Source organism: Kribbella sp. NPDC004138, assembly GCF_053603655.1.
The window spans coordinates 56,131-165,730 of sequence record NZ_JBSGFZ010000024.1 but is presented as its reverse complement, the minus strand read 5'-3'; the positions used below and the strand labels follow the sequence as shown (position 1 = coordinate 165,730).

The 109,600-nt window shown below is 69.9% G+C and carries 111 protein-coding genes, 2 tRNA genes and 1 riboswitch (2 of these 114 running past the window's edge); of the genes, 70 read left to right on the top strand and 43 right to left on the bottom strand.

The annotated features are described in order from the left end of the window. Positions 1-627, bottom strand: the 5' portion of a protein-coding gene (locus ACWEOO_RS30840) for an SDR family NAD(P)-dependent oxidoreductase (RefSeq protein WP_452146033.1). Its footprint begins 114 nt before the window's first position; the window shows 627 of its 741 coding nt (coding positions 1-627); the start codon lies at positions 625-627; the stop codon falls past the left edge of the window. A gap of 144 nt (positions 628-771) precedes the next feature. On the opposite strand from ACWEOO_RS30840, the gene ACWEOO_RS30835 reads away from it, so the two are divergent. The 4 genes from ACWEOO_RS30835 to ACWEOO_RS30820 are packed head-to-tail and all read left to right on the top strand — an operon-like array spanning position 772 to position 3,864. Beyond that, a complete protein-coding gene (locus ACWEOO_RS30835) occupies positions 772-2,244 on the top strand; it encodes an AlkA N-terminal domain-containing protein (RefSeq protein WP_452146032.1) in 1,473 nt (490 codons plus the stop codon). Positions 2,245-2,246: 2 nt separating this feature from the next. After that, positions 2,247-2,801, top strand: a complete 555-nt coding sequence (locus ACWEOO_RS30830) for a GNAT family N-acetyltransferase (protein WP_452146031.1) — start codon at positions 2,247-2,249, stop codon at positions 2,799-2,801. Further along, the gene (locus ACWEOO_RS30825; RefSeq protein WP_452146030.1) at positions 2,798-3,289 is read left to right on the top strand and encodes a methylated-DNA--[protein]-cysteine S-methyltransferase; all 492 of its coding nucleotides are present in this window, start codon (positions 2,798-2,800) and stop codon (positions 3,287-3,289) included. The genes ACWEOO_RS30830 and ACWEOO_RS30825 overlap by 4 nt, the downstream gene beginning before the upstream one ends. 26 nt (positions 3,290-3,315) lie before the next feature. Beyond that, positions 3,316-3,864: a YdeI/OmpD-associated family protein gene (locus ACWEOO_RS30820; RefSeq protein ID WP_452146029.1), complete on the top strand. Its 549-nt coding sequence runs from the start codon at positions 3,316-3,318 to the stop codon at positions 3,862-3,864. 15 nt (positions 3,865-3,879) lie between these two features. Here ACWEOO_RS30820 and ACWEOO_RS30815 read toward each other — a convergent pair whose 3' ends face one another. Beyond that, positions 3,880-5,109 carry a cation:proton antiporter gene (locus ACWEOO_RS30815; RefSeq protein ID WP_452146028.1) on the bottom strand — a complete coding sequence of 410 codons (1,230 nt, stop codon included), beginning with the start codon at positions 5,107-5,109 and terminating at the stop codon, positions 3,880-3,882. A 2-nt stretch (positions 5,110-5,111) separates the two neighbouring features. Then, positions 5,112-5,588, bottom strand: a complete 477-nt coding sequence (locus ACWEOO_RS30810) for a cation:proton antiporter regulatory subunit (RefSeq protein WP_452146027.1) — start codon at positions 5,586-5,588, stop codon at positions 5,112-5,114. A 131-nt stretch (positions 5,589-5,719) separates the two neighbouring features. Between ACWEOO_RS30810 and ACWEOO_RS30805 the strand changes: the two genes are divergently transcribed. From ACWEOO_RS30805 to ACWEOO_RS30795, 3 genes are all read left to right on the top strand, one after another. Next, positions 5,720-6,262: a PadR family transcriptional regulator gene (locus ACWEOO_RS30805; RefSeq protein WP_359927156.1), complete on the top strand. Its 543-nt coding sequence runs from the start codon at positions 5,720-5,722 to the stop codon at positions 6,260-6,262. Next, entirely contained in the window at positions 6,259-8,271 is a 2,013-nt protein-coding gene (locus ACWEOO_RS30800) for an oxidoreductase (RefSeq protein WP_452146026.1), read from the top strand. The genes ACWEOO_RS30805 and ACWEOO_RS30800 overlap by 4 nt, the downstream gene beginning before the upstream one ends. A gap of 219 nt (positions 8,272-8,490) precedes the next feature. Next, positions 8,491-9,723, top strand: a complete 1,233-nt coding sequence (locus tag ACWEOO_RS30795; RefSeq protein ID WP_452146025.1) for an FAD-dependent monooxygenase — start codon at positions 8,491-8,493, stop codon at positions 9,721-9,723. On the opposite strand, the gene ACWEOO_RS30790 is transcribed toward ACWEOO_RS30795, so the two are convergent. After that, a complete protein-coding gene (locus ACWEOO_RS30790; RefSeq protein ID WP_452146024.1) occupies positions 9,673-10,263 on the bottom strand; it encodes a TIGR03086 family metal-binding protein in 591 nt (196 codons plus the stop codon). The two genes, ACWEOO_RS30795 and ACWEOO_RS30790, sit on opposite strands and share 51 nt — an antisense overlap. A 122-nt stretch (positions 10,264-10,385) precedes the next feature. After that, entirely contained in the window at positions 10,386-10,964 is a 579-nt protein-coding gene (locus ACWEOO_RS30785; protein ID WP_359927147.1) for an HhH-GPD-type base excision DNA repair protein, read from the bottom strand. A 317-nt stretch (positions 10,965-11,281) separates the two neighbouring features. On the opposite strand from ACWEOO_RS30785, the gene ACWEOO_RS30780 reads away from it, so the two are divergent. After that, positions 11,282-12,181, top strand: a complete 900-nt coding sequence (locus ACWEOO_RS30780; RefSeq protein WP_452146023.1) for a GntR family transcriptional regulator — start codon at positions 11,282-11,284, stop codon at positions 12,179-12,181. Positions 12,182-12,208: 27 nt separating this feature from the next. Next, positions 12,209-13,084, top strand: coding sequence for a hypothetical protein (locus ACWEOO_RS30775; RefSeq protein ID WP_452146022.1), 876 nt, complete (start codon positions 12,209-12,211; stop codon positions 13,082-13,084). Positions 13,085-13,199: 115 nt separating this feature from the next. On the opposite strand, the gene ACWEOO_RS30770 is transcribed toward ACWEOO_RS30775, so the two are convergent. Beyond that, positions 13,200-14,147, bottom strand: a complete 948-nt coding sequence (locus tag ACWEOO_RS30770; protein ID WP_452146021.1) for an NAD-dependent epimerase/dehydratase family protein — start codon at positions 14,145-14,147, stop codon at positions 13,200-13,202. A 56-nt stretch (positions 14,148-14,203) separates the two neighbouring features. Here ACWEOO_RS30770 and ACWEOO_RS30765 point away from each other — a divergent pair, with 56 nt between their 5' ends. The 5 genes from ACWEOO_RS30765 to ACWEOO_RS30745 all read left to right on the top strand — a co-directional run bounded on the left by ACWEOO_RS30765 (position 14,204) and on the right by ACWEOO_RS30745 (position 18,636). Further along, entirely contained in the window at positions 14,204-14,878 is a 675-nt protein-coding gene (locus tag ACWEOO_RS30765; protein ID WP_359927137.1) for an SDR family NAD(P)-dependent oxidoreductase, read from the top strand. A 95-nt stretch (positions 14,879-14,973) separates the two neighbouring features. Beyond that, positions 14,974-16,482, top strand: coding sequence for an LCP family protein (locus ACWEOO_RS30760; protein WP_452146020.1), 1,509 nt, complete (start codon positions 14,974-14,976; stop codon positions 16,480-16,482). A gap of 86 nt (positions 16,483-16,568) precedes the next feature. Next, a complete protein-coding gene (locus tag ACWEOO_RS30755) occupies positions 16,569-16,946 on the top strand; it encodes a YciI family protein (RefSeq protein ID WP_363717915.1) in 378 nt (125 codons plus the stop codon). A gap of 36 nt (positions 16,947-16,982) precedes the next feature. Further along, positions 16,983-17,792 (top strand): alpha/beta fold hydrolase, encoded by an 810-nt coding sequence (locus ACWEOO_RS30750; protein ID WP_452146019.1) that lies wholly within the window; start codon positions 16,983-16,985, stop codon positions 17,790-17,792. Between the two features lie 217 nt (positions 17,793-18,009). After that, positions 18,010-18,636, top strand: a complete 627-nt coding sequence (locus ACWEOO_RS30745) for a superoxide dismutase (RefSeq protein WP_359927129.1) — start codon at positions 18,010-18,012, stop codon at positions 18,634-18,636. A gap of 56 nt (positions 18,637-18,692) precedes the next feature. Here ACWEOO_RS30745 and ACWEOO_RS30740 read toward each other — a convergent pair whose 3' ends face one another. Then, a complete protein-coding gene (locus ACWEOO_RS30740) occupies positions 18,693-19,475 on the bottom strand; it encodes an alpha/beta fold hydrolase (RefSeq protein ID WP_452146018.1) in 783 nt (260 codons plus the stop codon). Between the two features lie 76 nt (positions 19,476-19,551). Then, on the bottom strand, positions 19,552-20,325 hold the full coding sequence (locus tag ACWEOO_RS30735; RefSeq protein ID WP_452146017.1) for an alpha/beta fold hydrolase: 774 nt from the start codon (positions 20,323-20,325) through the stop codon (positions 19,552-19,554). A gap of 192 nt (positions 20,326-20,517) precedes the next feature. On the opposite strand from ACWEOO_RS30735, the gene ACWEOO_RS30730 reads away from it, so the two are divergent. Together ACWEOO_RS30730 and ACWEOO_RS30725 are read left to right on the top strand one after the other, a co-directional pair. Next, positions 20,518-20,973: a phage holin family protein gene (locus ACWEOO_RS30730; RefSeq protein WP_359927121.1), complete on the top strand. Its 456-nt coding sequence runs from the start codon at positions 20,518-20,520 to the stop codon at positions 20,971-20,973. Beyond that, the gene (locus ACWEOO_RS30725; protein WP_452146016.1) at positions 20,970-21,338 is read left to right on the top strand and encodes a DUF3618 domain-containing protein; all 369 of its coding nucleotides are present in this window, start codon (positions 20,970-20,972) and stop codon (positions 21,336-21,338) included. The genes ACWEOO_RS30730 and ACWEOO_RS30725 overlap by 4 nt, the downstream gene beginning before the upstream one ends. 10 nt (positions 21,339-21,348) lie before the next feature. Here ACWEOO_RS30725 and ACWEOO_RS30720 read toward each other — a convergent pair whose 3' ends face one another. After that, the gene (locus tag ACWEOO_RS30720; RefSeq protein WP_452146015.1) at positions 21,349-22,638 is read right to left on the bottom strand and encodes an RNA polymerase sigma factor; all 1,290 of its coding nucleotides are present in this window, start codon (positions 22,636-22,638) and stop codon (positions 21,349-21,351) included. A 97-nt stretch (positions 22,639-22,735) separates the two neighbouring features. Here ACWEOO_RS30720 and ACWEOO_RS30715 point away from each other — a divergent pair, with 97 nt between their 5' ends. The 5 genes from ACWEOO_RS30715 (at position 22,736) to ACWEOO_RS30695 (ending at position 30,762) form a co-directional block, all read left to right on the top strand. After that, on the top strand, positions 22,736-25,723 hold the full coding sequence (locus ACWEOO_RS30715; protein WP_452146038.1) for a glycine--tRNA ligase: 2,988 nt from the start codon (positions 22,736-22,738) through the stop codon (positions 25,721-25,723). 60 nt (positions 25,724-25,783) lie between these two features. Further along, entirely contained in the window at positions 25,784-26,692 is a 909-nt protein-coding gene (locus ACWEOO_RS30710) for a ribonuclease Z (protein WP_359927105.1), read from the top strand. Positions 26,693-26,857: 165 nt separating this feature from the next. After that, positions 26,858-27,919: an EfeM/EfeO family lipoprotein gene (locus ACWEOO_RS30705; RefSeq protein ID WP_452146014.1), complete on the top strand. Its 1,062-nt coding sequence runs from the start codon at positions 26,858-26,860 to the stop codon at positions 27,917-27,919. Then, positions 27,916-29,109, top strand: coding sequence for an iron uptake transporter deferrochelatase/peroxidase subunit (gene efeB / locus ACWEOO_RS30700; protein WP_452146013.1), 1,194 nt, complete (start codon positions 27,916-27,918; stop codon positions 29,107-29,109). Before ACWEOO_RS30705 ends, efeB begins: the two co-directional genes overlap by 4 nt. A 21-nt stretch (positions 29,110-29,130) precedes the next feature. Further along, a complete protein-coding gene (locus tag ACWEOO_RS30695) occupies positions 29,131-30,762 on the top strand; it encodes a phospholipase C (protein ID WP_452146012.1) in 1,632 nt (543 codons plus the stop codon). On the opposite strand, the gene ACWEOO_RS30690 is transcribed toward ACWEOO_RS30695, so the two are convergent. Next, positions 30,759-31,580: an alpha/beta fold hydrolase gene (locus ACWEOO_RS30690; RefSeq protein WP_452146011.1), complete on the bottom strand. Its 822-nt coding sequence runs from the start codon at positions 31,578-31,580 to the stop codon at positions 30,759-30,761. The genes ACWEOO_RS30695 and ACWEOO_RS30690 overlap by 4 nt on opposite strands. A gap of 16 nt (positions 31,581-31,596) precedes the next feature. Further along, positions 31,597-32,541, bottom strand: coding sequence for a helix-turn-helix transcriptional regulator (locus ACWEOO_RS30685; RefSeq protein ID WP_452146010.1), 945 nt, complete (start codon positions 32,539-32,541; stop codon positions 31,597-31,599). A 61-nt stretch (positions 32,542-32,602) separates the two neighbouring features. On the opposite strand from ACWEOO_RS30685, the gene ACWEOO_RS30680 reads away from it, so the two are divergent. Next, a complete protein-coding gene (locus tag ACWEOO_RS30680) occupies positions 32,603-33,745 on the top strand; it encodes an epoxide hydrolase family protein (RefSeq protein WP_452146009.1) in 1,143 nt (380 codons plus the stop codon). A gap of 27 nt (positions 33,746-33,772) precedes the next feature. Here ACWEOO_RS30680 and ACWEOO_RS30675 read toward each other — a convergent pair whose 3' ends face one another. Then, on the bottom strand, positions 33,773-34,603 hold the full coding sequence (locus ACWEOO_RS30675) for an oxidoreductase (protein ID WP_452146008.1): 831 nt from the start codon (positions 34,601-34,603) through the stop codon (positions 33,773-33,775). A gap of 95 nt (positions 34,604-34,698) precedes the next feature. Here ACWEOO_RS30675 and ACWEOO_RS30670 point away from each other — a divergent pair, with 95 nt between their 5' ends. Together ACWEOO_RS30670 and ACWEOO_RS30665 are read left to right on the top strand one after the other, a co-directional pair. After that, entirely contained in the window at positions 34,699-35,256 is a 558-nt protein-coding gene (locus ACWEOO_RS30670; protein WP_359927083.1) for a TetR family transcriptional regulator, read from the top strand. 83 nt (positions 35,257-35,339) lie between these two features. Beyond that, positions 35,340-36,845: a S1C family serine protease gene (locus ACWEOO_RS30665; RefSeq protein ID WP_452146007.1), complete on the top strand. Its 1,506-nt coding sequence runs from the start codon at positions 35,340-35,342 to the stop codon at positions 36,843-36,845. 95 nt (positions 36,846-36,940) lie between these two features. Here the strand turns inward: ACWEOO_RS30665 and ACWEOO_RS30660 are convergent, their stop codons facing one another. Continuing rightward, a complete protein-coding gene (locus ACWEOO_RS30660; protein WP_452146006.1) occupies positions 36,941-37,768 on the bottom strand; it encodes an NAD-dependent epimerase/dehydratase family protein in 828 nt (275 codons plus the stop codon). A gap of 142 nt (positions 37,769-37,910) precedes the next feature. Here ACWEOO_RS30660 and ACWEOO_RS30655 point away from each other — a divergent pair, with 142 nt between their 5' ends. The 3 genes from ACWEOO_RS30655 to metH all read left to right on the top strand — a co-directional run bounded on the left by ACWEOO_RS30655 (position 37,911) and on the right by metH (position 43,613). Then, positions 37,911-39,308, top strand: coding sequence for an MFS transporter (locus ACWEOO_RS30655; protein ID WP_452146005.1), 1,398 nt, complete (start codon positions 37,911-37,913; stop codon positions 39,306-39,308). Continuing rightward, entirely contained in the window at positions 39,305-39,838 is a 534-nt protein-coding gene (locus ACWEOO_RS30650) for a TetR/AcrR family transcriptional regulator (RefSeq protein WP_452146004.1), read from the top strand. The genes ACWEOO_RS30655 and ACWEOO_RS30650 overlap by 4 nt, the downstream gene beginning before the upstream one ends. Before the next feature lie 69 nt (positions 39,839-39,907). Continuing rightward, positions 39,908-39,985: riboswitch (S-adenosyl-L-homocysteine riboswitch) on the top strand. Positions 39,986-40,010: 25 nt separating this feature from the next. After that, on the top strand, positions 40,011-43,613 hold the full coding sequence (gene metH / locus ACWEOO_RS30645) for a methionine synthase (protein ID WP_452146003.1): 3,603 nt from the start codon (positions 40,011-40,013) through the stop codon (positions 43,611-43,613). On the opposite strand, the gene ACWEOO_RS30640 is transcribed toward metH, so the two are convergent. After that, positions 43,498-44,433 (bottom strand): hypothetical protein, encoded by a 936-nt coding sequence (locus tag ACWEOO_RS30640; RefSeq protein ID WP_452146002.1) that lies wholly within the window; start codon positions 44,431-44,433, stop codon positions 43,498-43,500. The genes metH and ACWEOO_RS30640 overlap by 116 nt on opposite strands. Positions 44,434-44,528: 95 nt before the next feature. Between ACWEOO_RS30640 and sigJ the strand changes: the two genes are divergently transcribed. From sigJ to ACWEOO_RS30620, 4 genes are all read left to right on the top strand, one after another. Beyond that, positions 44,529-45,377 carry an RNA polymerase sigma factor SigJ gene (gene sigJ, locus ACWEOO_RS30635; protein ID WP_452146001.1) on the top strand — a complete coding sequence of 283 codons (849 nt, stop codon included), beginning with the start codon at positions 44,529-44,531 and terminating at the stop codon, positions 45,375-45,377. Next, entirely contained in the window at positions 45,377-45,730 is a 354-nt protein-coding gene (locus ACWEOO_RS30630; protein WP_452146000.1) for a DoxX family protein, read from the top strand. The genes sigJ and ACWEOO_RS30630 overlap by 1 nt, the downstream gene beginning before the upstream one ends. Next, complete coding sequence (locus ACWEOO_RS30625; protein WP_452145999.1) at positions 45,727-46,197, top strand: N-acetyltransferase family protein; 471 nt, start codon at positions 45,727-45,729, stop codon at positions 46,195-46,197. Before ACWEOO_RS30630 ends, ACWEOO_RS30625 begins: the two co-directional genes overlap by 4 nt. Positions 46,198-46,297: 100 nt before the next feature. After that, entirely contained in the window at positions 46,298-47,170 is an 873-nt protein-coding gene (locus ACWEOO_RS30620) for an HAD family acid phosphatase (protein ID WP_452145998.1), read from the top strand. Here ACWEOO_RS30620 and ACWEOO_RS30615 read toward each other — a convergent pair. After that, entirely contained in the window at positions 47,158-47,829 is a 672-nt protein-coding gene (locus ACWEOO_RS30615) for a TetR family transcriptional regulator (protein WP_452145997.1), read from the bottom strand. The two genes, ACWEOO_RS30620 and ACWEOO_RS30615, sit on opposite strands and share 13 nt — an antisense overlap. A 97-nt stretch (positions 47,830-47,926) precedes the next feature. Between ACWEOO_RS30615 and ACWEOO_RS30610 the strand changes: the two genes are divergently transcribed. Continuing rightward, positions 47,927-48,859, top strand: coding sequence for an SDR family oxidoreductase (locus tag ACWEOO_RS30610; protein WP_452145996.1), 933 nt, complete (start codon positions 47,927-47,929; stop codon positions 48,857-48,859). Beyond that, positions 48,856-49,617 carry a class I SAM-dependent methyltransferase gene (locus tag ACWEOO_RS30605; RefSeq protein WP_452145995.1) on the top strand — a complete coding sequence of 254 codons (762 nt, stop codon included), beginning with the start codon at positions 48,856-48,858 and terminating at the stop codon, positions 49,615-49,617. The genes ACWEOO_RS30610 and ACWEOO_RS30605 overlap by 4 nt, the downstream gene beginning before the upstream one ends. On the opposite strand, the gene ACWEOO_RS30600 is transcribed toward ACWEOO_RS30605, so the two are convergent. Then, on the bottom strand, positions 49,580-50,137 hold the full coding sequence (locus ACWEOO_RS30600) for a GNAT family N-acetyltransferase (protein ID WP_452145994.1): 558 nt from the start codon (positions 50,135-50,137) through the stop codon (positions 49,580-49,582). The genes ACWEOO_RS30605 and ACWEOO_RS30600 overlap by 38 nt on opposite strands. 60 nt (positions 50,138-50,197) lie before the next feature. Here ACWEOO_RS30600 and ACWEOO_RS30595 point away from each other — a divergent pair, with 60 nt between their 5' ends. Continuing rightward, positions 50,198-50,491 carry a YciI family protein gene (locus ACWEOO_RS30595; protein WP_452145993.1) on the top strand — a complete coding sequence of 98 codons (294 nt, stop codon included), beginning with the start codon at positions 50,198-50,200 and terminating at the stop codon, positions 50,489-50,491. Positions 50,492-50,495: 4 nt separating this feature from the next. Here the strand turns inward: ACWEOO_RS30595 and ACWEOO_RS30590 are convergent, their stop codons facing one another. Further along, on the bottom strand, positions 50,496-51,038 hold the full coding sequence (locus ACWEOO_RS30590; RefSeq protein WP_452145992.1) for a dihydrofolate reductase family protein: 543 nt from the start codon (positions 51,036-51,038) through the stop codon (positions 50,496-50,498). 154 nt (positions 51,039-51,192) lie between these two features. Between ACWEOO_RS30590 and ACWEOO_RS30585 the strand changes: the two genes are divergently transcribed. Further along, complete coding sequence (locus tag ACWEOO_RS30585) at positions 51,193-52,029, top strand: SAM-dependent methyltransferase (protein WP_452145991.1); 837 nt, start codon at positions 51,193-51,195, stop codon at positions 52,027-52,029. A 173-nt stretch (positions 52,030-52,202) separates the two neighbouring features. Further along, positions 52,203-53,081, top strand: a complete 879-nt coding sequence (locus ACWEOO_RS30580; RefSeq protein WP_452145990.1) for a DUF3800 domain-containing protein — start codon at positions 52,203-52,205, stop codon at positions 53,079-53,081. On the opposite strand, the gene ACWEOO_RS30575 is transcribed toward ACWEOO_RS30580, so the two are convergent. Continuing rightward, positions 53,045-53,794, bottom strand: a complete 750-nt coding sequence (locus ACWEOO_RS30575; protein ID WP_452145989.1) for an SDR family oxidoreductase — start codon at positions 53,792-53,794, stop codon at positions 53,045-53,047. The genes ACWEOO_RS30580 and ACWEOO_RS30575 overlap by 37 nt on opposite strands. A gap of 160 nt (positions 53,795-53,954) precedes the next feature. Between ACWEOO_RS30575 and ACWEOO_RS30570 the strand changes: the two genes are divergently transcribed. Both ACWEOO_RS30570 and ACWEOO_RS30565 read left to right on the top strand, forming a co-directional pair. Beyond that, the gene (locus ACWEOO_RS30570) at positions 53,955-54,332 is read left to right on the top strand and encodes a YciI family protein (RefSeq protein WP_359927032.1); all 378 of its coding nucleotides are present in this window, start codon (positions 53,955-53,957) and stop codon (positions 54,330-54,332) included. A 124-nt stretch (positions 54,333-54,456) separates the two neighbouring features. Beyond that, complete coding sequence (locus tag ACWEOO_RS30565; protein ID WP_452145988.1) at positions 54,457-55,038, top strand: adenylate kinase; 582 nt, start codon at positions 54,457-54,459, stop codon at positions 55,036-55,038. Between the two features lie 10 nt (positions 55,039-55,048). Here the strand turns inward: ACWEOO_RS30565 and ACWEOO_RS30560 are convergent, their stop codons facing one another. Further along, a complete protein-coding gene (locus ACWEOO_RS30560) occupies positions 55,049-55,681 on the bottom strand; it encodes a hemerythrin domain-containing protein (RefSeq protein ID WP_359927027.1) in 633 nt (210 codons plus the stop codon). 56 nt (positions 55,682-55,737) lie between these two features. Between ACWEOO_RS30560 and ACWEOO_RS30555 the strand changes: the two genes are divergently transcribed. Continuing rightward, the gene (locus tag ACWEOO_RS30555) at positions 55,738-56,787 is read left to right on the top strand and encodes a lipoate--protein ligase family protein (protein ID WP_452145987.1); all 1,050 of its coding nucleotides are present in this window, start codon (positions 55,738-55,740) and stop codon (positions 56,785-56,787) included. Here ACWEOO_RS30555 and ACWEOO_RS30550 read toward each other — a convergent pair. Beyond that, complete coding sequence (locus ACWEOO_RS30550; protein ID WP_452145986.1) at positions 56,771-57,592, bottom strand: PhzF family phenazine biosynthesis protein; 822 nt, start codon at positions 57,590-57,592, stop codon at positions 56,771-56,773. The two genes, ACWEOO_RS30555 and ACWEOO_RS30550, sit on opposite strands and share 17 nt — an antisense overlap. A 58-nt stretch (positions 57,593-57,650) precedes the next feature. Here ACWEOO_RS30550 and ACWEOO_RS30545 point away from each other — a divergent pair, with 58 nt between their 5' ends. Beyond that, on the top strand, positions 57,651-58,034 hold the full coding sequence (locus tag ACWEOO_RS30545) for a VOC family protein (RefSeq protein WP_359927019.1): 384 nt from the start codon (positions 57,651-57,653) through the stop codon (positions 58,032-58,034). Between the two features lie 12 nt (positions 58,035-58,046). Here the strand turns inward: ACWEOO_RS30545 and ACWEOO_RS30540 are convergent, their stop codons facing one another. The 3 genes from ACWEOO_RS30540 to ACWEOO_RS30530 all read right to left on the bottom strand — a co-directional run bounded on the left by ACWEOO_RS30540 (position 58,047) and on the right by ACWEOO_RS30530 (position 60,220). Further along, positions 58,047-58,730 (bottom strand): DUF1707 domain-containing protein, encoded by a 684-nt coding sequence (locus ACWEOO_RS30540; RefSeq protein ID WP_452145985.1) that lies wholly within the window; start codon positions 58,728-58,730, stop codon positions 58,047-58,049. Next, on the bottom strand, positions 58,727-59,425 hold the full coding sequence (locus tag ACWEOO_RS30535) for a PadR family transcriptional regulator (RefSeq protein ID WP_452145984.1): 699 nt from the start codon (positions 59,423-59,425) through the stop codon (positions 58,727-58,729). Before ACWEOO_RS30535 ends, ACWEOO_RS30540 begins: the two co-directional genes overlap by 4 nt. Before the next feature lie 75 nt (positions 59,426-59,500). Beyond that, positions 59,501-60,220: an LmeA family phospholipid-binding protein gene (locus ACWEOO_RS30530; RefSeq protein ID WP_452145983.1), complete on the bottom strand. Its 720-nt coding sequence runs from the start codon at positions 60,218-60,220 to the stop codon at positions 59,501-59,503. Between the two features lie 136 nt (positions 60,221-60,356). Here ACWEOO_RS30530 and ACWEOO_RS30525 point away from each other — a divergent pair, with 136 nt between their 5' ends. Next, positions 60,357-60,899, top strand: coding sequence for a GNAT family N-acetyltransferase (locus tag ACWEOO_RS30525; protein ID WP_452145982.1), 543 nt, complete (start codon positions 60,357-60,359; stop codon positions 60,897-60,899). Positions 60,900-60,913: 14 nt separating this feature from the next. Here the strand turns inward: ACWEOO_RS30525 and ACWEOO_RS30520 are convergent, their stop codons facing one another. Then, positions 60,914-61,828, bottom strand: a complete 915-nt coding sequence (locus tag ACWEOO_RS30520) for an NAD-dependent epimerase/dehydratase family protein (protein ID WP_452145981.1) — start codon at positions 61,826-61,828, stop codon at positions 60,914-60,916. A 118-nt stretch (positions 61,829-61,946) separates the two neighbouring features. Between ACWEOO_RS30520 and ACWEOO_RS30515 the strand changes: the two genes are divergently transcribed. Next, complete coding sequence (locus ACWEOO_RS30515; RefSeq protein ID WP_452145980.1) at positions 61,947-62,618, top strand: TetR/AcrR family transcriptional regulator; 672 nt, start codon at positions 61,947-61,949, stop codon at positions 62,616-62,618. A 43-nt stretch (positions 62,619-62,661) separates the two neighbouring features. On the opposite strand, the gene ACWEOO_RS30510 is transcribed toward ACWEOO_RS30515, so the two are convergent. Beyond that, a complete protein-coding gene (locus ACWEOO_RS30510; protein WP_452145979.1) occupies positions 62,662-63,960 on the bottom strand; it encodes a S8 family peptidase in 1,299 nt (432 codons plus the stop codon). Positions 63,961-64,093: 133 nt separating this feature from the next. Here ACWEOO_RS30510 and ACWEOO_RS30505 point away from each other — a divergent pair, with 133 nt between their 5' ends. The 3 genes from ACWEOO_RS30505 to ACWEOO_RS30495 all read left to right on the top strand — a co-directional run bounded on the left by ACWEOO_RS30505 (position 64,094) and on the right by ACWEOO_RS30495 (position 68,164). Continuing rightward, complete coding sequence (locus ACWEOO_RS30505; protein WP_452145978.1) at positions 64,094-64,639, top strand: AAA family ATPase; 546 nt, start codon at positions 64,094-64,096, stop codon at positions 64,637-64,639. Positions 64,640-64,685: 46 nt separating this feature from the next. Continuing rightward, complete coding sequence (locus tag ACWEOO_RS30500) at positions 64,686-65,072, top strand: hypothetical protein (RefSeq protein ID WP_452145977.1); 387 nt, start codon at positions 64,686-64,688, stop codon at positions 65,070-65,072. 197 nt (positions 65,073-65,269) lie between these two features. Then, positions 65,270-68,164, top strand: a complete 2,895-nt coding sequence (locus tag ACWEOO_RS30495) for a sulfatase-like hydrolase/transferase (protein WP_452145976.1) — start codon at positions 65,270-65,272, stop codon at positions 68,162-68,164. Between the two features lie 74 nt (positions 68,165-68,238). Here ACWEOO_RS30495 and ACWEOO_RS30490 read toward each other — a convergent pair. From ACWEOO_RS30490 to ACWEOO_RS30465, 6 genes are all read right to left on the bottom strand, one after another. After that, positions 68,239-68,311: transfer RNA gene (locus tag ACWEOO_RS30490), tRNA-Arg, on the bottom strand. Between the two features lie 36 nt (positions 68,312-68,347). Next, positions 68,348-69,637: a hypothetical protein gene (locus ACWEOO_RS30485; protein ID WP_452145975.1), complete on the bottom strand. Its 1,290-nt coding sequence runs from the start codon at positions 69,635-69,637 to the stop codon at positions 68,348-68,350. Between the two features lie 93 nt (positions 69,638-69,730). Beyond that, the gene (locus ACWEOO_RS30480; RefSeq protein WP_452145974.1) at positions 69,731-70,336 is read right to left on the bottom strand and encodes an META domain-containing protein; all 606 of its coding nucleotides are present in this window, start codon (positions 70,334-70,336) and stop codon (positions 69,731-69,733) included. Beyond that, entirely contained in the window at positions 70,333-70,839 is a 507-nt protein-coding gene (locus ACWEOO_RS30475; RefSeq protein WP_452145973.1) for a SigE family RNA polymerase sigma factor, read from the bottom strand. Before ACWEOO_RS30475 ends, ACWEOO_RS30480 begins: the two co-directional genes overlap by 4 nt. A gap of 92 nt (positions 70,840-70,931) precedes the next feature. Further along, entirely contained in the window at positions 70,932-72,236 is a 1,305-nt protein-coding gene (locus ACWEOO_RS30470; RefSeq protein WP_452145972.1) for an alpha/beta hydrolase, read from the bottom strand. Positions 72,237-72,378: 142 nt separating this feature from the next. Then, the gene (locus ACWEOO_RS30465; RefSeq protein ID WP_452145971.1) at positions 72,379-72,990 is read right to left on the bottom strand and encodes a hypothetical protein; all 612 of its coding nucleotides are present in this window, start codon (positions 72,988-72,990) and stop codon (positions 72,379-72,381) included. A 249-nt stretch (positions 72,991-73,239) separates the two neighbouring features. On the opposite strand from ACWEOO_RS30465, the gene ACWEOO_RS30460 reads away from it, so the two are divergent. Genes ACWEOO_RS30460 through ACWEOO_RS30450 form a run of 3 tightly spaced genes read left to right on the top strand, consistent with a single transcriptional unit; the run spans position 73,240 to position 74,532 of the window. Next, a complete protein-coding gene (locus tag ACWEOO_RS30460) occupies positions 73,240-73,377 on the top strand; it encodes a hypothetical protein (RefSeq protein ID WP_452145970.1) in 138 nt (45 codons plus the stop codon). Then, on the top strand, positions 73,374-74,015 hold the full coding sequence (locus tag ACWEOO_RS30455) for an alpha/beta fold hydrolase (RefSeq protein WP_452145969.1): 642 nt from the start codon (positions 73,374-73,376) through the stop codon (positions 74,013-74,015). Before ACWEOO_RS30460 ends, ACWEOO_RS30455 begins: the two co-directional genes overlap by 4 nt. A gap of 4 nt (positions 74,016-74,019) precedes the next feature. Next, entirely contained in the window at positions 74,020-74,532 is a 513-nt protein-coding gene (locus ACWEOO_RS30450) for a GNAT family N-acetyltransferase (protein ID WP_452145968.1), read from the top strand. Positions 74,533-74,561: 29 nt separating this feature from the next. Here ACWEOO_RS30450 and mscL read toward each other — a convergent pair whose 3' ends face one another. From mscL to ACWEOO_RS30435, 3 genes are all read right to left on the bottom strand, one after another. After that, entirely contained in the window at positions 74,562-74,948 is a 387-nt protein-coding gene (gene mscL / locus ACWEOO_RS30445; protein WP_452145967.1) for a large conductance mechanosensitive channel protein MscL, read from the bottom strand. Between the two features lie 117 nt (positions 74,949-75,065). Continuing rightward, positions 75,066-75,680, bottom strand: a complete 615-nt coding sequence (locus ACWEOO_RS30440; RefSeq protein WP_452145966.1) for an SAF domain-containing protein — start codon at positions 75,678-75,680, stop codon at positions 75,066-75,068. Between the two features lie 57 nt (positions 75,681-75,737). Next, positions 75,738-76,082 carry an FmdB family zinc ribbon protein gene (locus ACWEOO_RS30435; RefSeq protein ID WP_452145965.1) on the bottom strand — a complete coding sequence of 115 codons (345 nt, stop codon included), beginning with the start codon at positions 76,080-76,082 and terminating at the stop codon, positions 75,738-75,740. A gap of 188 nt (positions 76,083-76,270) precedes the next feature. Here ACWEOO_RS30435 and ACWEOO_RS30430 point away from each other — a divergent pair, with 188 nt between their 5' ends. Continuing rightward, positions 76,271-78,811, top strand: a complete 2,541-nt coding sequence (locus ACWEOO_RS30430; protein ID WP_452145964.1) for a penicillin acylase family protein — start codon at positions 76,271-76,273, stop codon at positions 78,809-78,811. Here ACWEOO_RS30430 and ACWEOO_RS30425 read toward each other — a convergent pair whose 3' ends face one another. From ACWEOO_RS30425 to ACWEOO_RS30415, 3 genes are read right to left on the bottom strand one after another with little or no spacing between them, the layout of a single operon-like run. After that, the gene (locus ACWEOO_RS30425; protein WP_452145963.1) at positions 78,812-79,876 is read right to left on the bottom strand and encodes a serine hydrolase domain-containing protein; all 1,065 of its coding nucleotides are present in this window, start codon (positions 79,874-79,876) and stop codon (positions 78,812-78,814) included. Then, the gene (locus ACWEOO_RS30420) at positions 79,876-80,775 is read right to left on the bottom strand and encodes a phosphotransferase (protein ID WP_452145962.1); all 900 of its coding nucleotides are present in this window, start codon (positions 80,773-80,775) and stop codon (positions 79,876-79,878) included. The genes ACWEOO_RS30425 and ACWEOO_RS30420 overlap by 1 nt, the downstream gene beginning before the upstream one ends. Further along, complete coding sequence (locus tag ACWEOO_RS30415; protein ID WP_452145961.1) at positions 80,768-81,328, bottom strand: 5-formyltetrahydrofolate cyclo-ligase; 561 nt, start codon at positions 81,326-81,328, stop codon at positions 80,768-80,770. Before ACWEOO_RS30415 ends, ACWEOO_RS30420 begins: the two co-directional genes overlap by 8 nt. Before the next feature lie 65 nt (positions 81,329-81,393). On the opposite strand from ACWEOO_RS30415, the gene ACWEOO_RS30410 reads away from it, so the two are divergent. The 8 genes from ACWEOO_RS30410 to ACWEOO_RS30375 all read left to right on the top strand — a co-directional run bounded on the left by ACWEOO_RS30410 (position 81,394) and on the right by ACWEOO_RS30375 (position 87,159). Beyond that, positions 81,394-82,779 carry a UTP--glucose-1-phosphate uridylyltransferase gene (locus ACWEOO_RS30410; protein ID WP_452145960.1) on the top strand — a complete coding sequence of 462 codons (1,386 nt, stop codon included), beginning with the start codon at positions 81,394-81,396 and terminating at the stop codon, positions 82,777-82,779. Next, positions 82,776-83,252, top strand: a complete 477-nt coding sequence (locus ACWEOO_RS30405) for an N-acetyltransferase family protein (protein ID WP_452145959.1) — start codon at positions 82,776-82,778, stop codon at positions 83,250-83,252. The genes ACWEOO_RS30410 and ACWEOO_RS30405 overlap by 4 nt, the downstream gene beginning before the upstream one ends. A 77-nt stretch (positions 83,253-83,329) precedes the next feature. After that, a complete protein-coding gene (gene glp / locus ACWEOO_RS30400) occupies positions 83,330-84,550 on the top strand; it encodes a molybdotransferase-like divisome protein Glp (protein ID WP_359926935.1) in 1,221 nt (406 codons plus the stop codon). Further along, positions 84,550-85,032 (top strand): cyclic pyranopterin monophosphate synthase MoaC, encoded by a 483-nt coding sequence (moaC, locus tag ACWEOO_RS30395; RefSeq protein WP_452145958.1) that lies wholly within the window; start codon positions 84,550-84,552, stop codon positions 85,030-85,032. Before glp ends, moaC begins: the two co-directional genes overlap by 1 nt. Further along, positions 85,029-85,517 carry a MogA/MoaB family molybdenum cofactor biosynthesis protein gene (locus ACWEOO_RS30390; protein WP_452145957.1) on the top strand — a complete coding sequence of 163 codons (489 nt, stop codon included), beginning with the start codon at positions 85,029-85,031 and terminating at the stop codon, positions 85,515-85,517. The genes moaC and ACWEOO_RS30390 overlap by 4 nt, the downstream gene beginning before the upstream one ends. Further along, entirely contained in the window at positions 85,517-86,134 is a 618-nt protein-coding gene (locus tag ACWEOO_RS30385; protein ID WP_359926930.1) for a GNAT family N-acetyltransferase, read from the top strand. Before ACWEOO_RS30390 ends, ACWEOO_RS30385 begins: the two co-directional genes overlap by 1 nt. Positions 86,135-86,231: 97 nt before the next feature. After that, entirely contained in the window at positions 86,232-87,014 is a 783-nt protein-coding gene (sepX, locus tag ACWEOO_RS30380; protein ID WP_452145956.1) for a divisome protein SepX/GlpR, read from the top strand. Positions 87,015-87,086: 72 nt separating this feature from the next. Next, positions 87,087-87,159: transfer RNA gene (locus ACWEOO_RS30375), tRNA-Ala, on the top strand. Positions 87,160-87,353: 194 nt separating this feature from the next. Here the strand turns inward: ACWEOO_RS30375 and ACWEOO_RS30370 are convergent. Both ACWEOO_RS30370 and ACWEOO_RS30365 read right to left on the bottom strand, forming a co-directional pair. Continuing rightward, positions 87,354-87,824 carry a GyrI-like domain-containing protein gene (locus ACWEOO_RS30370; RefSeq protein ID WP_452145955.1) on the bottom strand — a complete coding sequence of 157 codons (471 nt, stop codon included), beginning with the start codon at positions 87,822-87,824 and terminating at the stop codon, positions 87,354-87,356. Between the two features lie 64 nt (positions 87,825-87,888). Next, entirely contained in the window at positions 87,889-88,464 is a 576-nt protein-coding gene (locus ACWEOO_RS30365; protein ID WP_452145954.1) for a TetR/AcrR family transcriptional regulator, read from the bottom strand. Between the two features lie 86 nt (positions 88,465-88,550). Here ACWEOO_RS30365 and ACWEOO_RS30360 point away from each other — a divergent pair, with 86 nt between their 5' ends. Genes ACWEOO_RS30360 through katG form a run of 3 tightly spaced genes read left to right on the top strand, consistent with a single transcriptional unit; the run spans position 88,551 to position 92,165 of the window. Beyond that, the gene (locus tag ACWEOO_RS30360; RefSeq protein ID WP_452145953.1) at positions 88,551-89,435 is read left to right on the top strand and encodes an SDR family oxidoreductase; all 885 of its coding nucleotides are present in this window, start codon (positions 88,551-88,553) and stop codon (positions 89,433-89,435) included. 54 nt (positions 89,436-89,489) lie between these two features. Continuing rightward, positions 89,490-89,915 carry a Fur family transcriptional regulator gene (locus tag ACWEOO_RS30355; protein ID WP_355700780.1) on the top strand — a complete coding sequence of 142 codons (426 nt, stop codon included), beginning with the start codon at positions 89,490-89,492 and terminating at the stop codon, positions 89,913-89,915. A gap of 36 nt (positions 89,916-89,951) precedes the next feature. After that, the gene (gene katG / locus ACWEOO_RS30350) at positions 89,952-92,165 is read left to right on the top strand and encodes a catalase/peroxidase HPI (RefSeq protein ID WP_452145952.1); all 2,214 of its coding nucleotides are present in this window, start codon (positions 89,952-89,954) and stop codon (positions 92,163-92,165) included. A 65-nt stretch (positions 92,166-92,230) separates the two neighbouring features. Here the strand turns inward: katG and ACWEOO_RS30345 are convergent, their stop codons facing one another. The 3 genes from ACWEOO_RS30345 to ACWEOO_RS30335 form a co-directional block, all read right to left on the bottom strand. Next, positions 92,231-93,247, bottom strand: a complete 1,017-nt coding sequence (locus tag ACWEOO_RS30345; protein WP_452145951.1) for a hypothetical protein — start codon at positions 93,245-93,247, stop codon at positions 92,231-92,233. After that, a complete protein-coding gene (locus tag ACWEOO_RS30340; protein ID WP_452145950.1) occupies positions 93,241-93,621 on the bottom strand; it encodes a hypothetical protein in 381 nt (126 codons plus the stop codon). Before ACWEOO_RS30340 ends, ACWEOO_RS30345 begins: the two co-directional genes overlap by 7 nt. Positions 93,622-93,921: 300 nt before the next feature. After that, entirely contained in the window at positions 93,922-95,061 is a 1,140-nt protein-coding gene (locus ACWEOO_RS30335; protein ID WP_359926910.1) for a mandelate racemase/muconate lactonizing enzyme family protein, read from the bottom strand. Between the two features lie 160 nt (positions 95,062-95,221). Between ACWEOO_RS30335 and ACWEOO_RS30330 the strand changes: the two genes are divergently transcribed. The 9 genes from ACWEOO_RS30330 to ACWEOO_RS30290 all read left to right on the top strand — a co-directional run bounded on the left by ACWEOO_RS30330 (position 95,222) and on the right by ACWEOO_RS30290 (position 107,674). Then, positions 95,222-96,196 carry a LacI family DNA-binding transcriptional regulator gene (locus ACWEOO_RS30330; protein ID WP_452145949.1) on the top strand — a complete coding sequence of 325 codons (975 nt, stop codon included), beginning with the start codon at positions 95,222-95,224 and terminating at the stop codon, positions 96,194-96,196. Between the two features lie 78 nt (positions 96,197-96,274). Beyond that, positions 96,275-97,642 (top strand): ABC transporter substrate-binding protein, encoded by a 1,368-nt coding sequence (locus ACWEOO_RS30325; protein WP_452145948.1) that lies wholly within the window; start codon positions 96,275-96,277, stop codon positions 97,640-97,642. After that, positions 97,639-98,574, top strand: coding sequence for a carbohydrate ABC transporter permease (locus ACWEOO_RS30320; RefSeq protein WP_452145947.1), 936 nt, complete (start codon positions 97,639-97,641; stop codon positions 98,572-98,574). The genes ACWEOO_RS30325 and ACWEOO_RS30320 overlap by 4 nt, the downstream gene beginning before the upstream one ends. Then, positions 98,571-99,437, top strand: coding sequence for a carbohydrate ABC transporter permease (locus ACWEOO_RS30315; protein WP_363717847.1), 867 nt, complete (start codon positions 98,571-98,573; stop codon positions 99,435-99,437). Before ACWEOO_RS30320 ends, ACWEOO_RS30315 begins: the two co-directional genes overlap by 4 nt. Further along, positions 99,434-101,731 (top strand): hypothetical protein, encoded by a 2,298-nt coding sequence (locus ACWEOO_RS30310; protein WP_452145946.1) that lies wholly within the window; start codon positions 99,434-99,436, stop codon positions 101,729-101,731. Before ACWEOO_RS30315 ends, ACWEOO_RS30310 begins: the two co-directional genes overlap by 4 nt. Then, positions 101,728-104,004 (top strand): hypothetical protein, encoded by a 2,277-nt coding sequence (locus ACWEOO_RS30305; protein ID WP_452145945.1) that lies wholly within the window; start codon positions 101,728-101,730, stop codon positions 104,002-104,004. The genes ACWEOO_RS30310 and ACWEOO_RS30305 overlap by 4 nt, the downstream gene beginning before the upstream one ends. Further along, complete coding sequence (locus tag ACWEOO_RS30300; RefSeq protein WP_452145944.1) at positions 104,001-104,831, top strand: NAD-dependent epimerase/dehydratase family protein; 831 nt, start codon at positions 104,001-104,003, stop codon at positions 104,829-104,831. The genes ACWEOO_RS30305 and ACWEOO_RS30300 overlap by 4 nt, the downstream gene beginning before the upstream one ends. Before the next feature lie 46 nt (positions 104,832-104,877). Continuing rightward, positions 104,878-106,317, top strand: a complete 1,440-nt coding sequence (locus tag ACWEOO_RS30295) for a GuaB1 family IMP dehydrogenase-related protein (protein WP_359926889.1) — start codon at positions 104,878-104,880, stop codon at positions 106,315-106,317. Positions 106,318-106,690: 373 nt separating this feature from the next. Beyond that, positions 106,691-107,674, top strand: coding sequence for a helix-turn-helix transcriptional regulator (locus tag ACWEOO_RS30290; protein ID WP_452145943.1), 984 nt, complete (start codon positions 106,691-106,693; stop codon positions 107,672-107,674). Here ACWEOO_RS30290 and proS read toward each other — a convergent pair. Next, positions 107,671-109,083, bottom strand: a complete 1,413-nt coding sequence (proS, locus tag ACWEOO_RS30285; protein ID WP_452145942.1) for a proline--tRNA ligase — start codon at positions 109,081-109,083, stop codon at positions 107,671-107,673. The two genes, ACWEOO_RS30290 and proS, sit on opposite strands and share 4 nt — an antisense overlap. 154 nt (positions 109,084-109,237) lie before the next feature. Here proS and ACWEOO_RS30280 point away from each other — a divergent pair, with 154 nt between their 5' ends. Then, on the top strand, positions 109,238-109,600 hold the 5' end (the start) of the coding sequence (locus ACWEOO_RS30280) for a metallophosphoesterase (RefSeq protein ID WP_452145941.1). It continues 654 nt past the right edge of the window; only the first 363 of its 1,017 coding nucleotides appear in the window; the start codon lies at positions 109,238-109,240; its stop codon lies beyond the right edge, outside the window.

The following is a 109,600-nucleotide window of genomic DNA, read 5'->3' as shown; positions in this document are numbered from 1 at the left end:
GAGGGCCAGGTCGGCGATCTGGGGCGCCGCGAACGGGCCGTCGGACGGGTTCATGTCGGTGTCAGTCGGCCCGGGCTGGACGACGTTGGAGGTGATGTTGCGCGCGCCGAGCTCGCGGGCGAGCGCCTTGCTCAGGCCCACCAGCGCGGCCTTGCTCATCGCGTACAGCGTCATCCCGGGGCTCGTCACGCGCGCGGCCGCGCAGCTGCCCAGGTGGATGAGGCGGGCCCCGTCGGACAGCAGCGGTACGGCGGCCTGCGTGGCGGCGTACACGCCCCGGATGTTCACGGCGAGCACGCGGTCGACGTCCTGCGGCGCGAGATCGGTGATCGGGGCGATCGCGCCGACGCCGGCGTTGTTGACCAGGATGTCCAGCCCGCCCAGGGCTTCCGCGGCCAGGCGGACGCCGTCCGCGACCGCGACCGCGTCACCCGAGTCGACGGCGTACGCGAACCCGCGCCGCCCGAGTGCCTCGATCTCCTTCACCACCGCGGCCGCGGCGTCCGCCGACGAGTTGTACGTGATCGCGACGTCCGCTCCGCGCTCCGCGAGGGCCACCGCCGTCGCCGCGCCGATCCCGCGGCTGCCGCCGGTCACCAGGGCCTTCTTGCCAATCAGTTCGTTCATGTCCTCCAGTCCAGCGGCCAGGGTCCGCCGACGCTGGCGAGAATCCGCCACCGGATCCTCGCGTCGCATTCCCGCGACCGGCCCTCCACCTCCAGGTCGCAAATCCGCTAGCGACTGTCGGTGGCGGCAGGGATGCTGGAGGGCGTGTACGAGTGCAGGGAGCGATGCGTCCGCGCGGTGCAGTCCAAGGACGCCCGGTTCGACGGGTGGTTCTTCACGGCGGTGCTGACGACCAAGATCTATTGCCGGCCGAGTTGCCCGGTGGTGCCGCCGAAGGTCGAGAACATGCGGTTCTACCCGAGCGCGGCCGCCGCTCAGCAGGCCGGTTTCCGGGCCTGCAAGCGGTGCCGTCCGGACGCGAGCCCGGGCTCGCCGGAGTGGAACGATCGCGCCGACCTGGTCGCGCGGGCGATGCGCCTGATCGCGGACGGCGTCGTCGACCGCGACGGCGTACCGGGCCTGGCCGGCCAGCTTGGCTACAGCGTCCGTCAGGTGCAGCGTCAGCTCCAGGCCGAGCTCGGCGCCGGCCCACTCGCGCTTGCCCGTGCGCAGCGGGCACAGACCGCGCGTCTGCTGATCGAGACGAGCGAGCTGCAGATGGCGGACGTCGCGTTCGCCGCCGGGTTCTCGAGCGTGCGGACGTTCAACGAGACCGTTCAGGAAGTCTTCGCGCTGGCGCCGACCGAGTTGCGCCGGCGGGCTCGCCGGGGGACGACGACCGCCGCGCCCGGCACGATCTCGCTCCGGCTTCCGTTCCGCGCGCCGTTGACGCCCGACAACCTGTTCGGCCATCTGATCGCGACCGGCGTGCCCGGGGTGGAGGAGTGGCGCGACGGTCACTACCGCCGCACGTTGCGGCTCCCGCACGGTCACGGGGTCGTCGCCCTGCGACCGATGCCGGACCACATCGCCTGCCAGCTCTCGCTGACCGACCAGCGCGACCTCGCGATCGCGATCAGCCGTTGCCGCCGGATGCTCGACCTGGACGCGGACCCGGTCGCCGTCGACGACCTGCTCGCCACCGATCCGGTGCTCGCTCCGCTGATCGCGAAGGCCCCGGGCCGACGTGTCCCGCACACGGTCGACGGCGAGGAGTTCGCCGTCCGGGCGGTGCTCGGGCAGCAGGTGTCGACGGCGGCGGCCCGGACCCACGCGCAGCGCCTGGTCCTGCAGCACGGCGAGCCGATCGAGGACGCGTCCGGCGGGCTCACGCACCTGTTCCCGACGATGCAGGCGCTGGCCGGGCTCGACCCGGAGACGCTGGCGTTCCCGAAGTCCCGCCGTACGACGCTCACCACGCTGATCGCGACGCTCGCCGCCGGTGAGATCGACCTCGGGGCCGGCGCCGACTGGGACCGTGCGCGCGAGCAGCTGGCCGCGCTGCCCGGGATCGGGCCCTGGACGGTGGAGTCGATCGCGATGCGCGCGCTCGGTGACCCGGACGCCTTCGTGGCCAGCGATCTCGGTATCCGTTACGCCGCGCGTGACCTAGGCTTGCCCGAGGCCCCCAAACTCCTGACCGACCACGCCCGCGCGTGGCGGCCCTGGCGTGCGTACGCCGTGCAGTACCTGTGGGCCACCGGTGACCACGCGATCAACACGATCCCCGCGGAGTGACGATGACCGAACTGACCACCGACCGCCTGCTGCTCCGGAACTGGCGCGATTCCGACCGGGAACCGTTCGCGGCGCTGAACACCGACCCGGCGGTGATGGAGCACTTCCCGGCGCCGCAGACGCGCGAGCAGAGTGACGCGCTGATCGACCGGAACCGGCCGCTGATCGACGAGCGCGGCTGGGGCCTGTGGGCGCTGGAGGTCCGGGACACCGGTGAGTTCATCGGGTTCACCGGGTTGTCGGTGCCGAGCTTCGAGGCGCACTTCATGCCGGCCGTAGAGATCGGCTGGCGGCTCGCGAAAGGTGCCTGGGGCAACGGTTATGCGACCGAGGCGGCCCGCGCGGCGCTCGCGCACGGGTTCGGCCCGGGCGGGCTGCACGAGGTGGTGTCGTTCACCACGACCACCAACCTGCCGTCCCAGCGGGTGATGCAGCGGATCGGGATGACGCACGACGAGCCCGGCGACTTCGACCACCCGCGGATCCCGGAAGGCCATCGGCTGCGCCGGCACGTGTTCTACCGGGTCGACCGCGCGCAGTGGGAGTCCACCCGGTGACGTACACCGTCGTCGACAGCCCGCTCGGTCCGCTCACCCTGGTGGGCACCGACGCGGGCGAGCTGACCGGCCTGTTCATGGACAAACAGCGGTACCGCCCCGATCGGACCAGGTTCGGCGATCGTGACGACTCCGCCCTGTCCGCGGTGGCCGAGCAACTCGACGAGTACTTCCACCACGGCCGCACGACCTTCGACGTACCGCTGCTCCTGAGTGGGACGGAGTTCCAGCGCCAGATCTGGGCCGCTCTCCAGGACATCCCGTACGGCGTGACCACGACGTACGGCGGTCTCGCCGCGGACCTCGGGCTGAAGCCGCAGTCGGCCCGCGCGGTCGGACTGGCCAACGGGAAGAACCCGGTCAGCATCATCGTCCCGTGCCACCGGCTGGTCGGATCGACAGGGAGTCTCACCGGGTACGGCGGCGGCATCGAGCGCAAGCGGGCGCTGCTCGCGCACGAACGTGGAGAAAAACTGCTCATTGGATGAGCACTTATCCGGCGCAAGCTGGTCCCATGGAGACCTTGGACTGCGTGGATGCGAACCAGTGGCGTGCCTGGCTGGAAGCCAACGGCCGGAGTGAACGATCCGTCTGGCTCGTGGTGCACCGCGAGCCAGACGGCCTGAACCTCGCGGCCGCGGTCGAGCACGCGTTGTGCTTCGGGTGGATCGACAGCAAGACGGTCCGGCGCGACGAGCGGACGACGTACCAGTGCTTCACGCCGCGGAACCCGCGGAGCACCTGGAGCAAGGTGAACCGCGAGCGGGTCGAGCGGCTGACCGCGGCCGGCCTGATGCGCGGGCCGGGGGAGGAGCTGGTGGCGCACGCCCGGCGGACCGGCACGTGGGACCTGCTGGCGGACGCGCAGAACCTGATCGTCCCGCCCGACCTGCAGGCCGCGCTCGCGGCCGACCCGCAGGCGGACGAGCAGTTCCGCGCCTTCCCACCGTCCACCCGCCGCGCGATCCTCGAATGGATCACCCTCGCGAAGCGCCCGGAGACGCGAGCACGGCGGATCGCCGAGACCGTCGCCCGGGCAGCCGCCGGAATCCGCGCACGCTGAGGCCCTTGTCGCCGATCAGCTTGTGGGGGACGAAGGCACCGTGGCTGTGTCGTCCAGACGCTCCGCGGCCGGGGCGTCGGTCGGCTGCCGCGGTTTACGGGTCAGGCGGCGGGCGATCGGCTCGGTGTAGCGGGCCGCGACCGGTCCGAGGATGACGAGGATCAGGACGTACGCCGTGGCGAGCGGGCCGAGCTTCGGCTCGACACCCACCGCGAGGCCGGCGATGACGATCGAGAACTCGCCGCGCGCGACCAGCGTCCCGCCGGCCCGCCAGCGACCCGCGGGCGAGATACCGGCGCGCCGGGCGGCGTACCAGCCGGTGGCGATCTTGGTCAGCCCGGTGAGGATCGCCAGTCCGAACGCGACCGCCAGCACCGGCGGGATCTTCGCCGGATCCGTGCTCAGGCCGAAGAACACGAAGAACACCGCGGCGAACAGGTCCCGCAGCGGGCTGAGCAGGTTCCGGGCGCCGTGCGCCACCTCGCCGGACAACGCGATCCCGACCAGAAACGCGCCGACCGCCGCCGACACCTGCAGTTGCTGTGCGATCCCCGCGACGAGCAGCGTCAGGCCGAGGACGACGAGCAGCAGCATCTCCGGGTTGTCCGAGGAGACCGCGCGGCTGATCACCCGCCCGTACCGGAGCGCGACGAACAGCACGACGCTGACCGTGCCGAGCGAGATCAGCAGCGTCATGCTCCCGCCGGCCAGTCCGACACCGGCCAGCAGCGCGGTGAGGATCGGCAGGTAGACCGCCATCGACAGGTCCTCGAGCACCAGGATCCCGAGCACCACCGGCGTTTCCCGGTTGCCGAGCCGTCCGAGATCGCCGACGACCTTCGCGATCACGCCGGACGAGGAGATCCACGTGACGCCGGCCAGCGCGACTGCCGCCACCGGGCCCCAGCCGAGCAGCAACGCGACAGCCGCACCGGGCAACGCGTTCAGCAGGAAGTCGACCGCGCCGGAGATGTATTGCGTCTTCAAGGTGCCGACCAGATCCGACGCGGTGTACTCGAGTCCGAGCAGCAACAGCAGCAGGATCACGCCGATCTCGGCGCCGGTGGCAACGAACTCCTCGCTCGCCGCCAGCGGCAGCAGGCCGCCGTGCCCGAACGCGAGCCCGGCCAGCAGGTACAGCGGGATCGGCGAGAACCCGAGCCGGCCGGCGATCCGGCCGAGGATGCCGAGGGCAAGGATGACCGCGCCCAGCTCGATCAGCAGGGCAGTGATGTTCTCGTGCATGCTCAGCCCTCGGCGATCAGGTCGGCCACGGCGTCCACACCTTCGCGGGTGCCGACCACGACGAGCGTGTCGCCGGTCGCGAACCGGAAGTCCGGCGTCGGCGACGGCGTCGCCCCGGTGCGGCGCAGGACCGCGACGATCGACGCGCCGGTCCGGCTGCGGGCCTGGGTGTCACCGAGCGTCCGCCCGGAGTACGGCGACTTGGCGGTGACCGGGATGTGCTCGGTGACCAGGTCGATCTCGATCTCACCGCGGACCGGGTCGAGCGGTTCCGGGATCAGCAAACCCGCGAGCGCGGCCGCCTCGTCCTGGCCTAAGGGGACGCTGGCCTGGCACTCGTCGTCGTCCTCGGGATTGTGGAAGCCGAGGAACCGGCGCCCGTCGTTGTGCACCACCACCGAGACGTGTTTGCCGGCGTCGGTGACCAGGTCGTACCGCAAGCCGATACCGGGCAACGTCGTCTTCGTCGGGTGGTTCATGGATACTCCGCTCCGGGATAGATGGCGTCTGCAACCATTCTCTCAGACCTCATCAACCTTGTCCGGACAAGTGATGTGACCTGAGCTGCAATCAGGTGCACTGCAACGAGTTGCATAGGTACGCTCCGGGAATGGCGCTGGAGCACGCGATTCTGGTTTCGCTGACCGAGCGGGCCGGGTCCGGGTACGAGTTGGCCCGGCGGTTCGACCGGTCGATCGGGTACTTCTGGCCGGCCACGCACCAGCAGATCTACCGGGTGCTGCGGCGGATGGACGAGGCCGGCTGGGTGAAACACACCGAGATCGCGCAAGACGGCCGCCCGGACAAGAAGGTCTACCGGGTCGCGGCGGCCGGGCGTGCGGAGTTGTCGCGCTGGCTGGCCGAGCCGGAGGACCCGGCCGTCCTGCGGGACGGGCTCGGCGTGAAACTGCGCGGCGCCTCGCTGGGTTCGGTCGACGTGGTGCTGAAAGAGATCGAGCGGCACCGGGCCGAGCATGCGACCCGGCGCGAGGTGTACCGCGGGATCCAGAAACGCGACTTCCCGAAGCCGGCCACGCTGCACGGCCGCGACCTGCATCAGTACCTCGTACTGCGCGGCGGGATCCGCGCCGAGGAGTCCTTCGTCGCCTGGTGCGACGAGGTGATCGACGCCCTCCGGAAGGACAGCCGATGAGTTCGTACCCGAAGCTGCTGGAGCCGCTCGACCTCGGCCATGTGGTACTGCCGAACCGGGTGATCATGGGGTCGATGCACACCGGCCTCGAGGACCGGTTGAGCGACTTGCCCAAGCTCGCCGCGTACTTCGCCGAGCGTGCCCGCGGCGGCGTCGGGCTGATGGTCACCGGCGGCTACGCGCCGAACCGGACCGGCTGGCTCACGCCGTTCGGGTCCACGCTGATGACCAAGCGGCAGGCGCGCAGGCACCGGCTGCTGACCGGCGCCGTGCACGAAGCGGGCGGCCGGATCGCGTTGCAGATCCTGCACGCCGGCCGGTACTCGTACCACCCGTTCAGCGTGTCCGCGTCCGCCCTGAAGGCGCCGATCAACCCGTTCCGGCCGCGCGCGCTGTCCGATCGCGGCGTCCGGAAGCAGATCCAGGCGTACGTCGACTGCGCGGCGCTCGCCCGCGACGCCGGGTACGACGGCGTCGAGATCATGGGCTCGGAGGGCTACTTCATCAACCAGTTCCTGTCCGAGCGGACGAACCGGCGGACCGACCGCTGGGGCGGCAGCCCGGAGAACCGCCGCCGGCTCGCGGTCGAGATCGTCCGGCGGACGCGGGAGCGGGTCGGCGACGACTTCCTGATCATCTACCGGTTGTCGATGGCCGACCTGGTCGAGGGCGGGCAGACCTGGGACGACGTGGTCACGCTCGGCCGCGAGATCGAGGCGGCCGGGGCGTCGATCATCAACACCGGGATCGGCTGGCACGAGGCGCGGGTCCCGACCATCGTCACGTCGGTGCCGCGGGCCGCGTTCACCAGCGTGACCGCCGCGTTCAAGCCGCACGTGCAGATCCCTGTGGTCACGTCGAACCGGATCAACCTGCCGCAGGTCGCCGAGGAGGTGCTGGCCCGCGGCGACGCCGATCTGATCAGCATGGCCAGGCCGTTCCTGGCCGACCCGGAGTGGGTGCTGAAGGCAACGACCGATCGGGCCGACGAGATCAACGTCTGCATCGCCTGCAACCAGGCGTGCCTCGACCACGTGTTCGCGAAGAAGAAGGCGAGCTGCATGGTCAACCCGCGCGCGGCCCGCGAGACCGAGCTGCGGCTGCTGCCGACCCGGCGGACGAAGAGCATCGCGGTGGTTGGGGCCGGGCCGGCCGGGCTGGCGGCGGCGGTGACGGCGGCCGGGCGCGGGCACCGGGTCGAGCTGTTCGAGGCGGACGCCGAGCTCGGCGGGCAGTTCGGGATCGCGCGCCGGATCCCGGGCAAGGAGGAGTTCGCCGAGACGATCCGGTACTACCGGCGGCAGCTCGACCTGACCGGCGTCAAGGTGCACCTCGGCCGCCGGGCCGGCGTCGACGACCTGACCGGTTTCGACGAGATCGTGCTCGCGACCGGCGTCGTACCGCGGGTGCCGGCGATCCCCGGCATCGACCACCCCAAGGTGCTCTCGTATGTCGAGGTGGTCCGTGACGGCAAGCTGGTTGGGGACTCGGTCGCGGTGATCGGGGCCGGCGGGATCGGTGTCGACGTCAGTGAGTTCCTGACCGGTACGTCGCCCGATCTCGAAGCCTGGAAGGCGGAATGGGGCGTCGGCGATCCGACCCAACTGCCGGGCGCGCTCGCCGTACCGCGGCCGGAACCGTCGCCGCGCACGGTGTATCTGCTGCAGCGCAAGGCCGGGAAGATCGGCGCCGGGCTCGGCAAGACGACCGGCTGGGTCCATCGGGCCGCGCTGAAGAACAAGCAGGTCGAGCAGTTGCGGGGCGTCAACTACGAGCGGATCGACGACGAGGGCCTGCACATCACGTTCGGCCCGAAGCGCGAGAAGGCCCGTGTCCTGGCGGTCGACACGATCGTCGTCTGCGCCGGCCAGGAACCGGTCCGTGACCTGGCCGAGGCGCTGCAGGAATCCGGCCGCCCGGTCCACCTGATCGGCGGCGCCGACGTAGCCGTCGAACTGGACGCCAAGCGGGCGATCGAGCAGGCGACCCGGCTGGCCCTCTCACTCTGAGGCGGACCTGGGTCACTCACCAACCAAGCCCGCCGTAGCGGTCGCACGCTCAGCGTCGGGCGTGCACGGCCGGTCGGCCGCACTTGGTGAGTGGTGGCGGTCCGCCCCCCGCCGGGCGGATCTGGTGCGCCACGGCCGGTGTACTAGTGCGCGCTGGCGCCGACTCGCCAACCTAGTGCACCGTGTACGGCGTACGCGCACTAGCTAAGGGGTTACGAGATGAAGACTGTGCTGATTTCCGGTGGCGGGATCGCGGGGCCGGCGGTGGCGTTCTGGTTGCGGCGGTTCGGGTTTGCGCCGACGGTGGTCGAGATCGCGCCGGGGCCGCGGCCGGGCGGGCAGACCGTGGACCTACGCGGGGTGTCGCGGGTGGTCGCCGAGCGGATGGGGCTGATGCCGGCGGTCGCCGAACGGCAGCTGCACGAGCGCGGGCTCGCGTACGTGCGGGCCGACGGGCGGCAGTCCGCCGCGATGCCCGCGGAGCTCCTCGACGGCGCGGGGCCGGTCGCCGAGATCGAGATCCTGCGGGGCGACCTGGCCGGGATCCTGGCCGACGCGACGCACGAGGTGGAGTACCTGTACGGCGACTCGGTCACCGAGCTGACGCAGGACTCGAGCGGCGTCGACGTCACGTTCGCGAGCGGGACCCGGCGGCGGTTCGATCTGGTGCTCGGCGCGGACGGGGTGCACTCCCGGGTCCGGCGGCTCGCGTTCGGGCCGGAGGAGGAGTTCGTGCACCACCTCGGCGGCTACACGTCGTACTTCACGGTCGAGGCGCCGGAGGACCTGAAGCACTGGATGAAGCTCTACACCGCGCCGGGCGGGCGCTGGGTCGGCCTGCGGCCGGATCGGGATCCGCGGTTCGCGAAGGCGCTGTTGAGCTTCCGGTCGCCGGTGCTCAGCTACGACCGCCGGGACGTCGAGGCGCAGAAGCAGCTGGTGCGGTCGCGGTTCGAGGGGCTCGGCTGGCATGCCCCGCACATCCTGAACCAGCTGGCCGCGGCCGACGACTTCTATCTCGACTCGACCAGCCGGGTCGTCGTACCGGAGTGGTCCCGCGGGCGGGTCGCTCTGGTCGGTGACGCCGGGTACTGCGGTTCCCCGATGGCCGGCCACGGTACGGCGCTGTCGCTCGTCGGTGCGTACGTCCTCGCGGGCGAGCTGGCCGCCGCGGACGGCGATCACGCGCGGGCGTTCCCGGCGTACCAGCGCCGGATGTGGGCGTACGTCGAGCAGCGGATGGAGCTGCCGCCGGGCGGGATCAAGATGGCGATGCCGATGAGCAGGTTCGGGATCGCGTACCGGGATCTCGTGCTGCGCGTCATGACGTCGCGGCTGATGGCCGGGACGCTGGCGAAGGCAGCGATCGCGAAGCCGGACGCGATCGACCTGCCGGACTACTCAGTCCAGCGGGGAGACCCACTCCGGGTTGCGGCCGAGGAGGCCGAGTAGCTGGTCGAATTCGGGAGCCGTGCCGGAGACCTTGACGCTGCGTTCGAACGCGTAGCCGGCGCCGCGGTTCGCGTCGGTGTCGGGGATCCGGCGGGCCAGCTGGAGCGCCTGCTCGACCATGTCCGGCGGCGGGTTGTACGGGACGTCGATCGCGCGGGCCAGGTCCCAGGCGTGCACGACGCAGTCGAGCTGGTGGAAGGTCAGCGCGATCCGGCGCGGGAACGAGCCGAACTCGCGGACCTCCACCAGCCGGTCCAGCGCACCGCCGTCGGCGAATGCGTCCGCGACCCGCACGTTCGAGCGGCGGTAGGCGCCGGCCGGGTTGTCGCCGAGGCGGCCGCTGTTCCAGGTGTGGACGGAGGCGGTGCCGTTCAGCGCGGCGGCGGCCAGGCCCTCGTTCTGGCTGACCAGGTGGCGCATCAGGCCGCGGACGGTCCAGTCCGGGCACGGGGTGGGAAACCACAGGTGCTCAGGCCGGACCTGCATCACGACTTCCCCGAGCACCGCACCGGCCCTGCGATCCAGATCCCGGATGTCCATCCGCGCTCCTCCCGTGCCCTAGCGAGCATAGAGCGGTACGCCGGACTTCGCAGGGAATCTCGTGGAGTACAAGGGACAACCCGCGCCCGGCTGCTACAGATCGGGCGCCGGTGTCTCGTGGATCAGGCCTTGGCGGCCGCCTTCGCCGCCTTCTTGAAGTTGCGCACCTCGCCCAGGGACGCGGCGTCCGTGACGTCGGCGATCGAGCGCCGCGAGCCGCGGTCGCCGTAGTTGCCGGCCGCCTCGCGCCAGCCCTTCGGCGTGACACCGCGCTGCTTGCCGAGCAGGGCGAGGAAGATCTTCGCCTTCTGCTCCCCGAACCCCGGTAGCGCCCTGAGCCGCTTCAGCACCTCGGCGCCGTCCGGTTTCGGGCGGCCGGCCAGCCAGATGTTGGCGGCGTCGCCGTCGTACTTCGCGATGATCTCCTGCGCGAGCGCGTGCACCCGGCGGGCCATCGAGCCGCCGTACCGGTGGATCGCCGGCGGGGTGACGCAGAGCTCGACGAACGTCTCCAGGTCGGTCGCGGCGATCTTGTGCAGGTCGAAACCGTCCATCCGGTTCGCGATCTTCAGCGGGCCGGAGAACGCGTGCTCCATCGGGTACTGCTGGTCGAGGAGCATGCCGACCAGCAAGGCGAACGGGTCGTCGTTGAGCAACTTGTCGGCGTCCGGGTTGCCGGTGAGGTGCAGTTCGCGCAGCATGCGGCCCATCTTGACACGACGATCAGCGCGTGGGCACCCGCGTTCGCCACAGCAGATGGACGAAATACGGCGCCCCGATCAGCGCGGTCAGCAGGCCGGCCGAGATCTGCGCCGGGGCGAGCACCGGCGACCGAGGCTGTCCGCGAGGATCACCAGGTACACGAGCCCGAACGTCAGGACCGCGGTGCCGGCAGCGACCCCGGACAACAGCCAAATGCTTGCGGACGGCAACAGAACGAGCGTCGGGATCGCGGCACCGCACAGTACGGCGGACGCTGGCATAGTGCGCGTACGATGTACGTGCACTAGGAGGGGTGATGAGCGAAGCGCCGTACCAGGTGATCGCCGCCGAGCTGCGGCGGCGGATCGAGGCCGGGGAGCTCCGGCCGGGCGAGCGGGTGCCGTCGACGCGGGCATTGGTCCGCGACTTCGGAGTGGCGATGGCGACCGCGACCAAGGCGTTGCAGGTGCTGCAGGCCGACCGTCTCGTGCATGCCTCGCCCGGCGTCGGGACCGTGGTCGGTCCGCCGCCGCGCTCCCGGCGTACCGCTGCCGGTCCCGATGACGTGCCCGAACTGGACCGCGACGAGATCGTCCGGATGGGGATCGCGATCGCGGACACCGAGGGGCTCGCGGCGTTGTCGATGCGCCGGATCGCGACCGAGCTCGGGGTGTCGACGATGGCGCTCTACCGCTACGTCGGGGGCAAGGAGGCGCTCGTCGTCCAGATGGTCGACGCGGCCCTCGGCGAGTTTCCGTTGCGAGAGGTCTCCGGGAGCTGGCGAGACGCGGTGACGGCGGTGGCGTGGGTGCACTGGGCGGCGTACCGGCGGCATCTCTGGCTCGCCAGCGCGATCAGTCTGAGCCGGCCGCAGCTGGTGCCGCGGCTGCTGCCGCACACGGATGCGGTCCTGCGGGCGTTACGCGGGTTCGGGAAGGGCGCGGCGTTGTCGGCGACGATCAGCCTGTTCGCGTACGTGCGGGGGATCGCGCTGGTGATGGAGTCCGAGGCGCAGGCCGAGCAGGACACCGGCGTGACCGCGGACGAGTGGGCCGACCGGCAGGGCGACCAGTTGGCGGCGATGATCGCGGCCGGAAACCTGACGGCGTTTCAGGAACTCCTGGCCGACGGCTTCGACTACGACTACGACCTGGACCAGTTGTTCGAGTTCGGCCTGGCGATCTTCCTCGATGGGCTCGCCGCGCGGCTACGCTGAGTGCTGACGTCTTCTCCGGAGGTGGCGATGGAGCCTGTGTTCGCGCCGGGTGTGCCGGTCGGCGTACGGCGCTTGTACGAGCGCCGGCCGGAGTTGTTCGTGGCGGCCGACGCGCCGCGGCCGAAGCGGCAGACGTCGTGGTCGGCGGCGCCCGGCAACACGTTCGGGACGTTGCTGGTGTGGCTTGCGGTGTGTGTCGGGGGATGGATCCTGGCGCTGATCATCATGGCTGCCACGCTGCCGGCGTCCGTTGCCGCGTGGGGGTCCGTCGGGCTGGCGGGGGTCGCGGTGCTGGCGACCGGCGGCATCCTGGTGAAGACGGCGGTCGAGGACCGCGGGCACAAGGCGGTCCGGTTGCAGCACCGGAAGTACCTGCTGCCGCAGGACTTCGACGACCAGGCCGCGCGGCTGCTGACCCGGGCGCAGCGCGCGGTGAAAACGGTGCTCGAGGCAACGGTCACCCGACGCGGTCTGCTCGACGAGGTGCAGAACGAGCTGGTCCTGCCGGAGCAGCTGTGGGACATCGCGCAGGTGCTCCGCGAGCAGACCGTACTGCGGGCCAGGCAGGCGGACATCGCACGCGGCATGGCGACCGCTGAGCTCGACGCCGTCCTCGGCCCGCAGCGCAGGGCACTCGCGCTCTCGGCTGAGGCGATCACCCGCAAGGTCGACCTGCTGGACCAGTACGCGGACCGAGTCCGCTCCGCCGACGCCGCCCTGCGCGCCGAGGCGGCACTGGAGGACGGCGACCGCTACATCGAACTCCTCGCCCGCACCGAACCCGTAGGCGACACGTCCGTAGTCCAAGGCTTCACCGACGAGGCAGCCGCCCTCAAGGACACCCTCACCCGCTCCATCAACGCCGCCCGCGACGCAGGCCGAACCCTCGCGCTGCCCGAGTAGGCCGAGCAGGCGTGCAAGGTCGACAGGACGTGTCCGGCGGTCGAGCCTGGTTCGCGGTGTGCCCAGGCGGCGGCTTGGCGGCAGCGGCCGGACATGTCCTGTCGAGCGTGCACGTCTAGTGCCGCGCGAGGAGTTCCTGTTCCTCTTCGGGCGTCAGGCCGATCTTGAGGTCGGGTTCGCCGCGGTCGTGATCCCAGCGGAGGACGTCCGCGACGGTCTGGCGGAGGGGGGTGACGGGCATGCCGGCGGCGCGGGCCTTGGCGGGGTCGCGGCGGCGTTCGCCCCACTCGGCTTCGGGGTCCATCAGCGGGAAGCGCGGCGGTACGGCGTCGAACGGGATCGGCATGATGTCGGCGGTGCTGCCGGCGAGCTCGGCCGCGGTGTGGATCAGTTCGGCGATGGTGGAGTCGGGGCCGACGGCGTTGTAGGCGCCGGCGCGGTTGTCGGCGACGAGACGCAGGATCAGGCCGGCGACGTCGCGGCTGTCGACCAGTTGCAGCGGGGCCTCGGGACTGGTCGGGAGGGCGATCCGTCCGCCCCGGGCGCCGCGGCGGATCCAGTACAGCGCCGTACCGGAGGAGTCGCCGGGCCCGGTGACCCGGCCGGGGCGGACGAGCGTGGCGCGATCGCCGTACTGCTCGACGACGTCGTCCTCACAGGCGACCTTGCAGGGGCCGTACGTGTCGTTCGTGAGCACGTCGGCGTCGCGCAGCGGCTCGCGACGCGGCGCGGTCTCGTCGGTCCCGGCCGGCAGGTCCCGGACGTAGACCGCGTGGCTCGAGACGAACACGTACCGCCCGACCCGGTCGCCGAGCACGTCCATGGCCTGGTCGACGTCCCGGGTCCGGAACCCGCTGGTGTCCACCACCGCGTCCCACTCACCGGTCCGCAGCGCCGCGTAGTCCCCGGCCTCGCGATCCCCGATCAGTTGCGGCACGCCGGCGGGCAGCGGCGCCCCGCTCTTCCCGCGACTGAACGACGTCACCTCGTGGCCCTGGGCCAGCGCGTCGTCCACGATCGCGCGCCCGACAAACCCGTTCCCGCCCAGCATCAGAATCCGCACAACCGCCCAACCTAGCCCCGCCCCGTCCCGTCCGCGACCTGATTAGGCTGGCCGCCATGACCAACACAGTGGTGGTTGCCGGTGGCACCGGTGCGCTCGGCGTGGCGGTGACCGCGGAGTTCCTGCGCGCGGGGTGGCGGGTCGTCGTCCCCGGGCGGTCCGAGGAGTCGCTCGCCCGGCTCGGCACCGACCCGGCGCTGAACCCGATCGTCGCCGACCCGTTCGACCCGGCCGGTACGGCGGACGTCGTGGCGCTCGCCGCGTCCGACGAGAACGCCCCGCTGACCGCTCTGGTCAACCTCGTCGGCGGGTTCGCGTCCGGCGCACGGGTGCACGAGACGCCGGTCGAGGACTTCGAGAGCATCCTGCGGCTCAACCTGCGGCCGACGTACCTGATCACCCGGGGGGTCCTGCCGCACCTGGTCGCGGCCGGTGGTGGAGCGATCGTTTGTACGTCGAGCCGGGCGGCGCAGCACCCGTTCTCCGGCGCGGCCGGGTACATCACCGCCAAGGCCGGGGTGATCGCGTTCGCCGACGCCCTGCACGCGGAGTACGCGCGTGACGGCATCCGGGTGAACACCATCCTGCCCGGCACCATCGACACCCCCGCGAACCGCGCCGCGATGCCGGGTGCCGACACCAGCCGGTGGACGCCGCCGGAGCGGATCGCCGCCGTGGTCCGGTCGCTCGTCGAGACCGAAGGGTTCGACGGCGCTCATCTGACCGTTTGACAACCGATTGACCCTGTAACACGTCTGAACAGGTACAGCGTGCATCCTTCGGGGCACACTGATAGCGGGGGATCGACGGGGAGACAGGGGTGCCGATGGGGACTGCGCGCGCGACGGCGAAGCGGCCGCGGTCGATGCCGAACTTGCTGGGATCCACCCTGTTGGGCGCGCTCCTTCCAGGACTCGGGCTGATCATCGGCGGGCGGCGGCGGATCGGTGCGTTCGTGCTCACGCTCTTCCTCGGCCTGATCGGGCTCGGCGTGTACGTCGGTTTGACCCGGCGTGACGAGGTGCTCGCGGCCACCGTCGTACCGAGCCGGCTGCTGATCACGTCGGTGGCGATCGGCGCGCTGGCGTTCGCCTGGATCGTGGTCGTCGTGGCGTCGCACCGGTCGTTGCGCCCGGCAACGGGAGGGGCCGGCGGCCGGGCCTTCGGCGCGCTGTTCGTCGGGCTGTTGTGCTTCGCGATCGCCGCGCCGGCCGCGATCGGCGTCCAGAGCGTGCTGGCGCAGCGGACGCTGGTGCAGGACGTCTTCCAGGCGCAGGGCGAGAGCAAGAGCGCGACCCGGCCGTCGACGGTCAACACCAAGGACCCGTGGGAGAACAAGCAGCGGCTGAACCTGCTGCTGCTCGGCGGGGACGACGCGCCCAGCCGGGAGGGTGTGCGCACCGACACTGTGATCGTCGCGAGTATCGACACCAAGACCGGGAACACGGCGCTGATCTCGCTACCGCGGAATCTGACCTTCATGCCGTTCCCGCCGGACTCGCCGCTGTACAAGTACTACCCGGCGGGCTTCGGCAAGGAGGGGCTGAGTCTGGACGGCCGGCTGGAGTGGATGCTGACCGCGATGTACCAGAACGTGCCGGACGCACACCCCGGCATCCTCGGGCCGTCGGACAACGAGGGCGCGGACGTGCTGAAGCAGTCGGTGGGCGAGGCGATCGGGCTGAAGCTCGACTACTACCTGCAGGTCAACCTGCAGAGCTTCCCGGAGATCGTCGACGCGCTCGGCGGGATCCGGGTGAACGTCAACGAGCGGGTCGCGATGGGCGGCATCAGCAGCTCGCACATCCCGCCGAAGGAGTGGATCGAGCCCGGACCCGGCCAGCACCTCGACGGACGGCACGCACTGTGGTTCGCCCGGGGGCGGTACGGCGCCGACGACGACCAGCGGCAGATCCGGCAGCGGTGCGTGATCAAGAGCATCGTCGACGCGGCCGATCCGCAGACGCTCGTCACGAAGTACAAGGCGATCGCCCGCGCCGGCCAGCACCTGCTGCGGACCGACATCCCGCAGGAGTTGCTGCCCGCGATGGTGCAGCTGGCCCTGAAGGTGAAGTCGGGGACGGTCTCGAACGTCACCCTCGACTCCGAGAAGCTCCGCCTGAAGTACCTGCACCCCGACTACCAGGCCCTCCGCGACACCGTCGAGAACGCCCTCGAGTCCACCCCGCCGCCGACGACCACCCCGCCGGTCACCCCGGCCGCGCCGCCCACCACCCGCAAGCCGGCCGCCCCGACGACCACCGCACCCCCGGGCCCGACCCAGAACCTGGCCGACGCCTGCGCCTACAACCCGGCCGGCGACCAGCCCAACTGAAATCACCCGGTGCCGGGTGTCGATCCGGCGGGGGTCTGCTCGACGTGAGAGTAAGTGATGAACCGAAACCACGAGGAGCGGCAGCGATGCGTTACATGATCATCAACAAGGCGGACGCCGACAGCGAGGCCGGGAAGTTGCCGGCGCCGGAGGTGGCCGAGGCGGTCGGCGGGGTCGTCGAGGACCTGTCGAAGGCCGGCGTGCTGCTGTTCGCGGAGGGCGTGCATCGCAGCTCGCTCGGCGCCCGGGTCAGTGTCGACGGCGGCAAGCGCACGGTGACCGACGGCCCGTTCGCGGAGACCAAGGAGCTGGTCGGCGGGATGATCGTCGTCGAGGTCCGCAACCGCGACGAGGCGATCGAGTGGGCGGCCCGGCTGGCCGAGGCCCTCGGCCAGGAGGTCGAGGTCCGCAGGGTCGTCGAGGAAGCCGACTTCGGACCGGATGCGGACGTCTTCTCCAGCTGACTGTCCATTCGGCGCGGTTCCGTTCGTGGCACTGCCATGAACAACACACTGAAGGTTTCCGACGCAGAGCTGTACTACGAGGTGCGCGGATCAGGACCGCTGCTGGTCCTGGTCGGCGCGCCCATGGACGCGGACGCGTTCGCGCCGCTGGCCGACCTGCTGGCGGCCGACCACACCGTGCTGACGACGGATCCGCGCGGCGTGAAGCGGAGCACGCTCGAGGCCGGTGGTACGTCGCGGCCCGAGCAGCGGGCCGACGACCTGGCCCGGCTGATCCGGCACGTCGACGCCGGGCCCGCCGTCGTCCTCGGCTCCAGCGGGGGAGCGGTCAGCGCGCTGGCGCTGGCGCAGGACCACCCGGAGCTGGTCCGGACCGTGATCGCCCACGAACCGCCGCTGGACCGGCTGCTGCCGGACGCGGACGAGCTGCTGGCGAAGTCGGAGAAGCTGATGGCCGACTACCTCGCCGGGGACGTGAGCGGCGCCTGGAAGCAGTTCTTCGCGGTCGCGAACATCCAGCTGCCCGATGAGGTCGTGGAGATGATGTTCGGCGCCGACCGCGACCCCGAGCAGCTGGCGACCGAGTGGTTCTGGTTCGGCCACGAGATGCGCGAGTCGATCAGCTGGCTGCCGGACTTCGACCGGCTCTGCGCGGCCGACGTCGTGGTCGGGATCGGCGAGGAGTCCACCGGTCAGCTCTGCGACCGGACCTCGACCGCGCTGGCGGCCGGCCTGGGCGTCGAGCCGACCCGTTTCCCCGGTGACCACACCGGTTTCGTGGAGCGTCCGGAGGCGTTCGCGAAGGCGCTGCGCGACCTGCTGGAAGCCGTCCGCCGGTCGAGGTGAGACTCGCGCGTGGGTTGTCGGGGAGAGTATGTGAAGCTGGGGGTGTTCGGTGCGTACGCCGGGGTGTGCAGGCGGTCGCATCGGGCACCGGTCGGGATGCCGCGTTCGTCCGCGTGGCGACTTGACCTCAACCGTGGTTGAAGTTTCAAGCTGGTGCCGCTGAGACAGGACATCGGAGATATCGGCCCTCGCGCGGGGCCCTGACGAAGGAGCAGAGTTGACCACGTACACGCTTCCCGACCTCCCTTACGACTACGGCGCACTCGCGCCGAGCATCGCCGGCGAGATCATGGAGCTGCACCACGACAAGCACCACGCGACCTACGTGAAGGGTCTGAACGACACCCTGGACAAGCTGGCCGAGGCCCGCGAGAAGGGTGACTTCGGCGCGATCGTCGGGCTGGAGAAGACGCTCGCCTTCAACCTCGGCGGTCACGTCAACCACTCGATCTTCTGGAAGAACCTGTCTCCGGACGGTGGCGACAAGCCGGACGGCGAGCTGGGTGCGGCGCTCGACGACGCGTTCGGTTCGTTCGACGCCTTCCAGGGCCACTTCACCGCGGCGGCGACCACCATCCAGGGCTCCGGCTGGGCCATCCTCGGCTGGGACGCGCTGGCCGGGCAGCTCCTGGTCCACCAGCTGTACGACCAGCAGGGCAACCTGCCGGCCGGCCAGATCCCGCTGGTGATGCTGGACATGTGGGAGCACGCGTTCTACCTGCAGTACAAGAACGTGAAGCCCGACTACGTCAAGGCGTGGTGGAACGTCGTGAACTGGGCCGACGCCCAGGCTCGCTTCGACGCGGCCCGCGCCGGCGCCGGCGCCCTGATCACCGGCGCCTGACACACCCCGCAGTACGACGAAGGGCGTCCGGCGTGCAGCCGGACGCCCTTCGCGTGTCAGGCACAGAACCCGGCGATCACCGGGGCGATCGCCGCCGCCTTGATGACGTGGTTCTGACCCGGTACCTCGGTGTGCGCGGCCCCCGGTACCGCCGCCGCGAGCGCCCGGGTCGAGTTCTTCATCCAGGTCGGGCTCTTGCCGCCGTTCACGACCAGCACCGGCTGCTCGGTCCCGGCCCACTGGGCGGCGTCCATCGGGTCGCCGAAGCAGTTGCCGCCGAGCACCTGGGCGTCGTACGGCAGGGTGTGCGCGATCGCCTTCATCGGCTTCCAGGCCGGCATCAGCTTCATCATCGTGACGAAGATCCCGGGCAGCCCGATGCCCTTGGTGAAGAAGTACCTGATCGCGTCGTTCGGCTCGAGGGCCTGGAGGTCGGACACCCAGCTGCGCGGGATCTGCTTGCGGCTGTCGTCGACGACGTACGGCGGCTCGAACGCGACCAGCTTCTCGATCGGCAGCCCGGCCGCCGCCGCCCGCAGCGCCAGCGCCGCACCGGACGACGAGCCGTAGACGTACGCCGACCCGCCGGCCGCCTCGATCACGGCGGCCAGATCCTCGATTTCGCGCTCGACCGAGTAGTCGTTGGCGTCGCCGGAGTCGCCGCGGCCGCGCCGGTCGTAGTTGTGGACGGTGAACCGGTTCGCCAGCGCCTCGGCGAGCTCGGGCATCGGACCCTGCGCGCGGGAGCAGAGCGCGCCGTCGACGAGGACCAGGGCCGGGCCGTCGCCGCGCCGGTCGTACGCGATCGCCGTACCGTCCTTGGAAACGACAGTGCTCATCGGTGCGCTCGCTTCGTTCGGGGCGCGGCCGGTGGGCGAGCCGCGCTGTGGTTGACGATGACTTCACTCGGCTCGTTCATCCGAAGAACTCCGTGAGGAACGGCGCCAGGGCGGTGGGGTCGACATTGTGCTGCTGGTCGGGGACCACGCGGTGGGTGGCGCCGGGGATCGCAGCCACGGCTGCTTCGTTGCCGAGCTTCATCCAGTCCTCCGACGCGCCGCCGGTGAACACCCGGGTCGGCACCTGCACCGCCGACGCCGCGGCCGGGATCGAGTAGTCGCCCATCACGGTCGCGTCGTACGCGAGGGTGTGCGCGATCGCCTCCTGGGCCGGCCACCACGGCGACTCCTTCGCCATTGCGACGAACTCGGCCGGCAGCCCGACCACCTCGGCCATGAAGTACTCGGCTGCCTTGTCCCGGCGCCCCTCGGCGACGAACGCGCGGTAGATCGACGCGGTATCGGCCGGCGGCATCTTCCGGGTGCCTTCGAGGATGTACGGCGGCTCCCAGAGCGCGAGCTTGGTCACCGGGCGCCCGGCCGCCGTGGCGAGCAGGGCGAGGGCGGCCCCCGACGACGTGCCGTACAGGTGGGCTGTGCCACCGGCGGCAGCGAAGATCGCGTCCAGGTCCTCGAACTCGCGCTCGATCTGGTACTGCGCGCGGTCGCCGGAGTCGCCGCGGCCGCGCCGGTCGTAGTTGTAGACGGTGTGGTCCTGCGCCAGCAACGCCGCCAGCGGCGCGTTCGACATCCGGTCGACCGACCCGCCGCACACCAGAACAACCGCGGGTCCGTCACCCAGCCGGTCGTACGCAATGGCGGTGCCGTCCGCGGAAGTGACCTTCTCCATGATGTTTCCTCCAGTCTCGAGAGGCCGCTTGGCCGGCCTCGTCTGGTGCGTCGAACGTTGGGCCGGCGACTCGACACTCTGTGATCCAGATCACAGCAAGCCTCGACGATTCACAGGGTCCGGTCGAGCCGACACACTGCGTGGCCTCCGTGCGGATGGGTACCGGGCGGTCAGCCGAGGATGGGAGGAACCATGACGACGCGCCCGGATGTCGTCCGGCGCGAGGCCGGAGTGACCAAGGTGAACGGCCAGAGTGAGCCGGTCGGTGCGTTGGTGAGTCACCTGACCACCGACCTCAGTCGGCTCGTCCGCGACGAACTGGAACTGGCCAAAGCCGAACTGAAGGTCAAGGGCAAGGAGGCCGGCGTCGGCGCCGGGCTGTTCGGCGGGGCGGGCACGGTCGCGCTGTACGGTCTCGGAGTCCTGATCGCAGCGGCAGTCCTCGGACTCGCCACCGCGGTCCCCGCATGGTTGTCGGCCCTGATTGTGGCCGGTGCGCTGTTCGTGATCGCGGCCGTCGCGGCCCTGCTCGGCAAGCGTCACATCTCTCGTGCCACTCCGCCCGTTCCGCAGCGTGCCGTCGGCGGCATGCACGACGACATGGAAGCACTCAAGGGCCACCAGCCGCAGGGAAAGGCGATGCCATGACCACGAAGAACGCCACGCATCGGGAGCCGATGTCCGAAGCCGAGACGCTCCGGGTCGATCTCGAGCAGACTCGAGCGAGCCTCGCCGACACCGTGCAGGAACTGAGCCGTCGGCTGAACGTGCCGCATCGGGTCAAGGAGTCCGCCGGAAACGCCGGGCACCGTGCGGCCGACGCGGCCGGTCGGGTCGGGCACCGGGCGGCTGCGGTCGCCGGTCAGATAGGTGAGCGGATGAAACACGTACCCGGCGCGCTGATGGAGTTGCCTGCGCTCGGCCGGCGCCACCCGAGGGCCTCGGCGGCCATCGGCGGAGCGGTGGCGCTGTGCGTCGGCGCCGGGGCCTGGATGGCAAGACGAACCAAATAGGGCCGCCCGGCTATTGGCCGGCCGGCAAGCAGGCCGCCGCCCGCTCGAGCAGGAGCTTCCGCTCGCGTTCGTTGCGGGTCAGGGCGGCGGCCTTCTCGAACTCGACCCGTGCCTCGTCGAGCCGGCCGAGTTTGAACAGCAGGTCCCCGCGGACGCTCGGCAGCAGGTGATAGTCCTTCAGGGACGGGTCGTCCGCGAGCAGGTCGACCGCCCGCAGGCCTTGTTCCGGGCCGAACGCCATCGAGATCGCGACCGCCTGGTTCAGCTCCACGACCGGTGACGGGGTGACCTGCGCGAGCACGGCGTACAGGCCGGCGATGCGGGCCCAGTCGGTGTCCTCGGGGTCGGCCGCGCGGGCGTGGCAGGCGGCGATCGCGGCCTGCAGCAGGTACGGGCCGGGCGGCTTCTCCAGGGCCCAGGCACGGTCGATTCCTTCGAGGCCCCGGCGGATCAGCAGCCGGTCCCAGCGGCGGCGGTCCTGGTCGAGCAGCAGCACCGGCTCGCCGTCGGCGCCGACGCGCGCGTTCGCCCGCGACGACTGCAGTTCCATCAGCGCGAGCAGCCCGAGGACCTCGGGCTCGGTCGGCATCAGCTCGACGAGCAGCCGGCCGAGCCGCATCGCCTCGTTGCACAACGCCGGCCGCATCCAGTCGTCGCCGGCCGTCGCCGAGTAGCCCTCGTTGTAGATCAGGTAGACGACCTCGAGCACGGACTGGAGCCGGTCCAGCAGGTCCGGTCCGGACGGCACCTCGAACTGGACCTCGGCCTTGGCCAGGTTGCGCTTGGCGCGGACGATGCGCTGCGCGATCGTCGCCTCCGGGGAGAGGAACGCCCGGGCGATCTCGTCGGTCTTCAGGCCGCCGAGCAGTTTGAGCGTCAGCGTCACCCGTGCGTCCATGGTGAGCACCGGGTGGCAGGCGGTGAACACCAGCCGGAGCAGGTCGTCCTCGATGTGGTCCTCGAGGATGGCTTCCACCCTGCTTTCCACGCTGTCCTCGACGCTGTATTGTCCGCCGTCGATCTCCAGCTCGTGGCCCATCTCGGCGAGCTTGCGCTGGTAGGTCTCCTTGCGCCGGATCAGGTCGATCGCCCGCCGCTTGGCGATCGCCATCAGCCAGGCGCCCGGGTTGTTCGGTACGCCGGACTCCGGCCACTGCTCCAGCGCGGCCACCAGGGCGTCCTGCGCCAGCTCCTCCGCGAGCCCGACGTCCCGCACGATCCGCGCGACGCCCGCGACGATCCGCGCCGACTCGATCCGCCAGACCGCGTCGACCGCCCCCTGCGCATCCGTTACCGTCACCCGCCGATAGTAGATCCGGGAGCCGGCACCCGCGCACGCCTAATAGACTTCGCTGCGAGATCCCCCCGACGACGGCTCGAGGTTTGCTGTGCTCACCATGCAGGACGCGCTGCTCGCGCTGACGAAGTACTGGACCGACCGTGGCTGCATGGTCGTGCAGCCGTTCAACACCGAGGTCGGTGCCGGGACGCTGAACCCGGCGACGATCCTGCGGGTGCTCGGTCCCGAGCCGTGGCGGGTGGCGTACGTCGAGCCGAGTGTCCGGCCGGACGACAGCCGGTACGGCGAGAACCCGAACCGGCTGCAGACGCACACCCAGTTCCAGGTGGTGCTCAAGCCGGACCCGGGCAACCCGCAGGAGCTGTTCCTGGACAGCCTGACCGCGCTCGGTATCGACATCGACGCGCACGACGTCCGGTTCGTCGAGGACAACTGGGCGAACCCGGCGACCGGCTCCTGGGGTCTCGGCTGGGAGGTCTGGCTGGACGGCCTGGAGATCACCCAGTTCACGTACTTCCAGCAGGCCGGCGGGATGACGGTGGACCCGGTGTCGGTGGAGATCACCTACGGCATCGAGCGGATCATGATGGCGCTGCAGGGCGTCTCGCACTTCAAGGACATCGCCTACGCGCCCGGCATCTCGTACGGCGAGGCCTTCGGCCAGGCGGAGTACGAGATGAGCCGCTACTACCTCGACGACGCGGACGTGGAGTCACAGAAGCGTTTGTTCGAGGAGTACGCAGCTGAGGCGCGCCGGATGATCGACGACCGGCTCCCGGTGCCCGCGCACATCCAGGTGCTGCGCTGCTCGCACACCTTCAACGTCCTCGACGCCCGCGGCGCGGTCAGTACGACGGAGCGCGCGAAGGCGTTCGGCCGGATGCGCACGCTGGCCCGCGAGGTGTCGCGGCTGTGGGCGGAGCGCCGCGAGGAGCTGAAGCACCCGCTGGGTCTGGCCGAGCTCCCGCCGGCCGCGCCGGAGCCGACCGAGTTCCCGAAGATCAGCGGGACCCGGCAGCTGACGTTCGAGATCGGCACCGAGGAGATGCCGCCGTCGGAGGTCACCAAGACCGCCGCGGCGGTGCAGGCCGCGCTGGAGGAGAAGCTGGCCGCGACGCGGCTCGGCCACGGGAAGATCACGACGTACGCGACGCCGCGCCGGGTGGTGGCGTTCGTCGCCGAGGTGCAGGCCGGTGAGCCGGACGCCGAGCGGGTGGTGCGCGGTCCGCGGAAGTCGGCCGCGTACGACGCCGACGGCAACATCACGAAGGCCGCCGCCGGGTTCGCCCGCGGTCAGAAGGTCGACGAGAGCGAGCTGCACGACCTGGACGTCGACGGCGTCGAGTACGTCGCGGTCACCAAGCCGGACCCGGGCCGCGGTGCGGCCGAGGTGCTGAGCGGCGTCCTGAGCGAGATCGTCGCCGGGCTGCGCTCCGACAAGAACATGCGGTGGAACGACGCCAAGCTGTCGTTCACCCGGCCGATCCGCTGGCTGGTCGCGCTGCTCGGCGACGAGATCGTCCCGGTCTCCGTGTCCAGCCTGGCGGCCGGACGGACGACCCGGGTGCACCGGACCGCCGCGCAGCCGAAGGTCGAGATCGCGTCCGCCGAGGGGTACCTGGACCTGCTCCGGATCCACGGCATCGAGGCCGACCCGACGCGTCGCCGCTCGACCGTCGTGGCCGCGGCGACCGAACTGGCCAAGAGCGTCGGCGGCACCGTCGACGTCGAGGGCGAGGCCGCGCTGGTCGACCAGATCGTCAACCTGATCGAGGAGCCGACGCCGATCCTCGGCGGCTTCGCGGCCGACTACCTGGACCTGCCGGGCGAGATCCTCACGACCGTGATGCGCAAGCACCAGCGCTACCTCCCGGTCCGGGACGCCGACGGCAAGCTGCTGCCGCACTTCGTTGCCGTGGCCAACGGTTCGGTGGACGAGGACGTGGTGCGGGCCGGCAACGAGGCGGTCCTGCGGGCGCGCTACGAGGACGCCGCATTCTTCTGGCGGGCCGACCTGGACACGCCGCTGGACGCGATGAAGAACGAGCTGGACAAGCTCGCGTTCGAGGAGCGGCTCGGCTCGATGGCCGACCGCGCCGGCCGGATCGCGCGGGTGGCCACGAAGCTCGCCGAGGTCGTGGAGCTGGGCGGCGACGACCTGACAACGCTGCAGCGGGCGGCCGAGCTGGCGAAGTTCGACCTGGGCTCGCAGATGGTGGTCGAGCTGACCAGCCTGGCCGGCACGATGGCCCGCGAGTACGCCCGGCGCGCCGGTGAGACCGAGGCGGTCGCGCAGGCCCTGTTCGACATGGAGCTGCCGCGGTCGGCCGGCGACCCGGTGCCGTCCACGACGCCGGGCGCGCTGCTCGCGCTCGCCGACCGGTTCGACCTGCTGGCCGGCCTGTTCGGGATCGGCGCGAAGCCGACCGGAAGCTCCGACCCGTTCGCGCTCCGGCGCGCCGCGGCCGGTGTGGTCGCGATCCTGCGCGAGCACCCCGAGCTGCGGGCGATCACGCTGCCGGTCGGGCTGCAGGCGGCCGCGGACGAGATCGGCGCGCAGGGCATCGAGGTACCGGCCGACTCCCTCGACGAGGTGGTCGACTTCACCGTCCGGCGGTACGAGCAGCAGCTGCTCGATCGCGGCGACGACCACCTGCAGGTGGCCGCAGTGTTGCCGTTGGCAACTGCTCCGGTGGTCGCCGACGAGACCCTGGAGACGCTGCACGGCCTGGTCGGCAACAGCGAGTTCGCCGACCTGGTCGCGGTGCTCCAGCGGGTCCGCCGGATCGTGCCGGAAGGCACCGCGGCGGAGTACGACGCCGGCAAGCTCACCGAGCCCGCCGAGGTCGTGCTGCACGAGGCGGTCCAGAAGATCGGCGCCGCGCCGACCGCGCTGGCCGACTTCGTCGCGTCCGCGACGGTGCTGGTCGAGCCGGTGAACGCGTTCTTCGACGAGATCCTGGTGATGGCCGAGGACCCGGAGCTCCGGGCGGCCCGGCTGGGGTTGCTGGCCACCATCAGCAAGCTGGCGGCGCCGGTCCTGGACTGGCAGGCGCTGGGCACCAGCCTGAACCCCACGGACTGATGGCTCCCGCAGGGGTTGCCGACCGGGCCGAGCGCCGCGCGCCGACGTCGGTGGCTGCGCTTGCGTGAGTTCGTCGTGCTCGGGACCGGCAGCCAGGTGCCGTCCCGCGAACGGACGCAGAACGGGTACTTCCTGCGCTGGGACGACGAGGGCTTCCTGTTCGATCCCGGCGAGGGGACGCAGCGGCAAATGATCTTCGCCGGGATCGCGGCCGGCGCGATCACCCGGTTGTGCGTGACGCACTTCCACGGCGATCACTGCCTCGGGGTGCCGGGCGTGGTGCAGCGGCTGTCGCTGGACGACGTACCGCATCCGGTGCGGGCGCACTATCCCGCGTCGGGGCAGACGTACTTCACGCGGTTGCGGTACGCCGCGTCGTTCTACGAGCGGGCCGAGTTGCTCGAGGAGCCGGTCGAAGAGGACGGGTTGTTGTCCGTCGGCTCCTTCGGGCAGTTGTGGGCGCGCCGGCTGGAGCACCCGATCGAGTCCTTCGGGTACCAGTTGATCGAGCCGGACGGCCGCCGGATGCTGCCGGACAAGCTCGCGGCGTACGGCGTCACCGGACCGGCCGTCGGTCGTCTGCAACGGGCCGGGTCGTTGGAGGTGAACGGCCGTACGGTCAGGGTGGAGGACGTCAGCGAACCGCGGCCCGGCCAACGGTTCGCGTTCGTCATGGACACGCGGCTGTGCGAGAACGTGCTGCGGCTGGCCGACGGCGCCGATCTGCTCGTGATCGAGTCGACGTACCTGTCGTCCGAAGCCGAGCTCGCGCGGCGTTTCGGGCATCTCACCGCCCGGCAGGCCGCCCGGGTCGCGGCCGAGTGCGGTGTCCGGAAGCTGGTGCTGACGCACTTCTCCCAGCGGTATCTGGAGCCCGAGCGTTTCCACGAGGAGGCCGCCGCCGAGTTCGCGGGGGAGATCGTAGTGGCTTCCGATCTCAGCCGGCTCTCAGTTCCGGCCCGTCGTTGACGAACAGTGCGTGACGCCTGGGCAAACAAAGGCTTCGGCCGGCGATTACGGAATTAGCATTACCGGCGAATATAAATCGCCGATCCCCAGGAGCCCTCCGTCGTGCGCAGTCCACGTCCCGTGCCGGCGGCTGTCGCAGTGGTTGTCCTGGGCACCCTTCTCGCGGTGACGGTGTGGCGACCGTGGAAGAGCTCCGCCGACGCGAGTACCGCCTCGACCGGGATCACGGTGTCGCGCAGTCAGTGCGGACAGGGCTGGACCGGCGTGAAGGCCGGACGGCAGACACTCGTCGTGCACAACACCGGCGACGCGGCCGCCGAGGTGGACGTGGTCGAGATCGACAGCTCGAAGGTGTACGGCGAGGTGGAGGGACTGGGCCCGAACACGAGCGCGTCGATGGACGTGCAGCTCGGCGCCGGGCGGTACGCGATCCGCTGCCTGATCGAGGACACCGACGTGATCACCGGCCCGACGGTCACGCTGACCGGCGACGCGGCGGGCGGCCCGGCCGTCGTACCTGTCACGAAGAACGACCTGCTGCCGCTGGTGAAGAAGTACCAGGCCGGTGTCGCTCGCGGTGTCGCAGACCTGGTCGTGAAGACGGACAAGCTGCGTACTGACGTGGACGCCGGTGACCTGGCGGCTGCTCGCGCCGACTGGCTGCCGGCGCATCTGGCGTACAACTCCCTTGGTGCGGCCTACGATGCGTTCGGAGACTTCGCGGGCAAGATCGACGGGTCCGGCTCGGGCTTCCATCGGCTGGAGAAGGGCCTGTGGCACCAGGCTTCGGCCGCCGGGCTGAGGCCTGTCGCGGATCAGTTGGCGGCAGATGTCCACGGTTTGCAGAAGGATCTGCCTGACGAGCAGGTGGATCCGAACGACCTCGGGCTGCGCGCGCACGAGATCATGGAGAATGCGCTCCAGTTCGAGCTGACCGGCGAGAACGACCAGGGCAGCGGTACGTCGCTGAACACCGCGCTGGCGAACCTGAACGGCACGGCGAACGTGCTCGCCGTCCTCAACCCGGTGCTGAAGCCCCGCTATGCCGATCTGCCTGAGGTGCAGAAGTGGGAAGACCGAGTGCGCGCGCTGCTGACGGCGCATCAGGGCACCCCGGTCGAACGGCTGGACCGGACGACTCGGGAACAGCTCGACGGTGCCGTCGGCGAGCTGCTGGAAAAGCTGGCACCCGTCGCCACCATCTGCGAAGTCCGGAGGGCGTCATGACGGGCGTCGGGCGTCGGTCCTTCCTCCGTGGCGCCCTCGCCGGCACCGGTGCGGCGGTGGTCGCCGGGCTGCCGGCGTCTGCCGACTCGGCGACGCCGACCGCGGTGCCGTTCCATGGCGTCCACCAGGCCGGTGTCACGACCGCCCAGCAGAAGCAGGCGATCTTCGCGTCGTTCGATGTGATTGCTGTAGGCAAGCATGAGCTGACCGACCTGTTCAGGACGCTGACGGACCGGGCGCGACTGCTCACGGCGGGTGGCGCACCGGCGCCGCTCGGCATCACCGCCCCGCCGGCCGACTCCGGCGTACTCGGTCCGGACATGCCCGGCGACGACCTGACCGTCACCGTCGGCGTCGGAGCCTCGCTGTTCGACGAGCGGTACGGCCTGGAGGATCGCAAGCCGGCGAAGCTGACGGCGATGAAGGAGTTCCCCGACGACAGCCTGGACGAGAGCCTGTGCCACGGGGACCTGAGCCTGCAGTTGTGCGGGTCGGAGACCGACACCGTGCTGCACGCGCTGCGGGACGTTGCGCGGCACACGCGCGGCGCGATGCAGCTGCGCTGGCGGGTCGACGGCTTCCGGAGCCTGCCGCGGCCGGCCGGTACGTCGCGCAACCTGATGGGGTTCAAGGACGGCATCGTCCAGCCGGCGCCGGCCGACCACGACAAGCTCGTCTGGGTCGGCACAGGGAACGGTGAGCCGGCGTGGACCGAGGGCGGCAGCTACCAGGTGCTGCGCCAGATCCGGATGCTGGTCGAATTCTGGGACCGGGTGTCGGTCGGCGAGCAGGAGGACATGTTCGGCCGCCGCCGCGACTCCGGAGCGCCGTTGGACGGCAACAGCGAGACCGATCGCCCGGACTATGCGGCCGACCCGACCGGTACGGCGATCCCGCTGACCAGCCACATCCGCAGGGCCAACCCGCGGACCGCGGAGACCGCGGCCAGCCAGTTCCTGCGCCGCGGCTACAACTACGACAAGGGCACCGACGCCGTCGGTGACTTGGACATGGGGCTGCTGTTCTGCGCCTACCAGCAGGACATCGCCCGGCAGTTCGAGGCCGTGCAGACCAGGCTGGCCGACGAGCCCCTCGTCGACTACATCCGGCCGGTCGGCGGCGGCTACTTCTTTGTGCTTCCCGGTGTTCGGGACGGCGACGACCACTTCGGGCGGTCGTTGCTCGGATGAGTGATCCAGAAGGAGAGAGGCATGCGCGCAAGACTCCCTGTCGCCGCCACAGCCGTTGCGGCTGCGACGGGCTTGTTGCTGGCCGCCTGTAGCGCCCCCGGCGCCACTCAGCAGGTGACCAACGCCGCCGCGACGTACCCGGTGGCGAACCCCGCCGACTGGCATCAGGTGGTCCGCCCCACCACCCCGATCCAGCATCTGGTGGTGATCTTCGGCGAGAACGTGTCGTTCGACCACTACTTCGGCACCTACCCCAAGGCCGCCAACACCGACGGTACGCCGTTCACGGCGGCCCGGCACACGCCGACGGTGAACGGCCTGTCCGGGAAGTTGCTGACCGACAACCCCAACCTGTACGACCCGAAGCGGCTGTCGCCGGCGCAGGCGCTGACCTGCGACCAGAACCACGGCTACGGGCCGGAGCAGAAAGCCGTCAACGGCGGCAAGGACGACAAGTTCGTCGAGAACACCGAGACCGGCAAGTGCACCGGCCAGCCCGTCCTGTTCGGCGAGCCGGGTCTGGTGATGGACTACTACGACGGCAACACCGTCACGGCGCTGTGGAACTACGCGCAGCACTTCTCGATGAGCGACAACTCGTTCGGCACCGTGTACGGCCCGTCCACGCCGGGCGCGCTGAACCTGATCTCCGGGCAGACCCACGGCGCGCAGGCGTACGACCCGAAGACGGGGCAGCCGACGACCGACGCGTACGCCGTCCAGTCGCCGGACGCGCACGGGATCGGCACCGTCACCAACGACCCCGACCCGTTCTACGACGACTGCTCGAACAACAACGGCAAGTCGGCGAACAACCTGGCCGTGATGCACGGACAGAACATCGGTGACCTGCTCAACCAGAAGCACGTCACGTGGGGCTGGTTCCAGGGCGGCTTCAAGCCGACCGGATCCGCCAACGGCAAGGCAGTCTGCGGCGCACAGCACACCAACGTCGGCGGCAACGCGTCGACGGACTACAGCCCGCACCACCAGCCGTTCGAGTACTACAAGTCGACGGCGAACCCGAAGCACCTGCCGCCGTCGTCGGTCGCCGCGATCGGGCACACCGACCAGGCCAACCACCAGTACGACACGTCGGACTTCGACGCCGCGCTGGCGGCGAACAACCTGCCGGCGGTCAGCTTCCTGAAGGCCGGCGAGTACCAGGACGGCCACGCCGGCTACTCCGACCCGCTGGACGAGCAGGCGTTCGTCGTCCGCGAGCTCAACGCGCTGCAGAAGTCGAAGGACTGGTCGTCGACCGCGGTCGTCATCGCGTACGACGACTCCGACGGCTGGTACGACCACGTCACGCCGCCGAGCGTGAACGGCTCGAAGGACGCCGCGCTCGACCAGAGTGCGCTGTGCGGCACGAGGCCGGTGTCCGGCGGGTACGCCGACCGCTGCGCGTACGGTCCGCGGCTGCCGCTGCTCGTCGTCTCGCCGTACGCGAAGACCAACCACGTCGACCACACGCCGACCGACCAGACCTCGATCCTGAAGTTCATCGAGGACAACTGGCGGACCGGCCGGATCGGCGACCATTCGTTCGACGAGCGCGCCGGCAGCCTGAACAGCATGTTCAGCTGGCGGGCGCACCCAAACCCCGCGAAGCTGATCCTCGACCCGAAGACCGGAGCCGTCGTCAGCTAATCCTCGGCATCGCCCTGATCGGCGAGGAAGTCGTCGATCAGGGCGTTGACCTCCTGCGGCGACTCGAGCGCCGCGAGGTGGGCGGACTGCTCGAGGACGACGAACCGCGCGCCCGGGATCGAGTCCGCCATCTCCTCGGTCTCCGCGACCCCGAAGGTGGGGTCCTCCGCGCCCGCGACCACGAGGACCGGCGTCCGGATGCTGCCGAACAGGGCGCGCTGATCAGGCCGGTGCGGGACCACGCTGGTGACGGCGTGCCGCCCGGACGTGATGTCTACCGTGCGCGCCAGCTCGTTGACCCTGGCAACGACCTCGGGCTTCTCGCGTTTCGCGGTCGGGCCGAGGAAGGCGTCGCGCACCTGCCCGGTGAGCGGTCCGCGGATCCCGCCGAGCAGCCGCGCCGCGCCGACCAGCACGCCGTACTCGAACCGTTGCCGCCGTCCGGCGGGGGAGGCGGTGGCGTTCATCAGGACCGCGATGCCGAGCCGGTCCGGATACCGGGCCGCGAAGGTGCCGCCGATCATCCCGCCCCAGCTGTTGCCGATCAGGTGGATCCGGTCGACGCCGAGGTCGTCGACGATCGCCAGGATCACGTCGGCGCACTGCTCGAACGTGAACGGTCCGGTGAGTGGCGCACTGCCGCCGTGCCCGGGCGGATCGACCAGGATCACCCGGAACCGGTCCGCGAAATGCGCGGCCTGCGCGGACCACAGGGTGCCGTCCATCAACAGGCTCGGCCAGAACAGCATCGCGGGCCCCGACCCGTCGACGCGCACCCGGATCCGGCCCAGCACGGTCTCGACGTACCGATCCTGCATGTCTGAACGGTACCGGTCAGGCTCCCGCGATCGATGCTGACAGGCGCGTCGTGAGTTCGCGGATCGCGTCGACCAGCTCCGGCGGGTCCTGGACCTCGAAGGGCAGGCCGAGGATGCCGAGGTACAGCGCGACCTGGTCGAGCGAGTTCGCGCCGGTCTCCACCAGCGTCGTCGCCGCGTCGATCGGCGTCACCGACGCGACGTTCGGCCCGTAGCGGTCGGCCACCTCCGCGGCGGGCGCGTGCACCAGGATGCGCGCCCGGTAGCGGTAGCCGCCGTACGCGACCCCTTGGTTGGTGGTCGCCAGCTCCGGCACCTCGCGCGGGGTGAAGCGCGGGCCGGTCGGGATCCGCGGCGCGATTCGGTCGACGCGGAACGTGCGCCAGTCGTCGCGGTCGACATCCCACGCGACGAGGTACCACCGGCGCCCGGTGTGCACGAGACGGTGCGGTTCCGTCGTCCGCGTGGTCGCCGTACCGTCGTGGTTGCGATAGTCGAACCGCAGCCGCTGATGGTCGCGACTGGCGGCGGCCACGGCCAGCAGCACGTCGGGTTGCACAGACGGGCCGCTCGCGGGTGTGACCGTGATCTGCTGGAGCAGCTCGATGCGATAGCGCAGGCGCGACGGCAGCACCTGCTCCAGCTTCGTCAGCGCGCGCACCGATGCCTCTTCGGTGCCGGCCACGGTTCCTTGGGCGGCCGCGCGCAGCCCGACTGCTACCGCGACGGCCTCCTCGTCGTCGAGCAGCAGCGGGGGGAGTGCGGCGCCCGCGCCGAGGCGGTAGCCGGCCACCCCGGGGACGGCGTCGACGGGGTAGCCCAGGTTGCGCAGCTTGTCGACGTCGCGCCGTACCGTCCGGACTCCGACGCCGAGCTCGCCGGCCAAGGCGGTGCCGCTCCACTCCTTGGGTTGCTGCAGGAGGCTCAGCAGTTTGAGCAGTCGTGCGGACGTCTCGATCATGTTGTCAGTCTGCCAGCCAGTTAGGACTGAAGCTGTCCTAACCGACTGTCAGAGTAGAGACATGATCAAGCCGTTCAGCATCGACATCCCGCAGAGCACCCTCGACGACCTCGCCGCCAAGCTGGCGAGCGTCCGCCTCCCCGCTCCGTTGCCCGGCGACGACTGGGACACCGGCGTCCCGGTCTCCTGGCTCACGTCGCTGGTCGACTACTGGCGTACGTCGTACGACTGGCGCGCCGCCGAGAAGGAGCTGAACTCGTATCCGCAGTTCACCGCCGAGATCGAGGGCCAGCGGATCCACTTCATCCACGTCCGGTCCGCGGAGCCCGACGCGCTGCCGCTGGTGCTCACGCACGGATGGCCCGGGTCGATCGTCGAGTTCCTCGACCTGATCGGGCCGCTCACCGACCCGGTCTCGTTCGGCGGCCAGGCGTCGGACGCGTTCCATGTGGTGATCCCGTCGCTGCCCGGGTTCGGCTTCTCCGGGCCGACGGCGGACGGCGACTGGACGTTCCCGCGGATCGGGCGCGTCTGGGCGGCGCTGATGGCGGAGCTCGGCTACGAGCGGTACGGCGTCCAGGGCGGCGACCTGGGCGGCTCGGTGTCGCCGGAGGTCGGGCGGGCGGCGCCGTCGCACGTCGTCGGCGTCCACACCAACGGCGGGACGAACCTGCCGCCGCTGCAGATGTCCGAGGAGGAGCTGCAGACGCTGACTCCGCTGGAGCAGGACAAGATGGCGCGGATCGGCCAGTTCATGAAGGACGAGTTCGGCTACATCTCGATCCAGTCGACGCGGCCGCAGACGTTGGCGTACGGGCTGGTCGACTCACCGGTGGCGCAGCTCGCCTGGATCATGGACAAGTTCAAGGCCTGGACGTATCCGGCCGAGACCCTGCCGGAGAAGATCATCAGCAAGGACCGGCTGCTGACCAACGTGATGATGTACTGGCTGACCGGCACCGGAGGCTCGGCGGCGTACATCGGCTACGCCCAGCCGCGTTCCTGGGCGCCGCGCCCGAACTCCGGCGTACCGACCGCTGTCCTGGCAACCGCCCACGACGTCGCGATCCGTCGGTACTGCGAGACGTCGAACAACGTCACCCGCTGGACGGACCTCGACCACGGCGGCCACTTCGCAGCGCTCGAGGTCCCGGAGGAGCTGGTCGCGGACGTCCGCGCCTTCTTCCACGACCTCCGCGGCTGACCCGCGGACGCCCACCCAGCAGATGCGTCAGCTGAAGTCGGTCGACGTGCTGAGGTGGGCCCAGGTGGCGGCCTCGTCGGCGCGGGAACGCGACGTGCTGTCCGCGAGCGTGAGGGCGTCGGTGCCGAGCAGGAGCCGCAGCGGCGGGTTGTCGAGCCCCACGACCTGGAGGATCGCCTGGGCCGCCTTCGCGGGGTCGCCCGGCTGCTTGCCGTCCATCTCTATCCGGCGCCGGTGCATCTCCCCGACGGTGGTCTCGTAGTCGGGGTGGACGTCGGCGAGCTCCATCGACGACCCGCCCCAGTCGGTCCGGAAACCGCCCGGCTCGACGATCGTTACTTTCACGCCGAACGGGCGCACCTCGTTGTGCAGCACCTCGGAGAAGCCTTCGACGGCGAACTTCGCGGTCTGGTACGCGCCCATCCCCGGTGTCCCGCCGGCGCGGCCGCCGATCGACGAGAACTGCAGGAAGTGCCCGCTGCGCTGCTCGCGGAACACCGGCAGCGCGGCCTTCGTCACGTTCACGACGCCGAACAGGTTCGTCTCGACCTGCGCGCGGAAGTCGTCGTCGGCCATCTCCTCGATCGACGCGCTGTTCGCATAGCCGGCGTTGTTCGCCACCACGTCCAGCCCGCCGAACACCTCGACCGCCGTCCGGACAGCGGCCCGGGCGGCGCCGGCGTCCGTGACGTCCAGGGCGACCGCCCGGAGCTGGTCGCCGTATCTCGCGGCCAGGTCGTCGAGTTGCTCGGGTTTGCGCGCGGTGCCGACGACGCGGTCGCCGGCCGCGAGCACCGCCTCGGTCAGCGCGCGACCCAGGCCGCGCGAGCTGCCGGTGACCAGCCAGATCTTGCTCATGTTCCGTTCCTAACTAACCGTTCGGTTGGATGACCTCTATCTAACCAACCGGTTGGTTGGAAATCAACTAACCAGTTGGTTGGTAAGCTCGCGGTATGCAGCAACGGAACGCAGACCGGACCCGGGCCCGCATCCTGGAGGCCGCCACCGAGGAGTTCGCGGCGCGCGGGATCGCCGGCGCCCGGGTGAGCCGGATCGCCGAGGTGGCCGGCTGCAACAAGGCGATGCTCTATGCGTACTTCGGGAACAAGGACGACCTGTTCGACGCGGTGTTCAGCGCGTCGCTGGAGAAGTACCTGGACGAGGTCGGGTTCGACGTCGACGACCTGCCGGCGTACGCGGGGCGGGTGTTCGACTACTTCGAGGAGCACCCGGACCGGTTGCGGCTCTCGGTCTGGTACCGGCTCGAGCGGCCTGACGGGCGTCCGCTGGAGGCGATCGTCGCGGTCAACCAGAGCCGGCTGGACGAGCTGCAGCGCGGCATGCGCCGGCGGGCGGTGCCGAAGCGGTTCACCCCGGTCAGTCTGTTGTCGCTGATCCAGGCGATCGCGACGAGCTGGTCGTCGATGAATCCGGAGCTCGGCGTCGAGCTGCCGGACCCGGCCGTGCGGCGGCGCGCGGTGGTGACGGCGGTGCAGCAGATTCTCAGCTGATTCATTGGCCGGCCCGATGGAGTTCTCAGCCTGGCGAGCTCTACTCGAAGGCAGAGGGAACTGGCCGAGGAGGGCGACAGCAGATGAACGAGAGCGCTGGACCGGGAGAGTACAACGGGCCGCAGCACGGCGGGCAGCAGTACCCGCAGTACCAGCAGGTGCCGCAGCAGGGGCAGCCGTACGGACCGCAGTACCAGTACGGGCCTCAGTACGGGCCCCAGTACGGGCCGCCGCAGTACCCGTTCGGGGGGCAGCCTCCGGCGCCGAAGAAGCGCGGGCGGCGGCTGCTCGGTGCCGGGGCGCTCGGGCTGGCCGCGGTGCTCGTCGCCGGTTCGGTTGCCTGGGGCCTCGACCAGCGGGCCGGCACGAACAGCTCGCAGCTGTCCCAGAAGGCGTTCGACGCGGCGGCCGTGGCGGCTCAGGTGTCACCGGGGCTGGTCGACGTGAACACCGTCCTCGGCTACGAGAACGCGCGGGCGGCCGGTACCGGCATCGTGCTCACCTCCGACGGTGAGGTCCTCACCAACCACCACGTGATCGAGGGTGCGACGTCGATCACTGTGACGGACATCGGCAACGGCAAGACGTACAACGCGAGCGTCGTCGGGTACGACGAGGCGCACGACATCGCCGTCCTGAAGCTGAAGGACGCGTCCGGCCTGCAGACCGCGAAGACCGGGAACTCCGACCAGGTGAAGCTCGGCGACCAGGTGGTCGGCGTCGGCAACGCGGGCGGCGTCGGCGGGACGCCGAGTTACGCGGCCGGGAAGGTGACCGGACTCAACCAGGCGATCACCGCGACCGACGAGAACGGGCAGGACCCGGAGAACCTGACGAACCTGATCCAGACCGACGCGAACATCCAGGCCGGCGATTCCGGCGGGCCGTTGGCGAACGCGAACGGCGAGGTGGTCGGCGTGGACGTGGCCGGCAACGGCGGCAACAACGGCGGGCAGGGCCGACCGGGACAGACCGCGGCGTCCACCGCGCAGGGCGCCACCGCGACGCTAGCGGCCTGGGGTGACGGCGGCACCGGCGACGGCAACGGCTTCCCGTTCGGCAACGGCGACGGGACCGGCAACGGCAACGGCTTCGGCAACGGCAACGGCTTCGGCAACGGCAACGGCTTCGGCAACGGGCCGGGCGACGGCTCGGGCGACGGGTCCGGCAACGGATCGGGCCAGGGCAACGGATCGGGGCAGGGCGACGGCAGCGGGACGACGACCGAGGGGTATGCGATCCCGATCAACCAGGCGCTCGACATCGCCGACCAGATCGAGAACGGGAAGGCGTCGGCCGACGTCCACATCGGTGACTCGGCGATGCTCGGGATCTCGGTCGTGCCGACCACCGGTACCTCCGGCGCCGTCGTCGGCGACGTGGTCGCGAACGGCCACGCGGACGAGGCCGGGATCGAGGCGGGCGACGTGATCACCTCGTTCGCGGGGCACACCGTCGAGTCGCCGGACGCGCTGTCCGGGCTGCTCAACCAGCAGCACCCTGGCGACAAGGTCGAGGTCGGCTGGACCGACCAGGCCGGCCAGACCCACAAGGCAACCATCGAACTCATCACCGGCCCGGTCCGCTGACCCCAGCGCTCCCCTCGCTGCAGCGGACCGTCGAGATCGGGCCCGAGCGCTCTCTCCCCCTCGGAGCGCCGGGCCCGATCTCTCGTTCGCACCCGTTACACGAACCCGGCTCGCCAGGTGGGGTGGGTGGGGGTCCAGCCGAGGGTGCGGGCGTGAGTGTTGGAAGCGCCGCGGGCCCACGGGGTTCGTGGACCGGCGTACGACGGGGTGGGCGCGCCGGCCGATTCGGCGAACGCCGGGGCCCACGCATCGGCGGGAGCAGGCTCGTCGTCGACGACGTTGACGGGGCCGGACGGCCAGGACAGGGCGGCGACAGCCGCGCCGGCGGCGTCGTCGACGTGGAGGAAGCTCGTCACGTCGGGCCCGACGGGGACCTTGCCGGCCGCGGCCAGGTCGGCCATCAGGCCGCCCTTGGTGTACCAGGTGCCGGGCCCATAGAGCATTCCGTAGCGGAGGACGACCCACTCGGGTGCCTCGGCGGTGATCGCCTCGAGGGTGGCGACGGCTTCGACCGTCGTGCGGCGCTGGGGGTCCGTGGCGTGCAGGTCCAGCGGGGTGGCCTCGGTCGCGGGCGTCGGACCGGGCTCGTAGGGCCACGCGATGCTCTGCGCGACGATCCGCAGTACGCCAGCAGCGAGCGCGGCGTCGACCAGGTTGCGGGTGCCCTCGCGGCGGAGCCGGCTGTTCGCGGCGAAGTCCCGCGACCCGAGGTCGGTCAGTTGGTGCATCACCACCTCCGGCCGCGCCGCCACGACCAACTCCCGCAGCCGCTCCGCGTCGTACACGTCGCCGGCGACGGTCGTCACGCCGTCGACAGCCAAGGCCCGGCGGCTGAGCGCGGTGACCTGATGCCCGTGGGCGACCAGAAGCGGGACGAGGCGGCGGCCGATTGCGCCGGTCGCGCCGGCGACGAAGATCCTCATGCGCACCACCGTAGGTAACTGTTCACCGGTCACCCTGGTCCAATCGGTGAGCGGTTTCCCGGTCCACTTCCGGATGGGGTGAACGAGCGTTTACGATGCCTCGAGTAAACAACTGTTCACCACCGTGAGGACTCCGCCGACCGTGCCCGCTCGCCCCCGCCTGATCCTCGCCGCGCTCGCGTTCTGCGGCGTCCTGGTCTCGATCAGCCAGACGATCGTCGTCCCCCTGCTCCCCGAACTGCCCGCGATCACCCACAGCCCGGCGTCCGACGTCAGCTGGCTGATCACGGTCACGCTGCTCACCGGCGCGGTGTTCACGCCGCTGCTCGGCCGCGCCGGCGACATGTACGGCAAACGCCGCGTGCTGCTGATCGCCCTGTCCTCGATGGTCGTCGGCTCCCTGCTCTGCGCGAGCAGCTCGAACCTCAGCGTCCTGATCGTCGGCCGCGCGTTCCAGGGCGCCGCGGTCGCGGTCGTACCGCTCGGCATCAGCATCCTGCGCGACGAGCTGCCGCCGCGCCGGGTGATCTCGTCGATCGCGATCATGAGCTCGACCCTCGGCATCGGGGCCGCGTTCGGCATCCCGGCCGCGACGCTCGTCGTCGAGTACGCGAACTGGCACACGATGTTCTGGATCAACCTCGGACTCGGCCTGCTCGACATCGTGCTGGTGCTGCTGATCGTGCCGGAGTCGGCCGTTCGCACCAGCGGCCGCTTCGACGTGATCGGCGCGCTCGGCCTGAGCGGGTTCCTGGTCTGCCTGCTGCTCGCGGTGTCGAAGACCAGCACTTGGAGTACGCCGACGATCGTCGGTCTGTACGGCGCCGCGGTGCTGCTGATCCCATTGTGGGGCTGGTACGAGCTGCGGACCACCAGCCCACTCGTCGATCTCCGGGTGTCCGCGCGACCCCAGGTGCTGTTCACGAACCTCGGCGCGTTGCTGATCGGCTTCGCGTTCTACGCCAACTCGTTGTCCACGGCCCAGCTGGTGCAGGAGCCGACCTGGACGGGGTACGGGCTGGGCGAATCCATCGTGGTCAGTGGCCTGTGCCTCCTGCCCGGCGGTGTCGCGATGGTGCTGCTGTCGCCGGTGTCCGCACGGATCTCCGCGGCCCGCGGGCCGCGGTTCACGTTGGCGATCGCTTCCGTGATCATGGCGGCCGGGTACGTCGTGCGGCTGTTCACCAGCGGCAACGTCGCAGGGATCGTCGTCGGCGCGACGGTGGTGAGCGCCGGAACGGCCGTGGCGTACTCGGCACTTCCGGCGCTGATCATGCATGCTGTGCCGGTGACCGAAACGGCCGCCGCGAACGGACTCAACACGCTGATGCGCACGATCGGGCAGGCGATCTGCAGCACGATCGTCGCGACCGTGCTCGCCAACATCACGCTCACGAACGCGGGCCGGGTCGCGCCGGCGCTGTCGGCGTACCTGATCGTGTTCGTGATCGCGGGCGTCGCGGCCCTGGTCGCCGCCGGGCTGGTGCTGCTGATCCCGGTCCGGCGTCCCGCGCCGGCGTACGAGGTCACGACGCCGTGACCGATCCGGGGCGGACCGCGATCCTCCGTGCGGCGCGGAAGGCGTTCGCGCGCGAGCCGTACGACGCGGTCACGCTCCGCGGGGTCGCCGCGGAAGCCGGCGTCAGCGCGGCCCTGATCGTCAAGCACTTCGGCGGCAAGGAAGCGCTCTTCGAGCGGGTCGCGGACTTCACCGAGGCGGCCCAGCTGCTGCTCGCCGCGCCGAACGAGCGACTCGGCGAGCACGCCGTCCGCACTCTGGTCGGGTACCGCCGCGAGAACGACCAGGACCTGCTCGTCCGCGTCGTGTTCGCGGCCGGCAAGGGCGACGAACGCGCGCTGATCCGTGAACACTTCCGCGACCAGGTGACCCGGGCCTTCGCCGCCCGCCTGACCGGCCCGGACGCCGACTTGCGGGCCGGCCTGATCACCGCGCACCTGCTCGGCCTCGGCGCCGCGCTCGCGATCGACAAGACCGGCCCGATCGCCGCCGCCGGCCTGGAAACCGTCGTCGCCCTCTACGCGCCGGCGATCCAGGGCCTGATCCACTGATTGAACACCCGTCCTAGAATGTGGACAGGGCACTTGGCGTCAGGTGTGACGCCACTAACATGGAGCATCCAGGCCGAGAGGCGCTGCAACGGACCCAGGTCCGCCACGCTCGACCTGGAGCACCGACTGCAAGGGCGCCTCCGGAGAGTTCTTCTTCTGGAGGGGTTGGCAGATGAGTGAAACCGCGCTGCGGGAGCTGCTGGATCAGCGGATTGCGGTCCTCGACGGCGCCTGGGGCACGATGCTGCAGGGCGCCAAGCTGCAGACCGCCGACTTCCAGGGCGATCGCTTCGGCAACCACACGCACGACGTGACCGGTGACCCGGACCTGCTGAACCTGACGCGGCCGGACCTGATCCTCGACGTCCACCGGCAGTACCTGGCGGCCGGCGCCGACATCACCACCACGAACACGTTCACCGCGACCAGCATCGGCCAGGCCGACTACGGCCTGCATGAGTACGTCCGCGAGATGAACGTCGCCGGCGCGCGGCTGGCCCGCCAGGCCGCCGACGAGGCCGGCAACAAGTTCGTCGCCGGGTCGATCGGCCCGCTGAACGTGACGCTGTCGCTGAGCCCGCGGGTCGAGGACCCGGCGTACCGTGCGGTGTCCTTCCAGCAGGTGAAGGACGCGTACGCCGAGCAGATCGCGGCGCTCGCCGAGGGCGGTGTCGACCTGCTGCTGATCGAGACCATCTTCGACACGCTGAACGCCAAGGCCGCCGTCGCCGCGGCCCGCGAGGTCGCGCCGCAGCTGCCGTTGTGGATCTCGGTGACGATCGTCGACCTGAGCGGCCGGACCTTGAGCGGGCAGACTGTCGAGGCGTTCTGGAGCTCGGTCGAGCACGCCGACCCGCTGGTCGTCGGCGTCAACTGCTCGCTCGGCGCCGCGCAGCTGCGCCCGCATGTCGCCGACCTCGCGCGGTTCGCCGGCACCTACGTCGCCTCGCATCCGAACGCCGGCCTCCCGAACGCGTTCGGCGGGTACGACGAGACGCCCGACCAGACCTCGGCGCTGCTGCAGGAGTTCGCGGAGTCCGGCCTGGTCAACATCGTCGGCGGCTGCTGCGGTACGACGCCCGCGCACATCGAGCGGATCGCCGAGTCGGTGCGCGGCCTCGCGCCGCGCGACGTCCTACGGACCGACCACACCACCCGGTTCTCCGGGCTCGAGCCGTTCAGGATCGGGCCGGACACCGGGTTCGTGATGATCGGCGAGCGAACCAACGTCACCGGGTCGGCGAAGTTCCGCCGGCTGATCGAGGGCGACGACCACCAGGCCGCGGTCGACGTGGCGCTGGAGCAGGTCCGCGGCGGCGCGAACCTGCTGGACGTGAACATGGACGCCGACCTGCTGGACAGCGAGCAGGCGATGACCACGTTCCTGAACCTGATCGCGACCGAGCCCGAGGTGGCCCGGATCCCGATCATGATCGACAGCTCGAAGTGGTCGGTCCTGGAGACCGGGCTGAAACACGTGCAGGGCAAGGGCGTGGTGAACTCGATCAGCCTGAAGGAGGGCGAGGAGGAGTTCCTCGCGCACGCCCGGCAGATCCGCGACTACGGCGCCGGCGCGGTCGTGATGGCCTTCGACGAGCAGGGCCAGGCCGACACGGTCGCGCGCAAGGTGGAGATCTGCGGCCGGGCGTACGACCTGCTGACCGGGATCGGCTTCCCGGCCGAGGACATCATCTTCGACCCGAACGTGCTGGCCGTCGCCACCGGCATGGCCGAGCACAACGACTACGCGAAGAACTTCATCGACTCGCTGCCGCTGATCAAGGCGCGCTGTCCGGGCGTGCACATCAGCGGCGGGATCTCGAACCTGTCCTTCGCGTTCCGCGGCAACGACATCGTCCGCGAGGCGATGCACTCCGCGTTCCTGTACCACGCCGGCAAGGTCGGCCTGGACATGGGCATCGTGAACGCCGGCCAGCTCGCGGTCTACGAGGACATCCCGAAGGACCTGCTGGAGCTGGTCGAGGACGTCATCTTCAACCGCCGCGACGACGCCACCGACCGGCTGGTCGCCTTCGCCGAGAACGTGAAGGGCAAGGGCAAGCAGCGCGAGATCGACCTGACCTGGCGGGAGGGTTCGGTCGAGGAGCGGCTGTCGCACGCGCTCGTGCACGGCATCGTCGACTACATCGAGGACGACACCGAGGAGGCGCGGCAGCAGCTGCCGCGGCCGCTGGAGGTCATCGAGGGTCCGCTGATGGCGGGGATGAAGATCGTCGGCGACCTGTTCGGCGCGGGCAAGATGTTCCTGCCGCAGGTGGTGAAGAGCGCGCGCGTGATGAAGCGCTCGGTGGCCTACCTCGAGCCCTTCATGGAGGAGGAGAAGGAGCAGGCCCGCCGCGAGGGGCGCGCGGAGATGGTCCGCGGCCAGGGCAAGGTCGTGCTCGCGACCGTGAAGGGCGACGTCCACGACATCGGCAAGAACATCGTCGGCGTGGTGCTCGGCTGCAACAACTACGAGGTGATCGACCTCGGCGTGATGGTGCCGGCGGCACGGATCCTGGACACCGCGGTGGCCGAGGGCGCGGACGCGGTCGGCCTGTCCGGGCTGATCACGCCGTCCCTCGACGAGATGGTGTCGGTGGCCGACGAGATGCAGCGGCGCGGGCTGAAGCTGCCGCTGCTGATCGGTGGCGCGACCACGTCCAAGCAGCACACCGCGGTCCGGATCGCCCCGGCGTACGAGAACACCACGGTGCACGTGCTGGACGCGTCGCGGGTGGTCGGTGTGGTGTCCGACCTGCTCGACGCCGACCGCGCCGTAGAGCTTGCCAAGAGCAACAGTATCGACCAGGAGCGGCTGCGGGAGCAGCATGCGAACAAGCAGCGCGCCCCGATGCTGACGCTGGCCGAGGCGCGGGCGAACAAGGAGCCGGTCGAGTACGGCGAGCTGCCGGTGCCGGCGTTCACCGGGCTGCGGCACGTGTCGCCGTCGATCGAGACCCTGCGGGAGATGGTCGACTGGCAGTTCCTGTTCCTGGCCTGGGAGCTGAAGGGGAAGTACCCGGCGATCCTGGAGCAGCCGGTCGCGCGGGAACTGTTCGACGACGCGAACACCCTGCTGGACGAGATCATCGCCGACGGGTCGTTCACCGCCGAGGGCGTGTACGGGTTCTGGCCGGCGCACAGCGAGGGCGACGACATCGTCCTGGACGGTTTGGACAGGTCGCTCCCGATGCTGCGCCAGCAGACCGCGAAGCCCGCCGGCCGGGCCAACCGCTGCCTGGCGGACTACATCGCCCCGGCCGGGGACCACCTCGGCGGGTTCGGTGTCGCGATCCACGGCGCCGAGGCGCTGGCGAAGTCGTACGAGGACCGTAACGACGACTACCGGGCGATCATGGTGAAGGCGCTGGCCGACCGGCTCGCCGAGGCGTTCGCGGAGTGGATCCACCTGGAGGCGCGGCGGGCGTGGTTCGAGCCGGACGCGGAGCCGGTGCTGGAGGACCTGCACGCCGAGCGGTTCCGCGGTATCCGGCCGGCGCTCGGCTACCCGGCCAGCCCGGACCACACCGAGAAGCTGGACCTGTTCGAGCTGCTCGGCGCGGACAAGATCGGGCTCGGGCTGACCGAGTCGTTCGCGATGACGCCGGCGGCCGCGGTGAGCGGGCTGATCTTCGCGCACCCGGCGTCGCGGTACTTCAGCGTCGGACGTCTCGGCCGCGATCAGATCGAGGACTACGCCGTCCGTCGTGGGCTCCCGGTCGCGGAGGTGGAACGCTGGCTGCGGCCGAACCTGGCGTACGACCCGGAGTGAGCGGCGTCATCGCCGGGTCCTGAGTGAGCCGCCTGAGCAGCGGATCCACCTTCTCGGCGACCGTCCGGACGGACTCGGCCGCGAGCTCCGGCTTGCCCTGCTCGACGGCCGCGGAGAAGTCGCGCCGCAGAGTGCCGAGCGCTCGCCAGTGCTCGCCCTCGGACAGTTCGTCGGTGCCCGGAAGCAGCGAGATCACTGCTTCCCAGCGCTGGTCGGATTTCACCGACAGCATCCAGTCGGAGAGTGCGGCGAAGTCCTCGGGGCCGGCCGGCGTACCGCCTTGCTGCCGGACGACTTCGGTCAGCAGCGCCCGGGCCGCCGCCGCGGCCGCCGGATCCCGGCCGGGGAAGGTGAGGTCCGGCACCTGGTCGGCGGGGAGGAACCTCGCGGACTCGGTCTTCGGCCAGATCTCGGCCAGTCGTTCCTGCGTCCAGACGTCGGCCAGACCGGTGTCGAGCGCGGCCTCGACCTCCCAGATCCCGCCGATGTGGTCGGGCTCCGGGCTGCTCAGTCCGGCCGCCTGGGCCGTCATGTACGCAGTCGCCTGCACCAGCTTCGCCTGGTCCCGCACCGGAAGCCCTGCCGCGCTGCGGGCGTGTGCGTCGCGGATCGAGTCGGCCTGGTCTTCGGGCAGGAACAGCGGGATGCTCAGCTGCCGCAGGTCGTCCTTGGGGTCGCGCGGCGTCCATCCCGTCGGCTTCTGCACGATATCGATGCCGCGCCAGCGGATGGGGCGGTTCGTGGTCTCACTGACGGCTTCGGCGACCGAGTCCGTCCAGGAGAAACACGGATCGTCGGGGTGGATCAGACCAATAGCCATTGTTCTCCTCGATGAGCCCGGCGCAGTCAGGGTAGGGGGTGCCGGGTTCACCGGGGCGATGTCACACTTCGCCGCCCGGAAACCTCATAAGCGGTATGAACCCAACGGAGGAGTTCCTCGAGCACCGGGAGCTGCTGTTCTCGATCGTGTACAACGTGCTGGGCAGCGTCGCGGACACCGAGGACGTGCTGCAGGAGACCTGGCTCGCCTGGTCGGGGCGGTCCGGCGTCCAGAACCCGCGGGCGTACCTCGTGCGCGTCGCGGTGAACGCCGCAATGGCCCGGCGTACGTCGATCAGCCGCCGCAAGGAGGAGTACGTCGGGCCTTGGCTGCCGGAGCCCGTCGTGACACCGATCGACCCGGTGGAGCGCAGCGAGGCGGTGTCGCTCGCAGTGCTCGTCGTCCTGGAGACGCTGTCGCCGCTGGAGCGGGCGGTGTTCGTGCTGCACGAGGTGTTCGGGTACCAGCTGACCGAGGTCGCGGAGATCCTCGGGCGGACACCGGCCGCCGTCCGGCAGCTCGCCCACCGCGCCCGCGAGCACGTCCAGGCGCGACGGCCGCGGTTCGTCGCGGATCCACAGGTGCGGCTCGAGGTGACGCAGCGGTTCGTCGACGCGGTCGTCGGCGGCGACCTCGACGCGTTGCTGGAGGTGCTCGCGCCGGACGTCACGCTGTGGGCCGACGGCGGCGGCAAGGCACGCGCGGCCGGGCTGCACCCGGTGCTCGGCCGGGACCGGATCGGCCCGCTGCTGATCGGCGACCGGGTCCGGCGCCCGGTGCCGTCCCTCGACGTGCGCTACCGAAGGGTGAACGGCGATCCGTCCGCCCTGCTGCTGTCCGGCGACACGCCGTTCGCCGTCGTCGTACTCGATGTCGAGGGCAACCAAGTCACCGGCATCTACGCGATCACCAACCCCGACAAGCTCACCCATGTGGAGATCTGATGACGCTACGGCTCGTCGTCCTGGTGACCGTCGCGATCAACGCGTTCTCCGGCACCGCCGCTCTGCTGCACTGGAAGCCGATCCTGCCCGGGATGGTGAAGGCCGGTGTCCCGGAGTCCTGGCTGAGCTTCCCGATCGGGACCCTGAAGACGGCCGGTGCCTTAGGCCTGCTCGCCGGTCTGCTGGTGGGGTCGCCGGCGCTGACGGCCGGCGCCGCGATCGGACTGGTGCTGTTCTTCGTCTGCGCGCTGTACACGCATGTGCGCGTCGCGGACTACACGGCACAGTTCTTCCTCGCGGTGTTCTTCCTGGGCATGGCGTGCGCCTCGCTGGTGCTTACCCTGACTGCATGACTGTGAGACCTGCTGTTGCCGGGGACGCGGAGGCGGTGGCTGCGATCTGGTACGCCGGCTGGCGTGACGGGCATCTGGGGCATGTGCCGGACGAGTTGGTCGCCGTACGGACCGAGGAATCGTTCTGGACCCGTGCGGCAGAACGGATCGCGGACACCACCGTGGCCGTCGCCGGGGACGAGGTCGCGGGCTTCGTGATGGTGGTGGGGGACGAGGTCGAGCAGGTGTACGTCGCGGGCGCGCATCGCGGGTCGGGCGTAGCCGGGACGCTACTCACCGAAGCCGAGCGCCAGGTGCGCGCAGCGGGCCACCAAGAAGCCTGGCTCGCCGTCGCGACCGGTAACGCGCGGGCCCGCCGGTTCTACGAGCGCAACGGCTGGCGGGACGGCGGCGCGTTCGACTACCCGGCGACCGTCGGCACGGGCAGCATCCCCGTCCCGTGCCACCGCTACGTGAAGCCTGTCTGAACGCAGGTTTCCCCTGGAGTTGCGGCGTGCGGCAGGTACATCGGCCACGGATGGAGTTAGCGTGCCTCTCGCAAGCTTTTCCGGTTTTGGAGGGGTCACCATGACATTCCGGGCATTCCGGGCATCCCGTACCTGGCGCCGGCCGTCCCGCCGCATGGTTCTGAGCAGTGTCGCGGCGGTTGCGATGACATCGGTCGTCGGCGGGGTCGCGTACTCGGCCGGTGTCGCGACGCAGCAGCCCGCGATCCAGACGTCGACGCCGCACAGCGAGAAGCAGGTCACCAACATCGACGTCCTGCGCCAGCAGTTGCGCAACTACTACGGCGACCCGCTCGGCTCCGGCACGTTCGCGGCGGACAGCAACTACGCGAAGGAAGCGCAGAAGGCGGCCGCAGCGGGCACGCACTGGATCTCCGCGTCGCACCACACCGGCGCAAAGACCAAGGCGATCGTGCTCGACGTCGACGACACCACGCTGGCCACCTGGAACTACGAGATCTTCAGCAACTGGGCGTTCAACCCGGTCACGAACGCCGACTATGTGCTGAACCAGCGGTTCCCGGCCGTCCCGGGCATGGTCGACATGGTGAAGACCGCCGAGCGGGAGGGGTACGCGATCTTCTTCCTGACCGGGCGCGGCGCCGCGCAGGAGCAGGCCACCCTCGGCAACCTCACCGAGGACGGTATCGGCATCGACGCCGGCTACCCGAAGCCGACGACGCTCAGCAACGGCGAGGACGGCCTGTTCACCAAGCCCGCCGTGGCGAACTACCCGGACTACCTCAAGCAGGCCTGCGCGAACGACCCGAACGGCGCCTGCACGACGATCCACTACAAGTCGGCCACCCGCGCGCACATCGAGTCCCTCGGCTACGACATCGTCGCGAACTTCGGCGACCAGTTCTCCGACCTGAAGGGCGGCTTCGCCGACCGCACCTTCAAGCTCCCGAACCCGAACTACTACCTGCCCTGACGCGGCAGCGCGCCGTACAGCAAGGTTCGAAGGCCGTCGGTCAGGGCCGGCTCGAACTCCAGCCGGAGTGCGGCCAGGCCCGGATCGGCCTCGTAGGCGGCCAGGATCGCCGGGACCGGATGGGAGTGGGACCACAGCGCGCCCGCGAGCAGGCTCGCGTGGGCGATGAAGCGGCCCGCCCCGTCCGGCCCCAGTTCGGGCAGGACGCCGGCGATCACCGCGATCATCCTTTCGAACGCGACCGCGGCCGCGCGCTTGAACGCGAGCGCGGTCCCGGTCGTGATGTTGCGCTCCAGCACCGCCGCCTGTGAGCTGATCAGGTCGCAGAGCACCGGCCGCTTCGCCAGTGTGCCGACGATGGTCGCGACCAGAACCTCCGCCCGCTCGCCGGTCTCCACGGCGGGGGAGATGTCCGCCGTCGCGCTCGCCAGGTCCTCCACCCAGGCCGCCAGTTCGCTGCTCGACAGCTCGAGCAGGACGGCCTCGCGGGAGTCGAAATAGTTCAGCACGTTCGACTTCGCCAGGCCGACGCGACGGCTCAGCTCGTTCAGGCTGACGTCCGCGACCGGCATCTCGGTCAGCATCGCGGCCGCGGTGGCGAGGATCGCCCGCCGCCGCTCGGCTCGCTGCTCGGCACTCCGGGCGCGCTGGAAAGTCATGCCGACAGTCTACAGACCGACGGTCTGTTGTTATCGGACCATCGGTCTGATAGCGTCGAGCCATAACAGACCATCAGTCTTTTATGGAGTGTGGATCATGTACGACGTCCCCGACCAGACCGGCAAGCTCGTCGTCGTCACCGGCGCCAACAGCGGGACCGGCAAAGAGGCCGCCAAGCGGCTCGCGGCCGCCGGTGCGCGGGTGATTCTGGCGGTCCGGACGCCGGCCAAAGGTGCGGCGGCGCGCGCCGAGATCCTCGCCGAGCAGCCGGACGCCCAGCTCGATGTGCGGCGGATCGACCTCGCGGATCTCGCCTCGGTCCAGGAGTTCGCCGAGAAGCTCGCGGCCGACGAGCAGCACCTGGACCTGCTGGTGAACAACGCCGGCGTGATGACGCCGCCGGCCCGGATGACCACCAAGGACGGTTTCGAGCTGCAGTTCGGCTCGAACTACCTCGGCCCGTTCGCGCTCACCGTCCGCCTGCTGCCCCTGATCCTGGCCGCCCCGGCCCCGCGGATCGCGACCATGTCGAGCGGCGCGGCGTACCTGGGCAGGATCGGCTTCGACAACCTGCAGTGGGAGCGGCGCTACCGCCCGACCTCGGCGTACGCGCAGTCCAAGCTCGCCGACCTGATGCTCAGCAACCACCTCGCCAAGCTGTCGGTCGACCGGGACTGGGGCCTGGTCAGCGTCGCGGCGCACCCGGGCTACACGCGCACCAACCTGCAGACCGCCGGCGCAGCCCTCGGCCGCGAGCGCCCTTCGCTGCTCAACCGGCTGATGATGCGCTACAACCCGCTTCCGAAGCAGGACGTCGAGATCGGCACGGAGCCGCTGCTGTACGCCGCCGCCGACCCCGCGGCCAAGTCGGGCGAGTACTACGGACCCGCCGGACGCTTCGGCCTGGTCGGCCCGACCACGCTGGTCCGCAACCCGAAGAGCGCTACGGATCCCGAGCTCAACGCCCGGCTGTGGCAGGTCTCGGAAGGACTGACGGGGGTCTCGCTGCCGTCTATCCTGCGCAAGTGACTGAATGGTCGAGCGGGGGAATCTACGAGTCGTACGTCGGGCGCTGGAGCCGGCTCGTCGCGCCGCAGTTCGTCGGCTGGCTGGAGCAGCCGGCCGGACTGCGCTGGCTCGACGTCGGCTGCGGCACCGGCGCGCTGACCAGCACGATCCTCGGGACGGCTGATCCGGTGTCGGTGCTCGGGATCGACCCGTCGGAGGGCTTCATCGGCTACGCCCGGCACGCCGTCCAGGACCCGCGGGCGTCCTTCGAGGTCCGGTCCGCGGCCGAGCTGCCGGACGGCCCGTTCGACGTCGTGGTCGCGGGCTTGGTGCTCAACTTCGTCCCTGAGCGGGTCGAGGCGCTGCGCCGGATGCGGGAGATCGGTACGACGGTCGCCGCGTACGTGTGGGACTACGCGGGCGGCATGCAGCTGATGCGGTACTTCTTCGACGGGATGCTCGACGTCCGGCCGCGGGACCGGGACCACGACGAGGGCCGCCGGTTCCCGTTCTGTACGGCGGAAGGCCTCGGGGCGATGTTTCGCGAGGCCGGATTCGCCGACGTGCGGACGCGCGAGATCGTCGTACCGACGGAGTTCGCATCGTTCGACGACTACTGGCAGCCGTTCCTCGGCGGGCAGGGCGTCGCGCCCGCGTACCTGCGCAGCCTGGATCCCGCGGACCAGGAGGCACTGCGGGAGGCGGTCCGGGCGCGGCTGCCGATCGAGGCGGACGGGTCCGTCAAACTGACGGCCCGGGCGTGGGCGGTAGCCGGCTGAGGTAGTCGTCGCGGAGGAGGCCGAACAGGACGTCATCGGTCCATTCGCCCTTGAACCAGGAGTTGGACAGCCGCAGTCCTTCGCGGGTGAAGCCGACGCGCTCGAGCAGCCGGGCCGACGCGGTGTTGCGGGCGTCGGCCTCGGCGGACACCCGGTGCAGCTCGCGGTCCACGAACAGGTGGTGCAGCAGCCCGCGCACGGCTTCGGACGCGTAGCCCTGACCTTGGTACTGCGTCGCGAGCGTGAAACCGAGGTCGGCCTGCATCAGGTTCTCGGACAGGTTCAGCCCGAGATCGCCGATCAGTACGCCGTCCAGGTCGACGGCGTACTGGAACCAGCCGGGCTCCTCCGGATCGCCCTCCGCGAACCGCTCGACCGTCCGCCGGGCGTCGTCGAGCGGCACCGGTGCGTCCCAGGACTGGTAGCGGGCGACGGCCGGATCGGAGCGGTACGCGGCGAACTGCTCGGAGTCCGCGGGGGAGAAGCGGCGCAGGATCAGCCGGTCGGTCTGCACGAACATCCGATCATCATGTCAAGACCGCGCGCTCGACTCCGTCGTACCTGTGAGAGGAGAGCGCCGATGAAGTTCTTACTGATCCTGCAGGGTGAGGGTGAGCCGCGGCTGCAGCGCGACGAGTTCGAGCGGGTCGCCCAGGACGCCGGTGAACTGGTCGGCGGCGAACTGCTCGCGGACCGCCAGTTGTCGGTCTGCCTGCCGGCTGCCGAGCCGAACCGGATCGACGGGTACTACGTGATCGACGTCGAGAACCGCGACCGCGCCGTCGAACTCGCCCGCCTGCTACCGGACAGCCGAGCCAGCGGCCGCTCGGTCGAGATCCGCGCCGTCATGCACTGCACGGCTGCCGACTTCTGAGGGCTTACCTGAGCACCTTGAACCAGAGGCTGGTGGCAAGTGGGGTTTCGGTCGTGCTGAGGCGTTCCAGGCGGACGGTGCGGCCGCCTGGGTAGTCGAAGAGGCGGGTGCCGTCGCCGAGCATGACCGGGGCGTAGAGGAGCAGGACCTCGTCCAGCGCGCCGGCCTCGATGCACTGCTTGGCGATGTTCGCGCCGATGACGTTGACGTACTTGTCGCCGGCCGCCTCCCTCGCCTGGGCGAGTGCCTTCGCGAAGTCGTCGACGTACGTGACCCCGTCCTCCGGCGCGGACGGCGGATGGTGCGTGACGACGTACGCCGGTCCGCTCCAGCCACCGCCGAACGCCTCGCCCTCGCCGGCCTCGCCCTTGTACGGATCGTCGCCGTCGTGCGACCGGCGCCCGATCAGCAGCGACCCGATCCGGGGGATCAGGGCATCGACCTCCGGGTTGGGGCCGAGGTACGGGCGCATCCACTGCATGTCGCCGCCCGGGCCGGTGATGAAGCCGTCCACCGACATCGTCACCGAGTACAGAACCTTCGCCATCGTCGTTCCTTTCGTTCGGGTGGTGTTGAGACGAACGAGGCGGGTAAAACTCATCGGCGGCGGCCCCGGTGCGGTCCGCGGACGGCTGGGTGGATAGCCTTCCGAGAATCCAGCTTTCCGGATCACGGCTGACGGATCGAGGTGCGGCGCGGCGATGCCCCGACACGACGACACGCGCCGGCCGCCGCGCGCCGACGAAGCGGCCGCGATCGACCTCGCCCGCGCCTCCCAGGCCCGGGTCTACGACCTGCTGCTCGGCGGCAAGAACAACTTCGAGGTGGACCGGCAGTTCGTCCAGGAGCTGCTGAAGATCGCGCCCGAGATCTCCGAGCTGACCCGGCAGAACCGCCGCTGGCTGGCCGACGCGATCGGCCGGATGAGCGCGGACGGCGGGATCGACCAGTTCCTCGACCTCGGCGCCGGCCTGCCGACCGCGCTGAACACCCACGACATCGCGCTGCACGCCGACGCCGCGGCGAAGGTCGTGTACGTCGACAACGACCTGACCGCGGTCTCGCACGGACAGGCGCTGCTCGCCGACGACCGGCGCAGCTTCTTCGCCGACGCGGACGTCGCCGACCCGGCCGCGGTCCTCACCCATCCCGCGGTGACCGAGGCGCTCGACCTGACCCGCCCCGTCGGGATCCTGCTCGGCCTGGTGCTGCACTCGATCCCCGACCCGGCCGGTGTCGTCGCGGACTACCTGGCCGCGGTGCCGTCCGGCTCCTACCTGGCGCTCACGCATCCGCTCAACCCGCGCGACGGCGGCCGGCTGGCGGAGTTCGCGACCGCGATCGAGGAGAAGCTGCGCGACGCGTTCCCGCACATCCGGTTCCGGACCCGCGACGAGATCGCGGAGCTCGTCACCGGGCTCGACCTGGCCGGGCCCGGCCTGGTCGACCTCGCCTCCTGGTGGCCGGACGGCGAGCGGACCCTGAACGCGTCCGGTACCGGCCGGCTCGTCCTGGTCGCCCTGGCCCGCAAACCGTAGGAATTCGCTGGTGTCCGGGGAGCACCCGGACCATGATGGGTCGCATGTCTGCCAAGGCTGCTGCCGCTCACTGATCGTCACCGCGCCCAATGACTCCCGGCGCGTCCGATCAAGCCCGTCCCGTGGACGGGCCCCCCAGCGTGCAGTCCATCAGCCTTGGAGCCGGTCTTTCCATGACTTCTCAGTCCTGGGTCGAGGTCGCGTGTGACGAGTCGGGGTTCTCCGGAACCAACCTGCTCGACCCCGCCTCACCCGTCATCACCCATGCCAGTGTCGATCTCTCCGTCCCCGCGGCCGCCGACGTGATCGACGTCCTGCGAGCCCGGCTGCACCGCCGGACGGAGTACAAGTCCAACCAGTTGCTGCGACCCGAGCAGCGGCCCGCGCTCGAGTGGCTGCTCACAACCTTGCAGGGGCGCGCCCATGTCCACGTCATCGACAAGACCGCGTACGTCGCCGCGCGGGTGGTCGAGCTGTTCACCGAGGAGCCGTCGTACGGCGCCGGCACCAGCCTCGGCACGGACCACTCGGAGCTCGTCGCGGCGCTGCGGCACCGGACCGGCTTCCTGGCCGCCTTCGTGGACCTGGCCCGGACGAAGCGGGTGCGGCTGATGGACCACGCCGCCGTCGACCGGTTCTTCGCGACGATGCCGGCCGACGTCCCGGCGTTGGGCGGGCTGACGCGGTCCCGCGTCGAGGAGGTGATGCAGCGGCTGATCGACGAGGACCCGGAGCTTCCGCCGCCGTTGGAGCCGCTGGTCCCGGCGCTCGCCGAGACGGTGCTGTACTGGAGCGCCGACGGTCGCCAGGTCGCCGTGGTGCACGACGAGCAGAGCGCGCTGACACCGGGCCGGGTGGCCAGGCTGGGCGCATTCCTCGCCGCGGGTGCGGAGCCGGGGCCGCTGCGGTCGTTCGTCCAGGTCGATTCCAGATCCGATCCACGGGTCCAGGTCGCCGACTTCCTGGCCGGGATCGCGCGCCGGCGGACGCCGGACCTGGTGGAACTTCTGGAGCCCTACACCTGCGCCGCCACGAACTCTTCCCAGGTGTGAGTGCCGACGGTGGCGCCGGTGAGCGTGAGGTTGCCGCCCGCGCGGTACACCTTGCCTGCCTTGCCCGGGACGCGGATCGGCAGTGACAGCCGGTGCTTCCCGGTGGTTTGCAGGTAGTCGCGGGCCAGCTCCGCCAGGCTGTAGACCTTCGGTCCGACCAAATCGGGGACGAGGCCCTGCGGCTCACCGAGCGTGAGTTCGGCGAGCCGCTCGGCCACGTCCCGGCTGTCGACCGGCTGGAACCGGAGGCCGCCGGGCACCGGCAGGACGGGCAACTTGGCCATCGTCCGTACGGCGTTCCAGGCGAAGTCGTGCAGCTGGGCGACCCGCAGCACGGTCCACGGCACCGACGACCCGCGGACCGCCTGCTCGGCGCCGAGCTTCGATGTGAAGTACGTGAGCGGCAGCTGGTCGACCGCGGTCACCGAGATGTGCACCAGGTGCCCGACCTTCGCGCGCTCGGCCGCCGTGACCAGGTTCCGGGTGCCGATCTCGTCGCCCTTCGGGCCGCCGGCCAGATGCAGGACGACGTCGACGCCGTCCAGAGCCCGGTCCAGCCCTTCGCCCGTCAGGAGGTCGACGGCCAGGTACTCGACGCCGTCGCCGCGGTCGTCCGCGTGCCGGCTGAGGACGCGGATCTTGCTGCCGGCCTCCTGCAGCAGCGGGACCACCCGGCGGCCGATCGTTCCGGTACCGCCTGTCACCAGGATCATGAGCTTCTCCGTTCCTCGTTGTGCCTCTGCAGCGCTGACGGAGCCCGGTGGGCGGAGTGTGACCGAATGTGAGCTGGAATACATCGGGGCAGAATGTCGAGGGCCTGCCGGCGCCTCCGACGTCCGGGGTGCACGGGATACCGACACAGGAGGTTCTGTCATGAAGTACGTGGTCCTGATCCACTCCAACCCGCAGCCGTGGGGTCACCCGACGATCGACTTCACCGAGGTCGGCCGCGCGATCCCGGCGGACGAGCGGGCCGCGATGGGCAAGGAGTTCGACGAGATGCTCACCGAGCTGTCCGCGTCCGGCGAGCTGGTCACCGGTCTGGCGTTGGACGCACCATCGACTGCCCGGACCTATCGGTGGGAGGGCAAACGCCCGGTCAACACCGACGGCCCGTACGCCGAGTCCAAGGAACAGCTGGCCGGCTTCTTCGTCCTGGACTGCGCCACCCGGGCCCGGGCCGAGGAGCTGGCGGCCAAGTTCGCCGGTCCGGGCGACGTCATCGAGCTGCGCCCGGAAATGGAGTTCTGACGACGATTGCGGACAGTAACGCGCGGATGTGACGTAGGACGGGATTTTGGAGTGACGTACGCCGTACCGCGGGCGCGGCCGGTCCCATAATCTGGGGGACTTACCAGGGGTCAGGAGGGGCGCCATGACGACTGTCTTGTTGATGGGACCGCCGGGCGCGGGCAAGGGGACGCACGCAGGTCACCTGGCCGGACATCTCGGCGTGCCCGTCATCTCCACGGGTGACCTGTTCCGCCGCAACATCAAGGACGGCACCGAGCTCGGCCGGACCGCGCAGCGCTACCTCGACGCCGGCGAGTACGTGCCCGACGAGGTCACGAACGCCATGGTCCGCGACCGCCTCGCGGCCGCCGACGCCCGTCCGGGATTCGTCCTGGACGGGTATCCGCGCACGCTCGAGCAGGCCGGCGTCCTGGACGACATCCTGGGCGGGCAGGGACGCTCACTCGACGCGGCCCTGGTGCTGCAGGTCGAGCCCGACGCGCTGGTCGACCGGCTGCTCCGCCGCGCCGAGATCGAGCACCGCTCGGACGACACCGAGGACGTCATCCGCCGCCGCTTCGAGGTCTACCACGAGCAGACCGCTCCGCTCATCGAGTTCTACGCCGGCCGCGGTATCCACCACGAGGTCGACGCCTCGTCCGACATCGACACGGTCCGCGCCCGCGTGTGGCAGGTCGCCGTACGCCTCAAGCCGGCCGCGTAGCCGTCCGTCGTCAGGCGCGCCAGGTCGGGGCCACCGTCTTGCGGTAGGAGCGGCCGAAGACGCCGGCGATCACGGCCAGGACCGGCTTCGGGACCGTGCCGGTGATGGCGGCGGACTCCGCCGGGGTGGCTCCGTCGAGCGCCCAGGCGAAGAAGGTTCCGCCCTGCGCCGGGCCGACCTTCGCGAACTCGCGACCCATCGCCTTCATCTCGGGCGAGCCCTCGTTGGCCAGGTAGACCGGTTCGATCTCGGCCTCTTCGTGCTCGAGGTGCTCGACGGTGACCCGTTGCAGCTCCTGGATCGCCGCGTGTGCGGCTGCGGCGTCCTCCGCGCTCGCCGTGCGTCGCAACGTACCCATCGCGGTCCGCGACGCTGCCAGCGCGGCCGCCATCGTGTCGTGCTCGGCGTCCAGCTGCGTCAGCAATTCCGGGCTGACGCCGAGTTTCTCCAGCGCCGGCCACGCGATCTCGTGCTCACCCTCGTGGTGCCGGGTGAGCTGACTGTCGAAGTTCTGCCAGGCCGTGGCCAGCTGCACGGCCCGCGTGCGGTCCCCGGCCGGGAACCGTTCCAATGCGTCCAGGAACCGATCCAGATCCCGCCGGACAGCGGCATGGATCGCCTTGTTCATACTCATCTCCCCCATGGGTGGGAGTATCCGTCCCGGGAACAACTGTTGACCAGAGCAAGTTGGTGCTGAATATGCATGGTGAGTACAAGGTCCCGGGCGGGAAGCTCGTCGTCGCCGACCTGGACGTCGTCGACGACCACGTCCGGAACGCGCAGATCTCCGGTGACTTCTTCCTGGAGCCCGACGACGCGCTGGAACGGATCAACGGAGCCCTGGCCGGTCTGCAGGTGGCCACGTCCGCGGCCCAGATCGCGGCCCGGGTGCGCGGCGCGCTCGGCGACGGCGTCGAGATGCTCGGGTTCTCGCCCGAGGCCGTCGCGGTCGCGGTCCGGCGGGCGGTGACCGGCGCGACCGGCTGGCGCGACCACGAGTGGGAGTTCGTGCACGACGTACCGCGGGATCCGGCGCTGCAGATGGCCCTCGACGAGGTGCTGACCGAAGAGGTCGGGTCGGGGCAGCGGCCGCCGACGTTGCGGGTCTGGGAATGGGCGTCGAACGCGGTCATCATCGGCAGCTTCCAGTCGCTGCGCAACGAGGTCGACCTGGGCGGTGCGGCCCGCCACGACGTCACCGTCGTCCGGCGGATCAGCGGCGGCGGCGCGATGTTCGTGGAGCCGGGCAACACGATCACGTACTCGCTGTACGTGCCGGAGTCGCTCGTGTCCGGCCTGTCGTTCGTCGAGTCGTACGCGTTCCTCGACGACTGGGTCATTGGCGCGCTCAACGATCTCGGCATCGCGGCGACGTACCAGCCGATCAACGACATCACCTCGCCGGCGGGCAAGATCGCCGGTGCCGCGCAGAAACGGTTCGCCGGTGGCGCGGTGCTGCACCACGTGACGATGGCCTACGACATGGACGCCGGCAAGATGCTCGAGGTCCTGCGGATCGGGCGCGAGAAGCTGTCCGACAAGGGCACCACGAGCGCGAACAAGCGCGTCGACCCGCTGCGCAGCCAGACCGGTCTCGACCGAGCGGACGTGATCTCGCGGATGGTCGGCACGTTCCGGAACCGCTACGGGCTGGCGGACGGCGTGATCTCGGCCGGCACCGTCGCGCAGGCCGAGGAGCGGGTCGGCGCCAAGTTCGGCACCGAGGAGTGGCTCACGCGGGTGCCGTGATCGGTACGGCGTTGCCGCTCACCCGCACGCGGTTGTCGTCCGGGCGGAGCTCGACCGTGATGAGGCTCGGCCGCCCGAGGTCCGCGCCCTGGTGCAGGGTGATCGTCGGCCGCGACTCGCCGAGCTCCCGCAGGTAGGCGCCGAACGCGGCCGCGGCGGCGCCGGTCGCCGGGTCCTCGACCACACCGCCCACCGGGAACGGGTCGCGCACGTGGAAGACGGCCGGCGATTCCCGCCAGACGAGCTGCAGCGTGGTCAGGTCGCGGTCGAGCATGTACGCGAGCAGGCGGTCGAAGTCGTAGTCCAGGTCGGCCAGTCGTTGCCTGGTCGCCGTACTGAGCACGAGATGCCGCGCCCCGGCGTACGCGATCCGCGGCGGCAGGGCGGGGTCGAGGTCGTCGGGTGACCAGCGCAGGATGTCGAGCACGTCGCCGAGCTCGCCGGCCGGCTCGACGTACGGTTCGACGCTGGTCAGTGTGGCGCGCAGGTTGTCGTCGACCGTCACCGGGACTTCACCGGCCTGCGTCGCGAAGACGATCTCGCCGGGGCCGGTCCGCTCCGCCAGCGCGACGGCGGTCGCAACGGTCGCGTGACCGCAGAACGGGACCTCGGCCTTGGGGGAGAAGTACCGCACCGGGCGGACCTCGCCCTCGCCGGTGAGGAACGCGGTCTCGGAGTACCCGACCTCGGCCGCGATCGCCTGCATCGCAGCGTCGTCGAGCCCACCCGCGTCGAGCACCACACCGGCCGGATTCCCCCCGGCCGGGTCGGACGTGAAAGCCGCGTAGCGGAGAACAGTCGCCATACGGCTCATCCAATCACCCTGCGGGCGAAGATACGGCGCGGCGCCGACAATTGGCGGTATGGAGATCGGGTACGTCATCTTGTACGTCGAGGACCTGGACGTGTCCGTGCGGTTCTACCGCGACGTGGCCGGACTGGCGTACAAGTTCACGGACGCGGGGTACGCCGAGTTCGACGCCGGCGGGGTGCGCTTCGCGTTGTACGAGCGCCGGCGGGCGGAGTGGTTGACCGGGCGGGCGGTGACGCCGGGCGCGGGCGGGGAAGTGGTGGTGCCGGTGGAGGACGTCGACGCGTACGCCGAGCGGCTGCGGGCGGCCGGCGTACCGGTGCTGAGCGGGCCGGCGGACCGTCCGTGGGGACACCGGACGGTCCACGTCGCCGACCCGGACGGGTTCGTCGTGGAGTTCGCGGAGGAGATCCCGCGGACCCGGGGGCGGCTCTAGGTCAGCGGTCGATCAGCGGTAGTGACGCCTGCGGGACATGCCGCTGATGAGGATGATCCAGAACATGCCCCAGAGGAGCCAGGGCGCGGTGAGCGCGACCGACGTGACCACCAGGCCGATCATCAGGAACGGCACCAGCATCAGGAACGGCGGCGGCGGACCGGTACGACGGCGGAGGGCCGCCGGGGGTTGCGCGACCTGCAGCTCCGTCGACGCCGGCAGGTCGTCGAACAGCGGCTCGAGGTCGTCGGCATACCGTGCCCGTGTCACCACCTCGCTCCGCTCCTCGAACTCGGCCTGGGTCAACCGGCCGGCCACGAAGTGCTCGCTCAGCATCGAGACGGCCCGGTCCCGCTCGGCGTCACCGATGCGCACCCGCTTCACGTCGCTCCGCGGCCGCTCCGGGGTCTGCGCACCTGACGCGTCGGCGCGGCCGGCGTCGTCCCAGCGTGCTTCGCGGCCGGCATTGTCCGAGGCGTCGTCGGGGCGGTCGGTGTTCCAGGCGGCGGCTCGCCACTCGCCGCTCCAACCGCGGCCGTGCCAGTCGCCGCCCCAGCCGTGCTGCTGCGGACGACCGCCCGGCTCACCGAACCAGCCCTGCCCGTTCCAGACCTGTCCGTCCCAGCCTTGGCCGCGCCGGCGTGGCCGGCTGCCGGGACCGCCTCTCCGGGGGCGGTCCCGATCGGCGGAGCTCATGAACGGTCCTGCTCGTTGCCGTCGTCGTCCTCGGCGAGGATGCCGTACAGCTTCCGGCGCAGGTCGGCGACCGCCTCGCGGGCCCTCGCCTGCTGCTCCGGCGTACCGCTCGCCAGGATCTGCCACATCGCCGTCGCGACCTGCCCGAACAGCGGCTTGAACCCGTTCTCGTCGTCACCCGACGGAGCGCTCATCGCCTCCCACGGCGCGGACACCTCGTCCTGGTGCTCGGCGACGTACGTGCGGCCCTCGTCGGTCAGCCGGAACGTCCGCCGCCCGACCTCCGCGTCCGCGGTCACCAGGCCCTCGTCCTCGAGCTGCTGCAGCGTCGGGTAGATCGAGCCCGGGCTCGGCTTCCACACGCCGCCGCTGCGCTCGGCGATCTCCTGGATGATCCCGTAGCCGTTCATCGGCTGCTCCGCGAGCACGGCGAGGATCGCCGCCCGGACGTCACCGCGGCGCGCCTTCGGTCCACGCCAGCGCGGCGGCGGGCCCCATGGCGGCCCGAACATCTGCCCGCCGCCGCCGAACATGCCCCACGGCGGCCCGAAGTTCTGCTGATGTCCCCGGTGCCCCTGGTGCCCGCGGTGACCGCTCATCGCCGCGCGCAACTCGTCCTTGATGTCATCGAAGGTTGAACAGTGCCGCGCGAACTGCGCCCAAGGCCAGCCCGCGGCGTACGCCGATCCGGTCATCTGGACCACCCGTCCCTCACGAAAGTGATTGCGATAGTTCGACGATATATCGCGAACCATCGCAACCCAAGGGACTCATCCGTTGAACTTCAGGTCCTTCGCGGCCGCGGTCACGACGACCGAGTTGTCCACGACGCGGATCCCGGCCAGCTGAGCGCCGAACGGCAGCTCGGGCAGCGTGATACCGGTCGCGAGCTGGCTGCGGATCGCATCCTGGACGTACGACGGGATCGAGTCCGACATCTGGCCGAGCGCCAGTGCGACGCGGCCGTCCGTGACCTGCGGCGTGATCGGTACGTCGAGGTTGAAGCCGCGGATCGATGCCTTCGCGTGCAGCCTGCCGTCGACGACGGCCAGCGACAGCCCTTCGAGCCCCGTACTGCGAACGGCGAGCCGGGCCAACTCGCGCGGCGAGAGCTGCAGCTGCAGATCTGTCGTGTCGATCGTCACCGCGCCGGACTGCTGGGTCAGCAGCGATCGCGGCACGTGCACGTTCTGCAGCTCGACCTTCAGGTCCTCGCCGGGTACTCCCGAGAACGTCGGCTTCTCCATCGTCAGCGTGACCTTGGAGAAGTCCTCCCTGGCCAGCTGCGGCAAGAACCCGAACCCGCCGATCTTCACCGACGTGCCGGCCGAGCGTACGTCGTACTGCTTGGCCTCCTTCTCGGCCATCGACGCGAGCTGGTTCTCCGCCACGTACGCGGCGGCGCGATCGACGACGATCGCCAAGACCGCCAGCACCACCAGCGTGACGACGAGCCGGCGGAACCACCGGCTTGGTCTCCTGGAACTCATCACTGCCCTTCCCGGTCGACGCGCACAGCCTAGAACCCCTGTGGTGAGACTCCGGCCGGCGTCACCCGGTTGGCGCCGGCGCCGCTCCGGAAAAAACGATTGCCTCGAGGGGCACGGCTCGCGTTGGCTGGACGGCATGGCTGAACTGCGTACCGATCGCCTCGTCCTGCGCCGCTGGCGAGACTCCGACCTCGAACCCTGGGCGGCGATGAATGCCGATCCCGAGGTCCGTGAGCACCTGGGCGACCTCCTGACCCGCGAACAGAGCGATGCCTCGGTGGCAGCGTTCCAGGCCGAGTTCGACCAGCGAGGCTACGGCTGGTGGGCCGTCGAGGTGCAGGCCACGGGCGTGTTCATCGGTTTCGCGGGCCTGGACCGGGTGGACGACGACATGCCGTTCACCGGAGTGGAGATCGGCTGGCGGCTCGCCCGATCGGCCTGGGGCCACGGCTACGCCACCGAGGCCGCGCTGGCGGTGCTGACGTACGGCTTCGACGCTCTCGAACTCCCCGAGATCCTCGCCGTGACGACGGCTCTCAATCATCGTTCCCAGGCGGTCATGCGCCGGATCGGCATGACCCGTGACCCTGCCGACGACTTCGACAACCCTTCCGCACCCGAAGGTCCGCTGCGTCCGAACGTGCTGTACCGCATCGAGCGCGGTACGACCGGACGCTGACGTTCTCCGCCGTACTAGCGCCGCAGGTCTTCGACGGATTCGCGGAGTGCGTCGTCGACCGGCGTCGGTTTGATGCTAAAGGCAACAGTCGCGGCGGTCGAGTCGAGGACGAACGGGCGCCGCCACTGGTACTGCGTCTCGACCAGTGCGCGCGCTGCCGGATTGAACAGGCCGGCCAGACGCAACGCGGTCACCGGCATCGCGGCGATCCGCGCGGGCGGTGCGCCGGCCAGGTCGGCCGCGCGGGCCGCGAGGGCCCGGACCGACACCGGCTCCGCGCTCGGCACGTGCCACGCGCGACCCCACGCGTGCTCGTCGTCGCCGACCGCGATCAACGTGCGCGCGACGTCACCGACGTACGTCCAGGTGTGCGGCGCGTCCAGATCGGCCGGTACGGACGCCCGCTTGCCGGCGACCACCTTGGGCAGCACCATCACGCTGAACGTCGTCAGCGCACCGGCGCCCAGGTAGTCCGAGCCCCGCACCTCCGCGGTCCGGATCCGCCCGGCGCGATGCGCCTCGAGGGCGTCGGTCCACAGTTTGGCCCGCACCTGTCCCTTGACCGAGTTCGGACGTAGCGGCATGTCCTCGGTCATCGGCCGGTCCACGGCGCCGTACCCATAGAGGTTTCCGGTCGTGACGAGGACGGCCCCGCTCGCTTCGGCCGCCTTGACCAGCGCCGCTCCGAGCGGGGGCCAGTCGGTCGGCCAGCGGTGGTACGGCGGGCCGGCGCACGAGTAGACCGTCGACGCGCCCTCGGCGTGCCGGGCCAGCACATCGGCATCCGTCGCGTCCGCCGCGATCCGCTCGACGCCCTCCGGGCCGCTGCCGGAGCGGGTGATGACGCGGACCTGGTCGCCGCGCTCGGCGAGCAGGCGTGCCGTGGCCGTGCCGACCGGTCCGGCGCCGACGACGATCTGCAGAGACATGGGACCCCTCCAGGTGGAGAACACTGTTCTCGGAACAGTTCACTGCACTGCGACGGTCTTGTCAAGAACAGTGTTCTCGTTACGCACCAGCGTTCTCGGCCTGTGTCAGACTGGGGCCATGTCAGCACCGTCGCTCCGCGCCCGCGTCCGATCGGAGATGAGTCAGGAGATCAAGGCGGTCGCCCGTCGGCACCTCGCGACCGACGGCGCCAACCTGTCGCTGCGCGCGGTGGCCCGCGACCTCGACATCGTCGCCTCGGCGCTCTACCGGTACTTCCCGAGCCGCGATGCGCTCCTCACCGCGCTGATCATCGACGCCTACGAGGACCTCGCCGATGCCGCGGGCGCCGCCGAGTCCGCCGTACCGCGCGACGACCTCCGCGGGCGGTGGCTCGCCGTGTGCCGCGGCGTCCGTGACTGGGCACTCGCGCATCCGGCCGAGTACGGCCTGATCTACGGCAGCCCTGTGCCCGGGTACGCGGCGCCACCGGACACCGTCGAGCCGGCGACCAAGGTGATCCTGCTGCTGGCCGCGATCGTCGCCGACGCCGATCCGCCGTCGGCCGGCCTACCCTCGGCGCTCCACGACGACTTGCATCGCCTCATCGCGGGCCGCGGCGGCACCATGCCCGCGGATCAGCTCGACCGCGTGCTGGTCGCCTGGACGCACTTGTACGGCGTGCTCAACTTCGAGGTGTTCGGCCGCCTCGACGGCATGATCGAAGCCCGCTCCGGCTACTTCGACCACCACATGCGCCTGATGGCCGATCTGGCCGGTCTCCCCGAATGACAGCGGGGCGGGACCATGTCCCGCCCCGCTGCCTGGGTTGACGTCAGGAGGTGGCCGCCAGGGCGTTCACCATTCCGGCGCCGTAGAAGGTCGTGCTGGACGGTCCGCCGGTGCACTGGCGGACGTCATCGGCCGGCCAGTTGGCCGGGCAGGCGGTCGGTGTCGCAGTGCGGCGGATCTGCGCCGCCACGGCACCTGGGCTCCAGTTCGGGTGCAGCTCACGGATCAGCGCCGCCACGCCGGCTACGTGCGGCGAGGCCATCGACGTACCGCTGATCCAGACCCAGCGATTTCCGCTGGCGTCCTCGACTCCGCGTCCCGCGGCGGCCAGGGCCTCCCACTGACCGGTTCCGTCGGTGCTCGACCAGCCGGCGAGGATCCGGCCGTACGTCGTACCCGGGGTCTGGGCCGCGTCGCCACCTGGTGCGGTGACGTCGACGGTCGGACCGCCGGTGTTGGAGTAGCTGGCGAGCGTGCTCACGCCGGATGCCGATACCGCTACCACGCCGGGGAGTTCAGCCGGCGCGACGCGGCAGTTGTTGTGCACGATGCGCTCGACTGCCGCGTCCGGCGGCCAGTCCGGGCTGATGACGTCGGTCGTCGGGTGCCCGAGGTCCTGCGCCTCGTTGCCGGCCGCTGCCACGATCACGACACCGCGCTGCTGTGCGTACCGCGACGCGCTCTGCAGGTCCTGCAGGAGCGCCCGCTGCTCGGCGTCGTTGCCGCAGAAGTACAGCCACGGGTCGGCGAACAGGCTCAGGTTGACGACGTCGAGACGCTGGTCACCGGCGTACCGGAGCGCGGCCGCGACCGAGTCGGCGAAGCAGTAGCCCGCGATCGTGCAGGCCTTGATCGCGACGATCGTCGCGTTGGGGGCCACCCCGGCGATGCCGACACCGTTGAGCCGTCCGGCGATCGTGGTGGCCACATGGGTGCCGTGGCCCTGCAGATCCTGGACAGCGGCCTTGTTGGCGCAGTTGCCGTTCGCGATCTCCCGCGGATCGGCCGTTGGCGTGGTCGAGAAGATGAACGAGCAGGACCGGGCGACGTCCAGATGCCCGGTCAGGTCGGGATGGGTCAGATCGACGCCACCGTCGATCACCCCGACATTGACGCCGGCACCCGTGGCGTTGGCGTACGACGCCGCACCGACTCCGATCCGCCGCATGTCCCACTGACAGGACGACAACGGCTCGGGACCCTGCGCAACGCCGAAGAAGGCAGCGCAGTTGGCTGACGCCTGTGCCGGCGTCAAGGCGCCCGGGGTGGCGGCCGCCGCTGGAGTGATCAACCCCAGCATCAGCGCGAGCACAGCCCCCACGAGCAGCACAAGCTTTCTCATTCCGAATCCCCTTCCCCCAAGGCGGTGACGACGCACCGCCCGATCGATGCCTCATAATGGGTCGGCTCCGGGGACTGCGCAACGACTCGGCGATGGGTACCAGGTTCCGCCGTTGCTAGGGTGGTTCGTCATTATGTTTCTGCTGCAGATGTCCGGCGTCCCGGGTTCCGGGAAGTCCACGGTCGCCGCCCACGTCGTGGCAGCCCACGGAGCGGTCGCCGTCGACTACGACGTCATCAAGAGCGCCATCCTCGACGCCGGCTTCGATCTCGCCGCCAGCACGAAGGCGGCGTACGAGACCATGTACGGGCTCGCGCGGCATCTGCTCACGCAGGGTCATCACGTGGTCATGGACAGCCCTTGCTTCTGGCCCCGCATCCTCACCGAGGGGATGTCGATCGCCGCTGCCCAGGGCGCGACGTACAAGTACATCGAGTGCCAGGTCACCGATCTGCAGGTCGTCGACGAGCGACTCCGCCGACGCCCGCGGTTGAGAAGCCACCGCCCGACCCTCGACGACCTGCCGAGGGACGTGGCGGGCGATCCGGTGGACGGCGAAGCTCTGTTCCGCGAATGGATGACCCGGATCGAACGTCCGGCGACCGAATACCTCGAACTGGACATGCACCGCCCACTGGCCGATCTGGTCCCGGAGATCGACGCCTACCTGAAGGCCTAGCTGTACTCTGTGGCTTGAGGCAACCAACTTCAGGATCGGGGGCGCCATGACCGCTGTAGCCCGATTGGTCGCCCACGTGGCCCTGGACGAGCAAGCCACGGATGCCTCGCACCTGTCGGTGTCGGCCCGGCTCGAGGCCGTGCTGACAGACGGCCGCACCGTGGTCCTGCTCGACGATCGCGGCTGGAGCTGCTCGGGTCCCGCGGATCTCCGGGACAGACTGTCCCCAACGGACATCGAGAACGACGCCCTGACGGTCGTCGGACCCGACGAGCCCAGCGACGGCACAACGCACGACCAGATGGCGGCCGCCCACTGGACCCACCTGGCCGACATCCTCCGCCGGGACGACATCGACGTCGACGCGGACGTACTGCGGCGCCTCCCCGTCGAGGTCGCACTCAGTCAGTCGCTGCGAGCCTGGGTCGCCTAGACCCGACCCCGGACCTCGCCCGGGCGGACACGACCGCGCCCGCTCAGATCATCCGAGGGGGATGATGGCGGTTTTCCGTGCCGCGCCACACGATGGCGCTGCCGCGGCGGTCCGTTGCGGACCCGAGGCCTTCTCTTCGATGCGTGACGACGAGGCGCGGACGGGCAGGCGTGAACGAGGGGGACACGATGGCTGAGATGACGGATGTGTTCGTCGGTGGCTACAGCGACCTCGAGGCCGCAGCGACGGAGTTCGAGGACCTGGCCCGGGCGGTGGCCGGCAAGCAGGTGGCGCTCGACGCCGCGATCCTCGTCACCCGCGCGGAGGACGGCGCCGTCAACGTCCAGCAGACGGCCGACCACCGTGGGCGCAAGGGTGTCGAGTGGGGCGGCGCGGTAGGCGTTCTCGTCGGCCTCGCGGCGCCACCGCTGCTCGCGACGACGGCGGCCGGCGCCGTCGCGGGCGGGCTTGTCGGCAGGTTCGTCGACAAACGCACCGAGACGCAGTTGCACGACAAGATCGGCGAGAACCTCCCGCCCGGCACCGGCGGCATCATCGCCGTCTTCGACGACTCACAGCGCCTCGCGGTCGAGCAACTGCTCCCGAACGCGCTCGCCAAGTCGATCGTGCAGACCGGCAAACAAGGCGTCCGAGCTCTGAAGGACGGCCTCGCCGAGGCGATGGGCAAGTTCGTCCCCGACCGGACGAGGCTCCCGATCCCGGACCGGAACTTCGGCGGGACGATGGGGCGCACGATGGAGAAGTCGGTGGGTGACTGGTCGATCATCCCGGGACCGAGGGCACCCCAGGACGCCCCGAACGTCCTGATCGTCCTGATCGACGATGCCGGCTTCGGCGCGGCCGATACCTTCGGCGGCGCGGTCTCGACACCCAACCTGACCCGTGTCGGCCAGCTGGGCCTGCGCTACAACCGCTTCCACGTGACCGCTGTGTGCTCCCCGACCCGCGCCGCGCTCCTGACCGGACGCAATCACCATCGCGTCGGTATGGGGACGGTCGCAGAGCTGCCCGGTCCGTACCCCGGCTACACCGGCGTACGGCCGCGAAGTTGTACGGCGCTTCCGCGGATCCTCCGTGAGAACGGCTACACGACCGCCGGGTTCGGCAAGTGGCACCTGACTCCCGGGAGCCAGATGGGCGAGGCAGGACCGAAGGACCACTGGCCGCTGGGTTGGGGCTTCGACCACTGGTACGGCTTCCTCACCGGTGCCGCCGGGCAGTACGACCCGGTCATCACTCTCGACAACACGACGATCGGCGTGCCGGAGGGGAAGGACGGTGAGCTCTACTACTTCCCCGACGACTTCACCGACAAGGCGATCGAGTGGCTGCAGGCGGTACGGGCCGCCGACGCCGAGAAGCCCTGGATGATGTACTACTCGACCGGCTGCGCCCACGCGCCACACCATGTCGCGAAGAAATGGGCAGATCGCTACAAGGGGAAGTTCGATCAGGGCTGGGACGTCTACCGCGAGGAGACGCTCGAGCGTCAGAAGAAGCTCGGGGTCGTCCCGGAGAACACCGAACTGTCGGAGCGGCCTGAGCTCTTCCCCGCATGGGACTCGCTCTCGGATGCGCAGAAGCAGCTGTATGCCCGCCAGATGGAGGTGATCGCCGGATTCCAGGAGAACGCCGACTGGAACGTCGGGCGCCTGCTCGACGCCGTCGAACAGCTGGACGACCTCGACAACACACTGATCTTCTACATCTGGGGTGACAACGGGGCGAGTCTGGAGGGCACCCTCACCGGCTCGTTCAACGAGACCACGTTCTTCAACGGCGTCGTCCTCGAAGCCGACGAGCAACTAGAGATCATCGAGAAGTGGGGCGGGATCGAGGAGATCGGCGGCTTTCACACCGCTCCGCATTACGCGGCCGCGTGGGCGCACGCCAGCAACGCGCCGTTCCAGTGGGGAAAGCAGATGGCGAGCCACCTGGGCGGGACCCGGAACCCGATGGTCGTCGCGTGGCCGAAGCGGATCAAGGCGAACGGCGATCTGCGGGCCCAGTTCACGCATTGCATCGACGTCGTTCCGACGGTGCTCGAGCTCGTCGGGCTCCCCGAGCCCACCCACGTCGACGGCATCGAGCAGGAGCCGATGGACGGAACCAGCTTCGCCTACACCCTCGACGACGCTGGAGCCGAGGAACGTCACACCGTGCAGTACTTCGAGATGCTCGGCAGCCACGCCATCTACAAGGACGGTTGGTGGGCAGGCTCGAAGCTCGACAAGCTGCCGTGGGACTGGCGGGCCGAGACACTCGCCGGCTTCGGCCCCGGGAAGTACGACCCCGGAAAGGACGTCTGGGAGCTGTACTACCTGCCGGACGACTTCTCGCAGGCCAAGAACATCGCCGCGCAGCACCCGGACAAGGTCGAGGAGCTCAAGGAGCTGTTCTGGCAGGAGGCCGAGCGGAACAACGTCCTGCCACTGCTCGGCGCGTTCGCGATCCTGATGGGCAACCCTCCGCCGTTGCCGACCGTCACGCGCTTCACCTTCGGCGGCACCGTCCAGAACGTGCAGACGACGATGATCCCGCGCATCTACGGGCGCTCGTACGCCATCGAGGGCGATCTGCACGTCCCCGAGGGCGGGGCCGAAGGCGTGATCGTCGCGTTCGCCGACTTCATCGGCGGTTTCGCGCTCTGGGTCGACGAGCGCGGCCTGCTCAACCACACCTACCAGTTCCTGGGCATCGACACCTACAAGCAGACGTCGACCGAGCCGATCCCGACCGGCGACGTGACGGTCAAGATGCTGTTCGAGATCGACGAGTTCACGCCGGGCTCAGGGGGCAAGGTGACGCTGTGGGCGAACGACAGGCAGATCGGCGAGGGCACGATGCCCAACTCGATCGCACTCGCCTTCACGACGTACGCCGGCATGGATGTGGGCCGCGACAACGGCGGGGTCGTCGACCTCGCCTACGAGGACAAAGCCCCGTACGCGTTCACCGGAACGGTGAACAAAGTGGTGTTCGACCTCAAGCCGGCCCCGACATCCGACAACGAGAACGAACTGCACAGGCACCTCACCCACGTCGCCGTCGCACAGGGAGTCCATGGCTAAGAGACGCAACGAGCCGGCACCGCCGACTACCGACGTAGCTTCCAGGCGAACATCCACTGCCCGCGTTTCTGGGGTGCCCCCGGCAGGATTCGAACCTGCGACGCACGGTTTAGGAAACCGACGCTCTATCCCCTGAGCTACGGGGGCGCACGCGGGGACAGCTTAGCGGAGTTGGGGGGTGGGTCAGCCGGTCAGGGCGGTGACGCCGAGGTGGCCGGTGATGGACTTGTAGCGTTCGGCGTAGAGGGTGGTGCAGCGGGAGGCGGCGCAGCCGGCGCCGGCGAAGGTGATGCCGCGGACGGTGGCGGAGCTGGTGCCGCGGCGTGAGTAGACCGGGCCGCCGGAGTCGCCGCCGATGATCGCGACCAGACCGCCGCGGGTGGCGCGGATGACGTACGTCGTACAGCCGTCGGCGTCGCAGTACTTCGCGGACGTCGAGCGGACCGTGAGGTTGCACAGCGACGTACTGAAGCTGCCGGACTGGCAGATCACCGTGCCGACGCCCGGGTCGCCGCCGCCGGTGACGGTGCGGGTGTTGACGCTGTCGCCGGGGCCGTCCGTCCAGATCTTCGCGCCGTACGCGCTGCCGGTGACCAGGGCCTGGTCGTAGTCCGGGTAGTTCGTGCGGACCGTGGTGGTGCCGTAGTAGTTCGGGCCCGACTTCCAGACCGTGCCGGGTGCGCCGCAGTGGCCTGCGGTGACCGACCCGCGCTGGCCGTTGGAGCGCCGTACGACGGAGAAGCCCGCGCTGCAGTTCTTCAGCGACGACGTGATGCGCGCACCGCCCCAGTGGCCGCCCTTCGGGGTGTCACTCAGCCGCGACGTCCGGGCGAGCGACCCCGCCACCAGTTGTACGCCGGACAACTTGTGGAGCCCGGCCAGCGACGCGGGGGAGGTGGTCGCCTGGTCGTACTCGACGACGACGTTCTCATTGATCGGATCGAGGTCTGCGGAGTACGTCGTGCGCGACGCGTCGGTGGACCACGCGCGGTCGCCGACCGCGTTCCAGGCGTCGGCGATCGACTGCGCCGAGCGGCAGCTGGCTTCGACCTTGACCAGCGGTTTGCCCGCGGCCGGCAGCTTGCGCGCCATCGCGGACTGGTACTTCTTCGCGTCGAGCTTCGCGGAGTCGACGACGACCTTGTAGCCGCTCGTCGCCGAGCCGACCACGCCGATCACGCCCTGGCTCAGCCCGTACGGCAGGCCGGACGTCGGGCGGCCGCTCGCGTCCAGCGGCTCGAGCGACTGGACCGCCGCGGAGATGCCGTCACCGAGGGACTCGCCGAGCGGCCTCGCGTCGGACGCGGACGTCGGCTGCGCGAGCCGTTTCGCCTCGGTCGAGCTCGTGCTCGGTTGAGCGTGGGAGCACGCCGCGGCCCCCGTCACCGCACCCGAGGAGGGTGCGGTGAGAGCGACTGCGAAGAGTGAAGCGGAGCCGAGTGTGACGAGCGGGACGGTGACAGAGAGTCGCACAAAGCTCCCCAGATCGGTGGACCAAACCACTAGATGGTCCGGTCAGGGACTCCGTTCCGTCAAGTCCTGATCACCGTCCGCGAACAGATTCGACTACCGTGCGCGAGCGTAACTGGCAAGTTGACGCCCGTCGGCGCCGAAGAACTGCAGTGTGTCGCCGCTGACCGCGATCCGCTTCGCGGCGTGCAGTATGCCGGTGTGCGCCACGTTCTGGCAGCCGACCAGGTGCTGCGGGCCGACCGTTGCCGTGAACGCGCCCCGCTGACCGATGGTGTACGTCCCCTGCAGCCCGTTGCAGCCGTCGGAGCCCGTCCAGGTCCCGTCGGCCTTGAACACCAGCACCGGATCCTCGGGCCGGGAGGACTGGAGCGTCCGGGTGCCGACAATCGCGGTGGCCCGCCACTTGCCGGCCACGGCCTGGGCGGAGAGCGCCTGCGCTGTCGCCCTCGCCGGAGCGGTCGCCTCGCCGGTGGCCACCGGCGGCTGCGTCGGCTTGTTCTGCGAACCGGCGAGCCCGAATCCGGCGACGGCGATCGCCGCCACCGCGGCAGCGGCAGCGCCGGAAACGATCCAGGTACGCCGCTGGGCGTGGCGGGCGCCGACGGTGGCGCGCTCGGTCAGCCCGTCGGCCTCCGGCACCGAGGCCGCGGCCCGTTCGAAGGTCCCGCGCAGGTCATCTTCGAGATCGGTGTTGCTCACGACAACCTCTCATCAACACGGTTGGAGTCTCTGGTGGAGTCTCTGGCTTTGCGGAGCGAGGCGAGCGCCCGGCTGGCGGTCGCGCGCACCGAGGACGGTTTGATGCCGAGCACGTCGGCGATCGTCTGGTCGTCCAGGTCCTGGTAGTAGCGCAGGACGAGCACGACCCGTTCCCGGGCGGACAAGGTCGCCAGCGCGCGCCACAGGTCGTCGGAGTCGACGACGTGTGTCGCGTGGTCCGGCACGGTGCGGCGCGGTTCGAGGTCGGCCGTCGGCGCCTCGCTGAACGAGCGCCGCCGCGTCATCGAGAGGTACTCGTTCACGAGGATCCGCCGGACGTAGTGGTGCGGGTCGTGCGCGGCACGCACCTTCCGCCAAGAACGGAACGCCTGCATCAGCGCGATCTGCGCCAGATCCTCCGCCCGCTGATAGTCGCCGGAGACCGTGAACCCGAGCCGCACCAGTTCCTGTCCACGGGCGGACACGTACTCCTCGAACTCCACTCGCCACTCCCTGGCTGGGCGTACAACTCCTCACGTCTATTAGACGCATCGAGTCGCCCAGCTGATGCAACCGTTCGTACACAGTTCGATCTCTAGCGCAGCAGGAACTCCCGGACCTCCTCCTGCCCGCGCGGATCGCGCTGCACGCTGTGGCCGCTGCCCGGTACGACGACCAGCTTGGCGTTGCGCGCGTGCGCTTCCTCCCATCTGGCCCAGTCCAGTGGACAGAACAGGTCGTTGCTCCCGTGCAGGATCAGTGTGCGCGGCAGGAGCTCCTGCCCGGGCGGGTACGTCGACACGCGGGCGGCCGGCCAGCGCAGACAGCCCTGGATCATCAGTTGGCTGCGTGCGGTCGCCACGTCGTACGGGTACAGCTGTTTCGGGTCCAAGCGGCGTATCGCGTCGTCGAGGGCGGACTTGCGGTCGGGCTTGCCGGACCAGGGGAACCGGAGGTCCGAGCAGAGGGTTGCCATGTGGAGGCCTGCGGACAGCGTGTCGTAGGTCAGGCCCTTGCTGGTGGTTTTGTAGAACAGCTGCTTCAGACCGGCGTCGTCGCCGTTGCGGGCGGCGTGCAGGATCGCTGGGATGCCTTTGAGGGACGGGTTGACCGAATTGAGGCTGGCGACCGACAGCGTCTCCATCAGGTCGGTGCCGCTCACACCGTTCTGCACGAGCCAGGCCAGGTCCTCGACCGGATCAGTCGTGCACGCGACGTCCTGGCGGCAGGTTGCCTTGAGGATCTCGCCGGATGCTGCCATGAGGTCCACGCCCAGCGGGTCGAAGCCCTTGTGCGGTACGACGGAGTCCAGCACGAGCGCCTGCACGTGGTCGGGGTACTTGAGACCGTACTGCGCTGCGGTGAAGCTGCCGTACGACGTGCCGTCCAGCGTCAGCCGGTCGACCTTGAGGGACTGGCGCAGCTGCTCGATGTCCTCGACGGTGTCCGGCGTGCCGTAGTACCCGAGGCCGGGTCCGATGCGTTGGGCGCACTCGTCGACGGCCGTGGCGGGTGGGGTGAGGAAGTCCGAGCCGCCCACAGTCTGTTGCAGCGCAGGGCAGTTGATGCCGTTGGATCCCGTGCCGCGCTGATCGAACATGACGAGCCGGTACTCGCGCAGCACGTCAGGGTGCACGTTGCGGCGCAGGTTACGAACCAGCGGTACGCCGGGTTGGCCGGGACCGCCGGTGAGGAGCAGGAGAACGCCCCGGGGCGCGTCGACGTTGTCGGCGGCGATGACGGAGAGGTCGAGCGACGGGCCGTCAGGGCGTTGCCGGTCGAGTGGCATGTGCAGCGTCGTACAGGTGAAGCCCTGGGTGCAGGGGCTGCTCTCCGTTTCCGGAGTCGAGCAGGCCGTGCAGGCGAGGACGAGCGCGCACAGCAGCCGGATCGTTCGCATTCGCCCCTCCCTCAGGCCGAGGGTGCGGCACAGCGGCGACCGCCGCAACCTGCCTCGCGGGTCGACCTCGAGAGGGACCCGCAAGGCAGGCGCGGGTTGACCCCACGTCGGACGGCTTCGGGGTGCGCGTCCGCGCGCGAGGTCAGCGCAGGCCGAGTGACTTGGTCAGCTCGGCGGTCACCTGGCGCGGCGCCGGCAGGGCGCCAGGCTTGCCTTGGCCTTCCAGCGAGGTCGCCACGAGGCGGCGGCAGCCGAACGCCTCGGCGGTGAACGACAGCACGCCGCGGTCGTTGTCGGTGAACCGCAGGACGTACGTGGGACCGAGCTCCTTGGTGCAGACGGCCGGCTTCTTCGCGACGGGTTTCGCCGCGTCGATCAGGGCGAGCAGTTCCGTGGCCTGCTTACCCATCCGCTTGGTGGTGACCGTCGCGTACTCCTGCCCGGTCGCCTGTGGTTCGTACTGGCAGATCGCCACGCTGACGGGATTGAACTTCGAGGCGGCCGCACCCTGGCCCCACACCGCTTTGTCGGTGGCGGCCCGGACGGCCGCGATGGTGTCCGGGCAGTCCATGCTCGGCGTACCGCTCGGGCTTGCTGTCGGGCTGGCGGAGGGGGTGGCCGACGGGGTCGGCGATTGGGTGGGCTGGGCGGCGGGCGGGGACGAGGCGTCCTCGGTGCCGCAGGCGGCGGCAACTCCGAGCACAGCCACGACGAGCGTCGCACCGATCAGGCCCCGTGTCCGTTGTGCACTCACGACTCGGTCCTTCCGGGTTGGCAAGGTCCACCATCATGGTGGAACGGGGTCACGTCGCGCGTGCCGGAACATCACGGCGGCGCGTCTATCCGGTCACGTCGCCGGATCGATCCCCAACCGAGGCGCAGCTGTAACGTCCGGGCACTGGCCGCAGCCGCCGCTCCGTGCGGCCGCCGACAATCCGCCGGCAGAGGTGATGAGGGCGGAACTCGATCCCGGACCGTCGCGCCGACTCGGTAATCTGGAGACATGACGAGCCCGTACGACGACGAGCCGCTGCTGCCGGACCAGACGCGCGACGACGACCCGCGGACCTGGGGTGACAACGACTTCGGCAGTGACGACGACGATCGCATCCTGAACGAGGTCCCCCCGCACCACGGATGACGGCGGCGGTGCTCCTCGTCCACGGCGGCCTCTGGGAAGCCATGGACGCGGAAGCGTTCTGGGGTACGACGGGCATCACCGGTGGACTGCGCGCCGCCCTGGACATCGAAGTACTTGCCCCCGACCGGCCGCGATGCGCAAGCCGATGGGACGCCGAGGTCGAGGCCCTCGGTGAACAGCTGGCGAAACGTTCCGGTCCGGTAAGAATCGTTGGAGCCTCCAATGGGTGTACCGTCGCGGTCCTGCTGGCGCTGAGGTTTCCCGGGCTGGTCGATCGCCTCCTTCTGGCCTGGCCCGCGACGGGTGACGACGCCGCCGCGAACGAGCGTGCCCGGGCCGGGATGGTGGGTCGTGGGTGCCCGCCGGCGGCCGCGGACGGGCTGCTCGCGGGCGGCATCCTGCGGGGTGTGGCGGACGACGAATTGGCGTTGCTGGAGCGAATTCAGGTGGCGGTCCTGCCGTCGGTGCCGGAGAATCCGTCGCATCAGCGAAAGACGGTCGACGCGTTGCTGCGGTCGATCCGGGGGAGTCGTGAGCTGGCCGGGTGTCCGGAACCGCCGACGCCCGCGTTCCGTGACCGGAACGGCCCGCCCTACCTGGATCAGCTGGTGCGAACGATCGTGGAGTTCGTCAACTGAGGGGATGAGCGTGGAGCTTCGGGGGTTCGACGACGGGTACGGCGTCCAGGTCGCGGGCTGGGCGCTGGACGAGAAGGAAGTGGCGTTGCTGTCCGGGCGGGTGGTCTACCCGTTCCCCGACGAGCTGCTGGCGAGTTGGCGGACGGTCGACTCCGACATCCACTCCTATCTGCTGTTCGACGGCGAGCGGCCGGTCGGGTACGGCGAGGTCTGGCTGGACGACGAGGAGGACGAGGTCGAACTCGCCCGGATCATCGTCGATCCGGAGGTCCGGGGTCGTGGGGTCGGCGGCGAACTCGTGCGGGCGTTGCTCGGGCCGGCGCTGGATGCCGGCTACTCGGAGGTGTTCCTGCGGGTCCGCCCGGAGAACGCCGCGGCGATCCGGGCTTACCACGGCAGCGGCTTCGTCGACGTCCCCGCCGCGTTGATGGAGGAGTGGAACGACGGCCAGCCGGTCCCCTACCGCTGGATGCGCTATGCCGGTGAGCAGGTGGACGTCGGCGAGCTCAGGGGCTGAGGGTTTGCGTCCACCTGCCGCGGCGGGTGCTACCGACGGGCGCTCAGCAGGTCCCGGATCTCGGTGAGCAGTTCCTGGTCGGTGGTCAGCGGAGCGGGCTCGGGCTCCTCGCCGCGCTGGCGACGCTCGGCCAGCTTGTTCAGCGGCATCACGATGAAGAAGTAGACGGCCGCCGCGACGAACAAGAAGTTCAGCGCCGCGTCCAGGATCAGGCCGATCGAGAACTTCGCATCGTTGATCTCGAAGTTCCAGACGCCGGTCAGATCGGTCTTGCCGAAGATCGCCGCGATCAGCGGGTTGATGAAGCCGGCCACGACCGCATTGATGATCTTGGTGAACGCTGCGCCGATGACGACGGCGACCGCGAGGTCGACGACGTTGCCGCGCATGATGAATTCCTTGAAGCCCTTGAGCATGTGGGTGCCTCCACGAAGCGGGTGGTTGTCCCCCGACAAGTTAGGGCTGCAGCTTCGTCAGAGCGAGCGACCGCGCCGCATCGTGACACATCGTGCCCTGACAGATCCGACGAGTGATCAACTCGTGTCCGGCGTCAGCGCGACAGTGATGCGTGCGTTGGCCCCGGCCTGAGCTAGCCGGGCGGCCGCCTCCGGCGCGGCGGCGACCACGATCAGCGCTCCCGAGGTGGTCGATCGAGGCGCCGGCAGAGCGACCACGGGAACGGCGCGGGCCAGCACGGTCGCGGCGTCCGCGGTGGTGCTCGCCGCGGCGTACAGAGTGATGCGGTCGCCGACGCGGAGGAGGGCGGTGACGTCGGCGTCGTCGACGCGGAACGGGTAGGCGACCGAGCCGGACGGCACGGCCGGCGGCGCCAGAAATCTGGCGTCGGTGAGCGGCTCGCCGGCTCTGACCGGTCCGCTGAGCACGCGACTCGTCAGCTCGCTGCCCGGTCTGAGCGCACCGGTCGGCACCGCACCGGCCGGTAGGTCGACGGTCCGCAGATCGTCGCGCGCCGGTGTGACGCCGCCGGTCAGGTCGCGCGCAGCGGCCAGCACCGCGACGGTCGGTGGCGGCGCGGGGGAGAGGGCGAGAAGTCCGAAGTACACGGCGGCCGCGGCGGCGACGCCGGCGAGCAGCCGGCGGTGCCACCGGGCGGCCCGGAGCAGGTCACGAGGGGAGGGGATTTTCATGCCGGAGAAGGTACGAGTTTCTCCGGCAACGGCCCTTCAGTTATCCACAGGTGGCGGTCAGGCCGCGCTGGAGCCCGAGGACGACGACGAGCTGCTCGAGGACGAGGACGATCCCGAGGACCCGGTGGACGACGACCCCGAGGACGTCGACGAAGAAGAGGACGAGGACGAGCCGGACGACGAGGACGACGACTCGGCCTTCGCCGGCGCCGAGCCCTTGCCGGACGACCGGCTGTCGGTCCGGTAGAAACCGGAGCCCTTGAACACGACGCCCACCGCGTTGAAGACCTTGCGCAGGTTGCCCTCGCAGTTCGGGCACACGGTCAGAGCGTCGTCCGTGAAGCTCTGGCGCACCTCGAGCGCTTCGCCACAGTCGGTGCACTGGTACTGGTACGTCGGCACGGTCGGTTCCCTTCAGGCCGCTGGCACTCCTACTACCCGACTGCTAATAATGCGTCAGCCGCCCGAAGTATTCCAAACCCGTGTCCACCTACCTCAACTCTGCGTCCATGTCCAGCCGACGCAGAGCAACGCAAAGTTGTGAGGGACCCCATTTGGGGAGGGCGGGGGGATTCTCTACGGTTGGGTCCGTGCGTCGCCTGCTTCGAGTCGTCATCATCAGCGGAATCGCCCTCGCCACGGTCCTCCTGGTGATCGCGGGAACCGTCGTCTTCGTCGTCCGCCACTCGTTCCCGACGTACGACGGAACGATCGAGCTGGACGGCCTGGACGGCGATGTCAGCGTGGTCCGGGACGCCAACGGCATCCCGCAGATCTACGCCGACAGCCCGGCCGATCTGTTCGCCGCGCAGGGGTACGTGCACGCCCAGGACCGGTTCTTCGAGATGGACTTCCGCCGGCACGTCACGTCCGGCCGGCTGAGCGAGCTGTTCGGCAAGACAGCGCTCGAGACGGACAAGTTCATCCGGACCCTCGGCTGGCGGCGCGTCGCCGAGAAGGAACTGCCGCTGCTCAGCCCGACCACCCGGCAGTACCTCGACGACTACGCCCGCGGCGTCAACGCCTACCTCGCCACCCACAGCGGCTCCGGTCTGAGCCTGGAGTACGGCGTCCTCTCCCTCCAGCCCGGCGGGCCGAAGAACTACCGCCCCGAGCCCTGGACCGCCGCGGACTCGCTGGCGTGGCTGAAGGCGATGGCGTGGGACCTCGGCGGCAACCTGGACGAGGAGGTCACCCGGACGAAGCTGCTGTCGGCGTTCCCGGCGCGCAACGTCGAGAGCCTCTACCCGCAGTACCCGTACGACCGGAACCAGCCGATCCTGTCCGGCGGCTCGATCGGCAAGGACGGCAAGTTCACCACCGCGCCGGTCAGTCCGGAGCTCCGCCGCGGGATGCTCACCCAGGACCTCCTGAAGTCGCTGGACTCGGTGCAGAAGGTCGCGAAGGGCCTGCCCCAGCTGCTCGGCCAGGGCGACGGCGTCGGCTCGAACTCCTGGGTGGTCTCCGGTGACCACACGACCACCGGCAAACCGCTGCTGGCCAACGACCCGCATCTAGGCGCGACCATGCCGGGCATCTGGACCCAGGTCGGCCTGCACTGCAACAACGTCGGCAAGAGCTGTCCGTTCGACGTCTCCGGCTTCAGCTTCTCCGGCCTGCCCGGCGTGGTGATCGGCCACAACAACGCGATCTCCTGGGGCTTCACCAACCTCGACCCCGACGTCCAGGACCTCTACCTGGAGCGGATCGACGGCAACAACGTCCTCTACAACAACAAGTGGCGCGCGATGGCCACCCGTGAGGAGACGTTCAAGGTGGCCGGCGAGGACGAGCCGGTGAAGATCACCGTCCGCGAGACCCGGCACGGCCCGCTCATCTCCGACGTCGGCGACGACGAGCGCAAGGTGGGTGAGTCCGCAGCCGCGCAGGCGAAGTACCCGACGGCGTACGGCGTCGCACTGCAGTGGACCGCGCTCAACCCGGGCCGGACCGCCGACGCGCTGTTCGCGATCAACACCGCGCAGAACTGGACCGAGTTCCGGGCCGCCGCGCAGCAGTTCGAGGTGCCCTCGCAGAACCTTGTGTACGCCGACACCGACGGCCACATCGGCTACCAGGCGCCCGGGATGGTCCCGATCCGCACCACCGGCCGCGGCGACTGGCCGGTCCCGGGCTGGGACCCGAAGTACGCCTGGAAGGGCTATGTCCCGTTCGACGCGCTGCCGACCGAGTTCGACCCGCCGGACGGCATCATCGTCACCGCCAACCAGGCCGTGGTGCCGAACACGTACAGCTACTACCTGACGAACTCCTGGGACTACGGCTACCGGTCGCAGCAGATCCTCGACCGGATCAAGGCGGCCGGGAAGCTGGACGCGAACGCGATGGCGTCGATCCAGCTGGACACCAAGAACAAGATCGCCGAGATGCTGGTCCCGTACCTGCTCCGGATCAGCATCGACGACGCGTTCGACAAGCAGGGCCAGGACACCCTGCGGAACTGGGACTACACCCAGCCGCCGGACTCGGCCGCTGCGGCGTACTTCAACGTGGTCTGGCGCAACCTGCTCGCGCTGACGTTCCACGACCAGATGCCCGAGGGCACCTGGCCGGACGGCGGCTCCAGGTGGTTCGAGGTGGTTCACACGCTGATCGCGCAGCAGAACAGCGGCTGGTGGGACAACATCGGGACGCCGCAGCGGGAGAGCCGCGACGACATCCTCCGCGAGGCGCTGATCAACGCGCGGACCGAGATCACCCAGAAGATGGCGCGGGAGCCGTCCAACTGGCAGTGGGGCCGGCTGCACAAGCTCACGCTGACCAACCAGACGCTGGGGACGTCGGACATCAGCCTGGTCCGCAAGATCTTCAACCGCGGGCCGTACGAGCTGGGCGGCGGGGCGTCGATCGTCGACGCCACCGGCTGGGACGCCGCCGAGGGGTACGCCGTGACCGCGACCCCGTCGATGCGGATGGTCGTCGACCTGTCGGACTTCGACAAGTCCCGCTGGGTCAACCTGACCGGTGTCTCGGGCCACGCGTTCTCCTCGAACTACACCGACCAGACCGACCTGTGGGTCAAGGGCGAAACCCTGCAATGGGCCTACACCAAGGGGGCTGTGGAAGCGACCCGCAAGCACTCCCTGACGTTCACGAGACCGGACCGGTAGTCACCAGGCGGGCGCGACGGCCTCGGCGAACAGCTCCTCCGGCCAGGTCCATAGCGCCCGCTGGGTCAGCAGGATCGAGATGGTCCCGTCGACCGGGCTGTTCGACCACAGCGTTCCCAGACCGCCTGCCCAGCCGTACCGGTCGGCGCTGACGGACACCCCGTAGCCCCAGCCGGTCTCCGGCCCGAGGAAGTCAGCGGCCGCGGCACGCTGTTTCGGGGTGAGCTGATCGGTCGTCATCTCGGCGGCCGCTGCCGGCGACAACACGCCGGCGCCGCCGGTGAGCAGCATTCGCGCGAAGGCATGGAAGTCGTCGACCGTCGAGATCAGTCCACCGCTCGCATCAGGGAACGGCGGCGGCGTCAACCACTGGCTCTCCGCAGCCGGGTCCAGCAGGTCCTCACCGACGTACGCCGTGGTCAGCCGGTCAGGATCCACCGCCGTGAACCCGGTGTCGCGCATCCCCAGCGGCTCGAAGATCCGCTCGCGCAAGAAGTCCTCCAGGGGCTGACCGGTGACTCGCGCGATGTGTACCCCGAGCACATGCGAGCCCGTCGAGTACAGCCAGCGCTCGCCCGGTTGGTACTGCAGCGGCAGTGTGCCGAGCCGCCGCATCCACTCGCCCGGCTCGAGCGGAGTCCGCGGCACAGGTGGCCCGAAGGTATGGAGCTCCAGCTCCTCCTCCCGCTGCCGCAGCGAAGCGTTGTCCGATTCGCCCAGCCCGAGCCGGAAGGTGAGCAGGTCCCTGACCGTGATCGGCCGCTCCGCCGGCACTGTGTCGTCGAGCGGTCCGTCCGGATCCCGCAGTACGACGGGGTGCGCCAGCTCCGGCAGTACGTCGTCAACTGGCGCGTCCAGGGACAGCCGAAGCTCGTCGACCAGGACCATGGTCGCGGCCGCGACGATCGGCTTCGTGAACGACGCGATGCGAAACAGGCTGTCCCGCTGCAGCTCCGGGCCGTCGTACGCCGTTCTGCCGAGCACCTCGACGCGTGTCTCGTCGCCTCGGCTCAACAGGCTGATCAGACCGGGCACCACACCGCTGTCGACGTATCTCTGCAGCATCAGCTCAGTCCACCAGCGAACGGCATCTCCCGCCACTGCGCGGCGAACATGCGGATGCCGTCGGCCAGTCCGGGGAACTGTGGGACCAGTGGGGTGCACACCAGGACCTGGAGTGCGCGGGCCAGGTCCATCACTTGCTGGACGCGGGGGTCGAGCGTCGGGAGTCCGCGGGAGCGTGCGCCCTCGTCGTACGCGTGGCACAGATCCGGGCCGAAGCCGGCGAGGTCCCACTCGAGCGGGCCGACGGACACGTCCTCGAAGTCGGCCCACAGCGGCCCGTCGACGGTGGTGATGAGATTCCACGACGGGGCGTCGCCGTGCAGCGGCTGGACGGTCGCGGACGGGAAGACCGCCTCGAAACCGGATCGGCTGGTCAGGATCGGCTCCAGCACCTTCCACTCGGCTCTCGCCCGGTCCAGGTCGTCCTGCTCGAGCAGACCCGGCACTGCCTCGGCTGTCGCCAGACCGGATCCGATCAGCCGCAGCGGAGTCATCCAGGACAGCTCGCCCGGGTAGCTCGCGAGCTGAGCGTGCAGCTCCGGTACTCGCGCCGTCGCCGCGATGTAGTCCGGTTCAGCGGCCTTGTCGACCTCGACGTACGTCCAGAAGGTCATGGTCAGCCCGTCCTGCTCCGCCGGTTTCAGCGGTACCAGACGGCTCGGCGGCACCACGGGCACACCCTGGTCCACCAGCCAGGTCACCACGTCGAGCTCGCGCTGCTGGCGCCCTGGTTCCTGTTGCAGGTCGCCTGGCAGGTTTATAGGCACCCGTGCGACGACAGGGGACGGCTGCAGGTGCACGACTGTCGAGAACGCCTCGTAAAGGACAGTCGGGTCGGTGACCGTGAGGCCGAGGGAACGTGCGGCTGTGGCTGCGGCTTGAACCGCGGTCTCAGTCATCTCCTGATCTTCGCAGCGGGATCAACCGATTTGGCGTGAGTGCGGCGTCGACCGGCTGGTCGTGCGTGTCGCAGGGGAGGGCGTCGACGATCTCCGTGTCGTAGACGGCCGCCCACAGCGGCGTACCGGGGCGGACGCGGGCGAGCGCACGGTCGTACGAGCCGCCGCCGCGGCCGAGGCGTACGCCGTCACGGGCGACTGCCACGGCCGGGCAGATGACCAGGTCGGCGGTGGCGATCGCGTCGGAGCCCAGGTCGATCGGCGGCTCGGACAGGCCGAGCCGACCGGGTACCAGGTCCGCTGCGCCGGGTGCGATGCCCCAGCCCAGGTCGTTGTCTGCGTACAGGATCGGCAGCAGCACCTCGCGGTGCGTCGCGAGCAGCCAGTCGATCAGCGCCCCGGTCTGGGGCTCCGGCCCCCTGGACACGTAGAGCGCGACTCGGTACACCTCGGGCAGCACCTGTTGGGCGCTCGCCAGCAGTCCCTCCGCGCGGGGCCGCTGCCCCCGCGCCGCCAGGAAATGCTGCCGCGCCACGGCCTTCGTCTGGAACACAGTCCGATCGTATGAGCGTGACGCGCGCAACACTGGGATTACCGTGCGTCCCCTAGGGTTGGTGCATGGGTGAGGTGGGTCTCAGACAAGCGCAGGAGAAGATGCGCGCGGCCGGCGCTGCCGATGTCGCGATCCGCGTCTTCACGCACTACTACCAGTTGCTCGAGTCCGGTCAGCAGGGGAAGATCCGCGAGGCCGACATCGAGCCGGTGGGCGAACTGCCACACCTGGACCACCTGGACACCGATCCGGACGCGCTCCGCGCCGCGCTCGCCGAGACGGTGGTCATCAAGCTCAACGGCGGCCTCGGTACGTCGATGGGCGTCACCGGCCCGAAGTCCGCGCTGCCGGTGAAGAACGGGCTGAGCTTCCTGGACATCATCGCCCGCCAGATCCTGAGCACCCGGCGGGCGTACGACGTACCGCTGCCGCTGGTGCTGATGAACTCGTTCCGCACCAGGACCGAGTCGCTGCAGATCCTGAGCGAGTACGACGGGCTCGCGGTCGACGGCCTGCCGCTCGACTTCCTGCAGAACATGGAGCCGAAGCTGCTCGCCGACGACCTGACGCCGGCCGAGTGGGAGGCGGACCCGGAGCTCGCCTGGTGCCCGCCCGGGCACGGTGACCTGTTCACCGCCCTGGTCGCCTCCGGCACCCTGGACGCGCTGCGGGAACGCGGTTTCCGGCATGCATTCATCTCGAACGCCGACAACCTCGGCGCCACCCCGGACCCGCGGATCGCGGCCTGGATGGCCGAGCACGACGTGCCGTTCGGGATGGAGGTCTGCCGGCGGACGCGGTCCGACCGCAAGGGCGGTCACGTCGCGGTCCGCACCTCCGACGGCCGGCTGATCCTGCGCGACAGCGCGCAGGTCGCGGACGAGGACACGCAGTACTTCCAGGACATCACCCGGCACAAGATGTTCAACACCAACAACCTCTGGATCGACCTCGACCGGTTCGCCGAGCTGATGGCGGGGCATGACGGGATCCTCGGGCTGCCGATCATCGTGAACCGCAAGACCGTCGACCCGGCCGACCCGTCCTCGCCGAAGGTGATCCAGCTGGAGACGGGGATGGGGACCGCGATCGAGACGTTCGAGGGATCGCAGGCCGTGGTCGTCGACCGCAGCAGGTTCAAGCCGGTCAAGACCACCAACGACCTGCTGGTGCTGCGCTCGGACGTGTACGAGCTCGACGAGGCCGGGGACCTGACCACGACGCACGAGGGCGACGAGCCGTACGTCGACCTGGACCCGGAGTACTTCAAGATCCTCGCCGACTTCGACGCCCGGTTCGCGGCCGGCGTGCCGTCGCTGGTCCGGGCCGACCGGCTGGAGGTCCGCGGCGATGTTGCCTTCGGCAAGGACGTGGTGGTGGTCGGGGACGTCGAGGTGACCGCGCCCGACGGCGAGCGCCGGGTGATCCCGGACGGAACCGAACTGCGTTGATCGACGACCTCCTGGTGCGTCCGCTGGAGCCGTCCGACACGGGCGAGGCGGCCGCGCTGTGGTGGCGGTCCCGCCACGCCGACGGGGCTCAGCTGCCGCCGGCGATCCATACCGCGGAGCAGGTCGCCACCTGGTTCGCCGACGTACTGCTGCCGGACGGGCAGACGTGGCTCGCGCTCGACGACGGCCGGATCGTCGCGGTCCTGACGCTCGACGGCGACGACCTCGACCAGCTGTACGTCGCCCCGGAGGCGGCCGGCCAGGGCATCGGCTCGGCCCTCGTCGATCTGGCCAAGGACCTCCGCCCCGGCGGTCTGGCGTTGTGGACTTTCCAGAGCAACACGCGCGCGCAGGCCTTCTATTCGCGGCACGGCTTCCAGGAGGTTCGCCGGACGGACGGCGCGGCCAACGAGGAACGGGCCCCGGACGTCCGCATGGTCTGGGGTCGCCACCCGGAGGCGGAACCAACCTAGAACCCGGCCGGACTTCTTGGCGCACCCTCCCGGAACTATCGCCTGGAACGGTGGATCCGTGGATTAGGGTCGAGCTCGTGAGACGAAGTGTGGATGAGCATCTAGAGGTCGTACTCGGTCGGGTCGCGGCCCTGCCGGCGTTCGACCAGCCGTTGATGGACGCGGTCGGGCTGGTGCTCTGCGAGGACATCGTCTCGGGGGTGAGCCTGCCGGGCTTCGACAACTCCGCCATGGACGGATACGCCGTTCAGGCGGCCGACCTGGCCGGTGCCTCGGACGAGAACCCGATCAGCCTGCCGGTGGTCGGGGAGTTCCGGGCCGGGCACAGCGAGCCGATCGTGGTCACCCCCGGGACCTGTGTGCGGATCATGACCGGCGCGCCGATGCCGCGCGGGGCGGACAGTGTGGTGCCGGTCGAGTGGACCGACGGCGGGACGGTCAGCGTGCGGATCACGCAGCAGCCGCCGCTCGGCGGGTCGGTGCGGCGTGCGGGCGAGGACGTGACGGCCGGGGCGCAGGTGCTGGACGGCGACACAGTCCTCGGCCCGCGGCAGATTGCTGTGCTCGCCGCGGTCGGCCGGGCGCGGGTGAAGGCGAGACCGCGGCCGCGGGTCGTGGTGATCTCGACCGGGGCCGAGCTGCGCGAGCCGGGCAGCCGGTTGGGCGACGGGCAGATCTACGACTCGAACAGCTACACCCTGGCAGCGTGCGCGCGGGACGCCGGGGCAGTGGTGTATCGCGTCGGCATCGTGGACGACGACCCCAAACGGATCATGGACACGCTGTCCGACCAGTTGGTCCGCGCCGACCTGGTCATCACCACCGGGGGCGTCAGCATGGGCGCGTACGACATCGTGAAGGAGGAGCTCTCCAAACTCGGCACGGTCGACTTTCCGCAGGTCGCGATGCAGCCGGGGAAGCCGCAGGGGTTCGGGGTGATCGGGGAGGACGAGATCCCGATCTTCACGCTGCCCGGCAACCCGGTCTCGGCGTACATCTCGTTCGAGGTGTTCGTGCGGCCCGCGCTGCGCAAGATGATGGGCCAGATGCCGTACCGGCGGGCGCTGGTCCCGGGCGTGACGCTGGACGGGTTCAGCTCGCCCGCGGGGCGGCGGCAGTTCGTCCGCGCGGCGGCCACCTCCGGCGACGAGGGCTGGATGGCCAGTACAGTCGGCGGGCACGGCTCACACCTGCTGGGCGGGTTGAGCCGGGCGAACGCGCTGATCGTGGTGCCCGAGGACGTGACCTCGGTCCGCGCCGGCGATCAGGTCGAGCTGATGCTGTTAGGGGATGTCTGATGACCGAGCCGCCCACGGGCCTGACCCATGTCGACGAAACCGGGGCCGCGCGGATGGTCGACGTGTCGGCGAAGGAGACCGGCGCCCGGCGAGCTGTTGCCAGCGGCAAGGTTCTGGTCTCGGCCGAGGTGGTGGCGGCGCTGCGCGGCGACGGCGTGCCGAAGGGCGACGCGTTGGGGGTCGCGCGGATCGCCGGCATCATGGGCGCGAAGCGGACCCCCGATCTGGTCCCGCTGTGCCATCCGATCGCGATCACCGGCGCCAAGGTCGACCTGGAGGTCACCGACGACGCTGTGCAGATCCAGGCACAGGTGAAGACCACCGACCGGACCGGCGTCGAGATGGAGGCGTTGACCGCGGTCGCCGTCGCCGGGCTGGCTGTCATCGACATGGTGAAGGCGCTGGATCCGGCCGCGGTGCTGACCGACGTGCGGGTCGAGCTGAAAGAAGGCGGTAAGACCGCGCACTGGGAGCGGCCGTGAGGGCTCTCGTCGTCAGCGTCTCCAACAGGGCGGCCGCTGGGGTCTACACCGACACCACGGGTCCGCTGATCGCGTCGCGGCTGGCCTCGTGGGGTTTTGACGTGTCAGGGCCTGACGTCGTGCCCGACGGCGCGCCGGTTGGTGATGCGCTCCGCGCGGCGGTCGAGGCGTCGTACGACGTAGTGCTGACGACTGGCGGCACCGGGATCTCCCCGACGGACGAGACACCCGAGCAGACAGCCGCGGTGCTGACGAAGGTCGTGCCGGGCATCGCCGAAGCAATCCGGGCGTACGGCGTGGCCAACGGCGTACCAACGGCCTCGCTGTCCCGTGGGCTGGCTGGAGTCGCCGGTCGCACGGTCATCGTCAACCTGCCTGGTTCACGGGGTGGTGTGAAGGACGGTCTCGCCGTGCTGGAGCCGTTGCTGCGCCACGCGGTCGAGCAGGTGCACGGCGGCGACCATGTCCGGACGGACGGCGACTGATGGCAGTTGTCCAGTGGCCGGTCGAGCTGAAGCACGGCCAGGTCGGGCTGCGACCACTCCGAGCCGCCGACGGTAGCGAGTGGGCCGCCGCACGCCAGCGAAACGTCAGCTGGCTGCGGCCGTGGGACGCGACGCAGCCACCGGGTGCGGACGACGGTGCCCGCACGTTCCGCGCGATGGCACGCGACTGGAACCGGCAGGCGCGGTATGGGCGGATGCTGCCGTTCGTCATCACGTACGGCGGTGCCGCGGGCGCCGGCGCGCGGGCGAAATGGCCGCTGGTCGGGCAGCTCACGGTCTCCGGAATCACGTACGGCTCGGCGCGCTGGGCGAACCTCGGCTACTGGGTCGACGAGCAGTACGCCGGTCGCGGGATCGTGCCGACCGCCGTCGCGATGGCCGCGGACCACTGCTGGTTCACCCTCGGCCTGCACAGGATCGAAGTGGCCATCCGCCCGGAGAACAAGGCCAGCCTGCGCGTCGTGGAGAAGCTCGGCTTCCGGTTCGAAGGCGAGCGGCCGAGGTTTCTGCACATCGACGGCGACTGGCGCGATCACCGCATCTTCGCGCTCAACGTCGAAGAGGTCGGACCCGGTCTCGTAGCGCGACTGGTTTGACTACCCTGCGTGCTATTCACATCAGTCACACGAGTCTTCTTGCGACACACCGACTCACGTACCTCATCTGGCCCCCGCCGCGCCTTAGCGTCGTCGCATGGGGACGACAGGGCTGATCTATGTGGCGATCGTCGCCGCGTGGGCCGCCTACCTCGTCCCGATGTGGCTGAAGCGGGGCGACGAAGCGCGGCGCCGCCCGGTGGTGCCGTCGTCCGCCGAAGCGCGCGTCCTGTCCCGTGACCCGTCGCGGCCGCGGTACGTCGTACGCCCGGCCGGTCCGACCGCCACCGACGACCCGTCGCCACCCAAGCGGTACGTTCCCAACCGAGCCCGCCGGGTGGCCGCGATGCGCCGTCGGCGGGTGCTGTCGATCCTGACCCTTTCGCTGCTGTCCGTCGTGGCCCTCGCCGGACTGGCGATGCTGCCGTGGTGGTCGGTGGCGATCCCGGGCGCGTCGATCGCCGCCTTCGTCGTCGTCACCCGGGTGCAGCTGCGCCGCCAGGCCCGCGCCCGCGCGGAAGCCGCCGCGGAACGCCGCGCCCGCGCCCAGGCACGCCACGACCGCGGCCCCGCCGGCAAGCCCGCGCCGTCGGCCGACGAGGAGATGACCATCGAGGTCAAGCTCCCCGCCGAGCCCGCTCCGGAGCCCGAGGTCAAGCAGCCGTCGGAAGGCCTGTGGGACCCGGTGCCGGTCACGCTGCCGACGTACGTGCTCAAGGAGAAGGCCCCCGACCGCACCGTCCGGACGATCTCGCTGACCGACGACGAGGTCTTCTCCAGCGCCCGCACGACGGACCCCGCCGACAAGCCCGCGATCGCCGAAACCGTCGCCCCCAAGCCCGAAGAACTGCCCGAGGTGAAGCGCGCGGTCGGCGACTGATATCCGGTTTTAGTCTGCGGGCCTCTACGTGTTAGAGTTTCGCGGTCGCCAGGGAAACCAGGTGACCAGCTCGGGGCTGTGGCGCAGTTGGTAGCGCGCTTCGTTCGCAACGAAGAGGCCAGGGGTTCGAATCCCCTCAGCTCCACGAAGACGATGGGCGAGGTGTGCCGCGCAGTTCCTGCGCTGGCCGCCTCGCCTTCGTCGTGTTGTGCGGCTGCGCTTCGCTTGCCGCGGGCGGGGGCTCCGCCACCCGCACCCCCTGCGCCTTCGCTTCGCTCGGCTCCTGGGCTGGGTTGGGCAGTCGGCGCGGGACTGGTGGTTCGGTTGGCTCTGGGGTGGTCAGTTGGGGGTGTAGGGCTGGATTACTTCGGTCCTCCAGGTGTTGGGGTCCGGGTTGGTGACTGGGTCGCTGTAGTAAATCTCCCAGGGGTCGCCGGCGGCCGTAGCGTTCCGGGTGGTCAGCCAGGTGGTCAGGGCCTGGTAGGCGGGCTCCATAGACTCGTACGGGCCCTGGTGGACTGTGCAGGCGGCTGGGCCACCGGGCAGGGACGAGGGGTGGACCTCGTCGGTCGAGTTGATGGGTGTGGTGACGGGGAAACCGGCTTCTACGTCGAAGCGGGCGTCGCCCAGTCCGTGGTAGCGGGCGAACGGGGGGCCGGCGATCGAGGTGCCTTGGGTGATGATCGCGCGGGCGATGGCGTCGTACACCGTGGACAGCCAAGGGCCGATGTCCGTCACGTCCAGCGTCGCGGATGCGACGGCTGTGTGCTGCTCTCGGCGCAGTTCGTCGAGGATCTCGTAGGTCTTCATGACATCAGCCTGGCTATGCCGGCGGCGGTCGGCCAGGGGCTAAAGACCGGCTCGGCGCTGGGGCTCAGGTCAGTGACGTGGTGGCGGTGCGGAGGTCTTCTAGGGCGGCTAGGACGTGTGGGGCCAGGCCCGTGTTGTCGTGGTCCAGCTCGGTCCACTCGGTGTAGCCGCGTTTGAAGGCCAGGACTCCTAGCTCGGCGGCCAGGTGGGCCAGGGGGTCGGGGACACCTCGGGAGAGGAGGGCCTCGGTCATGGCGGTGGCGAGGCCTACGCGTTTCAGGGTGTCGCGTTCTTGGAGTTCGGTGCTGGCGGCGATGGCGGCTTTGAGTCGCGGGCCCAGTTCGCGGTTCATTGGGCCCATGGCGTTCGAGGCGCGTTCGAGGCCTACGGCGACTGCCTCGAGAGGAGTGGCTGTTTCGGGTGCTTCGGTAATGCCCTCGACGAGCAGGCGGCACAACGTTTCCTGGCCGGCTACCAGGAGTTCCCGCTTGTCGGGGAAATGGCGGAAGAACGTGCTCTTGGTGACGCCGGCGCGTTCGGCGATCTGGGCGACCGTCGTCGCGTCGTAGCCCTGGTCGGCGAACAGGTCCACCGCGGCCAGGACCAGCCGATCGCGCGCGCCGGGTTCCCATCGAGCCATGCGGCCATTCTAGGTGATGGGACCTTTGTCCCGTCAGGTGCTACGGTGATGGGACAAAGGTCTCATCACTCCAGAGGAGCATCTCCATGCAGGTCTTCATCACCGGCGGTACCGGGCTGATCGGGTCCGCCGTCGTCCGCGAGCTGCTCGACAACGGCCACACGGTCCTGGGGCTCGCGCGTTCCGACGCGTCCGAAGCGACGCTGAAAGCCGCCGGCGCGGACGCCGTTCGTGGCGGGCTCGCCGACCTGGACGTTCTGCGCGCCGGTGCGGCCAAGTCCGACGGTGTGATTCATCTTGCCTTTAGCAACGACTTCAGCAGCCCGGAGGCGCTCGCGGCGGGAATCGCCGAGGAGAGTGCCGCGCTCGCGGCCATGGGGGAGGAGTTGGTGGGCAGCAATCGTCCGCTCGTTGCCGTGTCGGGTACGCCGTGGATTCCGGGCCGCGCCTCGACCGAGGCTGATCCGCTGCCGACCGAGGGGCCTGTCGGTGGGCGAGGTCGGTCCGTCATGGCAGCCCTCGCGCTGGCCGAGCGCGGTGTGCGAAGCGCCGCCGTACGCATGCCGCGCACGGTCCACAACCAAGGCGACGGAGGATTCGCCGGCCTGCTGACGCAGATCGCGCGCCAGACAGGTGTCTCCGGCTATCCGGGTGACGGCACGCAGCGCTGGCCCGCCGTACACGCGCTCGACGCCGCCGTACTCTTTCGGCTCGTCCTCGAGAACGCGCCGGCCGGAACCGCGTGGCACGCCGTCGACGACGAAGGCGACGCCGTACGAGACATCGCAGCCGTCATCGGTCGCCGCCTCGGCCTCCCGGTGCAGTCGGTCCCGGAGGAGACGTACGGCCCCCTCGGCCCGATCTTCGCCGCCGACCAGCCGTCATCCAGCGCCCACACCCGCCAGACCCTCAACTGGCAACCGCGCCACCCGCGCCTGCTGAAGGACCTGGAGAACGTCCAGCCTGGTTAGGAAACGCGGAAGCTAATCTTGACTCATTCCAGAAAACGCGGAAGACTGCGGGGCGTGCCGACAGTGGATGAGCTCCAGGGGTTGTTGCGTGGAGCCTCGTTGCGGGTGACGCGGCCGCGGCTGGCTGTGCTGGCCGCGGTGTACGGGCATCCACATGCGGACACCGACTCGATTATCGGTGCCGTGCGCAACGAATTGCCCCAGGCATCGCACCAGGCGGTGTACGACTCGCTGCACACGTTGACCGCGGCGGGACTGGTGCGGCGGATCCAGCCGCTGGGGTCGGTGGCGCGGTACGAGTCGCGTGTGGGGGACAACCATCACCATGTCGTCTGCCGCTCGTGCGGCGCCATCGCCGATGTCGATTGCGCGGTCGGGCATGCGCCCTGCCTGACCGCGTCGGACGACCACGGGTTCGTCATCGACGAGGCCGAGGTCATCTATTGGGGCCTGTGCGCGGACTGCGCACGACGTACCTGACTTCCTTTGAAAACGTCCAGTCCTGGAAGGAATCCGATGTCCGAGAACCATGAGCCCCTGCCCGGCGAAGCCTCCGCGGAGAGCCGCGGCGCCGAGACCGGCGGCTGCCCGGTGAACCACGGTCAGGGCGTGCACCCGACCAGCGGGAACGCCAACCGCGGATGGTGGCCGAACCAGCTGAACCTGAAGATCCTGGCCAAGAACCAGCCGGTGTCGAACCCGCTCGGGGAGGAGTTCGACTACGCCGCCGAGTTCGCGACGCTGGACCTGGCCGCGGTCAAGGCGGACATCGCCGAGGTGCTGACCACGTCGCAGGACTGGTGGCCGGCCGACTTCGGGAACTACGGCCCGCTGATGATCCGGATGGCCTGGCACAGCGCCGGCACGTACCGGATCCACGACGGCCGCGGCGGCGCCGGCGCCGGTCAGCAGCGGTTCGCGCCGCTGAACAGCTGGCCGGACAACGGCAACCTGGACAAGGCCCGCCGCCTGCTGTGGCCGGTCAAGAAGAAGTACGGCCAGAAGATCTCCTGGGCCGACCTGATGATCCTCACCGGCAACGTCGCGCTGGAGACGATGGGCTTCAAGACCTTCGGGTTCGCCGGCGGCCGCGTGGACGTGTGGGAGCCGGAGACCGACGTGTACTGGGGCCCGGAGACCAGCTGGCTCGCCGATGAGCGGTACTCCGGTGAGCGCGACCTCGAGCGTCCGCTCGGCGCGGTCCAGATGGGCCTCATCTACGTGAACCCGGAAGGCCCGAACGGCAACCCGGACCCGGTCGCGGCGGCCCGCGACATCCGCGAGACGTTCGGCCGGATGGCGATGAACGACGAGGAGACCGTCGCGCTGATCGCGGGCGGCCACACGTTCGGCAAGACCCACGGCGCCGGCCCGGCCGAGAACGTCGGCGCGGAGCCGGAGGGCGCGCCGATCGAGGCGCTGGGCCTGGGCTGGAAGAGCACGTACAACAGCGGCAAGGGCAAGGACTCGATCACCAGCGGTCTCGAGGTCACCTGGACCACGAAGCCGACCCAGTGGACGAACGACTTCTTCGAGATCCTGTTCGGCCACGAGTGGGAGCTCAGCAAGAGCCCGGCCGGCGCGAACCAGTGGGTCGCCAAGAACGCCGAGGCGATCATCCCGGACGCGTACGACGGCCCGAAGAAGCTGCCGACGATGCTGACCACCGACCTGTCGCTGCGCTTCGACCCGATCTACGAGCCGATCTCGCGGCGGTTCAAGGACAACCCCGACGAGTTCGCGGACGCGTTCGCGCGGGCCTGGTACAAGCTGACCCACCGCGACATGGGCCCGATCGTGCGGTACCTCGGCTCCGAGGTCCCGAGCGAGGTGCTGATCTGGCAGGACCCGCTCCCGGCCGTCGACCACGAGCTGATCACCGACGCCGACGTGACCGCGCTGAAGGCCGCGATCGCTGCCTCCGGCCTGTCGGTGTCGCAGCTGGTTTCGACTGCGTGGGCGTCCGCGTCGACGTTCCGCGGCAGCGACAAGCGCGGTGGCGCCAACGGTGCGCGGATCCGCCTGCAGCCGCAGAGCGGGTGGGAGGTCAACAACCCCGACGAGCTCGCGCAGGTACTGCGGACGCTCGAGGGCATTCAGCAGTCGTTCGCGAAGCCGGTTTCGCTCGCGGACGTGATCGTCCTGGCCGGCGGTGTCGGTGTCGAGATCGCCGCGAAGAACGCCGGGTACGACGTCGACGTACCGTTCACGCCCGGCCGGGTCGACGCCTCGGCGGAGCAGACCGACGCCGACTCGTTCGCCGCGCTCGAGCCGGTCGCGGACGGGTTCCGCAACTACTACGGCAAGGGCAACCGGCTGCCGGCCGAGTACCTGCTGCTCGACCGCGCGAACCTGCTCACCCTGAGCGCGCCGGAGCTGACCGTGCTGGTCGGCGGCCTGCGTGTCCTGGGCGCCAACTACGACGGCTCGAAGCACGGCGTACTGACCGAGAACCCGGGCACGCTCACGAACGACTTCTTCGTGAACCTGCTCGACCTCGGCACCGAGTGGCACGCCACCGACGAGAGCGAGGAGACGTTCGAGGCCACCGTCGACGGGGCGGTCAAGTGGACCGGCACCCGCGCCGACCTGGTCTTCGGCTCGAACTCCGAACTCCGCGCCGTCGCCGAGGTCTACGCGAGCGACGACGCCAAGGAGCGGTTCGCCGCCGACTTCGTCGCCGCCTGGCACAAGGTCATGGAGCTCGACCGCTTCGACCTGCACCGCTGAGCACACCGAACAGGCTCCCCCGCACCGGGGGAGCCTGTTCGCATGTCAGCGGGTCCTGCTCAACATCAGTTGTTGCAGGTGCGCGGTGGGGCGGACGGCTCTTCCGATCCGCCGTCGGGGTCCACGAGGACGGGGCGGAGGTCGGTGATCTGGAGGGGGACGGAGCGGCTGAAGTCGAGTGGGATGTCGCCTTGCATGCCGCCGCCGGTCCAGTGGACGGTCCAGTACGCCGTGGCTGTGATGTTGTAGGTGCCGGACTTCTCGCAGCGGGAGGACTTGGCGTATTTGAACCCGCAGGTCGGTGAAGCCGGCATGTCTTTCAAGGATTTGCCGGCCGCCATCTGGCGGGTGAGCGGCGTCCCGGCGCCTTTGCAGGACACGGTCTCGCCGGCGCCCATGGACCATTCGATCCGATCGACGGTGCCAGTTGCCGTGATCGAGACACCGCCGAGCGCCGCGGTCTTCGTCTGCGGCCCGGTCGTCGTTGGGCCTGGGTCGGTCACCCACATCCAGACCGGGACGTTGACGATGCCGACGCGGTCAGCACTCTGCACATACGGCGAGACCCCAAGCCGCGGCGCCACGAAGCTCATCGTCTCCACCACCTGCCGAGCCGCCACCCGCGGATCAATCGTCCGCGTCTCACCTGGCGGCCGGTTCACAGACTCCGGCACGACCTGGATGACCGGCCATCCGTCGTCGACCGCAAGAATCAACCAGCATTCGTAGAACCTTGTACCCGGCGGATAATCGCTGACCTTGCTCGGGGAGACCAAAGACTGGGGCCCGGCGAGCGGATGCAGATAGCATCCTGATGCTGCGTCAAAGAACCCGCCGGCGTCCCGGCACGGCACAACCTGCCCTTCCCAGACGCAAGCAGACTCACCGGTCTTCTTGGCTCCGGGGGTCGTCTTGACGGAGGTGGTCGGCGGATGGCCGTCATCGCCCACGGAGTAGACACATTGTCCAGCGCTCCAGCCGATGACGCAGCCGGGTGAGCCAGGTGTCGGGCCAGCGAACGCAATGGATGATCCGATGACGGACAGAATCGCGGCGACGCCGAGGAGCTTGGATATCAGCATGTCGCTGGTTTCCTGCTCTGCGCGAAGTCAGCTTTCCAAGTGCCTTGGACGTGGCGCATGCGCATCTCGTCAACCGTTTGGTGCGGTGTTCCGGCGGGCCTGACACTCTTGCCCTTGGAGTCCACGGCGCCGGCCTTGGAGGAGTCGACGCACGCGCTGAGGATCAGGTTGTCGATCTGACCACTGGCATTCGGTTTGCCGATACTCAACGGCTTGATCCACATGACCTGCAGGCTTCCGAGGGAGCGCCATTTGGAACCTCGGAACTTCTCTGCCTCACCGAGTTCGGCTTGCAGCATCACGCCGCTCGCGTACTTACTCAGTGCTGTCACGTTGCGGCCGCCGCTCATGTACATCGCGTCCGTCGCGGCCACGAACCCTCGGTACGCGACCGAAGCAGCGGCGACGGCTACTTCCTCAGGAGTGCCGCTGGGCGTTGGGGAAGGAGTGGGAGACGAGGTAGGGGATGAGGTGGGCGACGGCGGGGCAGTGTTCGGTTGGCCGGCTTCTGGGGAGCCTTGGCAGGCGGTTAGCGTCAGGAGGGCGCTGAGGGCTGCGGCGGTGGGTCCGAGGGCCGGGTGGCGCGGCATGGGGGCTCCGTTCTGGATGCTGGGGGTGTAAGCGTCGCATACGGAGGGTGTTCGCCGGGTTGGTTATCCACAGGGCTGCGGGGGTTACCAGTTGGTGAAAGAGCCGTCGGGGCGGTGGAGGGTGGGGAGGGGGCGGGGTGGGGTGGAGTGGGCTCGGGCTAGGTCTCGGTCGATGTCGATGCCTAGGCCGGGGGTGGTTGACGGGAGTACTCGGCCGGGGGTGATGGTGGGGCGGTGGGTGAAGAAGCGGGCCAGAGTGTCGTCGGGGTCCGACTGGTGTTCCTGGATGGCGGCTACGGGGGTGGTGAGGTTGAGGTGCAGGGATGAGGCGGCGGTGACGGGGCCCAGGGGGTTGTGGGTGGCTAGTTTGATGTAGTGGGTTTCGCAGGCGGCGGCGATCTTGCGGGCCTCGGTCAGGCCGGCGGCGATGGCGATGTCGACGCGGGCGTAGTCGATCAGCTCGTTCTCGATCAGTGGTGCGAACTCCCACTTGGACGCGAACTGTTCGCCGGCCGCCAGCGGTACGCCGGTTCGCGCGCGCAGCATGCGGTACGAGTCGGGGTGTTCGGCGCGGAGTGCGTCCTCGACGAAGTACGGGCGGGCGGATTCGATCTCGCGGCACAGCGTGACCGCTTCGGGTGGGTCGAGCCGGGTGTGGACGTCGAGGATCAGCTCGACGGAGTCGCCGACCGTGTCGCGGACCTCGTGGAACAACGCGATCCCGTCCCGCAGCGTCCGGCGCTCGTCGAGGACGTCGCCGTCGTGCGGCACCGAGAATCGTAGGTGGGTCCAACCGTCGGCGACAAGCGTGCGGCACCGTTCGAGGAAGCGCGGGCGGTCCGCCATCCCGTCGCCCAGGTGGACGTAGCACGGCACGTAGTCCCGGACCTGCCCGCCGAGCAGTTCGTGCACGGGGACGCCATACGCCTTGCCGCGGATGTCCCACAACGCGACGTCGATCGCCGCGATCGCGGACGCGATCACCCGGTCGGCGGGGTAGAACCCGGACCGGAACATCAGCTGCCACAGCTGCTCGGTCCGCAGTGGGTCCTCGCCGAGCACCAGCCCGCCCAGATGGGACAGCGCGCCGGCCACGGCCTGTTGCCGGGACCGCAGGCCGACCTCGCCGATGCCGTGGATGCCCTCGTCGGTGTCGACCACGACGAGCATCATCGCGTCGCCCCGGTCGGGGAGGGTGAGCACTTCCCAGCCCGTGATCTTCATCTGACCTCTGCTCTGTTTCAGGAACGTTGTCATCGCACCTTATCTCACGATTTCAGGCGTACGCCAGAGCTTCTGTGAGGAAACAGAAACGAGCTGTTGACACAACCAGGAACGATTGCAAACATGTTTCAACGCTGAGTCCGAGAGCAAGGAGATCCGGATGGCCGCCACGGTCAGGGAAGTCGCGCAACTGGCGGGTGTGTCCCCGTCGACGGTGTCCCGGGTCTTCACCGCGCCCGACCAGGTGCAGGAGGCGACCCGGCAGCGGGTCACCGACGCCGCGCGGCAGCTCGGGTACCGGCCCGACCCCGCGGCCCGGACGCTGCGCAGCGGCCGCACGGAGTCGCTCGGCCTGGTCGTCCCGGACATCGCGAACCCGTTCTTCCCGCCGATCGTGAAGGCGATGCAGGCGCGGGCCCGCAACCACGGCTACACGCTCCTGGTCGCGGACTGCGACGAGCGCGAGTCCGACGAGCTGGAGACCATCGACGCGATCGTGAAGAAGGTCGACGGTCTGGTGTTGTGGGCCTCGACCCTGTCCGACGGCCGGCTGCAGGAGCTGGCCCGGGAGATCCCGCTCGTGCTGGTGAACCGGCAGGTCAAAGGCATCCCCGAGCTGCACATCTCGCTGACGTCCGGCATCAGCCAGGCCGCCGAACATCTGCGCGCGCTCGGTCACACCAGTTGTGTCTTCGTCAACTGCTCGCGCCCGGAGCACCTGCGGGGCAAGTCGATAAGAGAAACCTTCGACGCCCAGGGGTTGTCGGTCGTCGAGCTCGGTCCGTACGAGCCGCGTTTCGAGACCGGTCTGCACGCCGCGACCCTGGCTGTGGCGAACGGCGCCACCGCGATCCTCGCGCACAACGACCTGGTCGCGATCGGCATCCTGCACCAACTCGCCCACTCCGGGGTCGACGTGCCCGGTCAGGTCAGCGTGATCGGCATCGACGACACGCTGCTGGCCGCGATGTCGATCCCGGCCCTCACCACCATCCGGATCTCGCCGCAGACCGTGGCCACCCACGCCACCGACCTGATCGTCGAGACCATCAACGGCGCGGAGCCGCAGTCCGCCGAGGTCGGCTCGCGGCTGATTCCCCGCGCTTCCACAGGTCCCGCGCCACACCGCGCCTGACCCGAGCAGGTCCCACCACAGTACGGCGCGCCGCCCCGCCGTACCGATCCCTCCTGGAGACATTCAATGGCTACACCCATGCGTGTTCGTGCTGCCCTGGTGGCGGCCGCGACCGGGCTGGCACTGACCGGCTGTGCGGGACTCACCCCTGCCAAGGACGATGCCGGCACCGACGTCGTACTGCGGGTGCAGGGCATGCCGGCGCCGACCGACAGTGCCGCGCTGGCCCAGTTCAACCGGCTGGTGCAGGACTTCCAGGCGAAGAACCCCGGCATCACGATCGAAGGCAGCGAGAACCGCTGGGATCCGCTGACGTTCTCGGCCAAGCTGGCCGGCAAGACGATCGAGGACGTCATCCAGGTTCCGCTGACCGAGCCGCAGGGGCTGATCGCCCGCAAGCACGTCCAGCCGATCACCGAGCAGCTGAAGCAGTGGACGCACTACCAGGAGTTCAACCCGCAGGTCTTGCAGCCGCTGACTGACGGCGCCAAGCAGGTGTACGGCGTTCCGCAGGCGCCGTTCGCGCAGGGCCTCGTCTACAACCGGAAGCTGTTCACGCAGGCCGGTCTGGACCCGGACAAGCCGCCGGCGACCTGGGACGAGGTCCGCGCGGCCGCCAAGCAGATCAGCGCGAAGACCGGGAAGGCCGGGTTCGTCCACGAGTCCAAGGGCAACACCGGTGGCTGGCAGTTGACCATGCTGACCTACACCCACGGCGGCTCGATGGAGACCGAGCAGGACGGCAAGGTGGTTGCTGCCGTCAACGACCCGGCGACGAAGCAGTCGCTGGAGCTGCTCAAGGCGATGCGCTGGGCCGACAACTCGATGGGCCAGAACCAGCTGATGGACCAGGACGACGTGGTCAAGCAGTTCGCCGCCGGTCAGGTCGGCATGTTCATGGGGACGCCGGGCACGTACAAGCTGGCCAAGACGAAGTTCGGCATGAAGAGCACGGCCGACTACGGCATCACGTCGTTGCCGCAGGCCGGCGGGAACGCGACCCTTGGCGGCGCCGAGGTGTTCATGGTCCCGGCGTCGGTGCCGAAGGAGAAGGTCGACGCGGCCGTGAAGTGGCTGCTGTTCGCCCAGGCGGAGGCGCAGTACGAGCCGGCGGTCGCGGCCGAGCGCGCGAAGGAGCTGGCCAAGGATCCGAAGGCCGCGGTCGGCGTACCGACGCTGCCGATGTTCAGCACCGCGCAGCAGCAGAAGATCGACGCGGCGATCAAGCCGTACGTGAACGTGGAGCTCGAGCACTTCCGGCCCTGGCTGGAGGGTACGCCGAAGCTCACGCTGAAGCCCGAGCCGCCGCTCGCGGCGCAGAAGCTCTACACGATCCTCGACACCGTGGTGCAGTCCGTGCTCACCAAGAAGGACGCGAACGTGGACGCGCTGCTCACCAAGGCGCAGGCGGACGCCGACAAGATGCTCGCCGCGGAGCAGAAGTGACAACACTGCTGGAGCGCCCGGAGGTCACCAAAGCCGAACCTGTGGCGGTGGCCTCCCGGCGGCGGGCGGGACTGCGCCGGGAACTCCTCGGCCTGCTCTTCCTGGCGCCTGCTCTGCTGGTGTTCGGGCTGTTCTCGTGGTGGCCGATCGTGCGCGGTCTGCTGATCTCGTTCCAGGAGACGAATCTCGTCGACCCGGCGGTGTGGGTCGGACTGGGGAATTTCCAGGCGGTGCTGACCGATCCGCTGGTCGGGACGGCGATGACGAACACCCTGTTGTTCGTCGGCCTCGGGCTGGTGATCGGCTTCCCCGCGCCGATCGTGCTGGCAGCGGTGATGTCGACGGTACGGCGGTTCGCCGGTGTGTACCGCGTCGTCGTCTACCTGCCCGTCGTCGTACCGCCGGTGGTCGCGATCCTGCTCTGGAAGTGGTTCTACGACCCCGGCTCCGGTCTGTTCAACCAGCTGCTCGGCCTGGTCGGGCTCGGCCCGTACCCGTGGCTGCAGTCGCCGCACACCGCGATGCTGAGCCTGGTGCTCGAGGCGACGTGGGCTGGGATGGGCGGCGCCGCACTGATCTACCTGGCGGCAATGGCCGGCGTACCCGCGGAGCTCTACGAGGCGGCCGAGAGCGACGGAGCTGGGATCTGGCGGCGGATCTGGCACGTGCTGCTGCCGCAGCTGCGTCCGGTGATCGGGTTGCTGCTGCTGTTGCAGCTGATCGGCACGATCCAGGTGTTCACCGAGCCGTACATCTTCACGCAGGGCGGTCCGGACGACGCCACGCTGACCGTCCTGCTGCTGATTTTCCGGTATGCGTTCCAGGACGGCCGCTACGGGCAGGCCGCCGCGTTGTCCGTCCTGCTCGCGCTCGTTCTCGCTGTGCTGTCCGCGGTCTACCTCCGCCTGACCAGAAGCTGGAGCACCAAGTGAGCGAACCGATGACGACGTTCACGTCGAGCAACGACCTGCGCAGACCGGGTACGGCGTTCGCGCTCCGGGCGGTCCAGGTACTGACGCTGCTGGTCCTGGTGGCGATCGGGATCGGGCCGCTGTACTGGACCGTCAAGGGCGCGGTGTCGTCGCCGACCGAGATGGTGACGAACCCGCTGCGGCTGTGGCCGGCCGAGGCCGAGCTGGGCAACTTCGCCCGGGCCTTCACCGAGCTCCACGTCGGGCGCTACCTGGCCAACACGGTGACGGTGGTCATCGGCTCCTGGGCGGTGCAGTTGCTGGTGGCGATGACGGCGGGGTTCGCGTTCGCGGTGATCCGCCCGCGGATCGGCCGGTACGTGTACGGCGCGATTCTCGCCACCATGTTCGTGCCGTACACCGTCTCGCTGGTCAGCCTGTTCCTGACTGTGCTGGACGTCAACCTGCTCGACACCTACTGGGCGATCTGGCTGCCCGCGGGAGCGAACGCGTTCAACGTCCTGCTGGCGACCCGGTTCTTCGAGGCGCTGCCCCAGGAGCTGTACGACGCGGCGAAGGTCGACGGCGCGAGCACCTGGCAGCTGCTCACGAGGATCGTGCTGCCGATGAGCCGGCCGGTGATCGCGGTGATCAGCCTGCTCGCGATCATGCACTCCTGGAAGGAGTTCATCTGGCCGCTCGTGGTGATCTCCGACCCGCGGCTGCAACCGATCAGCGTCGCGCTGGCGAACCTGGTCGACTCGGCGCCGCTCGACGAGCTGATCGCGGCGATGGCGATGGCACTGGCGCCGCCCGTGCTGGTCTTCCTCGTGTTGCAGCGCTACGTGGTCGCCGGGCTCGGATTCACCGGGGTCAAAGGATGATCAGCCGGCGAGCAGTCCTCGGCGGCGCGGTGGCCGCGGCGGCCGCCGGGAGCGCCACGAGTCCGGCGTACGCGGCCGACGTGCAGATCACCGACACCGCGAACACGATCACGCTGATCGGGGCACCTGACACTGGTGAGGTCAGGGTGCTCGACGGCGGCGGGGTCCAGCGCTTCGCCCTCACGACGTTCGAATACGCGTACGGGACCGGCACGAGCAAGGTCGTCGTCCGGACCACCGGGATCACGAAGATCGAGGCGAACGGCGGGCAGCAGTTCACGGTCACGTACGGCGCGCCGGTCGGCCAGGTCGTCGGCACGTTCACGGTTGGTCTGCGGAAAGCACGGATCCGCTGGGACGTGACCGGCGTGACGGATCTGCGGACCGACAGTTTCCGCGTCGCGCGGGTCGTGTCGGGGACGGCGACCGAGCACTTCGACCCGGTCGTGTTGTGGAACCGGGACCGGGATCCGGGCACCGGCGCGCTGCGCGGCGGCATACCGTACGAGACGACCAACGGTGTCTGCTACTCCTACACCTGGGCCGACAACCGTGCCGTCATCCGTTTTCCGCAGAGCACGGTTGCCTTTAGCAACAACGGCTACCTGCACGCGGTCGGCGATGACAGCGGTTTCCTGGAGAGCACGATCGTGCTCGGCGCGATGCGGCCGCACTCGGCCGGGGTCATCGCGCGCGACGGCGATCTCGGTATCGACCTGTGGACCGCCCAGCCCTTCGGCCTCTGGAACACCGGCGGCGCCAGGACTGTCAGTTTCGAGGTGGTCAATGCGGCGCTGAACACCCGGACCGTGCGCGTCGACTGGGTCGCGCGGGACTGGAACGGCGGCTCGACCAGCGGTACGGCGAGTGCATCGGTCGGGCCGCGCGCGGTTTGGGACGGGAATTTCTCCGTCACCCTCGGCGCCCGCGACATCCGCTTCGTCGAGGCGGTCGTGTACGACGGCGCGACCGAGGCGGCGTTCGCTCGAACAACGCTTTCCGTGCTGTCCGCCTACACGTACGGCGACTCCGAGCAGAGCATGTTCGGGATGGGCAACTTCGCCTACCTGTCGGAGCCGTCGAGCACGGATGTCCTCGGGCTCATGAAGCTCCTCGGCATGCAGTGGATCCGGACGGCGTATCGCCAGTACAACGCGCTGCCGGCCTCGCCGGGCCCGACCGTGGACGCACTCGACCAGGCCGGTTTCCTGCACAACCTGCAGCTCGCCGGCACGCTGCCGTGGGGCGTGGACGGAGCGGCCTGGGCCGACGACATGGTCGGCCGGGCGACGTACTCCGGCGCCCGGTACTACGAATGCGCCAACGAGCTGAACCTGACCGCGTCGGACAAGACACCGGCCCAGTACGTGAGCGACGTCCTCGAACCGTTGCGCACGGCAATGACCGCCAAGGGCGCGACGTTCAAGGTGATGACCTGCGGCCTGGCCGGATACCCCGAGCAGTGGGTGCAGGACTTCGGCGCGGCCGGCGGCTGGGACCACGTCGACGTCCTGGCGTACCACCCAGGCCGCGGAAACTACACCGCCGACTACGAGCCCGCGGAACCGTGGACGAACGAGACCCGCTGGAACTTCCTCGGCACCCTGAAGAAGGCAACCACGGCGAAGGGCACCAAAGAGCTCTGGCTGACGGAGGCGTACGCCGGAACGCAGCCGAACCGCTGGTGGACCGACACCTACCGGAACGCCCCGGAAAACGTTCTGCTCCAGCTCGCGCTGGCCAAGGCGTACGGCGTCCGCTGCGTTACGTGGTACACGCTCAACGACTCGATCCAGCAGCAGCCGATGGAAGCCGATCCGGACAGCGGCGAGTACCACCACGGACTGCTGCACCGCGACCTCGGCGCGAAACCCTCGCTGCTCGCCTTCGCGACCGCCGCACGCTGGCTCGACCAGTCCACGTTCGCCGGCTGGGCCGACCTGGGCGATCCGGACCTGTTCGGGCTCGTGTTCAACACCCCGACGGGCAAGGTCAACCTGCTCTGGTCCCGCAAGGACGGCTACATCCTCAACAACGACCCGGCCCGCCGCAGTCAGGCGAGCTCTGCCTACTACCGCAGTCCCGAGGCCTGGGAAGACCTCTGGCCGACCAAGACGAACGTCACCGTCCCGACGCCGGCCGCGACCACGTCGGTCCGTGAGCTGAACTGCCTCGGGATGGACGTCGGCACGCACCAGGCAAGCAACTCCCAGGTGACCGTCACCCTCGACGGCGCACCGCGGATCTTCATCGGTCTCTCCCTGCCTCTCCAGACCACCGGAGGATTGTCATGAAACCCACCAGGCGGACGTTCGTCGCCGGATCGCTCGCAGCCGCGGGGGTGGCCGGCGGCCTGCTCCCCGCGGGCGTCGCCCGCGCCGCGACGGCGTACACGATCACCGCGGACGGCATCACCGTGTCCGCCGAGACCGACGGCACGATCGTCGTCGGCGACGGCACCGAGCGGATCCGGATCGCGCACTTCCAGGTCAAGGACACCGTGCTCGGCGGACAGCGCACGTTCGGCGGCAAGCCGTCGCTGGTCACGCTCCCGGACGGCCGCCAGGCGATCCGCGTCGACTACGTGATGGGCGCCGCCGCGAAGACGATCACGGTGACCGGTACCTTCGAGGTCACCGCCCGGCGCCTGCACATGCGCTGGGACGCGACCAGTTCGAACCAGATGTACCTGAACTCGCAGTTCACCCGCACCGTCGTCGGCCCGACCGCCGCGGAGTACTCGACCGCGGTCACCCGCTGGAACCGCGACGCCGGCGGCGGCGTGCCGTACGAGACCAACGACGGCATCCTCTACACCGAGACCTGGGCCGACACGAAGGCGTACTTCCGGCTTCAGTCGAGCCGCCCCGACTGGACGACAGCCTCCTGGATGCACATCGTCGGCACGTACGACGCGCTCGGCGTCCTGCGGCACGAGGCGGATCTCGTGTTCGGAAACCTCCGTGAAGTTTCCGCCAACGCGGCCGCCGTCGGCCGCCCGGTCGGCGTCGACGTGTGGACCGATCAGCCGTTCAACCTCTGGTACGAGACCGGCCACGCGATGCCGGTCAACGTCCAGGTCGTGGCCGGCAGCACTGTCACCGCGCCGGTGACGCTGAGCTGGTTCGCCCGCGACTTCGACGGTACGACGCTGACGAGCGGATCGACCGTGCTCACGCTGGCGCCCGGCCAGAGCGCCGACCACAAGATCGTCGTACCGGCGCTGCAGCAGCAAGGTGTCGCCTTCCTGGAGGTGCAGGCGGGCGAGGCGTTCGCGCGGACCACGCTTTCCGTGCTCCCGTCGTACGACTATCAGGGCGGCGGCATGTTCGGGATCGCGAACTATCCCTGGCTGCTCAAGCCGAGCAAGGCGGACGTGGCGACGCTGCTGCAGAAGATCGGCGTCGCGTCGGTCCGGATCGCCTACAACGGAGCGCCCGGGATCCCGCCGGCCGAACTGGAGGCGCTGGGCATCACGCCGAACATCCAGCACGGCGACGTGGTGTTCGACGCGACCCCGGAGCAGGCGAAGACCTGGGCCGCCGAGCTGGTCGACGTGGTCGTGGACGCCCGCGCCCGGTACTTCGAGGTCGACAACGAACGCAACCAGCCGTGGATGTCCGGCCTGTACGCCGACAAGTACATCCGCGACGGCCTGCGCCCGGTGGTCGAGCGGCTCGCCGAGGTCGGGTCCGACGTGAAGGTGATGAACAACGGCCTCGGCGGCATGGACGTGAACTGGGTCGACAGCTTCCACGCGCACGGCGGCTGGGACCTGATCGACGCGTTCGCGTTCCACCCGGGCCGTGGCAACTTCACGCCGGACTACGCGCCGACCCCGGAGGAGTGGGTCACCGGGTCCAACGGCAGCTACTGGAACTTCCTCGGCGGCGTCCGCGAGGCCAAGCGGCGGATCCGCGAGTACGGCGGCGGCAAGGAGCTGTGGCTGACCGAGGCGTACGCGTGCACCCGGCCGAACCAGTGGTGGAACGACACGATGCGCCAGGCGGCCGAGAACGTGCTGCTCACGATGGCGCTGGCAAAAGCCGAGGGCGTCGACGGCGTGAACTGGTACCAGCTGTACGACAGCACGATCCATCATCCGCAGGAGGCCGATCCGGCCAACCCGGAGTACCACCACGGGCTGATGAACCGGGACCTGTCGGCGAAGCCGTCGCTGCTGGCGTTCGCGACCGGCACCCGGGTGCTCGAGGAAGCCGAGTTCGTGCGCTGGCTGGATCTCTCGAAGGTCGAGCGGCATCTGCAGGGCCTGCTGTTCATGACGCCGGACGGGCCGCTGTCGGTGCTGTGGAGCCGCAAGGACGGGTACCTGCTGAACGTCGATCACACCGAGGGGCAGGCGTACTACCCGCACCCGGAGGTGTGGGAGGACGACTGGCCGACCAAGACGCACCTCACCGTCCGCGGCGGCGAACTGGTCGAGATCGACTGCATCGGTCGCCGCCGCACGCTCAGCGGATCGCGGATCAAGCTCACCCTCGACGGTGCACCGAAGCTGTACCGCGGGCTGTCCGCGCAGCCCGAGCAGCAGCTCCGGCCCGCGTGAACCGGGTCCTCGTCACCGGAGCCGGCGGCCGCATCGGGCGAGCCGTTGTGGACGCCTTGCTGGTACGCCGCGTCGCGGTCACCGCCCTGGTCCTGCCGGGGACGCCGTGCCAGGCGGATCGAGTGGTCGAGGGGTCCGTGTGCGACGTGGCCGCGGTGCGGGCCGCGATGGCCGGGGTGGACGGTGTCGTCCACCTCGCCGCGCGGCCGGCGCCGCACCGCGGGACGCCGTACGAGGTGTTCGGCGAGAACACGCTCGGCACGTTCACGGTGCTGGAGGAGGCCGGACGCGCCGGGGTCCGGAACGTGGTGGTCGCGAGCAGCCTGGCCGCGAACGGGCTGCCGTTCGCGGCCGGGCCGCTCAGCCCGGCGTACGTCCCGCTCGACGCGGCGGTGCCGAGCCAGGCCGAGGACCCGTACGCGTTGTCGAAACTCGCCGACGAGCAGACCGCCGCGATGATGGCGCGGCGGCACGGGACCACCGTGGTCGCGCTGCGGTACCCGTTCGTCGGCGGTTTCGCCGAACGCCTCGAGGAGCACGCCCGCAAGGTCGCCGCCGACCCGGCGCTCGGCGCCGCCGACCTGTGGTCGTACCTGGAGACCCGCGATGCCGCCCGCGCCGCCGTGCTGGCCTTGCGGGTCCAGGGCGGTTCGCACGTCTTCCACGTCGCGGCCCCGGACACGCTGGCGCCGTACCCGACCCTGGACCTGCTCCGCCGCTACCACCCGAGCACCGCGATCCGCGCCGACCTGCCCGGCCGCACCACCCCGCTCGATCTCGGCCCCGCGCGCGAGCTGCTCGGGTTCACCGCCGAACACACGGTGTAACGGCGCTACGCTGGTCGCGTTCGGACACGGGCGGAAGGGGTCTGACATGCGGTTTCACCATGATCGGGAGCCGGCGGGAGACCTCACTTTCAGTGACGTGTTCCTGGTGCCGAATCGGTCCGGCGTGGCGTCGCGACTGGACGTGGATCTCTCGACCAGCGACGGTACGGGAGCCTCGATTCCGGTCGTGGCGGCGAACATGACCGCGGTGTCGGGGCGGCGGATGGCCGAGACGATCGCGCGCTGCGGCGGCCTCGCGGTGATCCCGCAGGACATCCCGGTCGACGTGGTGTCCGAGGTCGTTGCCTGGATCAAGGAGCGGGACCCGGTCCACGACACCGCGCTGACGCTGCCGCCGACCGGGACCGTCGGCGAGGCGCTGAACCTGCTGCCCAAGCGCAACCACGGCGCGGTGATCGTGGTGGACCAGGGCCGGCCGGTCGGCGTGGTGACCGAGGCCGACTGCTCCGGGGCCGACCGGTTCACCCAGCTCGACGCGGTCATGTCGCGCGAGTTGCTGACGGTGCCCCAGGGGATCGATCCCGAGGCCGCGTTCGAGCTGCTGCACGACGGCCGCCATCGGCTCGCCCCGGTGGTCGATGCCGGCAACCGGATCGTCGGGATCCTCACCCGCCAGCGCGCGCTCCGGGCGACCCTGTACGACCCGGCGCTCGACGGCAACGGCAAGCTCCGGGTGGCCGCCGCGATCGGGATCAACGGCGACGCCGAACAGAAGGCGAAGGCGCTGCTCGAGGTCGGGATCGACGTCCTGGTCGTCGACACCGCCCACGGCCACCAGGAACGGATGCTCGAGGTGGTCGAACAGGTCCGTGCCCTCGGCCCGCGGGTGCCGATCGTGGCCGGGAACGTCGTCACCGCCGAAGGCGTCACCGACCTGGTGAACGCCGGCGCGGACATCGTGAAGGTCGGCGTCGGGCCCGGGGCGATGTGCACGACGCGGATGCAGACCGCGGTCGGTCGTCCGCAGTTCTCCGCGGTGCTGGAATGCGCGACCCGCGCGCGGGAGCTCGGTAAGCACGTTTGGGCGGACGGCGGCGTCCGGCATCCGCGCGACGTCGCGCTGGCGCTGGCCGCGGGCGCGTCGAGCGTGATGATCGGCTCCTGGTTCGCCGGCACCTACGAGTCGCCCGGCGACCCGCACCGCGACAGCCAGGGCCGGATCTACAAGGAGAGCTTCGGGATGGCGTCCGCCCGCGCCGTCCGCTCCCGGACCGCCGAGGACTCCGCGTTCCAGCGGGCCCGCAAGGCCATCTTCGAGGAAGGCATCTCGACCGCCCGGATGTACCTGGACCCGGAGCACCCGAGCGTCGAGGACCTGCTGGACTCGATCGTGTCCGGCATCCGCAGTTCGTGCACGTACGTCGGCGCTGCCACCCTGCCCGAGTTCCACGAACGCGCGGTGGTCGGGCTGCAGACGGCCGCCGGGTACGCCGAGGGCAAGCCGCTCGACACCAGCTGGCTGTGATCGTGGACAACGCCCTCATCCCCAGGATGAGATCGCGGGTCCGCCGGAATCATGCCCCGGGCGATGGTGACGGTCGGCCATCGGTGGCACCTTGTAGGCAACAGGGGGAGGAAGGGCACCGGAACCATCCGTCGGGGGGTCGGGGATCTCGCTGGGGGCAGCGGGTCCGATCGACGCGGGGGCTCAACAGTCACCGGTGTCCTGCTCGTGGTCGCGGGTGGTGGCAGAAGGTTCGACCGAGGCTTGGGAGGGCGACTCGGGGGCCTGCGCCCACCGCCCGCGACTGCTGTGCGGTGGACGGCCCTTGATCACGTGCGGGTGACGGCGCATAGTCGAGTGATCGATACCGCACGGGTTGTGGGGAGTCGCTGTCGTGGAGGGAGAAAGGGCCGTCCCGCTGCGGGTTGACGCGGAGACGGCGATCATCCTGCGCGAGGCGTATCACAAGATCGAGGCGCTGTTCAGATCCGACCACTACGGTCTGTACGACTACGTCCGGGTGGTGGCCGGGAAGGTCGCGCATGTCGACGCGTTCTTCGTCGGCTTCCTCCAGGGCAGCAACCGGGTCCGATACCCGTACGGGTACGACGACGGCGACTACGTCACCCCGGACACCCACATCTTCGGCCCGGACGGGCAGACGGCCTGGCTGCTCAAGCACCGGCACACCTACCGCTTCGCCTACGACGACGGTGCCGTGCTGCACGCCGGCATACCGGTCGGGGACCCGGCCCGGCGGTCACGGGACGCGGTCACGGTGCCGATCTTCCGGCCGGCCAAGGACGGGCCCGACCAGTTGTTCGGGCTGCTCTCGATTCAGAGCTACATCCCGAAGTCGTACGACGACAACGCGGTGCGGGCGTTCGAGTGGCTGTGCGAGGTGGTGGAGCGGGTGCTGACCCGGGAGGGCGAGGACCGGGAGGCGCTGCGCCGCCTGCCCGCGGGCGATGTCGGCCCGAACCTGCTGACGTCCGACCACGTCATGGAGTACCTGACGCACCGGGTCGCGTCGATCCGGGAGATCGCGACCGAGGCGCTGGACGAGCCGGATGTGGGGACACCGGTCCGCACCCATCTGGAGCGGATCGTGGACACCGCCGAGCACATCCAGTCCGAGCTGATCGAGATGCTGATGGAGACCGACGAGGGACCGGAACGCCGGTTCACCAGCCTCACGAAGGCGCAGCAGGGGGTCGCGCTGCTGCTGGCCGATGGGCTCGACAACGACCAGTTGGCCGCCGAGCTCGGTGTCAGTCTGAACACCGTCAAGACCCACCTCAGCGCGATCCTCCACAAGTACGGCTTCCGCGGCCGGTCCCAGGTGGCCGACGACGTCCGCAAGTACCTCGCCCGCTAGTACGAGCGTGCCACGTACGCGACCACACCGGGCTCGTCGTCGCTCAACGGCAGCGCGCCGTCGGCACGCTGCAGGCAACGGACCGTGACGCCGGACTCGGCCAGGCGGTCCTCGCCCTCCTCGCCGACCGCGTCGTACGGCAGGGTCGCCCAGCCGGACGCGGCCGCCTCGATCGCCTCGTCCACCGTCGACACGGCCGTGACGCGAGCAGCCCGGCGGGCGGTTGCCTCGGCCAGCAGGTGCGCCTGATCAGCCTCGAGCGCCGACACCACCGCCATCGCGAGCCCGGACAGCTCGACCGCCGTCTTGGCCGAGTCGCGCAGGCGCCGTACGACGGTTGCGGTGCCCGCGGCGAGATCGCGCGGGCCGAGCTCGATACGGACCGGGACGCCCTTCAGCTCCCAGTTCACCGCGCGTCGCCCGAACGGCTGGTCGGTGCGATCGTCCACGCCGACCCGCAAACCAGCCGCGCTCAGCTCGTCGGCGATCCGCCGGGCGGCGGCGGTCGACTCGTCCTTCACCGCGAGGACGACGACCTGCACCGGAGCGACCGCGGGCGGGACCCGGAGGCCGGCGTCGTCGCCGTGCACCATGATCAGTCCGCCGACCATGCGCGTCGTACTGCCCCAGGAGGTCGTCCAGGCGAGCTCACGCCGGCCTTCGCCGGACAGGTAGCCGATGTCGAAGGCGCGCGCGAAGTTCTGCCCGAGCTCGTGCGAGGTCGCCATCTGCAGCGCCTTGCCGTCGCCGGTCATCGCCTCGAGCGTCATCGTGTTGATCGCGCCCGCGAACCGCTCCCGCCGGGTCTTCCGGCCGGCGACGACCGGGATCGCCAGCACATTGACCATGACGTCGCGATAGACGTCGGACAGGATCCTGGTCGCGAAGGCACGCGCGTCCTCGGCTGAGACATGCGCGGTGTGGCCTTCCTGCCACAGGAACTCCGTCGTCCGCAGGAACAGCCGCGGGCGCAGCTCCCAACGGACCGCGTTGGCCCACTGGTTCAGCAGCAGGGGCAGGTCACGGTAGCTCTGCACCCACTTCGCCATGTACTCGCCGATCACGGTTTCCGACGTCGGCCGGATCACCGCGGGCTCCTCGAGCTGCTTGCCGCCGGCGTGCGTCACGACCGCGAGCTCGGGGCTGAAGCCCTCGACGTGCTCGGCCTCGCGCTGCAGATAGCTCTGCGGGATCAGCAGCGGGAAGTACGCGTTCTGCGCGCCGGTCGCCCTGATCCGGCGATTCATTGCCTCCTGCAACAGTTCCCAGATCCCGTACCCGTACGGTCGCACGACCATGGTCCCCCGGACCGGCCCGTTGTCGGCGAGCTCGGCCTTGGCGATCACGTCCTGGAACCATCGGGGGTAGTCCGTCTCCTGCGACGCGAGAACGGAACGGGAAGCTGTCATGCCGGCCAGTGTAGGAACCCGATCGTGGGCCCGGCCACGCATTTGTGCAGGCCGCTCAGCCGAAACTCAGTCGGTGGAATTCACATCGCGGTCCACGGTCGTTCATCGTCGGGCCGAAAAGTTGGCTCGTGTTCCCCGTGGACTTGGAGGAGTTGTGAGAGTACGTCGTACGCCTGTGATCTCCGTCTGCCTGGCGCTGATCGGGCTCGCGGTCGGCGGTCCCGCCGCCGCCGCTGCGGACAGCGGTCCGCAGACCTATACCTTCGCCGTGATCGGCGACATCCCCTACGGCCCGGCGCAGATCGCCCGCTTTCCGGCGGTCGTCGACCAGATCAACGCGGACAAGCCGGTGCAGCTGGTGACCCACCTCGGTGACATCAAGGACGGCTCCTCGGTCTGCAGCGACGAGTACTTCGCGCAGGTGAAGACCCAGTTCGACCGCTTCGCGGATCCGCTCGTCTACACCGTCGGCGACAACGAGTGGACCGACTGCCACCGCGTCAACAACGGCGGTTAC

Coding starts and splice junctions, on each gene's coding strand:
- ACWEOO_RS30830 (WP_452146031.1), top strand. CDS start 2,247: ATGACCGAACTGACCACCGACCGCCTGCTGCTCCGGAACTGGCGCGAT.
- ACWEOO_RS30820 (WP_452146029.1), top strand. CDS start 3,316: ATGGAGACCTTGGACTGCGTGGATGCGAACCAGTGGCGTGCCTGGCTG.
- ACWEOO_RS30815 (WP_452146028.1), bottom strand. CDS start 5,109: ATGCACGAGAACATCACTGCCCTGCTGATCGAGCTGGGCGCGGTCATC.
- ACWEOO_RS30810 (WP_452146027.1), bottom strand. CDS start 5,588: ATGAACCACCCGACGAAGACGACGTTGCCCGGTATCGGCTTGCGGTAC.
- ACWEOO_RS30805 (WP_359927156.1), top strand. CDS start 5,720: ATGGCGCTGGAGCACGCGATTCTGGTTTCGCTGACCGAGCGGGCCGGG.
- ACWEOO_RS30800 (WP_452146026.1), top strand. CDS start 6,259: ATGAGTTCGTACCCGAAGCTGCTGGAGCCGCTCGACCTCGGCCATGTG.
- ACWEOO_RS30795 (WP_452146025.1), top strand. CDS start 8,491: ATGAAGACTGTGCTGATTTCCGGTGGCGGGATCGCGGGGCCGGCGGTG.
- ACWEOO_RS30790 (WP_452146024.1), bottom strand. CDS start 10,263: ATGGACATCCGGGATCTGGATCGCAGGGCCGGTGCGGTGCTCGGGGAA.
- ACWEOO_RS30785 (WP_359927147.1), bottom strand. CDS start 10,964: ATGCTGCGCGAACTGCACCTCACCGGCAACCCGGACGCCGACAAGTTG.
- ACWEOO_RS30780 (WP_452146023.1), top strand. CDS start 11,282: ATGAGCGAAGCGCCGTACCAGGTGATCGCCGCCGAGCTGCGGCGGCGG.
- ACWEOO_RS30775 (WP_452146022.1), top strand. CDS start 12,209: ATGGAGCCTGTGTTCGCGCCGGGTGTGCCGGTCGGCGTACGGCGCTTG.
- ACWEOO_RS30765 (WP_359927137.1), top strand. CDS start 14,204: ATGACCAACACAGTGGTGGTTGCCGGTGGCACCGGTGCGCTCGGCGTG.
- ACWEOO_RS30760 (WP_452146020.1), top strand. CDS start 14,974: ATGGGGACTGCGCGCGCGACGGCGAAGCGGCCGCGGTCGATGCCGAAC.
- ACWEOO_RS30755 (WP_363717915.1), top strand. CDS start 16,569: ATGCGTTACATGATCATCAACAAGGCGGACGCCGACAGCGAGGCCGGG.
- ACWEOO_RS30750 (WP_452146019.1), top strand. CDS start 16,983: ATGAACAACACACTGAAGGTTTCCGACGCAGAGCTGTACTACGAGGTG.
- ACWEOO_RS30740 (WP_452146018.1), bottom strand. CDS start 19,475: ATGAGCACTGTCGTTTCCAAGGACGGTACGGCGATCGCGTACGACCGG.
- ACWEOO_RS30735 (WP_452146017.1), bottom strand. CDS start 20,325: ATGGAGAAGGTCACTTCCGCGGACGGCACCGCCATTGCGTACGACCGG.
- ACWEOO_RS30730 (WP_359927121.1), top strand. CDS start 20,518: ATGACGACGCGCCCGGATGTCGTCCGGCGCGAGGCCGGAGTGACCAAG.
- ACWEOO_RS30725 (WP_452146016.1), top strand. CDS start 20,970: ATGACCACGAAGAACGCCACGCATCGGGAGCCGATGTCCGAAGCCGAG.
- ACWEOO_RS30715 (WP_452146038.1), top strand. CDS start 22,736: ATGCAGGACGCGCTGCTCGCGCTGACGAAGTACTGGACCGACCGTGGC.
- efeB (WP_452146013.1), top strand. CDS start 27,916: ATGACGGGCGTCGGGCGTCGGTCCTTCCTCCGTGGCGCCCTCGCCGGC.
- ACWEOO_RS30695 (WP_452146012.1), top strand. CDS start 29,131: ATGCGCGCAAGACTCCCTGTCGCCGCCACAGCCGTTGCGGCTGCGACG.
- ACWEOO_RS30690 (WP_452146011.1), bottom strand. CDS start 31,580: ATGCAGGATCGGTACGTCGAGACCGTGCTGGGCCGGATCCGGGTGCGC.
- ACWEOO_RS30685 (WP_452146010.1), bottom strand. CDS start 32,541: ATGATCGAGACGTCCGCACGACTGCTCAAACTGCTGAGCCTCCTGCAG.
- ACWEOO_RS30680 (WP_452146009.1), top strand. CDS start 32,603: ATGATCAAGCCGTTCAGCATCGACATCCCGCAGAGCACCCTCGACGAC.
- ACWEOO_RS30675 (WP_452146008.1), bottom strand. CDS start 34,603: ATGAGCAAGATCTGGCTGGTCACCGGCAGCTCGCGCGGCCTGGGTCGC.
- ACWEOO_RS30670 (WP_359927083.1), top strand. CDS start 34,699: ATGCAGCAACGGAACGCAGACCGGACCCGGGCCCGCATCCTGGAGGCC.
- ACWEOO_RS30665 (WP_452146007.1), top strand. CDS start 35,340: ATGAACGAGAGCGCTGGACCGGGAGAGTACAACGGGCCGCAGCACGGC.
- ACWEOO_RS30660 (WP_452146006.1), bottom strand. CDS start 37,768: ATGAGGATCTTCGTCGCCGGCGCGACCGGCGCAATCGGCCGCCGCCTC.
- metH (WP_452146003.1), top strand. CDS start 40,011: ATGAGTGAAACCGCGCTGCGGGAGCTGCTGGATCAGCGGATTGCGGTC.
- ACWEOO_RS30640 (WP_452146002.1), bottom strand. CDS start 44,433: ATGGCTATTGGTCTGATCCACCCCGACGATCCGTGTTTCTCCTGGACG.
- sigJ (WP_452146001.1), top strand. CDS start 44,529: ATGAACCCAACGGAGGAGTTCCTCGAGCACCGGGAGCTGCTGTTCTCG.
- ACWEOO_RS30630 (WP_452146000.1), top strand. CDS start 45,377: ATGACGCTACGGCTCGTCGTCCTGGTGACCGTCGCGATCAACGCGTTC.
- ACWEOO_RS30625 (WP_452145999.1), top strand. CDS start 45,727: ATGACTGTGAGACCTGCTGTTGCCGGGGACGCGGAGGCGGTGGCTGCG.
- ACWEOO_RS30620 (WP_452145998.1), top strand. CDS start 46,298: ATGACATTCCGGGCATTCCGGGCATCCCGTACCTGGCGCCGGCCGTCC.
- ACWEOO_RS30615 (WP_452145997.1), bottom strand. CDS start 47,829: ATGACTTTCCAGCGCGCCCGGAGTGCCGAGCAGCGAGCCGAGCGGCGG.
- ACWEOO_RS30610 (WP_452145996.1), top strand. CDS start 47,927: ATGTACGACGTCCCCGACCAGACCGGCAAGCTCGTCGTCGTCACCGGC.
- ACWEOO_RS30600 (WP_452145994.1), bottom strand. CDS start 50,137: ATGTTCGTGCAGACCGACCGGCTGATCCTGCGCCGCTTCTCCCCCGCG.
- ACWEOO_RS30595 (WP_452145993.1), top strand. CDS start 50,198: ATGAAGTTCTTACTGATCCTGCAGGGTGAGGGTGAGCCGCGGCTGCAG.
- ACWEOO_RS30590 (WP_452145992.1), bottom strand. CDS start 51,038: ATGGCGAAGGTTCTGTACTCGGTGACGATGTCGGTGGACGGCTTCATC.
- ACWEOO_RS30585 (WP_452145991.1), top strand. CDS start 51,193: ATGCCCCGACACGACGACACGCGCCGGCCGCCGCGCGCCGACGAAGCG.
- ACWEOO_RS30580 (WP_452145990.1), top strand. CDS start 52,203: ATGACTTCTCAGTCCTGGGTCGAGGTCGCGTGTGACGAGTCGGGGTTC.
- ACWEOO_RS30575 (WP_452145989.1), bottom strand. CDS start 53,794: ATGATCCTGGTGACAGGCGGTACCGGAACGATCGGCCGCCGGGTGGTC.
- ACWEOO_RS30570 (WP_359927032.1), top strand. CDS start 53,955: ATGAAGTACGTGGTCCTGATCCACTCCAACCCGCAGCCGTGGGGTCAC.
- ACWEOO_RS30565 (WP_452145988.1), top strand. CDS start 54,457: ATGACGACTGTCTTGTTGATGGGACCGCCGGGCGCGGGCAAGGGGACG.
- ACWEOO_RS30560 (WP_359927027.1), bottom strand. CDS start 55,681: ATGGGGGAGATGAGTATGAACAAGGCGATCCATGCCGCTGTCCGGCGG.
- ACWEOO_RS30555 (WP_452145987.1), top strand. CDS start 55,738: ATGCATGGTGAGTACAAGGTCCCGGGCGGGAAGCTCGTCGTCGCCGAC.
- ACWEOO_RS30550 (WP_452145986.1), bottom strand. CDS start 57,592: ATGGCGACTGTTCTCCGCTACGCGGCTTTCACGTCCGACCCGGCCGGG.
- ACWEOO_RS30545 (WP_359927019.1), top strand. CDS start 57,651: ATGGAGATCGGGTACGTCATCTTGTACGTCGAGGACCTGGACGTGTCC.
- ACWEOO_RS30540 (WP_452145985.1), bottom strand. CDS start 58,730: ATGAGCTCCGCCGATCGGGACCGCCCCCGGAGAGGCGGTCCCGGCAGC.
- ACWEOO_RS30535 (WP_452145984.1), bottom strand. CDS start 59,425: ATGACCGGATCGGCGTACGCCGCGGGCTGGCCTTGGGCGCAGTTCGCG.
- ACWEOO_RS30530 (WP_452145983.1), bottom strand. CDS start 60,220: ATGAGTTCCAGGAGACCAAGCCGGTGGTTCCGCCGGCTCGTCGTCACG.
- ACWEOO_RS30525 (WP_452145982.1), top strand. CDS start 60,357: ATGGCTGAACTGCGTACCGATCGCCTCGTCCTGCGCCGCTGGCGAGAC.
- ACWEOO_RS30520 (WP_452145981.1), bottom strand. CDS start 61,828: ATGTCTCTGCAGATCGTCGTCGGCGCCGGACCGGTCGGCACGGCCACG.
- ACWEOO_RS30515 (WP_452145980.1), top strand. CDS start 61,947: ATGTCAGCACCGTCGCTCCGCGCCCGCGTCCGATCGGAGATGAGTCAG.
- ACWEOO_RS30510 (WP_452145979.1), bottom strand. CDS start 63,960: ATGAGAAAGCTTGTGCTGCTCGTGGGGGCTGTGCTCGCGCTGATGCTG.
- ACWEOO_RS30505 (WP_452145978.1), top strand. CDS start 64,094: ATGTTTCTGCTGCAGATGTCCGGCGTCCCGGGTTCCGGGAAGTCCACG.
- ACWEOO_RS30500 (WP_452145977.1), top strand. CDS start 64,686: ATGACCGCTGTAGCCCGATTGGTCGCCCACGTGGCCCTGGACGAGCAA.
- ACWEOO_RS30495 (WP_452145976.1), top strand. CDS start 65,270: ATGACGGATGTGTTCGTCGGTGGCTACAGCGACCTCGAGGCCGCAGCG.
- ACWEOO_RS30470 (WP_452145972.1), bottom strand. CDS start 72,236: ATGCGAACGATCCGGCTGCTGTGCGCGCTCGTCCTCGCCTGCACGGCC.
- ACWEOO_RS30460 (WP_452145970.1), top strand. CDS start 73,240: ATGACGAGCCCGTACGACGACGAGCCGCTGCTGCCGGACCAGACGCGC.
- ACWEOO_RS30455 (WP_452145969.1), top strand. CDS start 73,374: ATGACGGCGGCGGTGCTCCTCGTCCACGGCGGCCTCTGGGAAGCCATG.
- ACWEOO_RS30450 (WP_452145968.1), top strand. CDS start 74,020: ATGAGCGTGGAGCTTCGGGGGTTCGACGACGGGTACGGCGTCCAGGTC.
- mscL (WP_452145967.1), bottom strand. CDS start 74,948: ATGCTCAAGGGCTTCAAGGAATTCATCATGCGCGGCAACGTCGTCGAC.
- ACWEOO_RS30440 (WP_452145966.1), bottom strand. CDS start 75,680: ATGAAAATCCCCTCCCCTCGTGACCTGCTCCGGGCCGCCCGGTGGCAC.
- ACWEOO_RS30425 (WP_452145963.1), bottom strand. CDS start 79,876: ATGCTGCAGAGATACGTCGACAGCGGTGTGGTGCCCGGTCTGATCAGC.
- ACWEOO_RS30420 (WP_452145962.1), bottom strand. CDS start 80,775: ATGACTGAGACCGCGGTTCAAGCCGCAGCCACAGCCGCACGTTCCCTC.
- ACWEOO_RS30410 (WP_452145960.1), top strand. CDS start 81,394: ATGGGTGAGGTGGGTCTCAGACAAGCGCAGGAGAAGATGCGCGCGGCC.
- moaC (WP_452145958.1), top strand. CDS start 84,550: ATGACCGAGCCGCCCACGGGCCTGACCCATGTCGACGAAACCGGGGCC.
- ACWEOO_RS30385 (WP_359926930.1), top strand. CDS start 85,517: ATGGCAGTTGTCCAGTGGCCGGTCGAGCTGAAGCACGGCCAGGTCGGG.
- sepX (WP_452145956.1), top strand. CDS start 86,232: ATGGGGACGACAGGGCTGATCTATGTGGCGATCGTCGCCGCGTGGGCC.
- ACWEOO_RS30370 (WP_452145955.1), bottom strand. CDS start 87,824: ATGAAGACCTACGAGATCCTCGACGAACTGCGCCGAGAGCAGCACACA.
- ACWEOO_RS30365 (WP_452145954.1), bottom strand. CDS start 88,464: ATGGCTCGATGGGAACCCGGCGCGCGCGATCGGCTGGTCCTGGCCGCG.
- ACWEOO_RS30360 (WP_452145953.1), top strand. CDS start 88,551: ATGCAGGTCTTCATCACCGGCGGTACCGGGCTGATCGGGTCCGCCGTC.
- katG (WP_452145952.1), top strand. CDS start 89,952: ATGTCCGAGAACCATGAGCCCCTGCCCGGCGAAGCCTCCGCGGAGAGC.
- ACWEOO_RS30345 (WP_452145951.1), bottom strand. CDS start 93,247: ATGCTGATATCCAAGCTCCTCGGCGTCGCCGCGATTCTGTCCGTCATC.
- ACWEOO_RS30335 (WP_359926910.1), bottom strand. CDS start 95,061: ATGAAGATCACGGGCTGGGAAGTGCTCACCCTCCCCGACCGGGGCGAC.
- ACWEOO_RS30330 (WP_452145949.1), top strand. CDS start 95,222: ATGGCCGCCACGGTCAGGGAAGTCGCGCAACTGGCGGGTGTGTCCCCG.
- ACWEOO_RS30325 (WP_452145948.1), top strand. CDS start 96,275: ATGCGTGTTCGTGCTGCCCTGGTGGCGGCCGCGACCGGGCTGGCACTG.
- ACWEOO_RS30310 (WP_452145946.1), top strand. CDS start 99,434: ATGATCAGCCGGCGAGCAGTCCTCGGCGGCGCGGTGGCCGCGGCGGCC.
- ACWEOO_RS30305 (WP_452145945.1), top strand. CDS start 101,728: ATGAAACCCACCAGGCGGACGTTCGTCGCCGGATCGCTCGCAGCCGCG.
- ACWEOO_RS30295 (WP_359926889.1), top strand. CDS start 104,878: ATGCGGTTTCACCATGATCGGGAGCCGGCGGGAGACCTCACTTTCAGT.
- proS (WP_452145942.1), bottom strand. CDS start 109,083: ATGACAGCTTCCCGTTCCGTTCTCGCGTCGCAGGAGACGGACTACCCC.